General features: G+C 71.0%; 104 protein-coding genes. 28 read left to right on the top strand and 76 right to left on the bottom strand.

The window, feature by feature from the left end:
• Positions 1–499: 499 nt before the first annotated feature.
• On the bottom strand, positions 500–994 hold the full coding sequence (locus ASC64_RS06820; RefSeq protein ID WP_056906789.1) for an AAA family ATPase: 495 nt from the start codon (positions 992–994) through the stop codon (positions 500–502).
• Positions 995–1,028: 34 nt separating this feature from the next.
• Here ASC64_RS06820 and ASC64_RS06815 point away from each other — a divergent pair, with 34 nt between their 5' ends.
• The gene (locus ASC64_RS06815; protein WP_156385065.1) at positions 1,029–1,385 is read left to right on the top strand and encodes a hypothetical protein; all 357 of its coding nucleotides are present in this window, start codon (positions 1,029–1,031) and stop codon (positions 1,383–1,385) included.
• Between the two features lie 9 nt (positions 1,386–1,394).
• Here ASC64_RS06815 and ASC64_RS06810 read toward each other — a convergent pair whose 3' ends face one another.
• Both ASC64_RS06810 and ASC64_RS06805 read right to left on the bottom strand, forming a co-directional pair.
• The gene (locus tag ASC64_RS06810) at positions 1,395–2,180 is read right to left on the bottom strand and encodes an LLM class flavin-dependent oxidoreductase (RefSeq protein WP_056906787.1); all 786 of its coding nucleotides are present in this window, start codon (positions 2,178–2,180) and stop codon (positions 1,395–1,397) included.
• 33 nt (positions 2,181–2,213) lie between these two features.
• Positions 2,214–3,104 carry an aminoglycoside phosphotransferase family protein gene (locus tag ASC64_RS06805; RefSeq protein WP_082550259.1) on the bottom strand — a complete coding sequence of 297 codons (891 nt, stop codon included), beginning with the start codon at positions 3,102–3,104 and terminating at the stop codon, positions 2,214–2,216.
• A gap of 38 nt (positions 3,105–3,142) precedes the next feature.
• Here ASC64_RS06805 and ASC64_RS06800 point away from each other — a divergent pair, with 38 nt between their 5' ends.
• Positions 3,143–4,438, top strand: coding sequence for an alpha/beta hydrolase (locus ASC64_RS06800; RefSeq protein ID WP_056906785.1), 1,296 nt, complete (start codon positions 3,143–3,145; stop codon positions 4,436–4,438).
• A gap of 3 nt (positions 4,439–4,441) precedes the next feature.
• Here ASC64_RS06800 and ASC64_RS06795 read toward each other — a convergent pair whose 3' ends face one another.
• Entirely contained in the window at positions 4,442–4,786 is a 345-nt protein-coding gene (locus ASC64_RS06795; RefSeq protein WP_056906784.1) for a VOC family protein, read from the bottom strand.
• Positions 4,787–4,898: 112 nt separating this feature from the next.
• Here ASC64_RS06795 and ASC64_RS06790 point away from each other — a divergent pair, with 112 nt between their 5' ends.
• Positions 4,899–5,546: a class I SAM-dependent methyltransferase gene (locus ASC64_RS06790; RefSeq protein ID WP_056906783.1), complete on the top strand. Its 648-nt coding sequence runs from the start codon at positions 4,899–4,901 to the stop codon at positions 5,544–5,546.
• On the opposite strand, the gene ASC64_RS06785 is transcribed toward ASC64_RS06790, so the two are convergent.
• The 6 genes from ASC64_RS06785 to ASC64_RS06760 form a co-directional block, all read right to left on the bottom strand.
• Positions 5,505–6,626: a prenyltransferase gene (locus ASC64_RS06785; protein ID WP_056906782.1), complete on the bottom strand. Its 1,122-nt coding sequence runs from the start codon at positions 6,624–6,626 to the stop codon at positions 5,505–5,507. The two genes, ASC64_RS06790 and ASC64_RS06785, sit on opposite strands and share 42 nt — an antisense overlap.
• Positions 6,623–7,360, bottom strand: coding sequence for a class I SAM-dependent methyltransferase (locus ASC64_RS06780; protein ID WP_056906801.1), 738 nt, complete (start codon positions 7,358–7,360; stop codon positions 6,623–6,625). Before ASC64_RS06780 ends, ASC64_RS06785 begins: the two co-directional genes overlap by 4 nt.
• Positions 7,347–8,621 (bottom strand): glycosyltransferase family 4 protein, encoded by a 1,275-nt coding sequence (locus tag ASC64_RS06775; RefSeq protein WP_056906800.1) that lies wholly within the window; start codon positions 8,619–8,621, stop codon positions 7,347–7,349. The genes ASC64_RS06780 and ASC64_RS06775 overlap by 14 nt, the downstream gene beginning before the upstream one ends.
• 81 nt (positions 8,622–8,702) lie before the next feature.
• A complete protein-coding gene (locus tag ASC64_RS06770) occupies positions 8,703–9,674 on the bottom strand; it encodes an NAD(P)/FAD-dependent oxidoreductase (RefSeq protein ID WP_056906781.1) in 972 nt (323 codons plus the stop codon).
• 49 nt (positions 9,675–9,723) lie between these two features.
• The gene (locus ASC64_RS06765) at positions 9,724–10,251 is read right to left on the bottom strand and encodes a hypothetical protein (protein WP_056906780.1); all 528 of its coding nucleotides are present in this window, start codon (positions 10,249–10,251) and stop codon (positions 9,724–9,726) included.
• Positions 10,248–10,739, bottom strand: a complete 492-nt coding sequence (locus ASC64_RS06760) for a hypothetical protein (protein ID WP_056906779.1) — start codon at positions 10,737–10,739, stop codon at positions 10,248–10,250. The genes ASC64_RS06765 and ASC64_RS06760 overlap by 4 nt, the downstream gene beginning before the upstream one ends.
• A gap of 65 nt (positions 10,740–10,804) precedes the next feature.
• Between ASC64_RS06760 and ASC64_RS06755 the strand changes: the two genes are divergently transcribed.
• Positions 10,805–11,461, top strand: coding sequence for a potassium channel family protein (locus tag ASC64_RS06755; protein WP_235563565.1), 657 nt, complete (start codon positions 10,805–10,807; stop codon positions 11,459–11,461).
• A 7-nt stretch (positions 11,462–11,468) separates the two neighbouring features.
• On the opposite strand, the gene ASC64_RS06750 is transcribed toward ASC64_RS06755, so the two are convergent.
• Positions 11,469–11,834, bottom strand: coding sequence for an MmcQ/YjbR family DNA-binding protein (locus tag ASC64_RS06750; protein ID WP_235563563.1), 366 nt, complete (start codon positions 11,832–11,834; stop codon positions 11,469–11,471).
• A 27-nt stretch (positions 11,835–11,861) separates the two neighbouring features.
• Complete coding sequence (locus tag ASC64_RS06745) at positions 11,862–12,425, bottom strand: hemerythrin domain-containing protein (protein WP_056906777.1); 564 nt, start codon at positions 12,423–12,425, stop codon at positions 11,862–11,864.
• 78 nt (positions 12,426–12,503) lie between these two features.
• On the opposite strand from ASC64_RS06745, the gene ASC64_RS06740 reads away from it, so the two are divergent.
• Positions 12,504–13,019, top strand: a complete 516-nt coding sequence (locus ASC64_RS06740) for a DUF1707 SHOCT-like domain-containing protein (RefSeq protein WP_162245774.1) — start codon at positions 12,504–12,506, stop codon at positions 13,017–13,019.
• 17 nt (positions 13,020–13,036) lie between these two features.
• On the opposite strand, the gene uvrB is transcribed toward ASC64_RS06740, so the two are convergent.
• A complete protein-coding gene (uvrB, locus tag ASC64_RS06735) occupies positions 13,037–15,166 on the bottom strand; it encodes an excinuclease ABC subunit UvrB (protein ID WP_056906775.1) in 2,130 nt (709 codons plus the stop codon).
• Positions 15,167–15,376: 210 nt separating this feature from the next.
• On the opposite strand from uvrB, the gene ASC64_RS06730 reads away from it, so the two are divergent.
• From ASC64_RS06730 to ASC64_RS06715, 4 genes are all read left to right on the top strand, one after another.
• Positions 15,377–16,186, top strand: a complete 810-nt coding sequence (locus ASC64_RS06730; protein WP_056906774.1) for a hypothetical protein — start codon at positions 15,377–15,379, stop codon at positions 16,184–16,186.
• 16 nt (positions 16,187–16,202) lie between these two features.
• Complete coding sequence (locus tag ASC64_RS06725) at positions 16,203–16,421, top strand: hypothetical protein (protein WP_056906773.1); 219 nt, start codon at positions 16,203–16,205, stop codon at positions 16,419–16,421.
• A 37-nt stretch (positions 16,422–16,458) separates the two neighbouring features.
• On the top strand, positions 16,459–17,703 hold the full coding sequence (locus tag ASC64_RS06720; protein WP_056906798.1) for a phospholipase D-like domain-containing protein: 1,245 nt from the start codon (positions 16,459–16,461) through the stop codon (positions 17,701–17,703).
• An 84-nt stretch (positions 17,704–17,787) separates the two neighbouring features.
• Complete coding sequence (locus ASC64_RS06715; RefSeq protein WP_056906772.1) at positions 17,788–18,501, top strand: DUF4386 family protein; 714 nt, start codon at positions 17,788–17,790, stop codon at positions 18,499–18,501.
• 24 nt (positions 18,502–18,525) lie between these two features.
• On the opposite strand, the gene ASC64_RS06710 is transcribed toward ASC64_RS06715, so the two are convergent.
• On the bottom strand, positions 18,526–19,464 hold the full coding sequence (locus ASC64_RS06710; RefSeq protein WP_056906771.1) for a DNA-3-methyladenine glycosylase family protein: 939 nt from the start codon (positions 19,462–19,464) through the stop codon (positions 18,526–18,528).
• A gap of 40 nt (positions 19,465–19,504) precedes the next feature.
• Between ASC64_RS06710 and kynA the strand changes: the two genes are divergently transcribed.
• From kynA to ASC64_RS06695, 3 genes are all read left to right on the top strand, one after another.
• Positions 19,505–20,359 carry a tryptophan 2,3-dioxygenase gene (gene kynA, locus ASC64_RS06705; RefSeq protein WP_056906797.1) on the top strand — a complete coding sequence of 285 codons (855 nt, stop codon included), beginning with the start codon at positions 19,505–19,507 and terminating at the stop codon, positions 20,357–20,359.
• A gap of 220 nt (positions 20,360–20,579) precedes the next feature.
• Positions 20,580–21,707: a hypothetical protein gene (locus ASC64_RS22315; protein ID WP_056906770.1), complete on the top strand. Its 1,128-nt coding sequence runs from the start codon at positions 20,580–20,582 to the stop codon at positions 21,705–21,707.
• Positions 21,704–22,198 carry a GNAT family N-acetyltransferase gene (locus ASC64_RS06695; RefSeq protein ID WP_056906769.1) on the top strand — a complete coding sequence of 165 codons (495 nt, stop codon included), beginning with the start codon at positions 21,704–21,706 and terminating at the stop codon, positions 22,196–22,198. The genes ASC64_RS22315 and ASC64_RS06695 overlap by 4 nt, the downstream gene beginning before the upstream one ends.
• On the opposite strand, the gene ASC64_RS06690 is transcribed toward ASC64_RS06695, so the two are convergent.
• Positions 22,128–23,024 carry a hypothetical protein gene (locus ASC64_RS06690; RefSeq protein ID WP_056906768.1) on the bottom strand — a complete coding sequence of 299 codons (897 nt, stop codon included), beginning with the start codon at positions 23,022–23,024 and terminating at the stop codon, positions 22,128–22,130. The two genes, ASC64_RS06695 and ASC64_RS06690, sit on opposite strands and share 71 nt — an antisense overlap.
• 253 nt (positions 23,025–23,277) lie before the next feature.
• Here ASC64_RS06690 and ASC64_RS06685 point away from each other — a divergent pair, with 253 nt between their 5' ends.
• Positions 23,278–23,943 (top strand): hypothetical protein, encoded by a 666-nt coding sequence (locus ASC64_RS06685; RefSeq protein ID WP_056906767.1) that lies wholly within the window; start codon positions 23,278–23,280, stop codon positions 23,941–23,943.
• Here the strand turns inward: ASC64_RS06685 and ASC64_RS06680 are convergent.
• The 4 genes from ASC64_RS06680 to ASC64_RS06665 form a co-directional block, all read right to left on the bottom strand.
• Positions 23,940–26,030 carry an elongation factor G-like protein EF-G2 gene (locus ASC64_RS06680; RefSeq protein WP_056906766.1) on the bottom strand — a complete coding sequence of 697 codons (2,091 nt, stop codon included), beginning with the start codon at positions 26,028–26,030 and terminating at the stop codon, positions 23,940–23,942. The genes ASC64_RS06685 and ASC64_RS06680 overlap by 4 nt on opposite strands.
• Positions 26,031–26,181: 151 nt before the next feature.
• On the bottom strand, positions 26,182–27,939 hold the full coding sequence (locus tag ASC64_RS06675) for a M28 family metallopeptidase (RefSeq protein WP_056906765.1): 1,758 nt from the start codon (positions 27,937–27,939) through the stop codon (positions 26,182–26,184).
• A 138-nt stretch (positions 27,940–28,077) separates the two neighbouring features.
• Positions 28,078–28,695, bottom strand: coding sequence for a hypothetical protein (locus ASC64_RS06670; protein WP_056906764.1), 618 nt, complete (start codon positions 28,693–28,695; stop codon positions 28,078–28,080).
• Positions 28,692–29,318 (bottom strand): FMN-binding negative transcriptional regulator, encoded by a 627-nt coding sequence (locus ASC64_RS06665; RefSeq protein WP_235563561.1) that lies wholly within the window; start codon positions 29,316–29,318, stop codon positions 28,692–28,694. Before ASC64_RS06665 ends, ASC64_RS06670 begins: the two co-directional genes overlap by 4 nt.
• Positions 29,319–29,391: 73 nt before the next feature.
• Between ASC64_RS06665 and ASC64_RS06660 the strand changes: the two genes are divergently transcribed.
• Positions 29,392–30,939: an ATP-dependent DNA ligase gene (locus ASC64_RS06660; RefSeq protein ID WP_056906763.1), complete on the top strand. Its 1,548-nt coding sequence runs from the start codon at positions 29,392–29,394 to the stop codon at positions 30,937–30,939.
• Between the two features lies 1 nt (position 30,940).
• Here ASC64_RS06660 and ASC64_RS06655 read toward each other — a convergent pair whose 3' ends face one another.
• Both ASC64_RS06655 and ASC64_RS06650 read right to left on the bottom strand, forming a co-directional pair.
• Positions 30,941–32,665, bottom strand: coding sequence for a hypothetical protein (locus ASC64_RS06655; RefSeq protein ID WP_156385064.1), 1,725 nt, complete (start codon positions 32,663–32,665; stop codon positions 30,941–30,943).
• Between the two features lie 150 nt (positions 32,666–32,815).
• Positions 32,816–33,649: a S1 family peptidase gene (locus tag ASC64_RS06650; RefSeq protein ID WP_156385063.1), complete on the bottom strand. Its 834-nt coding sequence runs from the start codon at positions 33,647–33,649 to the stop codon at positions 32,816–32,818.
• Positions 33,650–33,702: 53 nt separating this feature from the next.
• Between ASC64_RS06650 and ASC64_RS06645 the strand changes: the two genes are divergently transcribed.
• Positions 33,703–34,401 carry a TetR/AcrR family transcriptional regulator gene (locus ASC64_RS06645; protein ID WP_056906760.1) on the top strand — a complete coding sequence of 233 codons (699 nt, stop codon included), beginning with the start codon at positions 33,703–33,705 and terminating at the stop codon, positions 34,399–34,401.
• A gap of 27 nt (positions 34,402–34,428) precedes the next feature.
• Here the strand turns inward: ASC64_RS06645 and ASC64_RS06640 are convergent, their stop codons facing one another.
• From ASC64_RS06640 to ASC64_RS06625, 4 genes are all read right to left on the bottom strand, one after another.
• Complete coding sequence (locus ASC64_RS06640; RefSeq protein ID WP_056906759.1) at positions 34,429–35,241, bottom strand: DUF1206 domain-containing protein; 813 nt, start codon at positions 35,239–35,241, stop codon at positions 34,429–34,431.
• A 75-nt stretch (positions 35,242–35,316) separates the two neighbouring features.
• A complete protein-coding gene (gene nusB / locus ASC64_RS06635; protein ID WP_056906758.1) occupies positions 35,317–35,727 on the bottom strand; it encodes a transcription antitermination factor NusB in 411 nt (136 codons plus the stop codon).
• Positions 35,728–35,733: 6 nt separating this feature from the next.
• On the bottom strand, positions 35,734–36,297 hold the full coding sequence (gene efp / locus ASC64_RS06630) for an elongation factor P (protein ID WP_056906757.1): 564 nt from the start codon (positions 36,295–36,297) through the stop codon (positions 35,734–35,736).
• A 78-nt stretch (positions 36,298–36,375) separates the two neighbouring features.
• On the bottom strand, positions 36,376–37,191 hold the full coding sequence (locus ASC64_RS06625; protein WP_056906756.1) for a phosphotransferase family protein: 816 nt from the start codon (positions 37,189–37,191) through the stop codon (positions 36,376–36,378).
• Between the two features lie 33 nt (positions 37,192–37,224).
• On the opposite strand from ASC64_RS06625, the gene ASC64_RS06620 reads away from it, so the two are divergent.
• The 3 genes from ASC64_RS06620 to ASC64_RS06610 all read left to right on the top strand — a co-directional run bounded on the left by ASC64_RS06620 (position 37,225) and on the right by ASC64_RS06610 (position 39,895).
• Complete coding sequence (locus ASC64_RS06620) at positions 37,225–37,875, top strand: SDR family oxidoreductase (RefSeq protein ID WP_056906755.1); 651 nt, start codon at positions 37,225–37,227, stop codon at positions 37,873–37,875.
• A 291-nt stretch (positions 37,876–38,166) separates the two neighbouring features.
• Positions 38,167–38,628 carry a hypothetical protein gene (locus tag ASC64_RS06615; protein ID WP_156385062.1) on the top strand — a complete coding sequence of 154 codons (462 nt, stop codon included), beginning with the start codon at positions 38,167–38,169 and terminating at the stop codon, positions 38,626–38,628.
• A gap of 247 nt (positions 38,629–38,875) precedes the next feature.
• Positions 38,876–39,895, top strand: coding sequence for a DUF4185 domain-containing protein (locus ASC64_RS06610; protein WP_162245773.1), 1,020 nt, complete (start codon positions 38,876–38,878; stop codon positions 39,893–39,895).
• Between the two features lie 179 nt (positions 39,896–40,074).
• Here the strand turns inward: ASC64_RS06610 and ASC64_RS06605 are convergent, their stop codons facing one another.
• From ASC64_RS06605 to ASC64_RS06450, 33 genes are all read right to left on the bottom strand, one after another.
• Positions 40,075–40,641: a histidine phosphatase family protein gene (locus tag ASC64_RS06605; protein WP_235563560.1), complete on the bottom strand. Its 567-nt coding sequence runs from the start codon at positions 40,639–40,641 to the stop codon at positions 40,075–40,077.
• 354 nt (positions 40,642–40,995) lie between these two features.
• Entirely contained in the window at positions 40,996–41,187 is a 192-nt protein-coding gene (locus ASC64_RS21955; RefSeq protein ID WP_156385061.1) for a hypothetical protein, read from the bottom strand.
• 84 nt (positions 41,188–41,271) lie between these two features.
• Positions 41,272–41,955 (bottom strand): GAF and ANTAR domain-containing protein, encoded by a 684-nt coding sequence (locus ASC64_RS06600; RefSeq protein WP_056906752.1) that lies wholly within the window; start codon positions 41,953–41,955, stop codon positions 41,272–41,274.
• Entirely contained in the window at positions 41,952–42,827 is an 876-nt protein-coding gene (locus ASC64_RS06595) for an ERCC4 domain-containing protein (protein WP_056906751.1), read from the bottom strand. Before ASC64_RS06595 ends, ASC64_RS06600 begins: the two co-directional genes overlap by 4 nt.
• 44 nt (positions 42,828–42,871) lie before the next feature.
• Positions 42,872–42,994, bottom strand: a complete 123-nt coding sequence (locus tag ASC64_RS22975; RefSeq protein WP_268788228.1) for a hypothetical protein — start codon at positions 42,992–42,994, stop codon at positions 42,872–42,874.
• A 297-nt stretch (positions 42,995–43,291) separates the two neighbouring features.
• On the bottom strand, positions 43,292–44,167 hold the full coding sequence (locus ASC64_RS06585; protein WP_056906749.1) for an NAD(P)H-hydrate dehydratase: 876 nt from the start codon (positions 44,165–44,167) through the stop codon (positions 43,292–43,294).
• A complete protein-coding gene (locus ASC64_RS06580; protein ID WP_156385060.1) occupies positions 44,160–44,921 on the bottom strand; it encodes a histidine phosphatase family protein in 762 nt (253 codons plus the stop codon). Before ASC64_RS06580 ends, ASC64_RS06585 begins: the two co-directional genes overlap by 8 nt.
• A gap of 109 nt (positions 44,922–45,030) precedes the next feature.
• Entirely contained in the window at positions 45,031–45,216 is a 186-nt protein-coding gene (locus tag ASC64_RS06575; protein WP_056906748.1) for a hypothetical protein, read from the bottom strand.
• A gap of 109 nt (positions 45,217–45,325) precedes the next feature.
• Positions 45,326–46,165, bottom strand: a complete 840-nt coding sequence (locus ASC64_RS06570; RefSeq protein ID WP_082550257.1) for a PhzF family phenazine biosynthesis protein — start codon at positions 46,163–46,165, stop codon at positions 45,326–45,328.
• A gap of 60 nt (positions 46,166–46,225) precedes the next feature.
• Positions 46,226–46,924 (bottom strand): hypothetical protein, encoded by a 699-nt coding sequence (locus ASC64_RS06565; protein WP_056906746.1) that lies wholly within the window; start codon positions 46,922–46,924, stop codon positions 46,226–46,228.
• An 87-nt stretch (positions 46,925–47,011) separates the two neighbouring features.
• Positions 47,012–47,449, bottom strand: a complete 438-nt coding sequence (locus ASC64_RS06560; RefSeq protein ID WP_056906745.1) for a type II 3-dehydroquinate dehydratase — start codon at positions 47,447–47,449, stop codon at positions 47,012–47,014.
• Positions 47,446–48,231: a DUF402 domain-containing protein gene (locus tag ASC64_RS06555; protein ID WP_056906744.1), complete on the bottom strand. Its 786-nt coding sequence runs from the start codon at positions 48,229–48,231 to the stop codon at positions 47,446–47,448. Before ASC64_RS06555 ends, ASC64_RS06560 begins: the two co-directional genes overlap by 4 nt.
• Positions 48,228–49,379 (bottom strand): 3-dehydroquinate synthase, encoded by a 1,152-nt coding sequence (gene aroB, locus ASC64_RS06550; protein ID WP_082550256.1) that lies wholly within the window; start codon positions 49,377–49,379, stop codon positions 48,228–48,230. Before aroB ends, ASC64_RS06555 begins: the two co-directional genes overlap by 4 nt.
• The gene (locus tag ASC64_RS06545) at positions 49,376–49,876 is read right to left on the bottom strand and encodes a shikimate kinase (protein ID WP_056906743.1); all 501 of its coding nucleotides are present in this window, start codon (positions 49,874–49,876) and stop codon (positions 49,376–49,378) included. Before ASC64_RS06545 ends, aroB begins: the two co-directional genes overlap by 4 nt.
• Complete coding sequence (gene aroC, locus ASC64_RS06540) at positions 49,876–51,054, bottom strand: chorismate synthase (protein WP_056906742.1); 1,179 nt, start codon at positions 51,052–51,054, stop codon at positions 49,876–49,878. Before aroC ends, ASC64_RS06545 begins: the two co-directional genes overlap by 1 nt.
• Positions 51,055–51,066: 12 nt before the next feature.
• Positions 51,067–51,837: a prepilin peptidase gene (locus ASC64_RS06535; RefSeq protein WP_056906741.1), complete on the bottom strand. Its 771-nt coding sequence runs from the start codon at positions 51,835–51,837 to the stop codon at positions 51,067–51,069.
• A gap of 9 nt (positions 51,838–51,846) precedes the next feature.
• Positions 51,847–52,734, bottom strand: coding sequence for a shikimate dehydrogenase (locus tag ASC64_RS06530; RefSeq protein ID WP_056906740.1), 888 nt, complete (start codon positions 52,732–52,734; stop codon positions 51,847–51,849).
• Position 52,735: 1 nt separating this feature from the next.
• A complete protein-coding gene (mltG, locus tag ASC64_RS06525; protein WP_056906739.1) occupies positions 52,736–53,911 on the bottom strand; it encodes an endolytic transglycosylase MltG in 1,176 nt (391 codons plus the stop codon).
• Entirely contained in the window at positions 53,904–54,365 is a 462-nt protein-coding gene (ruvX, locus tag ASC64_RS06520; RefSeq protein WP_056906738.1) for a Holliday junction resolvase RuvX, read from the bottom strand. Before ruvX ends, mltG begins: the two co-directional genes overlap by 8 nt.
• 14 nt (positions 54,366–54,379) lie before the next feature.
• Positions 54,380–57,097, bottom strand: a complete 2,718-nt coding sequence (gene alaS / locus ASC64_RS06515; protein WP_056906737.1) for an alanine--tRNA ligase — start codon at positions 57,095–57,097, stop codon at positions 54,380–54,382.
• Positions 57,098–57,110: 13 nt separating this feature from the next.
• The gene (locus ASC64_RS06510) at positions 57,111–57,389 is read right to left on the bottom strand and encodes a DUF6167 family protein (RefSeq protein WP_056906736.1); all 279 of its coding nucleotides are present in this window, start codon (positions 57,387–57,389) and stop codon (positions 57,111–57,113) included.
• Positions 57,389–57,895 carry a hypothetical protein gene (locus tag ASC64_RS06505; RefSeq protein WP_056906735.1) on the bottom strand — a complete coding sequence of 169 codons (507 nt, stop codon included), beginning with the start codon at positions 57,893–57,895 and terminating at the stop codon, positions 57,389–57,391. The genes ASC64_RS06510 and ASC64_RS06505 overlap by 1 nt, the downstream gene beginning before the upstream one ends.
• A 19-nt stretch (positions 57,896–57,914) precedes the next feature.
• Positions 57,915–59,585 carry an alpha-amylase family protein gene (locus tag ASC64_RS06500; protein WP_056906734.1) on the bottom strand — a complete coding sequence of 557 codons (1,671 nt, stop codon included), beginning with the start codon at positions 59,583–59,585 and terminating at the stop codon, positions 57,915–57,917.
• 62 nt (positions 59,586–59,647) lie between these two features.
• Positions 59,648–60,604 carry a TIGR03885 family FMN-dependent LLM class oxidoreductase gene (locus ASC64_RS06495; protein ID WP_056906733.1) on the bottom strand — a complete coding sequence of 319 codons (957 nt, stop codon included), beginning with the start codon at positions 60,602–60,604 and terminating at the stop codon, positions 59,648–59,650.
• Between the two features lie 25 nt (positions 60,605–60,629).
• Entirely contained in the window at positions 60,630–61,958 is a 1,329-nt protein-coding gene (locus tag ASC64_RS06490) for a replication-associated recombination protein A (RefSeq protein ID WP_056906732.1), read from the bottom strand.
• A 93-nt stretch (positions 61,959–62,051) separates the two neighbouring features.
• Positions 62,052–63,224 carry an ABC transporter ATP-binding protein gene (locus tag ASC64_RS06485; RefSeq protein ID WP_056906792.1) on the bottom strand — a complete coding sequence of 391 codons (1,173 nt, stop codon included), beginning with the start codon at positions 63,222–63,224 and terminating at the stop codon, positions 62,052–62,054.
• A gap of 152 nt (positions 63,225–63,376) precedes the next feature.
• Positions 63,377–64,465: an ABC transporter ATP-binding protein gene (locus ASC64_RS06480; RefSeq protein WP_056906731.1), complete on the bottom strand. Its 1,089-nt coding sequence runs from the start codon at positions 64,463–64,465 to the stop codon at positions 63,377–63,379.
• 11 nt (positions 64,466–64,476) lie between these two features.
• Complete coding sequence (locus tag ASC64_RS06475; protein WP_056906730.1) at positions 64,477–65,487, bottom strand: ABC transporter permease; 1,011 nt, start codon at positions 65,485–65,487, stop codon at positions 64,477–64,479.
• Between the two features lie 149 nt (positions 65,488–65,636).
• Entirely contained in the window at positions 65,637–67,409 is a 1,773-nt protein-coding gene (locus tag ASC64_RS06470; protein ID WP_056906729.1) for an ABC transporter substrate-binding protein, read from the bottom strand.
• A gap of 80 nt (positions 67,410–67,489) precedes the next feature.
• Positions 67,490–68,524, bottom strand: a complete 1,035-nt coding sequence (locus tag ASC64_RS06465; protein ID WP_056906728.1) for an ABC transporter permease — start codon at positions 68,522–68,524, stop codon at positions 67,490–67,492.
• Between the two features lie 164 nt (positions 68,525–68,688).
• The gene (aspS, locus tag ASC64_RS06460; protein WP_056906727.1) at positions 68,689–70,467 is read right to left on the bottom strand and encodes an aspartate--tRNA ligase; all 1,779 of its coding nucleotides are present in this window, start codon (positions 70,465–70,467) and stop codon (positions 68,689–68,691) included.
• Positions 70,464–71,861 (bottom strand): histidine--tRNA ligase, encoded by a 1,398-nt coding sequence (hisS, locus tag ASC64_RS06455; protein WP_056906726.1) that lies wholly within the window; start codon positions 71,859–71,861, stop codon positions 70,464–70,466. Before hisS ends, aspS begins: the two co-directional genes overlap by 4 nt.
• 12 nt (positions 71,862–71,873) lie before the next feature.
• Positions 71,874–72,587, bottom strand: coding sequence for an MBL fold metallo-hydrolase (locus ASC64_RS06450; protein ID WP_056906725.1), 714 nt, complete (start codon positions 72,585–72,587; stop codon positions 71,874–71,876).
• 113 nt (positions 72,588–72,700) lie between these two features.
• Here ASC64_RS06450 and ASC64_RS06445 point away from each other — a divergent pair, with 113 nt between their 5' ends.
• Positions 72,701–73,963 (top strand): DUF349 domain-containing protein, encoded by a 1,263-nt coding sequence (locus ASC64_RS06445; RefSeq protein ID WP_082550255.1) that lies wholly within the window; start codon positions 72,701–72,703, stop codon positions 73,961–73,963.
• 225 nt (positions 73,964–74,188) lie between these two features.
• On the opposite strand, the gene ASC64_RS06440 is transcribed toward ASC64_RS06445, so the two are convergent.
• The 10 genes from ASC64_RS06440 to pgsA all read right to left on the bottom strand — a co-directional run bounded on the left by ASC64_RS06440 (position 74,189) and on the right by pgsA (position 82,789).
• Complete coding sequence (locus ASC64_RS06440) at positions 74,189–76,480, bottom strand: RelA/SpoT family protein (protein ID WP_235563557.1); 2,292 nt, start codon at positions 76,478–76,480, stop codon at positions 74,189–74,191.
• Positions 76,481–76,509: 29 nt separating this feature from the next.
• Positions 76,510–77,058 (bottom strand): adenine phosphoribosyltransferase, encoded by a 549-nt coding sequence (locus tag ASC64_RS06435; protein WP_056906724.1) that lies wholly within the window; start codon positions 77,056–77,058, stop codon positions 76,510–76,512.
• Positions 77,051–77,344, bottom strand: a complete 294-nt coding sequence (gene yajC, locus ASC64_RS06430) for a preprotein translocase subunit YajC (RefSeq protein WP_056906723.1) — start codon at positions 77,342–77,344, stop codon at positions 77,051–77,053. The genes ASC64_RS06435 and yajC overlap by 8 nt, the downstream gene beginning before the upstream one ends.
• Positions 77,345–77,423: 79 nt before the next feature.
• Entirely contained in the window at positions 77,424–78,518 is a 1,095-nt protein-coding gene (gene ruvB, locus ASC64_RS06425; RefSeq protein ID WP_056906722.1) for a Holliday junction branch migration DNA helicase RuvB, read from the bottom strand.
• 16 nt (positions 78,519–78,534) lie between these two features.
• Positions 78,535–79,134, bottom strand: coding sequence for a Holliday junction branch migration protein RuvA (gene ruvA, locus ASC64_RS06420; RefSeq protein WP_056906721.1), 600 nt, complete (start codon positions 79,132–79,134; stop codon positions 78,535–78,537).
• Positions 79,131–79,676: a crossover junction endodeoxyribonuclease RuvC gene (gene ruvC / locus ASC64_RS06415; protein ID WP_056906720.1), complete on the bottom strand. Its 546-nt coding sequence runs from the start codon at positions 79,674–79,676 to the stop codon at positions 79,131–79,133. Before ruvC ends, ruvA begins: the two co-directional genes overlap by 4 nt.
• Positions 79,677–79,774: 98 nt before the next feature.
• On the bottom strand, positions 79,775–80,548 hold the full coding sequence (locus ASC64_RS06410) for a YebC/PmpR family DNA-binding transcriptional regulator (RefSeq protein WP_056906719.1): 774 nt from the start codon (positions 80,546–80,548) through the stop codon (positions 79,775–79,777).
• A 37-nt stretch (positions 80,549–80,585) separates the two neighbouring features.
• Positions 80,586–81,188 (bottom strand): pyridoxal 5'-phosphate synthase glutaminase subunit PdxT, encoded by a 603-nt coding sequence (gene pdxT / locus ASC64_RS06405; protein WP_200937488.1) that lies wholly within the window; start codon positions 81,186–81,188, stop codon positions 80,586–80,588.
• Positions 81,182–82,090 carry a pyridoxal 5'-phosphate synthase lyase subunit PdxS gene (pdxS, locus tag ASC64_RS06400; protein WP_056906717.1) on the bottom strand — a complete coding sequence of 303 codons (909 nt, stop codon included), beginning with the start codon at positions 82,088–82,090 and terminating at the stop codon, positions 81,182–81,184. Before pdxS ends, pdxT begins: the two co-directional genes overlap by 7 nt.
• A gap of 75 nt (positions 82,091–82,165) precedes the next feature.
• The gene (gene pgsA / locus ASC64_RS06395) at positions 82,166–82,789 is read right to left on the bottom strand and encodes a phosphatidylinositol phosphate synthase (protein ID WP_056906716.1); all 624 of its coding nucleotides are present in this window, start codon (positions 82,787–82,789) and stop codon (positions 82,166–82,168) included.
• A gap of 101 nt (positions 82,790–82,890) precedes the next feature.
• Here pgsA and ASC64_RS06390 point away from each other — a divergent pair, with 101 nt between their 5' ends.
• Positions 82,891–83,838 carry a class I SAM-dependent methyltransferase gene (locus ASC64_RS06390; protein ID WP_056906715.1) on the top strand — a complete coding sequence of 316 codons (948 nt, stop codon included), beginning with the start codon at positions 82,891–82,893 and terminating at the stop codon, positions 83,836–83,838.
• Here ASC64_RS06390 and ASC64_RS06385 read toward each other — a convergent pair.
• Complete coding sequence (locus ASC64_RS06385) at positions 83,825–84,601, bottom strand: inositol monophosphatase family protein (RefSeq protein WP_056906714.1); 777 nt, start codon at positions 84,599–84,601, stop codon at positions 83,825–83,827. The two genes, ASC64_RS06390 and ASC64_RS06385, sit on opposite strands and share 14 nt — an antisense overlap.
• Positions 84,602–84,672: 71 nt before the next feature.
• On the opposite strand from ASC64_RS06385, the gene ASC64_RS22490 reads away from it, so the two are divergent.
• Entirely contained in the window at positions 84,673–84,810 is a 138-nt protein-coding gene (locus ASC64_RS22490) for a hypothetical protein (RefSeq protein ID WP_200937486.1), read from the top strand.
• Positions 84,807–85,949, top strand: coding sequence for a N(5)-(carboxyethyl)ornithine synthase (locus ASC64_RS06375; RefSeq protein WP_056906712.1), 1,143 nt, complete (start codon positions 84,807–84,809; stop codon positions 85,947–85,949). Before ASC64_RS22490 ends, ASC64_RS06375 begins: the two co-directional genes overlap by 4 nt.
• Here the strand turns inward: ASC64_RS06375 and ASC64_RS06370 are convergent.
• Positions 85,934–86,443 carry an HIT family protein gene (locus ASC64_RS06370; RefSeq protein WP_056906711.1) on the bottom strand — a complete coding sequence of 170 codons (510 nt, stop codon included), beginning with the start codon at positions 86,441–86,443 and terminating at the stop codon, positions 85,934–85,936. The two genes, ASC64_RS06375 and ASC64_RS06370, sit on opposite strands and share 16 nt — an antisense overlap.
• Before the next feature lie 22 nt (positions 86,444–86,465).
• Here ASC64_RS06370 and ASC64_RS06365 point away from each other — a divergent pair, with 22 nt between their 5' ends.
• Entirely contained in the window at positions 86,466–86,942 is a 477-nt protein-coding gene (locus tag ASC64_RS06365; protein ID WP_056906710.1) for a GNAT family N-acetyltransferase, read from the top strand.
• A 220-nt stretch (positions 86,943–87,162) separates the two neighbouring features.
• Entirely contained in the window at positions 87,163–87,981 is an 819-nt protein-coding gene (locus ASC64_RS22685) for a resuscitation-promoting factor (protein ID WP_056906709.1), read from the top strand.
• Between the two features lie 52 nt (positions 87,982–88,033).
• Here the strand turns inward: ASC64_RS22685 and ASC64_RS21950 are convergent, their stop codons facing one another.
• From ASC64_RS21950 to ASC64_RS06345, 3 genes are all read right to left on the bottom strand, one after another.
• The gene (locus ASC64_RS21950) at positions 88,034–88,216 is read right to left on the bottom strand and encodes a hypothetical protein (protein ID WP_056906708.1); all 183 of its coding nucleotides are present in this window, start codon (positions 88,214–88,216) and stop codon (positions 88,034–88,036) included.
• Positions 88,217–88,607: 391 nt separating this feature from the next.
• Positions 88,608–88,973 (bottom strand): hypothetical protein, encoded by a 366-nt coding sequence (locus ASC64_RS06350; RefSeq protein ID WP_156385058.1) that lies wholly within the window; start codon positions 88,971–88,973, stop codon positions 88,608–88,610.
• 223 nt (positions 88,974–89,196) lie between these two features.
• Complete coding sequence (locus ASC64_RS06345) at positions 89,197–89,970, bottom strand: helix-turn-helix transcriptional regulator (protein ID WP_056906706.1); 774 nt, start codon at positions 89,968–89,970, stop codon at positions 89,197–89,199.
• A 138-nt stretch (positions 89,971–90,108) separates the two neighbouring features.
• Between ASC64_RS06345 and ASC64_RS06340 the strand changes: the two genes are divergently transcribed.
• Positions 90,109–90,384, top strand: a complete 276-nt coding sequence (locus ASC64_RS06340; protein ID WP_056906705.1) for a hypothetical protein — start codon at positions 90,109–90,111, stop codon at positions 90,382–90,384.
• 83 nt (positions 90,385–90,467) lie between these two features.
• Here ASC64_RS06340 and ASC64_RS06335 read toward each other — a convergent pair whose 3' ends face one another.
• Positions 90,468–91,490, bottom strand: a complete 1,023-nt coding sequence (locus ASC64_RS06335) for a hypothetical protein (RefSeq protein ID WP_156385057.1) — start codon at positions 91,488–91,490, stop codon at positions 90,468–90,470.
• 251 nt (positions 91,491–91,741) lie between these two features.
• Here ASC64_RS06335 and ASC64_RS06330 point away from each other — a divergent pair, with 251 nt between their 5' ends.
• Positions 91,742–92,293: a hypothetical protein gene (locus ASC64_RS06330; protein WP_156385056.1), complete on the top strand. Its 552-nt coding sequence runs from the start codon at positions 91,742–91,744 to the stop codon at positions 92,291–92,293.
• Between the two features lie 74 nt (positions 92,294–92,367).
• On the opposite strand, the gene ASC64_RS06325 is transcribed toward ASC64_RS06330, so the two are convergent.
• Positions 92,368–92,895 carry a GNAT family N-acetyltransferase gene (locus ASC64_RS06325; RefSeq protein ID WP_056906702.1) on the bottom strand — a complete coding sequence of 176 codons (528 nt, stop codon included), beginning with the start codon at positions 92,893–92,895 and terminating at the stop codon, positions 92,368–92,370.
• 232 nt (positions 92,896–93,127) lie between these two features.
• Here ASC64_RS06325 and ASC64_RS06320 point away from each other — a divergent pair, with 232 nt between their 5' ends.
• Positions 93,128–93,601, top strand: a complete 474-nt coding sequence (locus ASC64_RS06320) for a heme-degrading domain-containing protein (protein ID WP_056906701.1) — start codon at positions 93,128–93,130, stop codon at positions 93,599–93,601.
• A gap of 125 nt (positions 93,602–93,726) precedes the next feature.
• Positions 93,727–94,743 (top strand): PASTA domain-containing protein, encoded by a 1,017-nt coding sequence (locus tag ASC64_RS06315; protein ID WP_056906700.1) that lies wholly within the window; start codon positions 93,727–93,729, stop codon positions 94,741–94,743.
• 722 nt (positions 94,744–95,465) lie between these two features.
• Here the strand turns inward: ASC64_RS06315 and ASC64_RS06305 are convergent.
• On the bottom strand, positions 95,466–95,789 hold the full coding sequence (locus ASC64_RS06305; RefSeq protein ID WP_056906698.1) for a hypothetical protein: 324 nt from the start codon (positions 95,787–95,789) through the stop codon (positions 95,466–95,468).
• Positions 95,790–96,516 lie beyond the last annotated feature (727 nt).

Genomic DNA, 96,516 nt, shown 5'->3' with positions numbered 1-96,516 from the left:
CGGCTTTCGCACCCCTGCCGAGATGCTCGAGAAGATACTGACCAAGACCGCTGACAACCACGGTGTTGCGTGACTACCTAGATTCCGCCGCACGTGCGCGTACCCCTGGTGCACCCGACCGGCCAGGCGCGCGGACGTCGACCACATCGTCGAGTACGACCACGACGCCGAAACCGAGGGCCGCGAGCAACCCGGCCCGACCACCACCTCCAACCTTGCCTGCCTGTGCCGGTCCCACCATCGGTTGAAGACCCACTCCGCCTGGACCTACACGATGGTCGCGCCCGGCGTGTTCGAGTGGACCAGCCCGCACGGCCACCGCTACCTCCGCCACCGACACGGAAGCATCCCGCTCGAGGGGCCGGGTCTCGTGACGGGCGCCAGGGCGCCCTCCTCGACCAACGGCGAACCAAGTCGACCATGACCCCGCCCCTCACCCCGCCAATCCCCACACTGGCGGGCCACAGGCACGTCCAGCCGCGCCAGCCGTGGCCGCGGCTCAGACAGGTACGTCGGCCAGGCGCAGGATCTCGTTGACGACCTCCGTCAGCGGGCGGGTGGCGTCGATGGGGACCCCGACCGGAACGTCCTCGCCCGTGCGGTGAAGCCGTACGACGAGGTCGCGCTCCTCCGGCTTGCCACCCCACTCGTCATCCCCCCGCTGGGCGAGCCGACGGAGCAGCGTCTCCAGGTCCACCTCGAGCACGAAGACCTCGTCGAACACGTCGAGGAACGACGCGTGGTTGCGGGAGCCCCCGCAGAAGAAGGTGACGGGGGCGCGGTGGTCGGCGACCAGCTGACGCACGCGTCCGACGTCCCAGATGTGGTGCTCGTGCACAGCACTGTCGATCGGCCGACCGGTGACGGGGTCGCCCTGGTAGGCGAGGTCCGTGTCGCCGTTGACCGCGTGGTGACCACGTCGCTGCAGCTCGCGGCAGACCGAGGTCTTCCCGGTGCCCGACACGCCCTCGAGCAGGTAGTTGCGTACACCCACGGAACGAGTATCCCCGGTCGGGCAGGATGAGCCGGTGAGTCCGATGATCGAGCCGCCGAGCTCCCTCCTCCTCGTCGTCGGACGCGAGGACTTCACGCCACCGACGACCTTCGGAGGACGCGCGTGCGCTGCCACCGTGGACTGCATCGCCGTCGGGGTGCGGAGCGTCGCTGACGGTCCGACCCTCGCCTCGTTCGCGGAGTCGGCGAGACCGGGCCTCCTGGTCCTCGGCCGGTTCACCGTCGAGTCGGAAGGACTGCTGTCGTTGCGCGACGTCCACCACCGCGAGCACGACGCGTGCGGCGTCGAGCCGGGGTTGGTCGACGTCACGGTCCTCGGCGACGTCGACGCCGAGCCGAGCGAGGTCGTCTTCGTCGTCGGGCCGGGCTGAGGCGGACCGTCAGGGACCGGCGTCCACGATGGCGCGCACGCGGTCGAGGTCGATGTCGTAGGGACCGATCCGCGTCAGCACCCACGAGGCGCCGCGGTCGGACCACGCGGCCGGGTCCTGGTCGGGCTGCAGGTCGACGACCACGTCGAACCCAGGACGTGGCGCGTGCTCGGCGAGCGAGGTGGTCACCCGGTCCAGGTCGTCCGGCCCGTCGAGGCCGATGACGAAGAACCCGTCGTGGCCCGCAGCGCGCCGCATCGGCGCCCGGTTCCCGTAGCGTCCGGCGAGCCAGATCGGAACCTGTGGCGCGGGACGGAACCTCACCCCTCGCGCGGCGTAGTGCTCACCGTCGTGGTCCACCGGTTCGCCCGACAGCAGCGCGGTGAGCAGCTCGAGCCCGTCGTCGAGCATCCGCCCGCGAGTGCGCGGGTCGGCCTCGTCCCCGAAGGCGCTGAACTCCCCCACCCAGTCGTCGCCGAGCCCCAGGCCCAGCACGAACCGCCCGCCCGAGAGGGTGGCCAGGCTGGCCGCCTGTCGAGCCAGCACCTGCGGCCGTCGCCGCGCCAGCGGCGTGACCATCGGGCCGAGCACCAGGCGCTCGGTGCGCATCGCGACCGCCGCGCAGCACGTCCAGACGTCGGCGATGTCGGTGACCCGGTCGCCGTAGAGCAAGTGGTCCCACACGAAGAAGCCGTCCCACCCCGCTGCCTCGGCCGATGCCGCGAGCTCACCGACGACGCCGGGGTCGGCGAGCTGGTCGAAGGGGGCGACGAACAGTCCGCGGCGCGTGGTCATGCACCGATCATGCCGCCAGGCCCCGCGCAGGGGTCAGCCGAGCGAGGCGATGAGCCGCCGGACCGTCTCGAGCGCGCCGCGCGCGATCTCTGGCGCGGTCTCGCGATAGTAGGTCGAGGCGCTGATCGACGGCGCCAACGCGAAGCCCCGTGCCCGGCGGTACGCCGCCTCGTCGAGGCCGACGGTGGCGCGGTAGAGGTCGGCCGCCGACCCCGGCAGGTAGCCCCACATGGCGTTGAGCTCGATCGCCGGGTCGCCGCGGCCGGCGGCACCCCAGTCGATGACCGCTGCCAGGCGCCCGTCGCGGACCAGGAGGTTGCCCTCGTGCAGGTCGCCGTGGAACCACCTGGCCTCGCCGTCGTACGCCGGTGCGGCCAGCGCGTCGGCCCACACCGCGAGCACGGCGTCGCGCGACACCTCGGCGGGGTCGGCCCTGGCCGTCCACTCCTGCACCCACGCGTCCAGGGACGGGAGCGGCGCGCCGCGACCCTCGGTCTTCACCGGTCCGCCCATCCCCGGCACGTCCCGGCACGCCCGGACGAAGGTGCCCAGCGACACGGCCCACTCGGCGGGGTCGAAGGTCGAGGGCGTCGGGTTGTCGCCCTCGATCCACGGCACCACGGTCCAGTGCCAGGGGTAGCCCTCACCGGGCCGCCCGAGCGCCACGGGCGCCGGGATCGGGACCGGGAGGTGCGGCGCGAGCCGCGGCAGCCACTCGTGCTCCTGCACGGCCGAGTCGGCGGCCCAGTCGATCCGCGGCAGCCGCAGGAGCAGGTCGTCCCCGAGCCGGAACAGCTGGTTGTCGGTGCCGGTCGGCGGGAGCCGGCGCAGCGGCAGTCCGGCCCACTCGGGGAGCTGTGCGTCCACCAGTCGGCGTACGGTCTCGTCGTCGATGACGACCTCTCCGGCATGCATCCCACTCATCGACGCGCACCGTAGTACCGACGAGTAGGTTTGGTCGCGTGAGTTTCCTGCGCCGCCAAGCGATCGTCGCCGCCCTGACCGCCAACACCCTCCGGCCCCCGCGCGGACAGCGCTCCGGGCTCGCCGCCTTCCCGGCCGGGTGGATCTTCGGCGAGACGGCCCCGCAGATGCTCGCGCTCACGGCCGTGGACGCGGTCGCCCACCTGACCAAGGGACGCCGCGCAGGCTGGAGGGCCAAGGCGGGCCTCGTCCTCGCGGGCGCCAGTGCGCTGGGCCTGACCCGCGTCGTGCGGGAGAGCCACCGCGCGAAGGACGACTTCGAGGAGGCGCTCGTCGAGGGCCTCGGCGTGGACTACGTCGAGCAGCTCGACGACGTGCCCTCGCCGGCCGACCTGGCCACGCCGTGGCGCCGCCTGGTCCGGCCGTTCAACTTCGCCCACGAGGGCGTGCGGGTGATCAGGAACCTGCCCTACTCCGAGGCCGGCCGCCGCGGGCACCTCGACATCTACCTCCCGGCCGGCCAGGACGCGATCAAGGACGCGCCGGTGCTGCTGCAGGTCCACGGCGGCGCCTGGACCCTCGGCCAGAAGGAGCACCAGGGCCGTCCGCTGATGAACCAGATGGCCGCCAAGGGCTGGGTCTGCGTGGCCATCAACTACCGCCTCGCGCCCCGCGACCCGTGGCCGGCGCACGTCGTCGACGTCAAGCGCGCCATTGCCTGGATCAAGGACAACATCGCCGACTACGGCGGTGACCCGGACTACCTCGTCATCACGGGCGGTTCGGCCGGCGGTCATCTCACCGCGCTCGCGGCGCTCACGCCCGGCGACCCGGCCTTCCAGCCGGGCTTCGAGGACGCCGACACCAGCGTGCAGGCGGCCGTGCCCTTCTACGGCGTTTACGACTTCGCCGGCTCGACCGGCCTGGGCAACGCGATCAGCATGCGTGACGGCTTCCTGAGCCCGCGCGTCATGCAGACCACGTGGAAGGACGCGCCCGAGGTCTACGAGGCCGCGTCGCCGATCCTGCGGGTCACCCCCGACGCGCCCGACTTCTTCGTCATCCACGGCGAGCGCGACAGCCTGGTGTCGGTCGACCAGGCCCGGCTGTTCGTCGCCGAGCTGCGGCGCACGTCCCGCAAGTCGGTGGTCTACGCCGAGGTGCCGGGCGCCCAGCACGCCTTCGACGTCTTCCACTCCATCCGCAGCACCCACGCAGTGCGCGCGGTGGACCGCTACCTCACCTGGCACTGGAACACCTGGCGGCACGGCCTCGAGGCCGACAGCGGCATCGAGCCGGAGGAGATCTCCCGGCTCGACGACGCTGCCGGCTAGGAACTACGGCTGGGCCTGCGTGATGAAGCCGACCTGGTTGCCCGCCGGATCGGTCATCAGCGCCAGCGACGTGCCGCCGCCGACCGCCGTGACGGGTCGTACGACAGTCCCGCCGGCCGCCTCGACCGCGGCGACCTTCGCGCCGAGGTCGTCGGTCTTCCAGTAGACGACCGGCCCGGCCATCTGGTCGCGCTTCCCCTGGGGATTGAGGCCGATCTCCTGGCCGTCGAGGTTGAAGCCCACGTAGTAGGGCGTCTCGGTGTGCGGCTCGGCTTCCCAGGCGACCTTGTAGAACTCGGTGACAGCGGCGAGGTCCGCGGCGGGGATGACGATGGTGTGGTTGCTCATGACGTGCTCCTGTGTCCGTGTCGGTGGTGGGGCGGTGGTTGCTTCCACCCACCTGACGGGCGTCGGGTCGCGAGTGTGACCGCACTAGGGTCGTCCCCGTGATGCAGCCGTGATGCCAGCAGACCTGCTCGACCACGCCCGCGCTGCCAAGGGCTTCATGCCCGAGGACGAGGGGGCCCTGCTGCACCGCTGGGCGCGCGAGCGGCTGTCGTCGGGGCCGGTGCTCGAGGTCGGGACCTACTGCGGCAAGTCGGCGATCTGGCTCGGCGCCGCTGCGCGCGAGGTGGGCGGCACCGTCTTCACCGTCGACCACCACCGCGGGTCCGAGGAGAACCAGGCCGGCTGGGAGCACCACGACGACTCGCTCGTCGACCAGGACCTCGGGCTGATGGACACCTTGCCGACCTTCCGGCGCGCCATCGCCGACGCCGGGCTCGAGGACCAGGTGGTCGCCGTCGTCGGACGCTCCGCGACGGTCAGCCTCTGGTGGCGTACGCCGCTGTCGTTGCTGTTCATCGACGGCGGTCACGGTGTCGAGCCCGCACGGGCCGACTTCCGCGGGTGGGCGCACTGGGTGATGGCGGACGGCCTGCTGGTCATCCACGACGTCTTCCCCGACCCCGCCGACGGCGGCCGGCCGCCCTACGAGGACATCTACGTCCCGGCGCTCGCCAGCGGGGCCTTCACCGAGGTGGAGGCGCTGGGCTCGATGCGGGTGCTACGCCGTACGTCGGGTGACGCCGGCGACCCGCTCGCCTGAGCCGTCGCCCGGCCGGCAGCCGCACTCGAGGCCGATCTCGGCGAAGTCCGGCGCCAGTGTCGTGCCGCGCATGATGTCGGCGCCGGGCGTGCCGTCGGAGAGCGCGTCGACGGCCAGGATGACCGCCGCCGCCGTGTAGGTGGTCTGCTCGTGGGGCCAGTTGACCTCGTCGGGCCACACGTAGCCGGTCCAGTAGGAGCCCTCGTCGGTGCGCAGGTGCTGCATGTCGGCCAGCAGCCGGAGCGCACGGGCGCGGTCGCCGATGGCTTCGAGGGCCATCACCAGCTCACAGGTCTCCGCGCCGGTCACCCACTGGTTGGCGGAGACGCAGCGGATGCCGAGGCCGGGCTCGACGAAGGTCTCCCACCGCTCCGCCAGCAGGTCGCGGGCCGCCTCGCCGCGCACCGCGCCCCCGAGGACGGGGTAGTACCAGTCCATCGAGAAGGTGGACTTGTCGAGGAAGCGGTCGCGGTGCTCGCGCAGCGCGTGACCGAGCCGGCCCCCTGCGAGCTCCCACTCGACCTGGGGCTCCCCCACCAGCTCGGCGAGCGCGACACCGGCGCGCAGCGAGTGGTGGATGCTCGAGGATCCCGCGAGCAGGGCCTCCTCGTTGACCTTCGCGGGCTCTCCGTCGTGCCACTCCTGCGACCAGGCCACGCCACCGAACGGCAGCTGCATCGCGACGACGAAGTCCAGGGCGCGTCGCACGGTGGGCCACATCCGGCGGACGAACTCCTCGTCGCGGAGGACCAGCCAGTGGTGCCAGACGCCCACGGCGACGTAGGCCGACATGTTGGTCTCGCCGGAGGGGTCCTCGACGACCCCGTCGACGATCTTCATCGGCCACGAGCCGTCGGCGCGCTGGGTGTCCCGCACCCAGGCGTACGCGCGCTCCGCGGCCTCGCGCTGGCCGCCCACCACGAGCGCCATCGCCGACTCGACGTGGTTCCAGACGTCGGTGTGCTCCCCGACCGACCACGGGATCGCTCCCGACGGCTCCTGCACGGCCGCGATCGTGACCGCCGTCTGCTCCACCTGGCTGCGCGTCAGGATGTCCTCGATCGCCGGGCTGGTGCTCATGCGTCCGAGGCGGCCGGCCCGGTCGAGGGCTTGGTGAAGTAGAGCACCATGCTCTTGCCGATGATCGGGTCGAGGACCTTGCCGGCGAGCTGCAGCGCCTTGGGGTTCTCCATGATCTCCCAGACCAGGAGCTTGTGGTAGGCCTTCGCCAGCGGGTGGTCGTCGTTGGTCACCCCGACGGCGCACTTGATCCACCAGTAGGGCGCGTGCAGGCCGTGGGCATAGTCCTTGCCCACGAAGGTCATCCCGGCCTTGGTGACCTTGTCGACGAGCTCTTCCTGCGTGTAGATCCGGATGTGGCCGCCCTCGACGTTGTGGTAGTCGTCGGACAGCTTCCAGTTGACGATCTCGGGGAACCACCGCGGCACGCTCACGGCCAGGGTGCCGCCCGGACGGAGCACCCGGACCAGCTCGTGGATGGCCTGGATGTCGGCGGGGATGTGCTCGAGGACCTCGGCCGCCACGATCCGGTCGAACTCGCCGTCGGCGAACGGCAGCGCGAGCGCGTCGCCCTCCTTGACGTCGGCCTCGGCGCCAGCGGGCACCTCGCCGGCCTCGCGCATCGCGGCGAACCACTCGCGCACCGTCGCCAGCTCGTCGGCGTCCTGGTCGAAGGCGATGACGTCGGCGCCCCGCTTGTACATCTCGAAGGCGTGGCGGCCGGCGCCGCAGCCCATGTCGAGCACCCGCTCACCCGGCCGGAGGCCGAGGCGGTCGAAGTCAACGGTCAGCACGGTGGCTCTCCTTCTCCTGCCGGCCCTGCTCCTCGCGGAAGGCGGCGATGGTCTCCTCGTAGGCGGCGGCGGTGGCCTCGGCCACGGCACGCCAGCTGAACAGCGCCTCGACGCGGGCGCGGCCACGCGCACCCATCGCCGTACGCCGCTCGGGGTCGTCGAGCAGGGCCGCGAGGGCCTGCTCCAGCTCGCCGACGTCGCCCGGCGTCACCAGGTCGGCGCACTCGCCGTCGGGGCCGACGACCTCGGGGATCGCGCCCGCCCGCGAGACGACCAGCGGGGTCGCGCACGCCATCAGCTCGGCGGTGGGCAGCGAGAAGCCCTCGTAGAGCGACGGCACGCAGGCCACCTCGGCCGAGCCCATCACCCGCACGAGCTCCTCGTCGCTGACGCCGTTGACGAACTCGACGCGGTCGGCGATGCCGAGCTGGTCGATGAGCTGCTCGGTGCGCCCGCCCGGCTCGGGGCGGGTGACCAGCACCAGCGAGACATCGCGCTCCACGCTGAGCTTGGCGAAGGCCTCGAGCAACGTCGCGATGCCCTTCATCGGCGCGTCGGCGCTCGCCATGGCGAGGATCCGACCGGGCACGCGCGGCGCGGTCGGCGGCGCGAACACGTCGTCGACGCCGAGCAGGATCGTCTGCAGCCGAGCGGGGTCCACGCCGAAGTCGCGGGCCACGTCGCGCGAGGAGGACTCCGAGGGCGTCAACACCTTGCGATAGCGCTTGGCGACCTTGGTCTGCATCCGCAGGAAGCCGTACCACCGGCGCAGGGTGAGCCGCTTGCGCCAGCCCGGGGCGGTCTGGAGGTCGATCCGACGGTCCATCGTGATCGGGTGGTGGATCGTCGCCACGACCGGCAGGCCGTAGGACTCCAGCTCCATGATCCCGGTGCCGAGCACCTGGTTGTCGTGGGCGATGTCGAAGTCGGCCGCCCGCTCCTTCATCAGCCGCGCGATGCGCGAGCTGAAGGTCTTCGGCTCGGGGAACCCGGCCGTGCACATCGTGAGGAACTCCTCGACGTCGATGCGGTCGCGGAACTCCCGGAGCCGCGGGACCCGGAAGGGGTCGGGCTCGCGGTAGAGGTCCAGGCTCGGCACCTTGGTGAGCCGCACGCCCTCGTCGAGGTCGGGGTAGGGCTGGCCGGAGAACACCTCGACGTCGTGGCCGAGACGCACCAGCTCGCGGCTCAGGTGGCGGATGTAGACGCCTTGGCCGCCGCAGTGCGGCTTGCTCCGGTAGGACAGCATGGCGATGCGCACGTGCTCTGCCTTTCGCGTGCTGTGGATGAGTGCGCCCATTATGCCTACTGGTCGGTAGGCGGCCGCGCGGCCGGTCGGGTCTCAGCCCTCGCTGGAGTGGCCGGGGAACACGTGGGCCGTGGGGTCGATGACCACGGCAGCGTTGTTGACGGCGGTCGCGGCCTCCCCGAACCCGACCGCGATCAGCCGGACCTTGCCGGGGTAGTCGGTGATGTCGCCGGCCGCGAAGACGCGCGCCAGGTTCGTGCGCATCGCGGAGTCGACGACGACGTGCCGCTTGGAGGTCACCAGCCCCCACTGCTGGATCGCGCCGAGGTCGGCGACGAACCCGAGTGCGGCGACCAGCGCCTGCGCCTTGCGGAGCTGGGGCTCATGGCCGTCGACGCTGACCTCCACCTCCTCGAGGTGGCCGTCGCCGCGCAACTCGGTGACCTGGGCGTTGGTGACGATCTCGACGGTGGACTCCTTGACCGCGGCCACGGTGCGCTCGTGGGCACGGAAGGCGTCGCGCCGGTGCACGAGGGTCACGGACGCGGCGATCGGCTCGAGGTGCTGGGCCCAGTCGAAGGCACTGTCCCCGCCGCCGACGATCACCACGTCCTTGCCGGCGTACGGCGCGAAGCTGGGCACGAAGAACTCCATGCCGCGCCCGACCCAGCCCTCGCCTGCCGGCAGCGGCCGCGGGCTGAACTTGCCGATGCCCGAGGTGATCAGGACAGCCGCAGCGGTCACCCGGGTGCCGTCGTCGAGGGTCACGACGACGTCGTCCTCCCCGTGCTCCAGCGTCGTCGCCGTGCGGTCGAGGAGGTACGTCGGGTCGGCGGTGGCGGCCTGCGCCACCAGTCCCTCGACGAGGTCACGCCCCTTGATGCTGGGGAAGCCGGCGACGTCCAGGATCGCCTTCTCGGGGTACATCGCGGTGATCTGACCGCCGAGCTCGGGCAGCGAGTCGACCACGACCACGCTCATCTGGCGGAAGCCGGCGTAGTAGGCGGAGTAGAGCCCCGTCGGTCCGGCACCGATGATCAGCAGGTCGGTCGTCACGTCGTCCACGCCGCGATCCTTCCCATCCCGGGGCTGCGCCACAAGGGCCGGCCCGTGCTCACAGCGCGTCCAGCTCGCTGACCAGCCAGTCGCCGTCGACGCGGCGGAGGGTGACGAGCACGCGGTCGAGGTCGAGCCGGGGCCTGTCCAGGTCGGTCCCCTCGGTCGACTGGTTCACGAACACCAGCACCCGGGCGTACGACGTCGTGGCGTGCACGAGTGCCGTGCCGACCACCTCGGCCGAGACCACGCGGTGGTCGCGTCGGCTCGACGTGGCGACCCCGGCCATCGTGCGGTCGTACTGGTCGAGCATGGTGCCGGTCATCAGGTCGCGCGCCGCGGCCTTGTCGTCGGCGAGCGTCTTCCAGGAGTAGCTGTAGACGCGGGTGGCGGCCTCGTCGGCGACCTCGAGCACGGTGTCCATGACGTCGGAGGACGCGACAGACGCCTCCTCGGCGGACGCGCTCGTGATGTCGGCACCCGCCGTGTCGTCGCGCTGGGTCCAGGCCCAGGCGAGCACGGCCGCGGCGGCCACGACGAGGACGGCCAGCGCGGCGACGACGCGCCTCTGTGCGGTCCGGGTCACCGCACGAACCTCAGGCTGCTGGTGAGCCACCGGCCGTCCCGGCGCACCAGGCCGAGCTCGAGGCGGTAGTAGCGCACCTGCGGCTCGTCGGTCCTGGTGTTGGTGACGGTGCTGTTGGCGGCGACCAGCACGGTCGCGGAGTCGTCGCCGAGCTGCGACACGCCCAGCGCCACGACCTCACCGGCGGAGGTGGCACGGGTGCGGGTCGCCTCCCTGGTCAGGCGCCGGCTCTGCGACTCGTACTGCTCCTTGAACTCACCGGTCGCCCCGTCGAGCACCCGCTCGACCACGACGTCCATGGTGCGGTGGTCGACGGTCAGGAAGGCGAGTGCCTCGGCCCGCGCGGCGCCCGCCACCTCGTGCTGCGCGGCCGTGAGCCCCTCGTCCGCGGACTCCGCCGCGCCGAGCAGCACGACGATGCCGACCACCAGCCCGGCGAGCACGACGGACAGCGCGCCGATCGACCAGATGGTGCCGCGTCCTCCCACGCGGCCGAACCTAGCCCAGTCCAGGGTCCCGGCGCCGCTGATCCGCGTGCCTAGACTCCGTTGTCGTGAGACGGCAGATCACCTACTTGACGGCGCATCCCTCGGCGATGCTGCTGGGAGCGCAGCTGCTGCAGGTGCTGGCGTGGCCCTTCCTCGAGAGCTCGGTGGTCGGACGCACCTTCCTCGGTGTGATCGGCATGGTCGCCGTCGGGTCCGCGGTCCTCGCGGTGCGTCGTACGCCCAACGTCAGTCGCGCGGTGCTGTTCCTCGGTGCCCCCGCGATGGTGCTCACCCTGCTCGAGGCCGTGTTCCCCGACGAGGACGTCATCGTGCTGATGTCCGGCCTGCTGCACTGCCCCTTCTACTTCTACGTGTCCTACGCGATGCTGCGCTACCTCTTCCACGACGAAGACGTGACGACCGACGAGTACTTCGCCACGGGAGCCGCGTTCACCGTGGTGGCGTGGGCCTTCGCCTACGCCTTCGCGTTCGTCCAGGTCGTGTGGCCCGACTCGTTCAGCAACGCCGGCGGCTTCGACCACACCTGGTTCGAGCTGCTCTACCTGTCGTTCTCGACCCTCACGAGCGTCGGGCTCTCCGACATCGTGGCCGTCGGTGCGCAGGCCCGCTCGATCCTGATGGTCGAGATGATGGTCGGCGTCTTCTACATCGCAATGGTCGTGTCTCGCATGGTGGGGCTCACCATGATGCGCCGCCGCTGAACCGGGCTCAGCGCTCCCAGCCGGCGGGGCGGTCCTTCTTCGGCAGCTTCGCCACCACCAGCCGGTAGGACTCCTCGACCGCCTCGAGGAGCTCCTCGTCGGGGATGGCGCCGCCGAAGGCCAGGTCGTTCCACCCCGACCGGCCGATGTAGGCCATCACGCTCGCGTCGTCTGGGTAGCGGTGCAGCCACTCGTCGGCGACCTCACGCGTCGCGCCGGCCTTCACGCCCACCCCGCTGGCGCCGAGAAACGCGAAGATCTTGCCCTTCTCCGCCGGCCCGACCTTGAAGACCGGGTGGTCGTGGTCCCAGGGGTTGTCCGGCCACGCGCCGGGGAACGCGGCGCAGACCTCCTGCATCCGGTCGACGTCCACGCCACTCCCCTCCCGGGCCTCCCGGGCTCAGTCCTCGTCGTCGTCCTCGTCGTCGTCGAGGAGACCTTCGCGCTCCGCAGCCTCGACGATCCGGCGCACGTTGTCGATGGAGCCGCAGTCGGCGTCGAGCTGCGCGTTGCGCTCGGTGGCGAACGCCTCCCCGAGCTCGAGACGGACCTTCTCGCTGACGTCCTCACGGGCCGGGTTGAGGATGGTGAGCTCCTCCTCGGTGAGGTGGTGGTTGAGGGCCGTCGCCAGCTCCTCGACGGCGTCGTCGAAGGCCTGGGTGTCCGTGCCCTTGAGCTCGAGCACCTTGAGCATCGCGTCGTGGCCCTCGGCGTGCTCCTCCTCGCCGTGCTCGGCCTCGTGCTCGGTGATGGCGTCCTTGCGGCGCAGCTGCGGGTAGACGTGCTTCTCCTCCGCCTCCGCGTGCGCGACGTGCAGGGCGGCGAGCGCCTGGCGCACGGCGTCGCGGTCGGAGGTGCTGTCGCGCAGCTGGCGCATCAGCGACTCGAAGCGGCGGTGGTCCTCCAGGATGAGGTCGATGACGTCGCCGGAGACGGGGCGACCGAGGTCGATGGGAGTGCTCATGCGGCGAACCTAGCGACCCGGCCCTCGGCGCGACCACCAGGTACGCCCCCACGGGTGGTGCTGCCTACGATGGATGTCGTGCCAGGCATCGAGGTGTGGAGCCAGTTCGACCACGACCCGCGCAGTCCCGCGAACGCGGCGATGCGCGCGTCGGACCGCGACCGCGCGGTGATCGAGACCGTGCTTGCCGACGCCTTCGCCGAGGGCCGCCTCACCAGGGCCGAGTACGACGAGCGCGCGGACGCCGCGCTGGCCAGCCGGACCCTCGGCGACCTGGTGCCCCTCGTGGGCGACCTGCCGGTCTCCCGGGCACCCCGGTCGAGCAGCGGGGACCTCCACCAGCAGGCCGTGCGCAAGTGGCAGAGCGACCGACGCGAGGCACTGCTCGGCCTCATCGGACTGTCGGCGCTGCTCTGGACCATCTGGGCGGTGACCATGTGGGGCGACTTCCCTTGGCCGCTCTTCCCGATGGGCTTCGCCCTGATGAACCTCGTGCGTGTCGTCGTGAACAAGCGCGACATCATCGAGGAGCACACCCGGAAGCTGGAGAAGAAGGAGCGCAAGCAGGTCGGGCAGGCCGAGGAGGAGGCCTGAGGCAGCTCAGACTCGCCCTACTTGGTGGCTTCCATCATCTGGCGTAGTTCCTTCTTGAGGTCGGAGATCTCGTCGCGGAGGCGAGCGGCGACCTCGAACTGCAGGTCGGCCGCCGCCTGCTTCATCTGGTCGGTCAGCGCCTGGATGAGCTCGGCGAGGTCGGTGCTGGGGATGCCGGCGGTGTCGGGCGCCTCGGAGTGGATCTTCGACAGCGCGGGGGTCGGTGACTTGCCCGGCTTCACGCCCCCGGCGCGACCCTTCTGACCGACGTCCGCCCAGGTGCGCAGCAGCTCCTCGGTGTTCTCGTCCTCACGGGCGAGCATCTCGGTGATGTCGGCGATCTTCTTGCGCAGCGGCTGCGGGTCGATCCCGCGCTCGGTGTTGTAGGCGACCTGGATCGCCCGGCGGCGGTTGGTCTCCTCGATGGCGTTCTCCATCGACGGCGTGATCTTGTCGGCATACATGTGGACCTGACCGGACACGTTGCGCGCGGCACGGCCGATGGTCTGGATCAGCGACTTGTCGGAGCGCAGGAAGCCCTCCTTGTCGGCGTCGAGGATCGCCACCAGCGACACCTCAGGCAGGTCGAGGCCCTCACGGAGCAGGTTGATGCCGACGAGGACGTCGTACTCGCCCATGCGGAGCTCGCGCAGGAGCTCGATGCGGCGCAGGGTGTCGACCTCGGAGTGGAGGTAGCGGGTGCGGATGCTGGCGTCGAGGAGGTAGTCGGTGAGGTCCTCCGACATCTTCTTGGTCAGCGTGGTGACGAGCACCCGCTCGTTCTTCTCGGCGCGGGTGCGGATCTCGTGGATCAGGTCGTCGATCTGGCCCTTGGTGGGCTTGACCACGACCTCGGGGTCGACCAGGCCGGTCGGTCGGATGATCTGCTGCACGGTGTTGTCGACGCCGCCCACGCGGTCGAGCTCGTAGTTGCCCGGGGTCGCCGAGAGGTAGATCGTCTGGCCGATCCGGTCGACGAACTCGTCCCACCGCAACGGCCGGTTGTCCATCGCGCTCGGCAGCCGGAACCCGTGGTCCACGAGGTTGCGCTTGCGCGACATGTCGCCCTCGTACATGCCCCCGATCTGCGGCACCGCGACGTGGGACTCGTCGACGACGAGCACGAAGTCCTCGGGGAAGTAGTCGAGGAGGGTGTTGGGCGCGCTGCCGCGGGTGCGGCCGTCCATGTGCATCGAGTAGTTCTCGATGCCGGAGCACGAGCCGACCTGCCGCATCATCTCGACGTCGTAGGTGGTGCGCATCCGCAGGCGCTGCGCCTCGAGCAGCTTGCCCTGCTTCTCGAACGCGGCGAGCTGGTCGTCGAGCTCGAGCTCGATGCCCTTGATCGCACGCTCCATCCGCTCGGGACCGGCGACGTAGTGGGTGGCGGGGAACACGTGGAGCTCGGTGTCCTCGGAGATCACCTCACCGGTGATCGGGTGCAGCGTCATGAGCCGCTCGATCTCGTCGCCGAAGAACTCGACGCGCACCGCGAGCTCCTCGTAGACCGGGAAGATCTCGAGGGTGTCACCGCGCACGCGGAACGTGCCGCGCGTGAAGGACATGTCGTTGCGGGTGTACTGGATCTCCACGAGGCGACGCAGCACCGAGTCACGGTCGTGCTCCTCGCCGACCTTGAGCCGCAGCATGCGGTCGACGTATTCCTGAGGGGTGCCGAGGCCGTAGATGCAGGACACCGTCGAGACCACGATCGTGTCGCGGCGGGTGAGCAGGCTGTTGGTCGCGCTGTGCCGCAGCCGCTCGACCTCCTCGTTGATCGAGGAGTCCTTCTCGATGTAGGTGTCGGTCTGGGGGACGTAGGCCTCGGGCTGGTAGTAGTCGTAGTAGGAGACGAAGTACTCGACCGCATTGTCGGGGAAGAGCTGGCGCAGCTCGTTGGCGAACTGGGCGGCGAGGGTCTTGTTGGGCTGGAGCACCAGGACGGGTCGCTGGAGCTGCTCGGCGACCCAGGCGACCGTGGCGGTCTTGCCGGTGCCGGTCGCGCCGAGGAGGACCACGTCCTTCTCACCGCCCTGGATCCGGCCCACGATCTCCTTGATCGCGGCCGGCTGGTCTCCGGACGGCTCGTAGTCGGAGACCACCTTGAAGGGGGCCACCCGGCGCTGGAGATCGGTGACTGGACGCATGCGTCGAGCCTACGACGCGCCACCGACAACGGGGCGTGGCGCGTTCGCCACCCGAACGTGACCCCTGCCGCGGAAGTGCGGGTCGTGCACCGCCGCTGAGCACTGTGCAGGCAGTTCGCGCTGCCGGAGCCGGCGCCCAGCGTGCCGCCGGCGATCACGAGCTCGAACTGCCTGCACGGTGCACGAACGCCGGGCCCTAGGCTCGCTGCCATGTCCCCGGACGCCACCCAGCCGCCGGACCGCGTGCTCGACCTGTTCGCCGCCGAGGGCGTGCTCGAGCGGCTCGAGGGCGGACGGGGCACCGGCTGGCGGGCCGGCGACCTCGTGCTCTCCCCCGGCCACCACGAGTCGGAGGCCTGGCTGGCACCGGTCCAGGCGCGCCTCGCCGTGCGCCTCGACGAGCAGTCGCCGCGCGTGGTCCGCCTCGCGCTACCGGTCCCCGCGCGCGACGGCAACCTGACGGCCGACGGCTGGGTGGCGACGCGCTTCGAGCCCGGTACGACACCGTGCCGCGACCTCGGTGTCCTCCGGGCGACCAGCCACCTCCTCCACGCCCACCTGGCGAGCGCCGTGCCCGCCCGGCCGGAGCAGCTCGACGCCCGGGACGACCGCTGGGCCACGGCGGAGCGGCAGGCGTACGACGCGGACGCCGCGCTGCTCGCGGCACAGGACCGTCCGGAGCCCGGCCTCCCCGAGCTGGTCGGGCGCCTGGTCGCCGGGCTCGAGCCGGTCGACCTCGGGCGCGAGCAGCTCGTCCACGCCGACCTCGCGGGCAACGTGCTGCTCGACGCGACCGGCGTACCGCTCGTCATCGACCTCTCGCCCGCCTGGCGCTCGCCCCTGTGGGCCGAGGCGGTGTGCGTGCTGGACGCCGTGCTGTGGCTGGGCGCGCCCATCGGTGCGCTCGACGGGTGGCGCTCGGGAGCCGAGCGGCAGGCGATGTTGCGGGCGGCCCTGTTCCGCGTGCTGTCCGACCGGCCCTGCGGCGTGGCGCGCTACGCCGGGCTCGGGATCGGCTGACGCCTAGGCTGCGGACATGCACGAGCGGGACGAGGGAGACGCGGTCGGTGCCGGGCGACGCACGTGGCTGTACGTCATGGCGCTGGCGTGGGCCTTCTTCGGGCTCGCCACGATGGTCGACGGACGGATGCTGCTGGGGGCGGCCCAGCTGCTGCTCGCCGCCGCCAACCTGGCCGCGGCGTGGTCACCTCGGTTCGCCGCGTTCGTCGACGCGCCGCTTCTCCGGCGGAAGTGACCGGCGACCGCTGGCGGTGTCTCGCTAGATTGTGCGCGTGACCGCCGCCCGCCTGCTGACCACCGCACGACGGGGCCTGCTCGGTCTCCTCGGCCTCCAGGTCGGGCTGGCGGTCGCGCTGTCCCTCGTGGACTCCTACCGTCGCCGCGGCAAGAAGCCGAAGCCGTTCCCCGTGACCGGCCCGCAGACCGTCCCGGTCGGCGGCGGCGAGATCACGACGTACACCTTCGGGCGCGACCTCTACGACGACATGCTGGCCGCGATCGACGGGGCCAAGAAGCAGATCCTCCTCGAGACCTACATCTGGAAGGGCGACGAGATCGGGTGGAAGTTCAAGACCGCCCTGACCGCCGCCGCCGCGCGCGGGGTCGACGTGCACTGCATCTACGACGGCTTCGCGAACCTCGTCGTCTCCCCCGCCTTCAAGCGCTTCCCGCCGTCGGTGAAGGTGCTGCGCTACCCGATCTGGACCGCCGGCCTGCGCTTCTGGGACCTGCGCCGCTACGGCCGCAACCACCGCAAGATGCTGGTGGTCGACGAGGAGGTCGCCTTCCTCGGCGGCTACAACATCGGCTCGGCCTACGCCACCGAGTGGCGTGACACCCACGTCCGGATCACCGGTCCGGGTGTGTGGGACCTCAAGCGCTCCTTCGCCGACTTCTGGAACCTCAACCGGCGCCACCGCATGCGCCGCAGCGAGCGACCGCTGCTGCTCGAGACGGCCTCGGACTGGGACCCGCAGATCCGCATCCACCGCAACATCCCGCGCCAGTGGAGCTTCCCGATCCGCAGCATGTACCTCGAGGCCATCAACCGCGCCAGCCGCAACATCTGGCTCACCACGGCCTACTTCCTCCCCGACCAGGACTTCGTCGACTGCCTCGTCGACGCGTCCCGGCGCGGGGTGGACGTGCGGGTCCTGCTGCCCCTGAAGTCCAACCACATCGTCGCCGACTGGATCTCGCGCGGCTACTACGGCCAGCTCCTCGGTGCCGGGGTGCGGATCCTGCGCTTCAAGGACGCGATGGTGCACGCCAAGACGGCCACCATCGACGGCAGCTGGGCCACCGTCGGCACCGCCAACATCGACCGGCTCAGCCTGCAGGGCAACTACGAGATCAACCTCGAGGTCATCGACCCGGCCTTCGCCGCGGTGATGGAGGAGGTCTTCACCACCGACGAGTCGAACAGCCTCGAGCTGACGCTGGACGAGTGGCAGGCGCGCGACCTCAACCGCAAGTTCACCGAGACCTTCCTCGGTCCGCTGCGTCCCCTCCTCTGACCAGCAGGATCCGGTCCGCCCGCCTCGACGGAGGGGGACGTTGGACCCTGCCGCCGACCGCCGTCGCGCGTGCACGGTGGACGCATGAGGACGACCCGGAGCACCTCCGAACGCGACCTGGCCGCGCTCTACCGGGCAGGCGCGGTGTCGGCCGCCGTGGCCGTCGTCCTCTACGTCGCGGGTCTCGTCATGGTCGTCGCCACGACCGCGCCGCCCGAGTCGGGCGCCGCCGAGATCCTGCAGTACGTCCACGCCCACCGTGCCGTCTACATCGCGCGGCAGCTGCTGTGGACGGCTCCCAACCTGTTCCTGATGGTGGTCTTCCTCGCGCTCGCCGTCGCCCTCCGTGGACACGGGCGTGGCCTCGCGGCGGTGGCCGGGGTGGTCGCGGTCTCGAGCTGGGCCGTGGCCTTCGCGTGGCCGACCAGCGGTGACGGCTCGCTGGCCATGGTCGTGCTCAGCGACCGGTACGCCGAGGCGAGCGCTGGCCAGCGACCCTCGCTCGTGGCGGGCGCCGAGCTCCTCGACGCGCTCAACGACGTGCCGGCGGTGATCGGGGTGCTGCAGACACTGGGGCTGCTGCTCATCGCGCTGCTGATGCTCCGCGGGACCTTCTCACCGTGGTTGGCCCGGCTCGGGGTCGTGACCGGCGTGGTGGGCATCGGCTCGGAGGTGCTCCGGCCGGTGCTCGGCGGTGCGTACGCGGTCTACGGGTTGCTCCTCTTCGCGTGGCTCGCCTGGGTCGCGGTCGCCCTCTGGCAGCTCTCGCTCACCCCGAAGGCACGACGAATCGGGTGAGGAGCCCACGGATCGGGCCGTGGATCAGCGCGTGGGGAGGTGGGTGGGGACGCTCATCCGCGGCCCGCGCCGGGGTCGCGCCCGGCCGCCCGCCATCGCCATCGCCGCCGCCCGGCCGCGCTGCGGGCGGTAGGGCTCGAGCAGCTCGGCCATCTCGTCGTCGGTGATGTCGTGGCCGACGAGTGCCCAGCCGACCCAGTTGGCGAGGTGGTAGTCGCCGAAGCTGACGGCGTCGGGGTCGCCCAGCGCGCGCTGGCGCACCTCCGCGCTCGTCCACACCCCGATGCCCCGCACGGACCGGAGCCGCCGGTCGGCCTCCTCCGCGGAGACCTCCGTGACCCGTTCGAGCGAGGCAGCCAGCCGGCACGCGGTCACCACGGTGCGCGACTGCGCAGGCTGCACGCCGAGGCGCAGCCACTCCCAGCTCGGGATGGCCGCGATCGTGGCGGGCGTGGGCTGGAGCATCAGCCGCAGCGGGGCGACGGGACCGGGCGCGGGCTCGCCGTGGCGCCGCACCAGCTCGCGGAACGATCCGAAGGCCTGCTTGCCGGTGACCTTCTGCTCGAGGATCGACGGCACGAGGGACTCCATCACCAGACCGGTGGCCCCGATGCGCCAGTGGCCGTGGGTGCGCCAGCCGTGGGCGACCTCGGGGTGGTGGTGCGGCTCGAAGTCGGCCGGGTCGTCGTCGGCCCCGAGGAGCCGCGGCAGGTGCTCGAGCGCCCACTCGGCCCCCGCCCCCCACGCGCGGGCGTGCACCTCGCCGCTGGAGGGTCGCTGGTGGACGCACAGGCTCGCCGGGCCGATCGGCGTACGCATGGCGCGCCAGATCCGGCCGGACTCCTCGTGGCGCTGGGTGGGGTCGCCGGCGCCGCGTCGCTGGGGGCGCAGCACCTGGGCCACCGAGCACGGCCAGTCGGGCACCCACGTGCGGGTGCGCTCGCCGACGGTGGAGGGGGCCATGGGTGCGACGGTAGACGAGGCCACCGACTACCTTGCAGCCATGGGCGAGACTCCGAACAAGCGTGACCTCGAGGCGGGCATCCAGCAGGACTTCTCGCGCTCGATGTCCTACGGCGACTACCTCCGTCTCGACGTGCTGCTCGCCGCCCAGCAACCGCTGTCCGACCCGCCGCAGCACGACGAGCTGCTCTTCATCGTCCAGCACCAGACCAGCGAGCTCTGGCTGAAGCTGATGATCCACGAGCTGCGCTCGGCTCGGGCGCTGCTGCGCAGCGACGACCTCTCCCCCGCGCTGAAGCGGATGGCGCGGATCAAGCACATCCAGCACACCCTCACCGACCAGTGGTCGGTGCTCGCGACGCTGACGCCCTCGGAGTACGCCGAGATCCGCCCCTTCCTCGCGACGTCGTCCGGCTTCCAGTCCGCGCAGTACCGCGAGGTCGAGTTCCTCCTCGGCAACAAGAACGCCGACATGGTCAACGTCTTCTCCCACGACGAGGCCGCCCGCACCGCCCTCGAGGAGCTGCTGCACGAGCCGTCGCTCTACGACGAGTTCCTCGCGTACCTCTCCCGCCAGGGGTACGCCATCCCCGCGCGGCTGCTCGACCGCGACTGGTCGCAGCCGCACACGACCGACGACGAGCTCGTCGGGGTCTTCGCCTCGGTCTACGCCGCGCCGGCCGAGCACTGGGGCGTCTACGAGACCTGCGAGGAGCTCGTCGACGTCGAGGACGCCTTCCAGCAGTGGCGCTTCCGCCACCTGCAGGTCGTCCAGCGGGTCATCGGCCACAAGGTCGGCACCGGCGGCTCGTCGGGGGTCGACTTCCTGCGCCGCGCCCTCTCGCTGACGTTCTTCCCCGAGCTCTACGAGGTGCGCACCCGCATCGGGGAGTGACTCACCGCCTCCTGGGGCCGGCGGGGGGTCGCGCAGCACACGTGTCCGACTTCTCGCCCTTCGAGTGCCCGGTCGAGGGCGACAACGCGGACACGTGTACGAGGCCCGCCACGATGACGCCGGGAGCGCGCGTGGGTTTCGCACCGTGCTGCTGCGCGGACATGCGCCTACGATCGAGAGCGCGAGAGACCGTGTCGGACAGCGCACGGAAGGAACGACCATGGCTGCACCGGATGGGAGACCCCGCGCGGCTGCCGAGAAGCACGCCGAGCTGCTCGCGGACCGCGCCGTTGCGCACCCGAAGTCCCTCGGGGGCATCGTGGTGTCTGCATCACGCTCGGCCGACCACCTCGACACGGCGCTCAGTCTCGCGGCTGACCTCAGGGCTCCTGTCGTGGTCCTCGCGAGCGGACGCGCCGTACCGGAGGACACCGCGCCGAGGCCGGCCGGCTCGACCGATCTCGCGCTGACCTTGGTTCCAGTGCCTGAGGACTACAGGCCGCCGGTCGTCGATCTGGTCACGGACGGGATACCCGCGGGCACCGCAGGGCTCGACGACCTGTGCGTCAAGCGGAACCTCGGCCTCCTCCTCGCCAGACTCCTCGGTTGGGAGACCGTGCTGTTCCTGGACGACGACATTCGTGGGCTCACCGGCGTGGACGTGGAGCGTGCGCTGGAGGTGCTCCCCGACGCGGGGATGGCCGGGATGCCAGCGAGGGAGTTCCCCGACAACTCCGTGGTGTGTCATGCGAACCGTTTGACCGGATACGAACAGGACGTCTTCGTCAGCGGGTCGATGCTGTTGGTCGACAGGGACGCGATGACCTCGTTCTTCCCTCGCATCTACAACGAGGACTGGATCTTCATGGCGCCCGCCATCTTGGAGGGAAGGGTCGTCGAGGCCGGCGAGTGCCGCCAGCTTCCGTACGACCCGTTCGCCGATCCCGAGAAGGCGTACCTCCAGGAGTTCGGAAATGTGGTTGCCGACGGCCTGATGAGCTCGCTGCACCACGGCTCCCTCGATCTCGCCACCGACGAGGACTTCTGGGCGCGATTCCTCACCGAGCGCGGCAGGTTCCTCCGTGGCATTCGGCAGAGGAGCGACCAGACTGACACGCGTGTCATCGCTGCCTTGTCGGCGGCGGAGCGGCGGTTGGCTGAGATCACTGTCCCCGAGCTCATCGCATACGTCCGCGCCTGGAACGCTGATCGGGCAGCCTGGCGATCAATCCTGTCGGCGCTGCCCTCGGTCCCGGATGTCGGCGCGGCCGTTGCCCACCTCGGGCTCCGGGCATACCCAGCGGCCGGCGCCCTCCCGGTCGCTCGCGAGAAGGAGGAGACGCCGTGACGGGCGAGGCCACCACGATTGCTGTGCTGGGAGTGGACGACGTCGCCACCTTGCGAGACGTGCGCCTCGCGGCGCTGCGACAGGAGCCGTTGGCGTTCCTCTCCACCTTCGACGAGCAGGTGCTGTGGTCGCAGGACGACTGGGCCAGAGAGCTGCGTCGCGGGACCTGGCTGGTTGCGACTGATCACGGCGATGACGTAGGGCTGCTCGGCGCGACGTCCGAGGATGACATTCCGCGTGAAGATCGCTACGCGAGCTACATGTGGGTGCATCCGCACAGACGCCGTGAGAGAATCGGCACCTTGCTCCTCACGACGCTCATCGCCCGTCTGCGCGCTGACGGGGTGTCGAGCCTCTGGTTGTGGGTCATGGACGACAACCCGAACGCGCTGCGACTCTACGAAGGCGCCGGATTCCGACTCACGGGTGACCGGCAGCCTCTGGCGGCCGATCCGTCCCGACACGAGGTGAGGATGGTCCGCCGCCTGTGACGGGCAACATGCGGCGCAGGGCCAGTATCTCCGTCGTGGTCGGATGCCCATCGACCACGTCGACCTTGTACAGGCACTCGACGGGCACCCACGCCCGGGACCCCGACGTGAACCCCATCCGTCGACGAGCACGCGCAGCCGCGACTGCGATTCGCCCACGCGGCTCGCTGTGCTCGTGGTCGAGCGACTCGCACCTCGCGAGGAAGTCCTTGCTCTGGGTGAGACCGACGCCCGCCCAGGTTCCGTAGCCGTAGGCCCCCTGGATCACGACGACGGTCCGTCCGGCGGCGAACGGGCTGGGTGCGCGGATGATCACGCCGTACTCGGTCATCTCCTGGCCGGGCTCCGCGACGTGCACGAGCGGTGCTGCCCAGTCACCGCCGGCCTGGGCGGTCATCTCGACCTGCATCGCCACGCCGGGGCCGGGATCCACCACCCTCATGCCCGGTCGGAGGCGGTCGCATATCTGACGGGCGACCTTGTTCTCCGCCGGACCGCCGAGCACGACCAGGTTGTTCTTGCGGTCCAGCTCGTGCTCGTCCACGTAGACCGACTTCGGCCGCTCGAGACCGATGTCCTGGAACAGCTCGCTCAGCAGCCTGTTCGCGATGGCGTCCCCACCCCCGACGACGCCAGTGGGTTCGCGGAACTCGGGGATGTCGAACTTGCTGATGACGACCTGGAAGGTCCCGTCCAGCACGGGGTGCCAGAACTCCCGGGCCATCCAGCACCGTCTCCTGACCAGGAACGTCTCCCAGAGGCGCCCGATGAGGTAGCCGATCAGGGCCGCGGCAAGGCTCAGCACGATGTTGAGGACAGCAGACATGTGAGACCACCCCCGTGATCCGGTCCGCGACGTCGCTGCGACGCCTGAGGGGGACGACACTCGAGTGTAGGACTGCAGCGACCACCCAGGTCCCGGCTCTTCGTTCGACCGGGGCGAGCACGCTCACCGCGTGGGCGGACAGGAGCCGGGGCGCTGGCGCAACTGCACTGGCCCACTTCAGGTCATCGCCCTTGACGGTTCCCCACACCTCCGTTGCACTCGGACGTACGCGTCCCACCAGATCCGAGCCAGCATGCCCGCACGCAACGTCGCCGTCAGAGCGGTCGAGGGCGCCGTGCTCAGCGTGTGGCGCTACGTCCCCGACGCCATCGACGTGTTCCGGGAGATGTCGGCCAGGAACGCCGAGATCACCCGCGCGCTGCGGAGGCCCGGACCGTCCGTGTCGGACAAGCGCCGGTTCGCGGCCGCGCGCGTCTGGTGCGCCACCGTCTTCCCCGTCTACCAGGTGGCCGACGACATCCCGGGCTACTGGCTCTACCTCGAGACCTACGCGCTCACCGGGCTGCTGGGTGCGTACGCCGTCACCGCACTCGTCGCGTTCGTCCTGGCGGTCGGTCTCGGGCTGGTGCAGCGCGGCATCGAGCGGCACCGGGCCGAGCTCGTCGGCCACCGTCCCGTCGAGGACGACAGCGACCACCCGCGCTACTTCCTCGACGCGATCGTGATGAGCGCACCGTGGCAGGTCTACCGCCGCGCGAACCTCCCGGCAGCGGACGGCCACGTCGGCCTCACCACCACGCGACGGATCGTGCAGTACGGCGGGGTCTACTGCGTCGTCAACACGGCGCTCTACGCCTTCGGCCGCTACCTGCCGGTCGGCGACTGGACCGGCTTCGCCCTCGCCCTCGTCGCGGTGACCGCGCTCGGCGGCGCGTGGGAGGGCGTGCGGTCTGCCTAGTCCGGCGGCCCCAGCCTCGCCGCGACCTGGTCCGGCACCCGGTCGTAGTGGGAGAACGCGCGCGTGAACGACGCGGTCCCGTGGGACAGCGAGCGGAGCTCCGCGGCGTAGCGCCGCAGCTCGAGCTGCGGCACGTGCGCCCTGATCGTCACCAGGCCGGCTTCGCCGGTCGGTTCGCTGCCCAGGACCTTCCCGCGTCGCGCAGACAGGTCCCCCATGACCGTGCCGACCAGAGCGTCCGCGACGAGCACCTGGATCTCGTCCACCGGTTCAAGGAGGCACGTCCCACCGCCCGTCGCGGCGTCCCGCAGGGCGAGTCCGCCCGCGGTCTGGAACGCCATGTCGGAGGAGTCGACGCTGTGCGCCTTGCCGTCCGTGAGGGTGACCCTCAGGTCGACCATCGGGTGGCCGGTGCCTGCGCCGCGCGCCATCTGGGCGAGCACGCCCTTCTCGACGGAGGGGATGAACTGACGGGGCACCGCGCCGCCGACGACCCGGTCGACGAACTCGAACCCGCTCCCCTGCGGGAGCGGCTCGACCTCGATGCTGCACACGGCGTACTGGCCGTGACCGCCGCTCTGCTTCACGTGCCGGCCGAGCCCGGAGGCGGGGCCCACGAACGTCTCGCGCAGCGGCACGCGGAGCTCGACCTCCTCGACGGCGACGCCGTAACGGGTCGCGAGCCGGTCGAGCAGCACGTCGGCGTGCGCCTCCCCCATCGTCCAGAGCACGATCTGGTGCGTCTCCTCGTTGTGCTCCACGCGGAGGGTGGGGTCCTCGGCGGCGAGCCGCTGCAGCCCGGAGCCGAGCCTGTCCTCGTCGCTCGTGGAGAGGACCTCGATCGCCACCGGCAGCTGCGGGTCGGGCATCCGCCAGGGCTCGAGCACCAGCGGCGTCTCCACCGACGACAGGGTGTCGCTGGTCTCCGCCCGGCTGAGCCTCCCGATCGCGCACAGGTCGCCCGCCGTGACGGAGTGGACCGGGCGCTGCGACTTGCCCACCGGCACCGACAACGATCCGATGCGTTCGTCCTCGTCGTGGTCGGGGTGGCTCGACGTCGGGTCGCCGCCCGTGGTCCACACCGACCGGTGCCCGGACACGTGCACCGTGTCGTCCGGCAGCACGGTCCCCGAGAACACCCGGACCAGGCTGACCCGCCCGAGGTAGGGATCCGTGGTCGTCTTGACGACCTCCGCCAGGAGTGGGCCGGACGGGTCGCAGGTGAGCTCCGGCCCGGGAGCTCCCGCAGGTGTGAAGATCCGCGGCATCCGGTGCTCGAGCGGCGAGGGGAACGCGGCCACGACGAGGTCGAGCAGCTCTCCGGCACCCGCGCCGCTGATGGCATCGACCGGGATGACGGGGTGCAGGGACGCCCTGGCGACCGCGAGCTCGAGGTCGCGCAGGAGCAGCTCCGGGGCGATGGCCTCGCCGCCGACGTAGCGATCCATCAACGTCTCGTCCTCGGACTCCTCGATGATGCCCTCGATGAGTGCCGCCCGCTGCGCGTCGTGCTCGTGGTCGCCGGTGATCAGGCCGACGAGTCGCCCTCCCTCGTGGAGGTAGACCGGCAGCACGCGCTCCCCGAAGGCGTCCCGTGCCTGGGTCACCACCCCGTCGACGTCGGCGCGGGCGTGGTCGAGCTTGGCGACGACGACCGCACGCGGCATCCCCACCTCGGCACACTCGCGCCAGAGCGCCTGGGTCGGCTCGTCGACCCCCTCGTTGGCCGCGAGCACGAACAGGGCGCAGTCGGCGGCGCGCAGCCCGGCCCGCAACTCGCCGACGAAGTCGACGTAGCCGGGGGCGTCGAGGAGGTTGACCTTCACACCCCTGTGCACGAGCGGGGCGAGCGCGAGGCCGACGGACCGTCGCTGCCGGTGCTCGACCTCCTCGGCGTCGCACACCGTCGTACCGTCCTCGACGGTGCCTGCCCTGTTGATCACCCCGGCGTGCACCAGCAGCCGCTCGACGAGCGTGGTCTTGCCAGCACCGGCCGCCCCGACGACGAGGACGTTGCGGATCGACGCGGGGCCCGCCGCGACCGGAGCACCTGCCTGGCCACCGGTGCCGCCAGGGTCTCTGCTCACGGTGGCCGCTCCTGCTCGCTGGTCCGACGGTCCGGGACGTGTCGGTCCCACTGTTCACCCGATCGATTCCACGGGGCAAGGGCGGGATCGTGGGAGCGCAGACGTCCCGCACGCCGCCCGGGGGTGTGGCGGCGTACGGGACGAGCTCCTGCTAGCGGCGGACCCGGTTGCCGTGGCCGTGCCACGCGTAGTCGGGGCCGCGCGCGCCCACCTTGCGCGCCGCCTTGCGTGCCTTGTGCACCTTGGCGCTGAAGGGGTCCTTGGAGGCGCCGAAGTAGTAGACCGCGTAGCTGGCCGCGCCCGACAGCTCGGTCAACCCCTTGATCGCCCCTCCGGCCATGGCCCGCTGCGCGGCACGCTTGGCCGCATCGTCCCCGGTGGGCGCGAGGCCCTCGGCGTCGAGGGGCGGCACGCCCGTCAGCACGGTGATCAGGTTGTCGCAGATCTGGTGGTAGCAGGGGTCGTACCAGGAGCCCGCGGCACCGCCGTAGATCGCGGCCTCCGCCGCCGACTTCACGCCCTCGGCACCGGCGAAGACTCCTCCCGACGGGATCCCGCGGTCGGTGAAGCCGACGTAGTCGGAGCGGCCGTCGAACGCCCTGCGGACGCTCTCCAGCCCCTGCGCGTCGAACCAGTCGTCGAAGACCTGCTCGACCTTGCCCGAGCCCTCCGGCCCGGCCGGGTTGTCCGGGGCGGCGTTGCCGTCGCCGTCGTAGACACCGCGGACGTAGTTGGGCGAGGCGAGCATGTCGTAGTCGAGCATCACGTCGATCTTGTCGACCTCGCGCTGGCTGAGGTCGTGCGCGTAGTAGGTCGACCCGACCAGGCCGTTCTCCTCGGCGCCCCACCACCCGAAGCGGACCTTGTTGCGCAGGTGGTAGCGCCCACTGGCGAGCTCCTCGGCCTGGGCGAGCAGCGTCGCCGTGCCGGAGCCGTCGTCGTTGATGCCCGGCCCGGCCTCGACGGAGTCGAGGTGCGCGCCGACCACGACGACGTGGTCGGGATCGCCGCCCCGGGTCTCCGCGATGACCTGCGGCAGGAAGCGGTCGGTGAAGCTTCCGTAGACCTTGAGGTCCACGGTCGGGTCCTGTCCCTGCTTGTAGGCCTGCAGCAGCTCGTTGCCGAGGGTGTAGCTGGTGATCACCGCAGCGATCGTCGCGGGCGGGTCCGGCTGGTTGTCGACGAAGATCGGGTTCTGCCGCGTGGGGGTGTTGCCCTCGTTGTAGATGATCACGCCAGTGGCGCCGGCGGCCTGGGCCAGCGACCACTTCGTGACGAAGGCGCACGTGCCGCGCTGGACGAGCGCGACCTTGCCGGAGACGCCGGCGTAGTCGGTCTCCTCGCACCCGCTCTCGGAGCCACCGGTGGGCGGGTCGACGATGCCGCCGACGGGGAACACGGGAGCGTCGGTCAGCTCCACGGTCGGCGAGTTGGCCATGGTGATGAAGTCGGCGGTCGGCTGGTCGTCGTCCTCGGCGTCGCCCGGGACGTACGTCTTGGGGGTCGGGTCGACGCGGTTGAGCACCGGCGGCTGCGACTCGGCCCAGACGGGGTAGTTGAACTGGGTCACCTGCGGGCTGTAGCCCGCCTCGCGCAGCGTGGACACGACGTAGTCGAGCGACTCCTGGTAGCCGCTGGAGAAGACCTCGCGGGTGTCGTCGTTGAGCGAGGCGATCCGCTGCAGCGCGGTCTGGTGCGCGGTGATCTCGGCGACCGTGACCCCCTTGACGAACCTCTTCGCCTGGGGACTGTCGGGGGTGACGCCGTGGGATCCGTGGGACCCGTGGGAATGGTGACCCGGGTGGGCCTTGGCGGCGGTCTGGACGGCGCCTGATCCGGCCGAGGCGGCCGCTGTGGCGATCAGGACCGACGCTGCGGTGACGCTCAGCAGCTTGGACGCGGTGTACATCGCACTCCCTCTCAGGCTGCCGACGCACACGTTCGGCCCGATGTCGAAGGTGCTCAGCCGCCGAGCCTCGAACCTACGAGTTCCGGCTCGGGCCGGGAATCCCCTCACTGGGTCAATTGCCCGCTGTCGCGCCCCTGATCAGCTCGGGCGTTCGATCGTCGTCACCACGCTGGTCACCGAGGGCCGCGCGGGCGTGCTCGAGAACCCGAAGCGGCAGGGCGGGTCGACCCGGGCGAGCGCGCCGAGCTCGGTCCCGCGCCACTCCCCGGAGATCGCCGTCACCGAGACGACCGAGGTCGCGCCGTACCACTCCCTGCGGTCGTTGCCGGCCGTCCCCCGGGTGCGTACGCCGCGCAGCACGACGCGGGCGACCGGGTCGGCGACGGCGCACCACGCCGGGGCGGTCGCGATGCGGGCGGGCACGAGCCCGAGTGCCGCACCCAGCGGCGTACGCCCGCCGACGACGAGCCGGAGGGACAGCGACGGGGTGGACACCTGCCAGCCGTCCGTGGTGTCGTCGACCGCCACCCGCTCGATCACGTGCTCGTCGAAGGAGTAGGTGGAGGCGACGAACTCGCGGACCCGCTCGTCCGGGGCGAGCAGCACCCGGTGGCCCGAGGCGTCCTCGAGCATGACGTCGGCGAAGGTGCCCCAGGGCGAGTCGTCCCAGCGACCGACGACGACCCGGACGCCGCTGGTGCTGCCGACGCCGGCGATGCGACCGGTGAAGCGCTCGGCGACGCGGCCCGGCCTCACTGCTGCACGAGCCCGTCGGGATCCCGGCCGTCCGCGGTCAGGCCGCGCGCGACGCCCTGACGGTCGTGGTCGGAGCGGTTCTGGCTGAGCTTGGCCTTCGCCTCGACGGACTCCACGAGCAGCTCCACCCCGACGATCGGACGGAGGTTCTTGGTGACGTAGTCCGCGGGCGCGTCGCTCACCGCCCACGGCTCGGCGCGGCCGGTCTCGTGCCGGTCGGTGAGCCGCGTGACGAGGCCGCGCACCCAGTCGGGGTCGTCGTGGACGGCGACGCGGCCCCGCAGGTGCACGACGGAGTAGTTCCACGTCGGCACGACCTTGCCGTGCTCGGCCTTCGCTGCGTACCAGGACGGCGACACGTAGGTGTCCGGCCCCGTGACGATCGCCAGCGCGGGCGAGCCGTCGACGATCCGGCGCCAGTGCGCGTTCGCCCGCGCGACGTGGCCCACCAGGCGGTCGTCCTCCCACAGCACCGGCAGGAACGTCGCGTCGGGCGCACCGTCCGCGCCGACCGTCACCAGCTGGGCGGTCGCGACCGCCGCGACGAAGGGGCGTACGTCGTCGGCGTCCATCACGTTGTGGCGCGGGACGTAGAGCTGCGGGTCGGGCTGCTGGTCGGGCACGGGCCCATCCTGCCCGACCCGTCCCGCACCGTGGGGTGGCGTCGGCGTCGGTGGTGGACGGCAGGATGGACGCATGCTGCTCGCCGAGCTCGTCGACACCTCCGCCGCGGTGGCGGCGACCCGATCCCGCAAGGCCAAGGTCGCGACGCTCGCGGAGACGCTCGGCCGGGTTGGGCCGGAGGAGCTCGAGGTCGTCGTGTCCTACCTCGGTGGCGCGCTGCGGCAGCGGCGCACCGGACTGGGGTGGCGGGGCGTCAGCGACCTGCCCTCCCCTGCCGGCGAGCCGTCGTTGACGGTGCTGGAGGTCCACGAGGCCTTCGAGGCGATGTCCGGGCTCTCGGGCGCCGGGTCGCAGCTCGCGCGCAAGGAGGCGGTCGCCGACCTCTTCGGCCGTGCGACCGCCGAGGAGCAGCAGTGGCTCCGGGCGATCGTCACCGGCAACGTGCGCCAGGGCGCGCTGGACGCGGTCACCCAGGAGGCCGTGGCGCTGGTGGCCGACGTCCCGCTCGCCGCCGTCCGCCGGGCCGCGATGCTCGCCGGTTCGACCGTCGCCGCTGCCGGAGCGGCGTTCGAGGGCGTGGAGGCGCTGGCCGCGATCGGTCTGGAGGTCGGCCGGCCGATCATGCCGATGCTCGCCTCCAGCGCGCCCGACGTCGCCGCCGCGATGGCGGGCCTGTCGGCGGACGGTGCCAGCAAGGTCGCGGTCGACGCCAAGCTCGACGGGATCCGGATCCAGGTCCACCGCGACGGCGACGACGTGGTCGTGGTGACCCGCAGCCTCGACGACATCACCGCCCGGCTGCCCGAGGTCGTCGAGGTCGCGCGCTCGCTGCCGGCCGAGCGGTTCGTGCTGGACGGCGAGGCGCTGGCGCTGACCGACGACGGACGGCCGATGGCCTTCCAGGACACTGCCAGTCGCACCGCCCAGGACTCCGGGGTCGCCGTCACGCCGCACTTCTTCGACCTGCTCCACGTCGACGGACGCGACCTGCTCGACGCCCCGGGCCACGAGCGGCTCGACGCCCTCGACGCGCTGGTGCCCGAGCAGCACCGCGTGCGCCGCCTGGTCACCTCGTCCGCGCAGGCCGCCGACGAGTTCGCCCGCGAGACCGTGGCTGCTGGCCACGAGGGCGTCGTGCTCAAGGACCTGTCCGCCCCCTACGCCGCCGGCCGCCGCGGCTCCGCGTGGGTCAAGGTCAAGCCGGTGCACACCCTCGACCTCGTCGTCCTCGGCGTCGAGTGGGGCTCGGGCCGCCGTGAGGGCTGGCTCTCCAACATCCACCTCGGCGCCCGCGACGCCTCCTCGGAGACCGGTTTCGTCATGCTGGGCAAGACGTTCAAGGGCATGACGGACGAGATGCTCGCCTGGCAGACCGAGCGGTTCACCGAGCTCGCCGTGTCCCCTGCCACGATGCGCGAGCACTACGCCGTCGAGGTGCGTCCCGAGCAGGTCGTCGAGATCGCGTTCGACGGGCTCCAGCGCTCCACCCGCTATCCCGGCGGTGTCGCGCTGCGGTTCGCCCGCGTCGTCCGCTACCGCGACGACAAGACCGCAGACGAGGCCGACACGATCGAGACGGTGCGCGCGCTGGCCGCTCACGCGGTGTCCGACAGCGACTGAGTCAGCCTGACGGTGCGGCGGTCTCCTCTGCGCGCGCCTCGTTCACGAAGGTCGAGAGGGTTCGCCATTCGGTGGTGCAGGGCATCCCAGGGACGCATGTCGTATGGCGCAGGAGCAAGCGGTCGCCCTTGCCGCCAGCCGGCACTGTCGTCTCCCACGAGACGTTGCCCTGCGCGTCAGGGGCGAGGCTGACATCCAGGACGTGCGACACGTGTTTGTCGGTTCGCTGACGACACAGCTCTAGTCTTGTCAGCACTCCTGGTGCCACCTCAGACGCCGAGAAGTGCGCCTTGACCTTGCCATCGGCTGCTTCTTCGAGCGTGGCAGTGACCTGGGCGATCTCCTTCGCTGCCGCCGGAGTCGCGAAGGTCGCCACCTTGACCGGCTTCTCCGACGCGCAGTCGAGGCCTGCGTCCTTGGTGGTGAGGCAGTAGTACACGGTCAACAGGTCCCAGCGGTCTGGGTGGACGTCCACCCGGACCTTGCGGTTGATCTCGTCCAGAGCGCTTGGGAGCACGAGACCAGACCAGATGGGCGTCCCCTCTTCGTCCGCCGGCACGGTCGGGTCATCCATCGTGCGCGGCATCGAGCCACGACGCAGCCCGTTGATCCCCACGACCACCTGAAGACCACGCACGCGGCTCCCCGTAACGGCGATGGTGACGGTGCTCGTGCCCTCGTTGTTCTCGACGTCGGCCTCGACCTGCGGCAATGATCGGATCGACTTCGCCTCCACAGCCACCTTGGTCGCGCCGTAGAGTCCCAACGCCGTGGACGCCACGGCGAGGATGGTGAGGCCGGCCATCAAGGAGAACGTGGTCCGCTGCGCGAATGCCGCAACCGTCAGCAGCAGCAGGCCGGCGAGTAGTACGAAGGTCAGCACATAGGCAGCGAGACGAGCAGTGTCGAAGTCTCCGGCAACTCCGGTGAGCGGGTTGATTTCGCGAGGAGCCAACAACCATGCGGCTCCGACAGCCGATGCGAGGCCCAGGGCGGCGACCAGCATCGCTCGTCTTGAATGCGACTCCCACAGTGCGGCACTGACAACGGCCGCGATGAGGAACAGGACGACCAGCGCCAGGCCCAACGGCTTGTAGAGCTGTCCCAACGCGAACCCGGACGGCTTGTCGATCAGTGGGGCACCCCTGCTGAGGTCGCCGATGTCGGGTAGGAACAGCGACGCACTGAAGAGCATGAGGAGCAGCAACGCGAGGAGGGACCAGACCAGGAACCTCGCCCGAGGGTCTACCGCTCGTGCAAAGAGCGCACCAACGACACCGATGCCGAGGAGCACGAGAACGGCGATGCTCGCTGCGGGATAGATTCGCAGCGCCTGGTCGAGCACGCCTTCCTTGTAGCCCAGGAAGGCCAGGACGGCGGCGAGCGCTGTGAAGCCAGCGGCCGCCCACTTGATCGCATCGTCCAGCTTGTCGGGCTGGAGGAGGCCGTCAGCGCCGTCCAGCTCGTCGGCCCTTGAGGGCCTGGACGGTTTGTCCGCGGACTCGTCGCCGTTGACCGCCTCGGACGGCTCTTCCGATGTGGCGTCGCCGACTATTCGTTCCGTCTCGCCAGACGCGTCATCGGGGGCGTGATCGTCGGCTGCGGCTGGTGCCGTCGGCGACTCGTCCGTCGACGAGGCGTCAGGCTCGCGCGCAGGTGCCGGGGTCGGCGCCACGGCGCTCGCTCGCTCCCCCGACCTGCGACGTTGCTCCGCGTCGTCGATCAACCGAAAACGTTGCTTGAACCACCCGAGTCGATCCATGTTTCACGATCGCGCCGTCTGGCGCCTCGTGCATCGCCGAAGTTGGCGAAACCGGTTCGGCCTGCCGCTTCGTCCGCTCGGAACTAGGCTCAGTCAGAGCATTCGATCGGCACCTCAGCCCCGCGGCCGCGCCAGCCTGCAGCCCGGCGTCTCCAGCGAGAAGCGCCGGTCGGCACCGACGCAGGTGGTGAGCCACCAGGTCTGCTGCCCGTAGTTCATGTCCTTGCGCATCACGACCGTCCCGCGCCGGTCCTCCTCGCAGGCCGAGTCGATGCAGCGGCGGCCGCCGACGTAGCCGGTGTTGGCGATGCCCACCACCTCACCCGTCGCCCGGGACACGATCGGCGAGCCCGAGTAGCCGCCGCGGATGGCGCAGCCGTCGCGCGCGGGCAGCCGGATCGAGTCCCACCAGTCCCACGCCCGCTCGTGCAGGCGGTGGACGGTTCCGGTGGTGGTGCAGGCGCGCTGCTCGCCCCAGTAGCCGGACGGGATCCGGATCCGGTCCCCTCGCGACGGGCCCTCGACCGCGAGCTCGAGCGGGGTGACGCCGCCCGCGGCGAGCTCGGCGTACGTCTCGCGGAGCTCGTAGACGGCCAGGTCGGTGCGATACATCGACGCGTAGCGCAGGTGCACGCCGCGGACGGTCAAGGCGACGCCGCCGTCGGCCTCGAGCAGCTCGATCCGTCTCCACTGGCGCTGGTCGACGAGGACCTCGCGGGCGCCGAGGAACGGCGAGCGGACGCAGTGGCCGTTGGTGATCACGACCGCCGGGTCCGTGGGCCGCGCAGGCGCCCAGCGCACCACCGACCCGGAGCAGCCGGGCAGCCTCGCCGTCCCGGTGAAGCGGTCGTCGGCCGCGGATGCCGGTGCCGCGAGCGCCACGGACGACACGCCCGCGAGCAGCAGGGCGACGGCAGCGACGACGCGACGCAGTCCGGGGAGGGGCATGCCGGCATGGAACCACACCGGGCACCGAAGCCGGGTCTCCCTAGACTGGTGCCATGAGCTCCGAGTCGTCGGCCCCGTCGGTCACCGGGCGCGGCGGCACCGCGGCTGCGCGGCGACGCCTGCGCGAGGCCGAGATCATCTCCGCCACGCGCCGCCTCTTCGACGAGCGCGGCGTGCGCGACGCGCAGATCGAGGACATCGCCAAGGCCGTGGGCATCAACCGGGCGATCATCTACCGGCACTTCACCGGCAAGGAGGAGCTCTTCAGCCTGACCCTCGTCCAGTACCTCGACGAGCTGCGCGTGGCGCTCGAGGCCGCCGCCGGGACGACCGACGACCCGCGCCTGCAGCTCGAGCGCCTGGTCGAGGCCTTCGTCGAGTACGGCCTCGCCCACCCGGCGTTCGTGGACTGCGCGCAGGCCATCATGCGCCGGCCAGGTGGCGACCTCCTCGAGGAGGTCAGCGAGGGCGCGATGTACCGGCTCGGCCAGGCCATCGGCGGCTGCCTCTCGACGCTCACGCACACGATCGAGGCGGGCGTCGCGGGCGGCCACTTCCACGTCGACGACCCGGAGCTGCTGGCCAACATGCTCTACGCGAGCGGCCTGGGCACACTCCAGCTCGGCCGGGTGGCCATGCTGGTGGCGGAGGAGGCGCCGGGCGTGCCCCGGATCAGTCGCATCACCGCCGACCAGGTGCGCGACCACATGGTCGCCTCGGCGCTCGCCGTCGCGTACGGCGCGCCCCGCTGACCGTACGGCGCCGAGCGGGGCGACGGCTCAGCGCGACAGGTGCTTGGCGCGCGCGAAGCAGAACACGCCGTAGCACGCGATGCCGATCGCGATCGCGGTCAGGAGGACCGGCCCGAAGGGCTGTTCGAGCACGGTCTGCAGGGCCTGGTCGAGACCGCCGGACTTCTTCGCCTCGTGGGTGATCGCGGCGTAGCCGAAGAGGCCGCCGACGATGGCGATGGAGACGCCCTTCGCGATGTAGCCGACCTTGCCGAGCATGACGTAGGCCGAGCCGTCCTGCCCGGACTGGCCTTGCGCGTCGAGGTTCTCGCGGAACTTCTCGGTCCAGCCGCGCACGATGAGCGAGATGCCGTAGCCGATGATCGCGAGTGCGATCGCGCCGACGATCAGCTGGCCGCCCGACAGGTTCATGATCTTCGCCGTCGTCGAGTCGGTGCCGCCCTTGCCGCCCCCGTCACCGGTGGCGGTCTTGAACGCGCTGTAGGAGATCGCGCCGTAGATGACCGCCTTGCCGAGCGACGTCGCGCGCTTGCGCCACCGCTTCGTGTCGTCGGACTCCTCGGGGTAGCCGAAGGCGAACTCCAGCAACCGCCAGATGACCAGGAAGAGCATCCCGATCGCGATCACCCAGACCAGGAAGCCGCCGAGGGGCTGCTGCGCGAGGTAGTGCATGGCGCCGGAGTTGGAGGCCTGGTCCTCCTTGTCACCGAAGGCGAGCTGGAGGGCGAGCCACCCGACCAGCAGGTGCACCACGCCGTACGTCACGAGCCCGATCCGGATGGCGTAGTCCATCCACTGGCTCTGGTGGACGGACTCGGCGTTGCGTGCAGGGGCGTTCATGACGCCAACCTAGGACCTCACGACCACTTGGCGCGACCGGCCGTCACCCCTGGGAGGGGACGCGGTCCGGCCACCTCAGACGAGGCTCGCGCGGTCCTTCATGACGGCGCCGAGGATGCCGTTGACGAAGGCAGGCGAGTCGTCCGTCGAGAGGTCCTGCACGAGGTGCAGCGCCTCGCTGACGGCGACGGTGTCCGGGACGTCGTCGTCACCCCACAGCAGCTCGAAGACGCCGATGCGGAGCACGTTGCGGTCGACCGCCGGCATCCGACCCAGCGTCCAGCTCTTGCTGTAGGTCGTCAGCACCTCGTCGATGCGGTCGCGGTGCTCGACCACGCCCCGCACCAAGGCGGTGGTGTAGTCGTTCGTCGGGCCCACGCCGGCCTCGATGGCGCGATCGAGGGCGACGGCGGGGTCCTCCGAGCGGAGCTCGGAGGCGAACAGGATGTCCAGCGCGCGCTTGCGGGCCTTGGAGCGGGCAGCCACGCGGTGTCAGGCCTTGACGCGGCCGAGGTAGGACGAGTCGCGGGTGTCGACCTTGACCTTCTCGCCCGAGGTGATGAAGAGCGGCACGGCGATCGTGTGGCCGGTCTCGAGGGTGGCGGGCTTGGTGCCGCCGGTGGAGCGGTCGCCCTGCAGGCCCGGCTCCGTCTCGGCGATCAGCAGCTCGACGGAGGCCGGCAGCTCGATGAACAGCACGCGGCCCTCGTTGGTGGCGACGATCGCCTCCTGGTTCTCGAGCATGAAGTTCTTCGCGTCGCCGACGACCTCGGGCGAGACCTCGAGCTGCTCGTAGGTGCTGGTGTCCATGAAGACGTAGGACGAGCCGTCGTTGTAGAGGTACTGCATGGTCCGCTTGTCGACGTTGGCCGTCTCGACCTTCGTGCCGGCGTTGAAGGTCTTGTCGACGTTCTTGCCCGACTCCACGTTGCGGAGCTTGGTGCGCACGAAGGCCGGGCCCTTGCCGGGCTTGACGTGCTGGAACTCGACGACGGACCAGAGCTGACCCTCGATCTTGAGGACCATGCCGTTCTTCAGGTCATTGGTGCTTGCCATGGTGTGTCTGTCCGCCTTCGTCGAGTTGTCAAAGATCGTGGCTGTCGAGCTGGGTGCGCCCGGCGCCGACGGACAAGTCTAGTGGGCACCCGCGAGTGCCAGGAAATGCGCGGCCTGGCCCTCGGTGGTGCCCGGCGGGTTGCGCCGCCACGCCGTGTTGCCCGGCAGCAGCATCGCGAGCCAGAAGGTCGCCCACAGCGGGCGGTAGGCGGCCATCCGGTCCCGCGCCTCGGCGTCGAGGCCGGCAGCGTCGGCGAGCGCGCCGGCGTCGTACACCGCCGGGAGGCGGCTGCCGAGGTGCTCGACGTGGTCGGCCAGCTCGTACGCCGGGTCGCTGAGACCGCCGTCCTCGAAGTCGAGCAGCCGGACGACCCTCCCGTCCCACATCACGTTGGCCGGGTTGAGGTCGGCGATGCCGAGCGCGGTCTCGCACGGCTCGGGAAGCGGCGGGTCAGCGAGGAAGGTGCGGGCCGCCTCGAGCGCCTCGCGGACGAGCAAGGGGTCGCGGCACTCCCCCAGGTCGACGTCGTCGGCGAGCCAGTCCTGCATGACCTGCACGTGCTCGCGCGCGCCGTACCTCCGCGGCCCGATGCCGGCGTCCCGCACCGCCGCCACGGGTACGTCGTACAACCGGCGCAGTGCCGTCCCCAGCGCGGCGGTGCGACGGGCGTCGAGCGGCTGCGGGGCCAGCGACCGTCCGGGCAGGCGCTCCATCACGATCACCGGTGTCGCACCGTCCTCGCGCCGAAGAGGCCGAGGAGCGAGGCCGGGCGCGTGCTCGGCGAGGAGGGCCAGGCACGCCCACTCCCGCTCCGCCTGCGCCTCGTGGTCGGCGACGAACTCCTTGCGGACCTCCGTGTCGCCCAGCGTCACGGCGTGGGTGGACGTCTGCACCGCGCCAACCTAGCCGTGTGTAGCGTCGGGACCATGCGAGTCACCATCATCGGCGGACACGGCAAGATCGCGCTGCTCCTGGCGCCCATGCTCGTGGAGGCGGGGCACGAGGTCACCTCGGTCATCCGCAATCCCGACCACGCAGCGGACGTCGAGGCCACCGGTGCCCGCGCGCTCGTGGCCTCGGTCGAGGACGCCGACGAGGCGGCACTGGCCGAGCAGCTCGCCGGCCAGGACGCGGTCATCTGGTCGGCAGGCGCGGGCGGCGGCAGCCGCGAGCGGACGTACGCCGTCGACCGCGACGCCGCGATCCGCTCGATGGACGCGGCCGCGACCGCAGGCGCGAGCCGCTACGTGATGGTGTCGTTCTCCGGCTCCACGACCGACGCGCTCGTGCCCGAGGACAACCCGTTCCGGCCCTACCAGGACGCGAAGATCGCCGCCGATGAGCACCTCCGTGGGACCGGCCTCGACTGGACGATCCTGGCGCCCGGCACGCTCACCCTCGAGCCCGGCGGCAAGGCGGTCAACCCGGACGCCACCTTCGGCGATGGCGACACCACGTCGCGAGAGCTCGTGGCCCAGGTCGCGACCGCCGTGCTCGGCGACCCGCGCGCCCACGGCAAGACGCTCGTCTTCGGCGACGGCGAGGTCCCGATCGACACCTGGCTCGCCTCGCTCTGACCTCGCGGCTCGAGCGAGCTCGTGCGGACCGCACACGTCGCGGAGGACGAGTGCCTGGTCCATCGTGTGGACCTCAGTCGATCGCTTCAGCCAGCACCCGCCCGTCTGACCGCAGCGACGGAAATTGCATCAGGTCCGGATGGTCAGCCTGTCGTTTCGCCAGGGCCGACCGCCTGAGGCCATTCGTTGGAGTCACTCGGCGCCACGAACATCCACCATCCCGGCAGCGGATCCGGATACTCAGCGCGACGGGCAACTACGCTGCAGCTCGTTCGAGCGAAGGGAGCGACCATGAAGATGCCCTCGGCGCGTCGCGCCCTGTCGTGCGGCGGCTTGGTCGTCGTTCTTGGCGCGTCCTCTGGTTGCTCGGACGCATCCGACAGCTCCGGCGCAGCAGGCGGTCTGGCTGACAAACCACGTGAGACCGTCGAGTGCCTCGTGGTGGGGTCCGCCGCCGAGGATCTGGACTCCGCGTCCTCCCGCGAGCGAGACGACCCTTGCGCCGAGCTCTCCCAGGCGGCGATCGTCGAAGAGCGACCTTGCGATGAAGTTTGGCAACTCGGCGCTCAGTTCCCAGTGCCCTACTACGGATGCGCTGCCGACGACGGTCATCAGGTGTTTGATCTCGGCGTTGAGTGCGATGACCCGTACCTGGACGGCTTCTGGCTCTATGACGACATGATGGCGAGGCAGGGAGGCCCTGTCGTCCGAACGAAGGTCGGGCTTCACGACGACGGCAGTCCTGCCTGCTGAAAAGGTCCCGGGAGCCGGGGGTCGGAGGACCCCAGCCCGCCGGGTGCGGGTGGGCCTACATTGCTGGGAGAACCTGCAGGAAGTGAGTCCTCTCGTGACCTCGCCGACTCGGCGGCACCGGGCACCCGCGTGGGGTCGGCGCCTAATGGCGCTGGGTGTGCTGGTGGGCTTGTCCGGAGTCCTGCTGCGGTCCACGGCGGTCGAGCAACCCTCCGCGGCGGATCCGAGCTCCCGTGAGCCTGCCTGCGTGGCCATCGGCCCGCTGGACTCGGTGCAGGCGCTCAACCGCTTCGTGCGCTCGTCGCCCGGTACGGCTGACTTCCTTGGCGGTGACGTCGGTGTGGATGTCACCTTGCCCGATCGCGGCCGGCTGTGGTTCTTCGCCGACACGCTTCGGGTGGGCGCAGACGAACGACCGGACCTGGTGCGCAACTCGGCACTGCTGTTCCGGCCGGGCTGCGTACGAGTCCTCCACGGACCCGACAACTCGTCACTGATCCCCGAGCGGTCAGACGGCGTCGGCTACTGGCCCATGTCGGCCTTCTGGGCGGACAGGGACGGAGTGGGCCACTTGTACGTCCTCACACAGCGCGTGCATACGGTGTCGGACGGCCCTTTCGGCTTCGCGGTCCTGGGTCCGGCGATCGCACGCTTCTCGGTGTCTCCCTCGGGAGTGTCGCTCGAGGCAGTGCGCGAGCTCGGTGCGGACCGGCGCGATCCGCATCGTCCGGCCTGGGGCGCCGCAGCAGCGCTGACCCGGCGCTGGGCCTACCTCTATGGCACCTCCACACGGCCGCTGACCGGGATCCACGGGTTCGCCCTGCGCGTGGCACGCATGCGGGTGGAGGACGTGGAGGTCCAGTCCCGGTGGCGCTACTGGGATGGCACTACCTGGAACACAGATCCCGAGAGCGCGGCACCTCTCATCCCCGAGGTGGGCGGCGTCTCGCAGACCCTGAGCGTGTTCCGCTCTGGTGGGCGGTGGTGGGCCTTCAGCAAACGGGACGAGTTCCTGGGCACCGACCTGGTCCTCTGGTCGGGATCAAGCCCACGGGGCCCCTTCGCGAGTCCCGAGGTCGTGGGACGTCTCGCCTGCAACGAGCGTCGCGGCGAGCTGCGCTACATGCCGCTCGCGCATCCCGAGCTGCTTCCTCGCCGAGGCACCGTCGTGATCTCCTGGAGCCGCAACAACCAGGACCTGGCTGCCGTGTGTGGTGACCCAAGGCTCTATCCACCGCACTTCGCTCGCCTGGTGCTCCCCGATTGACCCCGGGTGGGCTCGAGACGGCGCGGATGATCTCGTTGGTGAACCACTGGCCGCGGGATCCCCCACGCTGCCGGATTCTGACGACGATGGTGTCCCCCGGTGTGCCGATGACGCCGCGCGGGACCGTTGCACTGCCGCGCTCCTCGGGCTGAACCGCGGCTCGGCTCGCGTCCCGGACGTCACGCCGGCGCTGGAGCTCGCCCCCGCCGGATCATCTGACGGGACCGGAAGCGATGGCCGTCCCACGAGAGACGGGCTCCTTCGAGGTGGTGGAAGGCGCTCCCCCACGATGCGTGGTCGTCATCCGGCATCGCAGCGACGAGCACCGGTTCGATCGAACCACCGGACGACACGACGAGGACAGCCGCGTCGTCGCCCACGCCACTGAGCATGCGGTGCCAGTGCGCCAGGTGCGCCTCGGCCATCTCGGCGAGGGCGGAGCTGCTGGCCAGCAGCTCGGCGTACGTGCGGAACGGCTCCGCCCACGCCCACTGGTCGTGGTGCGCGACCACCCGGTCGACGTACCCGGACGGCCATGCGATCCGCTCGTCGACGGCACACCCCAGAGCCACGGCGGTCTCGAGGTGACGAGGCTGGTCACCGACGGCCACGTGGGCGAAGGCCGGGAGCTCGTCACCGAGCGCGCGTGCCGACCGCACGCCCTCCGACGACAAGTGCGAACCGGAGTCCGTGGCCGGGCGGCCCTTGCGGGTCATCGAGTGCCTGACCACAACGAGGGACCTCACACCAGCGGAATCTACTCGACCGGGACGTGGCTGATCCGTCCATCACGGCCGCTCCCCCCAGTCAGACAACTCGGGTGATCTCGTTGGTGAACCAGTGGCCGCGGGACCCGCCGCGCTGCCGGCTGCTGACGACGATGCCGACGGCGAGGTCGAGCGCCATGTCGACACCGTCCGGCAGCTCGCCGGGTCGCGGACGCCAGTCGTCGCCGTGCTCCGAGACGCTGGGACACCTCCGACTGCACGAGCGGGCAGCACGAGCAGACGGGGTCGTATCCCGGGACGGCGTGGGCGACGAAGGCCACGGTGGGACGACCGAAGAGATGCTCCCTGCGGACGTCTGTGATCGTGACCCCGTCACCGAGCTCGTAGGGATCGAGCATCGCCGACCTCGTGGATGCGGTGTCCGTCGCCCAGGCGCGTGGCGTGCAGCTCACCGTGCCGGAGCGTCGCACGTACGTCGACGTGGTCCGACCGGTGGACGAGCTCGAGCTCGGACCAGCGCTCGGGCGCCGACCGAGCCAGCACGCGCACGTCCTCAGGAGTCACGATGCGAGGCTACGAGGTCGGCACCTCGGTTGCGAGGACGTTTCGGAGTCCCGGCCCACACCGGACGAGTGGCGCGCCGGACGACTACTGCACGGACTCGCCCGTGGCCTGGATGAGGCGTTCTGCCACGAGCCGGAGCTTGAGGTTCTGGTGGCTCGACAGACGCGTGAGGAACCCGAACGCCCGCGCCTCGTCGACGCCGTAGCGCTCCATCACGATGCCGACCGCCTGGCCGATGATCTGGCGGCTCGTCACCGCCTCCTGCAGCTGGTCGATCTGCCGTGCGTAGTCGAGGGCCACGGTTGCCTGGTGGACGAACAACTGGGAGAGGACGGAGAGGTCCTGGAAGGCCCCGACGGTGTCCGAGTAGAGGTTGAGGGCGCCGTTGGAGGTCTTGGCGTCGAAGAGCCGGATGCCCGCCTGGGCCCGGAAGCCCGCGCTGAGCGCCACCGGTGCGTAGCGGGGGAACCGCTCATCCGTGCGGAGGTCGGGAGAGGTGACGTGCACGCTGTCGACGGCGGCCTCGTAGCAGGGTCCCTCCTGGAACTCGTACTGCGCGGCATCGACCTCGCGCAGGACGCCGGCCGTCGGGGCAAAGGTCTCGAGCCGCCCGTCCGCGTGCTTGACCGTGATGCTGCTGGCCGTCACCTCGGGAAGGACCTCGACGGCTGCGGCGGTGATGTTGGTCAGCGTCGCGTCGAGGTCACCTGGCCGCAGCGCGGCCGCGAGTCGTTGGGAAGCCTCGAGCATCCGGGCGTCGTCGGTCATCCTGAGACCCTAGTCGACCCCGTCGGGGCGAGCTCGGCTGCCGCATCCGCCTCGGCGACCACCTCGCCCGTGAGCGTGTCGATGAGCTGGGTCCCCTCCGCCGCGCTCCGCAGGGCACGCAGCGCGATGGCCTTGCGGTCGTAGGACTCGGCCTCCCCCTCCGGGTCTACAGCGGACGTGAGCGCCCAGCGTCGCAGTGAGCGCGAACCACGAGGAGCTCGTCCGGGCTCGGGCTCGCGGTCGGCGTGCCCGACGTGGTCGGCGCCGAGCGCCTCGGTGAGCCGCGCGGCCAGCACCGGTCCGATGCCGGGGTGGCGCCGGAGGTCGTCCGCGGCGGCGATGGCGGCCAGGCTGCCGTACGCCGACAGGAGGCTGCGGGCCATCGTCGGGCTGATCCCGGGCACGACCGACAGCATCACCTCGGCCTGGGCGGACGGATGGCGAGGTGCGCGACGGGGGCCCTCGTTGCGGACCGTGGACGCGGTTCGTCGCGCACGCTTGGCGAGTCGTACGACCCAGGCGGCGCTGTCGTCGGCGTCGAGGCTGTGCAGCACGGTGAACCCGTCCTCGATGAGCCGGCAGACCGCGCCGCGCCACGCGTCTTCCGCGATGCGCGGCTCACCCTCGACCAGGAGCACGGCCAGCGGGAACGCCGCCTGCAGGCGTACGGCCTGGTCGAAGAGCCGACCGTCGCGGATCGAGGCGCCGAGGTCGGCGGCCCCCTTGCGCTCGACCGCCAGGTGGTGGCCGAGCACGTAGTCGCCGACGGGCAGGTCGGCGAGCTGCACCTCGAGGCCGGCGGCAGCGAGCGCCGCGGGGACCACGCTGTTGCGTTCGCGGTGGTCGACCAGCACCGGGCCCGTCTCGTGCACCCCTCGACGCTACCCATCCACCGGCTGCGGCATGCGCGCAGCCCTCAGCGAGGTGGCTGCTCGTCCTCGGCGGCGGCGTCGTCCTGCCGCGGGTCGTCGGGGCGGAGGACCGAGGTAGGCACGCGGCCGGCGCTGCCGGCTCCGACGGCCCCGTCGCGCACCATCATCGGTGGTGCCTCCTCGGCCTGACCGTGCTGATCGTGTGCAGCAGCGCGTCCCGCCGGGCGGCGCGCACCTCCCCCAGCTTGACCTCGCACGACCAGCAACGGTCGGTCGCGACGCAGCACGTGGCGTCCCTGACCTCGGCCTCGAGCTGGTCGGCGTGTGCGCTCCTGCCCACGACGCTTCTCATGACTTCCTCCCCCGCCGCAGCGCCTCGCTGCGTCGTTGGCCGAGTCTCCCCGCAGCGGGCGACGCGCCACATCGGCAGTACTACGCATGTCTGGACCACTGCGTGGACGACGTCAGCCGGTCAGCTGGGCGAGCAGCGCCGGCAGCTCCGCCGGGAGCTCGCGGGCGAGGAAGCCGACGGGACCGACCCGCTCGGCCAGCCGGTCACCACCGGCACCGTGGAGGAAGGCACCCCACACTGCTGCCTGGACCGGCGATGCGCCGCGCCCGAGCAGGCCGGTGACGATGCCTGCCTGCACGTCGCCCGACCCGGCCGTGCCGAGTCCCGCGTTGCCGGCCTCCACCCGCCACAGGTCGTCGCCGTGGGCCACGAACTTCGTCGGCCCTCCACACACCACCACGGCACGGGTACGCCGGGCCAGCAGCGTCGCGTGCCCCGCCAGGTCCTCCTCCACCTCGTCCTCGTCCAGCTCCAGGCAGCTGGCGAGCTCGGTGGGGTTCACGGTCAGCACGACGGTCGTGGCGAGGCGCGCCACCCGCTCCGGGTCGCCGGTGACGTACGCCGATGCCAACGCGTCGAGCACGACGGTGCCCTCCACGTCGGGCACCACCGCTGCCACGAGCTGACCGGCGGCCGCGACATCCATGAACCCGGGGCCGAGCAGCACGGCGGTGCTGCCCTGCGCGCACTCCGTGACGAGCGGCGCCTCAGTCGCGTCGAGGTTGCCGGACGCGTCCTCGGCGAGGCCGGTGACCATCAGCTCGGGTGCCGCCACGGCGAGCGGCGGGACGCAGGAGCGGGCGGTGAGCAGGCGCACCTTGCCGGCACCGACCCGCATGGCCGCCTCGGCGGCGAGCAGTCCGGCCCCGGGGGTGTCCCGGCTCCCGCCGACGACGACCAGTCGCCCGCGCTCCTCCTTGTCCGTGCCCGGCTCGGGCAGCGGCCAGTCCCGGAGCAGCTCGGCGTCGACGAGCGTTCCCTCAGGCATCGGGCTCCTCGCCGGCGTGGTCCGGCTCGTCGGTCGGCTCGGCCGGCCCCGTGGCCAGGTGGCCGTCGTCGGCGAACGCCCGCAGCACGAGCCCGTCGTCACGCCTCTCGTAGCGCGTGATCGAGGCGTTGGAGATCGCGACGGAGCGGTCGATGTCGAGCAGCTCCGCCTCGTCGAGCCCCTCGAGGGCGTAGCGGAAGGACATGATCACGGCCTGGTGGGTGAACAGCCACACCCGGCAGCCGTCGTAGCCCTCGCGCAGGTCGGCGAGCAGGCTGCGCACCCGCAGCACCACGTCGGCCCAGCTCTCGCCCGACGGCGGCTGGTAGTAGAACTTCCCGACGTGGGAGCGCCGCTGCGCCTCCTCGGGGTAGCGCGCCCGGATGCCCTTGCCGGTGAGGCCGTCGAAGAGGCCGAGGTCGCGCTCGCGCAGCCGCTCGTCGAGGAGCACGTCGGCGCCGAGCACCTCGAGCGCGGTGCGGGCCGTGTCGGCGGCACGGCGGTAGGGCGAGCTCACCACGAGGTCGGGGCGCTCCGCCTCGTCCAGCCCGCTGACCCACTTGCCCAGCGTGCGCGCCTGCTCCTCGCCGTTGGGCGACAGCTCCACGTCGGCGTCGCGCGCGGACAGCTCGAGACGTTCGGCGTCCGCGTCCCTGGCCTCCGAGTCAGCGAGGTTGCCGACGCTCTCGCCGTGTCGCACCAGCACCAGCTCGACCGGACCTCGCCTGCCCTGCAGCACACCCGTCAGCCCCACGTGGTCCTCCTCGCTCGTCCGTCGCGGATCGTCACGCCAGTCGTTACCCCGACGTGGGCGCGCCGATGCATCGGCCGCCTGACGGATCAGCGGAGGGTCACCAGGCCCGTCACCAGGCAGGTCGTCGCGGCCGCACCTTGCTGATCGTGTGCATCACGGCCTCGCGGCGCACCGCCCGGACCTCCTCGAGCTTGACCCGGCAGCCGTGGCAGCGGTTGCACGACGTGCAGCACGTCGCGTCGCGCACCTCGGACTCCAGCTGGTCTGCGTGGGCGCTCCTGCTGAGCACGCTCATGGCTCCCCCTCACCTGGCCGACGCAGGTGCCGGCCTCGGGTCGAGTCTCGCGTGGCCCGGTCGCGGGCACATCCGCAGTTCTGCGGATGTTCGTGCACAGCCGAGCTGACTAGAGGTCGACCTCGCCGAGGATGCGGGTGACGGCGTCGCCGTGGATCCAGACCTCGTCGCCCTCGGCGGCCACCCGCACCCGGCCCTCGCGCCCGATCACGCTGCCCTGGCGCGAGGTGTACGTCGGCGGCAGGGCACCGGCGCCGATGAGCCACTGGGCCAGGCCCGCGTTGGCCGAGCCCGTCACCGGGTCCTCGCCGAAGTCGCGCCCGTCGGCGTAGAAGGCACGGACCTCGACCTCCGCGCCGAGCTCGGCGGCATGCACCGGGCCCCACCGCCCCAGCACGGTGACCTTCAGGTCGGCGAAGGCGGCGATGTCCGGCACGACGTCGACGACGGCCTCCGCGCTGCCGAGATCGACCCCCACCCAGCCGGGTCCGTTGTCGATCCAGGCCATGTCCTGCACAGCGCCCTCGTCCACGCCCAGCGCGGCCAGCACGCGGGCCCGCAGCTCGGGCTCGACGGGCCCGGACCGTCGCAGCGGCGGGGCGGCGAAGCCCAGGCCGGGCGAGCGGCGTACGTCGACCAGGCCGGCACCGCACTCCTGCACGACGACGTCGCCACGCGGCACGCCGCCCGCCTCGAGCCAGGCGTGCGCACTGCCGATGGTGGGATGCCCGGCGAAGGGCAGCTCACCACCCGTCGTCCAGATCCGCACGCGGTAGTCGGCGCGCTCGTCGGTGGGCGCGCAGAGGAACGTGGTCTCCGAGAGGTTCGTCCAGCGGGCGAACCGCGCCATGACGTCGTCACTGAGGCCGTCGGCGTCGTGCACGACCGCCAGCGGGTTGCCGAGCCACGGGGTGGCGCTGAAGACGTCGACCTGGCGGAAGGGCAGCACCCGGTGATCCAAGCACAGCCACGGGTCCTGCCACTCCACCCGCGAGGGAGTGGCAGGAGGTCAGTTGACCACCGTGGCAGTGCCGTCGCGGCGCACGAACAGCACGCACTCCCCGCTCAGGCCGGCACCGTTGGTGTGGCTGACCAGCGCCACCCCCGGCCCGCGGCCGGGGCGCGACCACTGCAGCGTCGTCGACGGCGTCGGGGGGGACCACATGCCCGACGACGGCTTCATCGCGATGTTGAAGGTGTGGACCACGGTGTAGGACTCCACGCCCGACTGGGCGTCGCCGATGCGCAGGCTGGTCAGACGCTTGACCCACGGGCGGAACGAGCACGTGGCCGGAGTCGTGTCCGGATCGGTGAAGGTCACCAGTGCGCCGGTGTCGTCGTCGGACGACGTGCCGTCGCCGACCATGAGCTGGAGGAGGTACTCACCCGGCTGCGTGCAGCTGAGGGTGGGCGAGAGGCCCTGCGCGGTCAGCGGCGCCCACGACCACGGGCCGCTGAAGGTGCAGCTCGACACGTCACCGCCGCTCACGACGGTCATCAGCCAACGGATCTCGAGCGCGTCCCCGTCGGGGTCGCTCACGCTGCCGGACAGCTGGGCGTCGCTGCCGGCGACCGCGGTGACGTCGGGGCCCGACTCGGCGACCGGCGGTGCCGCCGACGCCTCTCCGGCCACCAGCAGCGACGCGGCCAGGAACGTGACCAGGGTTGGTACGGCTCGCCGGTGCGAGCGGATCCTCGTGGTGGACATGGGACGACCTCCGAGCCGGGCACCGCCGTGGTGCCCCTTCGGTAAGGGAGCGCGCCAAGCAGCCGGTGATACACCCCTGGGGGGTGATCAGGCGGTCGCGCCCGCCACGACGTCGAGTGCCTGGCGGTAGCCGTCGATCCCCTCGCCGGCGATCGTCGCCTTCGCGTGCGGCTCGACGACCGAGGTGTGCCGGAACTCCTCCGGCCGCTGCTTGGGGTCGGAGATGTGCACCTCGACGAGCGGTGCGGTGAGCTGGGCACAGGCGTCGTAGAGCGCGAGCGAGTAGTGGGTCCACGCCCCCGCGTTGAGGACCACCGCCGCGCCGTCGTCCGCCGCGGTGTTGAGCCAGTCGAGCAGCTCGCCCTCGTGGTTGGTCTGACGGACCTCGACGTCGAGGCCGAGCTCTCGGCCCCACTCCACGCACTGGTGCGCGAGCTCGGCATGCGTCGTGGTCCCGTAGATCTCCGGCTGCCGGCGGCCGAGCCGACCGAGGTTGGGTCCGTTCAGCACGAGCACGCGGGTCATGACGGCAGCGTAGTCAGCCGCGCGGAGCGGACCAGCGGAGTGTCCGGCAGTGGTGGCCTGCCCCAGCTCGCCGGTGGTTGCCACGTGGTCCAGTCCTCGTCCAGCGGCCAGTCGCGGCCTTCGACGAGCTCCGCGCGAGCCCAGTCGGCCAGCGCCCTGATCTCGATGGCCTGCTCGGGCGTGATGCGCCCGACCGCCACGGCCGCCCCGAGCTCGTCGGCGTCCTTGAGCCACAGCACACCCGACGGCTCCAGCCACAGGTCGAGGATGAGGTCGCGCGTGTTGGTCTCGTCGCCGTGCCTGCGGTGCGGCAGCTCGAGATTGACGTAGTGCCCGGCGAGCGAGCCGTCCTCCTCCCGGAACACCCACACCGACCACGGCCGATCCGTCGGCGCGATGCGCAGGATCCCGCCGCCACGCCATCGACCCACGGTCGGCACCCTCGCGCCCAGGAAGCGCTCTGCCAGCGGCCGGTCGCGCAGCGCGACGCCGTCGTTCGGCGCCGAGGACAGCAGCTCGGTGTCGGGCGCCAGCCAGGCGACGAGCCCCCGGTGGTCGTCGCGCACCACCCGCATCGGGTCGCACCTCGTGCCGTAGCGCCACTGGACGACTGCTCCTCCGGGAAGGAACGGACCGACGCCGGCCTGCACCCACGGCCTCTCGGTCTCGGCGAGGCGCAGTGTCGACAACACGCCGAGGTCGACGCCACGCGGTGAGGGCGCACCTGCGAGGCGCTGCATCGTGCCGCCGGAGTCGGAGATGCGCGTCTCGGGTTCGCTCACCCGGCGGAGGCTATCGCGGCGTAGGCCGCGCGCAGGTCGTCCTCGCTCGGACCGGCCAGGATGCGAGGCGTCGCGAGGTCGTCGAGGACGACGAAGCGCAGCTGGGAGCCGCGGGCCTTCTTGTCGACCTTCATCGCGGCGTGCAGGTCCTCGAAGGAGGCGGCGGCGTACGTCGTCGGCAGTCCTACGCGCGACAGCGCGGTGCGGTGGCGCTCGACGAGTGCCGGAGCCAGGGAGCCGGCGCGCGCGGCCAGCTCGGCGACGTAGACGCAGCCGATCGCCACGGCCTCGCCGTGGCGGACGGAGTAGTCGCTGATGCGCTCGATCGCGTGGGCCAGGGTGTGGCCGTAGTTGAGCGCCTCGCGGCCCGGGTGCCCGTCGGCGCCGCCGGTCTCCTTGAGGTCGTCCACCACGACGTCGATCTTGACCTGCACGGCCCGCTCGACGAGCTCGCGCAGCTCGGCGGAGTCGGGCGTGAGGTCGGCGGGGTCGGTGGACTCGACGATCTCGAGGATCCGAGGGTCGGCGATGAAGCCGCACTTGACGACCTCACCCAGGCCCGAGACCAGCTCCTCGCGGGGCAGCGAGTCCAGGAGCGCGAGGTCGCACAGCACCCCGGCGGGCTCGTGGAAGGCACCGACGAGGTTCTTGCCGGCGCCGGTGTTGATGCCGGTCTTGCCACCGACCGCCGCGTCGACCATCGCCAGGAGGGTGGTCGGCACGTGGACGACGCGTACGCCGCGCAGCCAGGCCGCGGCGACGAAGCCGCCGAGGTCGGTGGTCGCTCCCCCGCCGATGGTGACGACGGCGTCGGAGCGGGTGAAGCCGGCCTCGCCGAGGGCCTCCCAGCAGTCGGCGGCCACCGGGGCGGTCTTCGCGCGCTCGCCGTCGGGGAGCCCGAGGGCGAGCACGTCGTAGTGCTCGACGAGGGCGTCGACGACGGGGTCGGCCAGCGCGCCGAGCGTGCCGGCGTAGAGCACCGCGACGCGCTCGACTCCCTCGCCGAGCAGTCCGGGGAGGCGTCCGGACAGGTCGCGGCCGACCACCACGTCGTAGGGAGCCGCGCCGCCGACGTGCAGGACCGTGTCCGCCACCGTCGCCGTCTGGTGCGCCGCCTGCTGGTCTTCGCGGGTCTGCCGCTCCCTCATCGGAGCAGCTCCTGGATCTCCGCGGCGACCTCGTCGGGAGCGCGGCCGTCGGTGTCCACGACGTGGGTGGCGACCGACTCGTAGACCGGCGTCCGCTCGTCGAGCAGCGCCTTGATCCGCGACCGCACGTTGCCGAGCAGGAGCGGCCGGCCGACTCCGAGGCCGACGCGCTTGACCGCGTCGGAGAGCCCGACGCGGAGGAAGACCACGGTGGCGTCCCTCAGCAGGTCGCGGGTCTCGGGTCGCAGCACCGCGCCACCCCCGAGAGCGAGCACGCCGTCGTGCTCCGACAGCGCGGTCGCCACGGCGTGGGCCTCGAGCTCACGGAAGTGGTCCTCGCCCGACTCCACGAAGATGTCGGAGATCTCGCGACCGCTGGAGGCCTCGATGTCGGCGTCGGTGTCGCGCACCGGCAGGCCCCAGGCACTGCCGAGGAGGCCCGCGACCGTCGTCTTGCCCGCCCCCATCGGGCCGACCAGCACCACGCGAGGCGGCATCAGCGGTACCGCAGGGTGTCGAGGTAGGACTCGGCGTTGCGCCGGGTCTCGGTCACGGAGTCACCGCCGAACTTCTCCACGACTGCGTCGGCGAGGACGAGCGCGACCATCGCCTCGGCGACGATGCCGGCGGCCGGCACGGCGCACACGTCGGAGCGCTGGTGGTGGGCCACGGCGGCCTCGCCGGTCGCGACATCGACGGTGCGCAGGGCCTTGGGGACCGTGGCGATCGGCTTCATGGCGGCGCGCACGCGGAGCACCTCACCGGTGGACATGCCGCCCTCGGTGCCGCCGGAACGGCCGGACGTGCGGCGCAGTCCCTCGTCGGTGGGCACGATCTCGTCGTGCGCCTGCGAGCCCGGGGTGTCGGCGAGCTCGAAGCCGTCGCCGACCTCGACGCCCTTGATGGCCTGGATCCCCATCAGGGCGCCGGCGAGCCGGGCGTCGAGGCGCCGGTCCCAGTGCACGTGGGAACCGAGGCCCGGCGGCAGGCCGTGCACGACCACCTCGACGATGCCGCCGAGGGTGTCTCCGTCCTTGTGGGCCTGGTCGATGCGGGCGACCATCGCCGCGCTGGTGTCGGGGTCGAGGCAGCGCACCTCGTCGGCGTCGAGCCGTGCGACGTCATCGGGCTCCGGCACGAGACCGGCCGGGGCCTTCACGCCGCCGAGCGAGACCACGTGCGACACGATGCGCGCGCCGACGGCCTGCTCGAGGAAGTTGGAGGCCACCCGCCCGAGCGCCACCCGGGCCGCGGTCTCGCGGGCGGACGCGCGCTCGAGGATGGGGCGCGCCTCGTCGAAGGCGTACTTCTGCATGCCCACCAGGTCGGCGTGGCCGGGGCGGGGTCGCGTCAGGGCGGCGTTGCGGGCCAGCGCGTCGAGCTCGACCGGGTCGACCGGGTCGGCCGACATGACCTTCTCCCACTTGGGCCACTCGGTGTTGGCGACCTCGATGGCCACCGGGCCGCCCTGGGTCTCGCCGTGGCGCACGCCCCCGAGGACGCGCACCTGGTCCTGCTCGAACTTCATCCGTGCGCCGCGGCCGTAGCCGAGGCGGCGCCTTGCCAGCGAGTCGGTGATGTCGTCGGTCGTGACGCGGACATGGGCGGGCAGCCCCTCGAGGATCGCCACCAGCGAGGGACCGTGGGACTCGCCTGCAGTGAGCCATCGGAGCATGGGGGAAGTCTCTCAGCCCCACACACGCCCAGCGAGCGCAGTCCCCCAGACGAGACCCGCCAGCGCGCCACCGACCATGAACGGCCCGTACGGGAAGGGCTTGCGCAGCAGGCTCCGGTCTCGCCGTACGACGGCCAGCGCGACGCCGGGCAGGGCGAAGGACACGAAGCCGATCCACGCCCCGACCAGCAGCGCGTCCAGGCCCTCCCAGCCCAGCACCAGCCCCACGAGGGCGGCGAGCCGGACGTCGCCGAATCCCATCCCCGCCGAACGGATGAACCACAGCAGCCAGAAGAACGTCCGCAGGCCGACCATGCCGCCGACGGCGCCGAGCAACGCCGTGCGCTCCCCCGTCGCCAGCCCGACGGCCGTCACGACGGCGAGCGCAGCCAACGTGGCGGGTACGACGACGACGCGCGGCAGCAACCGCGTGTGCCAGTCGACGACCGACAGCGCGACCGCGACGGGGGTCAGCGGGACCAACCACAGCAGCGGCCAGTCCAGACCGGTCGCGACCCCGAGCACGGCTCCGGCGACGGCCGACACGACCGCGCTCCGGAGGCCGAGTCCCGGCCGAGCGGCGATGTCGGCGTAGGGCACCTTCCCTGGCCCATCGGTCGTCGGACCGTCATCCTGCTCGTCCTCGGCGGGTCCGGCCTGGGGCGCCTCCGACGGTGGGGTGGGCGCAGGCTCCGGCACCCGGCGGATGAGCGAGGGCACCAGCAGGCCACCCAGTCCGGCGAGGATCGCCGTCATCAACGCAGCCACCACGGTGTCGTCCACGGGGGTCATTCAAGCGGGATTGCGCGCGGCGAGGGCGCGTTCGCCGGCATCGCGCATCGCGCCCACCGGCGCCGGCCGGCCGGTGAACAGCTCGAACTGCAGCGCCGCCTGGTGCACCAGCAGGTCCATCCCGCTCACCACCACCCGTCCGGACGCGAGCGCGTCGGCGGCGAGCGGCGTCGGCCACGGGTCGTAGAGCGCCTCGAAGACCACCGGGATCCCGGCGCAGCGCGCCACCAGGTCTGGCGACTGCGCGGCTGCGGGGATGGTGGACACCACGACGTCGACAGCGGAGCCACCAGCCCCCAGGTCGGCCCCGGAGGTCCACTGCTCGTCGCCCAGGGAGGTCACCCGCACCTCGGGCGCGGACGGGTGGCCGCGCAGGGCGGCGAGGGTCTCCGCCGCCCGGGACTCGTCGCGCACGGCGACGGCGATCGTGCGCACCCCGAGGTCGGCGACGGCCAGGCCGACCGAGGTCGCGGTCGCTCCGCCGCCCAGGACGACCGCGGACGTCAACGGGGCCGACGTACGCTCCCGGATCGCCGCCGCGGCACCGGGCAGGTCGGTGTTGTCACCGGTGCGGGTGCCGTCGTCCTCGAGCACGACGGTGTTGACGCCCCCGGCGCGGCGGGCGCGCTCGGTGAGCCGGTCGGCCAGGTCGAACGCCTCGCGCTTGAGCGGCATGGTCAGCGAGAGCCCACGCCACGCGTCGTCCAGACCGTCGAGGAACCCGGCGAGGCCACCCGCCGGGACCCGGTGTGCGTCGTAGGACCAGTCGAGCCCGACCGCGGCGTATCCGGCTCGGTGCAGCACCGGCGACAGCGAGTGGGCGACGGGATCGCCCAGCACGCCGCACCGGCGCGCCGGGCTCCCCGCGGCCGCAGACCCGGTCGTCACCTCAGCAACGGTCCGAGGTCTCGCAGTAGGCCTTGTACTCGTCACGGCCCTCGAGGAAGCCGTCGTAGTCCTCGTAGAACTTCGTCTCGCCGGTGGAGAGGTCGACCGTGACGTAGTAGTACCAGTTGCCCTCGGCCGGGTTGGCCGCCGCCGCGATGGCGTCGTCGCCGGGCGCCTCGATCGGCGTCGGGGGCAGTCCGGCGTTGATGCGGGTGTTGTAGGGGGTGTCCTCGGCCAGCTGGTCGGGCGTGAGCTCCGTCGAGCCAGGCGAGAGACCGAGACCGTAGGCGATCGCAGCGTCGATGCCGAGCGTGCCGTTGGTGCCGCCCTTGTCGCCGGGGCCGTCGAGGCGGTTGTAGATGACCCGCGCGATCTTCGGCATGTCGTCGCCGCGACCCTCCGCCTCGACGAGCGAGGCGATGATCATCAGCTCGCCCGGGGTGTGCCCGAGCTCGGCGGCCTTCTCCTCGAGGCCGGCCTCGTCGGCTGCCTGCTGCCAGCGGGCGACCATCATCTTGAGGACCGCGACCGGCTTCATGCCCGGCTTGATCTCGTAGGTCGCCGGGAAGAGGTAGCCCTCCGCGTTGCCCCCGGCGTAGTCGGGCAGCCCGAGCCTGGCGGGCTGGTCGAGGGCCTTGTTCCAGGCCTCCTCGGGGAACTTGGTGTTCTGCGCGAGCGTGGACACGATCTCGGTCAGGCGCAGGCCCTCCGGGATCGTCACGGTCGGGAAGCTGATGAGGTTGCCGGGGTCGACGAGGACCTCCTTGGCGTCGGCCGCCTTCATCTCCTTCTGGAGCTCGTAGTCGCCGACCTGGATGCCGCTGCACTCGTCGCCGCAGGCGTCGATGAAGGCCTGCACCGAGGCGGTGACCCCCGCGGCCTTCAGGTTGCGACCGATCTCCGCCACGACGTCGCCCTCGTTGACGGTGAACTCGACCGAGCCCGTGCCGGGGCCGGGGAAGTCGTCGGGGCCCTGGAACTGGTCGGACACCCAGCCCACGCCCTTGGTCAGCGCGACGTAGAAACCGCCGACGAGGACGACGAGCGCGACGAGCACGGCCAGGCAGCCCTTGAAGCCGCGGCCCTTGCGTCGCTTGCCGCCGGGGACGTACTCGTAGGCCGGGTCCCGGACGTCGTCGTCCGGTCCGACCTCGGGTGCGGCCTCGTGCTCACTCATCTGCTACCTCGACGATCTCTCCGGGTGCCTGTCCGCTCGACCGCTCCGTGTCCAGGGCAGTCTGCAGGATCAGCACGGCGGCTGCCTGGTCCACCACGGCACGTCGCTTGGCGCCGTGCCGACCCTGGTCGCGCAGGATCGACTCGGCCGAGACCGTGGTCAGTCGTTCATCACACAGCCTGACGGGTACGGGCGCAACTCGGCGCGCCAACCGCGCGGCGAACTCCCGCACCTTGACCGCGGCCGGCCCCTCGGCGCCGCTGAGCGAGCGGGGCAGGCCGACGACGACCTCGACCGCCTCGAGCTCCTCGACCAGCTGGCCGAGGCGACGGAGGTCTCCCCTGCCGCGTCGTACGGTCTCGACGGGCGTCGCCAGGAAGCCGGTCGGGTCGCTGCTGGCGACGCCGATCCGGGCATCCCCGGGGTCGACGCCGAGGCGTACTCCGAAGCGCACCCGCCCGGCCCTGCTCAGCCCTGCACCGCGTGCTTGGCGACCTCGTGGCCGACCAGCGCGAGCGCCTCGTCGATCTGCGAGGCGTCGGTGCCGCCACCCTGGGCGACGTCGTCCTTGCCGCCGCCCTTGCCGCCGAGCAGCGGTCCGACGGCGCGCACGAGCTCACCGGCAGACAGCCCGCGCGCGCGGGCCTCGTCGTTGGTCGCTGCCACGACCGACACCTTGCCGGCGCCCCCCTCGACCGACTGGGTGCCGATGATGACCACGACGCCGGGCTCCCCCTGAGGGAGACGGCCGCGCACGTCCATCGCCAGGTTGCGTACGTCGCCTCCGCCGGCGCCGTCGACGCGGTGCGCCACCACCTTGACCGGCCCGACCTGCGTGGCGCCGGCAGCCAGCTCGGCGCTGGCACCGAGGAGCTGGGCCAGGCGCGCCTTCTCGAGCTCCTTCTCCGCCGCGCGGAGCCGCTCGGTGAGGCCCTGGACCCGGCTGACCAGGTCGTCGGGCTGGGTCTTGAGCAGGCCGGTCAGCTGCGCGACGACGTCGCGCTCGCGCGCGAGGTAGCCGAAGCCCTCGACGCCCGTGAGCGCCTCGATGCGCCGGTTGCCCGAGCCGACGCTGGTCTCGCCCGTCACCACCACGGTGCCGATCTGCGAGGAGTGGGCGACGTGGGTGCCACCGCAGAGCTCGCGCGACCAGGGGCCGCCGATCTCCACGACACGCACCTTGGTGTTGTCGTAGGTCTCGCCGAAGAGGGCGATCGCGCCCCACTCCTTGGCCTGCTCGAGCGTCATGTAGTCCCAGGAGACGGGCAGGTCGGCACGGAGTGCCTGCTGCGAGACCTGCTCGATGTCGCGGACCTGCTCCGGGCTCAGCGCCTGCGTCCAGCCGAAGTCCAGGCGGAGGTAGCCCGGCCGGTTGTAGGAGCCGGACTGCAGCGCGGTGGGGCCGAGCACCTCGCGGAGCGCGGCGTGCACCACGTGGGTGCCGGAGTGGGCCTGGCGCGCGCCCGTGCGCCACTCGGGATCGACGCGGGCGTGCACGAGGTGCGACGGGTCGAGCTCGCCCTCGGTGACCCGCACCTGGTGCACGACGAGGCCCTTGATCGGGCGCTGGACGTCCAGCACCTCGAGCCGGCCACCGTCGAAGACGATCGTGCCCGCGTCGGCCACCTGGCCGCCGGACTCGGCGTAGAACGGCGTGCGGTCGAGGACCAGCTCACCGATCTCGCCCTCGGCGAGGCGCGACACGGACGCACCTGCGCTGAGCAGCGCCAACGGCTTCGACTCGGTCTCGAGGGTCTCGTAGGCCAGCCACTCGGTGGGCCCGAACTGGTCGAAGATGCCCCGGTAGGCCGCGGTGTCGCCGTGCGCACCCTTCTTCGCGCGCGCGTCGGCCTTGGCGCGCTCGCGCTGCTCGGCCATGAGGGACCGGAATCCCTGCTCGTCGACCTGCAAGCCCTGCTCGGCTGCCATCTCCAGGGTCAGGTCGATCGGGAAGCCGTAGGTGTCGTGCAGCGCGAACGCACGCTCGCCGGACAGGGTCGACCCGCCGGTCCGCTTCACGTCGGCGGCGGCGGTGTCGAAGATCTGCGTGCCGGACTGGAGGGTCTTGCGGAACGCGTCCTCCTCGGCGAAGGCGACCTGGCAGATCCGCTCCCAGTCGGTCACGAGGTTGCCGTAGGTCGGGCTCATCGCGTCGCGTGAGACCGGCATCAGCTCCGGCAGCACGCGGTCCTCGCAGCCCAGCAGGCGCATCGAGCGAACCGCGCGGCGCAGCAGGCGGCGCAGGACGTAGCCGCGCCCGTCGTTGCCGGGCGTGACGCCGTCGCCGATGAGCATCATCGAGGAGCGCACGTGGTCGGCGACCACGCAGAACCGGATGTCGTCCTCGCGGTTCGCGCCGTAGGTCTTGCCGGTCAGCTGCTCGGCCCTGGCGATCACCGGGTAGACCAGGTCGATCTCGTACATGTTCTTCTTGCCCTGGAGCAGCAGCGCGACGCGGTCCAGGCCCATGCCGGTGTCGATGTTCTTCTTGGGCAGCGAGCCCGCGATGTCGAAGTCGGACTTCGACCGCACCGCGCTGAGGTCGTCCTGCATGAAGACGAGGTTCCAGATCTCCAGCAGCCGGTCCTCGAGCTCGAACGGCATGTCCGGGCCGAGCGTCGCGGCGTCGAAGTCGGGGCCGAACTCCGGTCCGCGGTCGAAGAGGATCTCCGAGCAGGGCCCGCCGGGACCGGGCACGCCCATCGACCAGTAGTTCTCCTTGGGGCCGAGCTGCACGATCCGCTCGCGCGGCAGCCCGGTGACCTTCATCCAGATGCCGATGGCCTCCTCGTCGCCCACCAGCACCGAGGGGTAGAGGCGATCCTTGTCGAGGCCGTAGCCGCCCTCCTCCACCGGGTTGGTGATCAGCGCCCAGGCCAGCTCGATGGCGCCTTCCTTGAAGTAGTCACCGAAGGAGAAGTTGCCGCACATCTCGAAGAAGGTCGCGTGGCGCGTGGTCTTGCCGACGTCCTCGATGTCGGGCGTGCGGATGCACTTCTGCACGCTCGTGGCACGGTCGAAGGGCGGCGTCTCCTGGCCGAGGAAGTAGGGCTTGAACGGCACCATGCCGGCGTTGACGAACAGCAGGTTCGGGTCGTCGGCGAGGGTGGACGCGGAGGGCACCACGGCGTGTCCGGCGGCCTCGAAGTGCGCGAGGAAGCGGCGGCGGATCTCGGCGGTGTCCATCAGTGGGGGTCCTTCATCTCTTCGGTGGTTGAGGTGCGAGCGGAGCGAGCCTCGAAACCGCTCCCGAGCTCGGGGTGCCAGTGGGCCTGAGCCCGAGCTGCTCGCGCAACTCGGTTTCGCGCTCGGCACGGCCCTGGTGGAGCTCCTCGGCGAACAGGCGGGCGCCGACCTGCAGTCCGCGCAGTCGGTCCCGCAGGCCGTCGGCGGTCAGGGCCTCGGCGGCGCGGCGGGCGCGGGCAGCGGCGTAGACACCGACCCCCGCCCCGGCGACGAACCAGAGTGGGCGACCCATCAGGCGACGTCCTCCCCCACGGCGGGCCCGAGGTCGGCGCGCTCCCGGGCGCGGAACTCGCGCAGCGCCTGCTTCATCTCGGAGCGGCGCTCACGACCGGCCCGCCGGGTCTCCTGCCGCACGGCGAAGCGGATCCGGTTGCGGGTCTCCGGCGCGAGCGCGCGGCGCAGCCCTGCGGTCCAGGACGCCGCCTTGACGACGGTCTCCCTGGCCACGATGTCGGCGAAGAGACGACCGTCGATGTCCTGCGCGACAGGGACGGCCTCGTGCGTGCGGGGCGCGCCGACCTCGGTGATGACGAAGGCTTCGGCCTCGTCGTCGGGCGTGGGGCGCGGTGCCGGGGCAGCGGGTGACTCCAGCGCAGCGAGGCGCTGCGCGAGCTGCTCGACGAGCTGCTCGGCGCGGGCGGCGCGACGCTGGGCAGCCACCGAGAGGAGGAGCGCGCCGAGCGCCACCACGAGGGCGGCGGCGCCCGCGGCGCTCAGCCACACCTGGTCCGTCGTCACGGCGCCGAGCCTACAAGCCTCACGGGATCGCGAGGTCACCCGCGGGTCGCAGGCGCAGCCAGCGGAATCCGTATCCGTCCAGCGGGAGGTCCACCGTGCCGTCGCCGGTGATGACGTCCTCGGACATCAGGTCCGTCGCCTCGAGGCCCCGACCGTCGGGGTCGACGGGCACCCGGACGGTCACCGGCTCGGGGCCGAGGTTGTGCGCGGTGAGCACGGCCGACCCGTCGCGGTCGACCCGGTGCACCAGCACCTGCCGCTCGGGCTGCTCGACCACGCTCCAGGTGCCCCACCCGAGCTCGGGGCAGGTCCGCCGGATGGAGACGAGCTTGCGGATGAAGCTCCAGAGCGAGTCGGGGTCGTGGACCTGGGCCGCCACGTTGACGTGCTCGGGGCCGTAGGCGCCGGTGACGACGGGCTGGACGAGCCGTCCCGGCGTGGCGGTCGAGAAGCCACCGTTGGCGGCCGAGCTCCACTGCATCGGCGTACGGACCGCCATCCGGCCCGGCACCTCGAGGTCCTCCCCCATCCCGATCTCCTCGCCGTAGTACAGCGTGGGCGTGCCCGGGAGGGAGAACATCAGGCTGTAGGCCATCCGCACGCGGCGCGGGTCACCGTCCACCATCGGCGGGAGGCGGCGCTTGAGCCCGCGCCCGAACACCTGCATCTCCGGCTCGGGGCCGAACGCGTCGAACACTTCCTGCCGCTGCGCCTCGGTGAGCTTGTCGAGGGTGAGCTCGTCGTGGTTCCTCAGGAACGTCGCCCACTGGCAGGTCTCGTCGATCTCCGGCCGCCGCCGCAGGGCGCTGACCAGCGGACGCGCGTCGGCCCGTGCGAGGGAGAGGTACGTCGCCTGCATGCCGATGAAGTCGAACTGCATCTGCAGCTCGTTGGCCGCGGCGCCACCGAAGAACTTGCGCTGCTGGGCGTGCGGCAGGTTGACCTCGCCGAGCATCGTGGCGCGTCCCGTGCGCCGGTTCACGAAGCCTCGGATGGTGCGCATCAGCTCGTGCGGGTCGACCGCGAGGGCGGGATCGCCGGCGTTCTCGGCGTTCTGCTCGAGAAAGGGGATGCCGTCCACGCGGAAGCCGTCGAACCCGAGCTGGAGCCAGAAGCCGACGATCTTCAAGATCTCGTCCACGACGTCGGGGTTGGCGAGGTTGAGGTCGGGCTGGTGCTTGTAGAAGTTGTGGAGGTACCACTCCCCCGTGCGGTCGTCGCGCTCCCAGATGGAGTCCTCCTGGTCCGGGAAGACGACCAGCTTCGACGTGTCCGGCGGCTCGGTGTCACGCCACACGTAGAAGTCCCGGAAGCGGTTGGTCGTGCTCCGCCGAGAGGCCTGGAACCACGGGTGCTTGTCGGAGGTGTGGTTGACCACGAGGTCGGCGATGACGTTCATGCCCCGGTCGTGGGCGGTGCGGATGACCTCCACGAGCTCGCCGAGGCTGCCGAGGCGGCGGTCCACGCCGTAGAAGTCGGTGATGTCGTAGCCGTCGTCGTGGTCGGGGCTCGGGTAGAACGGCATCAGCCACAGGCAGGTCACGCCGAGCTCGGCGAGGTAGTCGATGCGTTGGGCCAGGCCCGCCAGGTCGCCGACGCCGTCGCCGTCGGAGTCGTAGAAGGTCTCGACGTCGAGGCAGTAGACCACCGCGCTCTTCCACCACAGGTCACTCGTGTCGGTCACTCGCATGCGGTCCACCCAAACCCAGGCGGGTGCGCGTGGCAACGGTCCCCGGGGTGGGACGCCTCGACTCAGCCGCGCAGCTGCGGCAGGACGTGCTCGCCGAAGGCGTCGATGAACGGCTGCTGATCCTGCCCGACGAAGTGCAGGTAGACGTCGTCGAACCCGACCGAGGCGAGCTCGGCGATCCGGTCGCGGTGCCAGGCGAGGTCGGACGACACCTCCACCGCGCCGCGTACGGCGTCGAGGTCGACGTGCTGGGCCATCACGTCGAACCCCTCGACGGTCTCGGTGTCCCAGCACACCGGCTCGGGGAACACGTTGGTGCGCCACTGGTCGAGCGCCACGGCCTCCGCCTGCTGCGGCGTCGGCGCCCACGACAGGTGCACCTGGAGGGAGCAGGCACCACGACCGCCGGCGTCGCGGTAGGCCGCCACCACGTCACGCAGCGTGTCGAGCGGCTGGTTGATGGTCACCAGGCCGTCGGCCCAGGCAGCGACGCGGGCGGCCGAGGCCACCGAGACCGCGGGCCCGACGAGCCGGGGTCGCGTGCCTGGCAGGTCCCACAGCCGGGCGCGGTCGACGGTCACCAGCCCCTCGTGGCTCACCGTCTCGCCGTCGAGCAGCCGCGAGATGACGTCCACGCACTCCTCGAGCCGTCGGGTGCGCACCTCCTTCGCTGGCCACCGGTCGCCGGTGATGTGCTCGTTGCTCGCCTCGCCGCTGCCCAGCGCCGTCCAGAAGCGACCCGGGAACATCTCGGCCAGCGTGGCGATCTTCTGCGCCACCACGGCGGGGTGGTAGCGCTGGCCGGGTGCGCAGACGACGCCGAGCTCGAGGCCGGTCGACGCGAGGGCCGCGCCGAGCCAGGCCCAGGCGTACCCGGAGTGACCCTGGCGGCTTCCCCACGGCGAGATGTGGTCGGAGCACATCGCCATCTCGAAGCCCGCCTGCTCCGCGAGCCGGACGTCGTCGAGGAGGCGCGAGGGAGCGATCTGCTCGTGGGAGGCGTGGAATCCGAGACGCATGGCCCCACGGTAGCCACGGAGCCGGTCAGGACCCCCGCACGATGCGACGGATCCGCTCCCACCGCTCCTTGACCGACGCCTCGGCGCCGAGCGCCGTGGGCCGGTAGTACTGCGTGTCCGCGAGCTGGTCCGGGGCGTACTGCTGCTCGGCGACTCCATAGGGCTCGTCGTGGGGGTAGGCGTAGCCCTTGCCGTGGCCGAGGTCCTTCGCACCGCCGTAGTGGGCGTCGCGGAGGTGGGGCGGCACCTGACCGATCTTGCCGGCGCGCACGTCGGCGATGGCTGCGTCGATGGCAGTGATCACCGCGTTGGACTTGGGCGCGACGGCCAGGTGGATCGTGGCCTGGGCGAGGTTGATCCGCGCCTCGGGCATGCCGATCAGCTGCACCGCCTGTGCCGCGGCGACCGCCGCCTGCAGCGCCGTCGGGTCGGCGAGGCCGATGTCCTCGCTGGCGTGGACGACGAGTCGGCGGGCGATTAAGCGCGGGTCCTCGCCGGCCTCGATCATGCGGGCCAGGTAGTGCAGGGCCGCGTCGGCGTCGGACCCGCGGATCGACTTGATGAACGCGCTGATCACGTCGTAGTGCTGGTCGCCCTGCCGGTCGTAGCGCACGGCCGCCTGGTCGACGGCGGTCTCGGCCGTCGCCAGGTCGATGGTGTCCAGCCCGTTGCTCGTCGCTGCGCCGGCCGCCGCCTCGAGGTAGGTCAGCGCACGTCGTGCGTCACCGCCGGCGAGGCGTACGAGGTGGGCCCTGGCGTCGTCGTCGAGCCCGGTCCCGCCCGCCAGCCCGCGCTCGTCGGCGAGCGCGAGGTCGATCACCTCGGCGACGTCGTCGTCGGTGAGCGACTGCAGGCGCAGCAGGAGGCTGCGGGAGAGCAACGGGCTGATCACCGAGAAGAACGGGTTCTCGGTGGTCGCCGCGATGAGCGTGACCCAGCGGTTCTCCACGCCGGGGAGGAGGGCGTCCTGCTGGGCCTTGGTGAAGCGGTGCACCTCGTCGACGAACAGCACCGTCTCCTGGCCACCGCGGGCCAGCTCGGCGCGTGCGCCGTCGATCGCCGCCCGGACCTCCTTGACCCCGGCCGCCACCGCGGAGACCTCGACGAACCGCCGCCGCGTCTGCTGGCTGACGATCGCGGCGATCGTGGTCTTGCCCGTGCCGGGCGGCCCCCACAGCAGGAGCGACATCGACTGGTCGCCCTCGATGAGGCGGCGCAGCGGCGATCCGGCGGCGCGCAGCTGCTGCTGGCCGACGAGCTCGTCGATCGTGCGCGGCCGCATGCGTACGGCGAGGGGTGCCGACGCGTGCGTGTTGGCGGCCAGCGAGCCCCCGCCCGGCACGGATCCGGACATGGGTCCGGGCACGGGTTGCCCCGCGCCCGGAATCTCGAACAAGCCGTCCACGTCGTGAGTATCCCCGACCGGCGCGAGCGCCGGCCCGGCAGGTCAGGCTCCGGCGGTCTGCTTGGTCGTGAGGTCGTACCAGGTCTTCTCGTAGCCCGGGATGGTGAGCTGCGTGTTGGTCGGGGTCGCGCCGGGGACCGGCGTGCCCTGGTCGTCGACGCCGAGGAGGTCGGTCGTGACCGGCGTCGCCGGGTGGGCACCGAGCTCGCCGGCGAAGTGGCACGCGACCTTGTGGCGCGACCCGATCTGCAGGAGCGGCGGCTCCACCTTGGCGCAGATCTCCTGGGCGAACTGGCACCGCGTGCGGAACCTGCAGCCTGAGGGCGGGTTGATCGGGCTCGGCACGTCGCCCTCGAGGCGGATGCGCTCGCGACGACCACCGATCGCGGCCTGCTTCACGTCGGGCACCGCCGAGAGCAGCGCCTGCGTGTAGGGGTGGTGCGGCCTGCCGTAGATCGTCTCGCGGTCACCGATCTCCACGATCTTGCCGAGGTACATCACGGCGATCTCGGGGCAGAAGTGACGCACGATGGCCAGGTCGTGGGCGATGAAGAGGAACGCCACGTCGAACTCGTTCTGGATGTCCTGGAGCAGGTTGACGACCTGGGCCTGGATCGAGACGTCGAGGGCCGAGACCGGCTCGTCGGCGACGAGGACCTTCGGGTTGAGCGTCAGTGCGCGCGCGATGCCGATGCGCTGGCGCTGGCCGCCGGAGAACTCGTTGGGGTAGCGGTTGTAGTGCTCGGGGTTGAGGCCGACGACCTCGAGCAGCTCCTGCACCCGCTTGAGCACCTGGTTCTTCGGCACGATGTTGTGCACCTCGAGGGGCGCGCCGACGATCGTGCCGACGGTGTGGCGGGGGTTCAGCGAGGTGTAGGGGTCCTGGAAGATCATCTGCACGTCGCGGCGCAACGGCTTCATCTCGCGGCTGGACAGCTTGGCCAGGTCGTGGCCGTCGAACATCATCGAGCCGCCGGTCGGCTTGTAGAGCCGGGTGATCAGCCGACCGGTGGTCGACTTGCCACAGCCGGACTCGCCGACCAGGCCGAGAGAGCCACCCTTGGGGACCTCGAACGAGATGCCGTCGACGGCCTGGACGTGACCGATCGTGCGGCGCACGACACCAGCCGACTTCACCGGGAAGTACATCTTCAGGTTGTCGATGGTCAGCACCGGTGGGGCGTCGGGGTCGAGCTCGGACGCCACGTGCCCCATCCCGGCGACGGTGGCGAAGTCGAGGCCCTCGTGGAGCACCTCGTGGTCCGCGGTGACGTCGTGGTCGTCGTGGAGCTCGCGCTCGCCGGTCTCGGCCGCGTTGGCCCCGACCTCGGTCGGCTCGATCTCGGAGCGGGCGTTGGGGTCCTGGGTCATCGGGTCTCCTCGACGAGGTCGGGGGCGATCTCAGGCAGCACCTCGGTCTCGTAGACCCGCACGGGGTCGGCGAGGTGGCAGCGCTTGAGGTGCGCCGTGCCCGAGCTTGCCGGCAGCAGCTCGGGGAGCTCGGTGCGGCACAGGTCGCCGGGGACCTTGTCGGAGTGCACGCACCGGGGGTGGAAGGAACAGCCCGTCGGCGGCCGCAGCAGGCTGGGCGGGTTGCCGGGGATCGGGATCAGGCGCGCGTCGGTGGACGCGTGCACGTCGGGGATGCTCGACAGCAGTCCCCACGTGTAGGGCATCTCGGGCGTGGTGAGGATCTGCTTGACCGTGCCGTACTCCACGCAGCGACCGGCGTACATCACCAGGACGTCGTCGGCCATCTCGGCGATCACGCCGAGGTCGTGGGTGATGATGATGACGGCCGAGTTGAACTCGCGCTGGAGGTCCTGGAGCAGGTCGAGGATCTGGGCCTGCACCGTCACGTCGAGGGCCGTCGTCGGCTCGTCGGCGATCAGCAGCGACGGGTCGTTGATCAGGCCCATCGCGATCATCGCGCGCTGGCGCATGCCGCCGGAGAACTGGTGGGGGAAGTCGTCCACACGACGGTCGGGCTGCGGGATGCCGACGCGGTCGAGCATCTCGATGGCCTTGCGGCGCGCGTCGCGCTTCGACGCGCTCGAGTGGTGGACCAGGTAGGCCTCCGAGAGCTGCGCCCCGATCTTGTAGAAGGGGTGCAGCGCCGCGAGGGCGTCCTGGAAGATCATCGCCATCGAGTTGCCGCGCAGGGCCCGCATCTGCGACTCGCCCAGGCCGACGACCTCCGTGCCGTCGACGCGGATCGAGCCCGAGATCTTCGCGGACTTGGTGTCGTGCAGGCCCATCACGGCCATGCTCGACACGGACTTGCCGGATCCGGACTCACCCACGATGCCGAGGGTCTTGCCCTTCTCCACCGAGTACGACAGTCCCTGCACCGCGGTGACCGGGCCGTCCTGGGTCGGGAAGGTCACCTTGAGGTCCTCCACCCGGAGGAAGGGACCCTCGCTCGCGTCGCGCTCGGCGGCGGACGACTGGGTCATGGGAACACTGGTCACGAAAGCCTCACCCTCGGGTCGAGGACGCTGTAGACCACGTCCACGATCAGGTTGGAGATGATCAGCGCGACGGCACCGAAGAGGGCCGTCGCCTGGACGACGGGAAGGTCCTTGCCGGTGACGGCCTCGAGGGCCCACCAGCCGATGCCCTTGATCTCGAAGATCCGCTCGGTGAAGATCGTGCCGGCCAGCAGCGTGCCGAAGTCGATGCCGAAGATGGTCACGACGGGCACGAGCGCCGCTCGGAGGCCGTGCTTGTAGATGATCGTCCGCGCCGGCAGGCCCTTGGCCTTGGCCGTGCGGATGTAGTCCTCGCTCAGCGACTCGACCATCGCACCGCGTGTGTAACGCGTGTACTGGGTGCATCCGAAGATGCCGAGGGCGACCCAGGCCAGGAACATGCCGGAGAACCACTTCCACGGGCCCTCGGTGATGGGCGAGAAGTAGCCGGTGTTGGAGAAGAGCGGAACCTCGAAGGTCACCGTGAGGTAGAGCCAGGTGAGCAGGGCGAAGAGGTAGTACGGGATCGAGCTGATGAACAGGAAGCTCGACACGAGGGACTTGTCGGCCAGGCTGCCGCGCCTTCGCGCGGCCGCGACGCCGATGGGGACGCCGAAGAGCAGGTAGAGCAACGCGCCGCCGACGGCGATCGAGAAGGTCGCCGGCATGCGGGAGACCAGCTCCTCCTTGACCGGAGCCTTGGTGCGGAAGCTGATGCCGAGGCACGGCGCCGCGCACTCGTAGTCGTTCGAGGCGATGGTGAGGGTCCGTCCGACGAAGACGCCCTTGACGAACTTGCCGTACTCCTCGTAGACGGGGTTGTCGTAACCCAGCGTCTTCTCGTACGTCGCGAGCCTCGCCGGGGTGCATCGGTTGCCGCTCTCACGGTCACAGATCGGCTGGGCCGGGCTCGACGGGCCGTACCAGAACAGCAGGAAGATCGCCATGGAGATCAACGTCACGACGAGGACTCCCGAGATCAGCCTCTTGACGACATACGCGAACATCGCAGGTCACTCTCCGGGGATGGTGGATGAGTCGGACCGAGGCACGACAGCCTACGTGGTCCGGGCTGGCGAGTGGGGGCTCCCGGTCCGGGAGCCCCCACCCGTCAGTACTACTGGGGAACTACATGATGCTCAGAGGAGCACCAGGATCACTGCATCACGTACAGGTCCTTGTAGTTCGGCGCACCGATCGAGCCATCGCCCGTCGGGTTGCCGACCTTCTCGCCGAAGACGAAGAGGTCGTTGCGGAACGCGGTCGGGATGATCGGGAAGTACTCCGTCATGATCTTCTCGTCCAGCGCGCCCCACGCGTCGGCCTGCTCGTCGAGCGGCATGGTCGCGATGGCGTCCATCTCGTCGTCGATCGCCGGCTCGGAGAACTGCGCCGTGTTGTAGACCGCACCGGTCTTCAGCAGGGCCGGGATCATCGTGGAGCCCGACGGCCAGTCGGAGCACCAGTTGACGCCGCGCAGGTTCAGGGTCTTGTTGACCTTGTTGTCGGGGTCGAGCCACACGTTGTACGGCGACTCCTGGACCGGGATGGCCTTGACCTTGAAGCCACCGGCCTCGTAGCCCTTGGTGATCTGGTCCTGGGTGGCCTTGGCCAGCGGGTCGACCTCGTAGTAGACCATCGTGATCGGGTACGGCTTGTCGCCGTAGCCGGCCTCGGCGAGGAGCTCCTTGGACTTCTCGGGGTCGTAGGTGATCTGCGCACCGTCGACCTGGAACTCCTTCTTGCCGGCCATGCCGGGGGGCATCACCGAGTTGGCGGGGATGCGGGTCACGCCCGGGACCTCGCCGCCGGCGATCCAGACATCCTCGTAGGGGTACGCGTAGGCCAGGGCCTTGCGGATGTTGATGTCGGTGATCTTGGTGTAGTCCGGGGTCAGCGTGGACACGCACTGCGACGTCTGCTGCACGAGGCGCTCACCGAGCTGGCCGTTGGCGTCGTTGTACTTGTCCGAGCCCAGACCGGTGGAGACGGCGGTCTGGCTGTCGGAGTTGCCCGACAGCATGATCTCGTCGACCTTGGCCTGGTCCTGGTTGAACTTGAAGATGAACTCGTCGGCGTACTGGTGACGAGCCGGGTCCGAGTCAGCCGACCACTGGTCGTTCTTCACGAGGACGAGCTCCTCGTTGGGCTTGTAGCTCTCGACCTTGTAGGGGCCGTTCGCGAGCGGCTTCTGGCCGTAGTTCGGCGGCTTGGAGGCGTTGCCGAGCGGAGCCGGGCCCATCGCCATGAAGGCGCCCCAGTAGTCCATGTCCGGGAACGGCTTGGCCATCTTGATGGTGATGTCCTGGCCGTCGACCGAGATGCCGTCCCACTTGTCGCACTTCGGGTCCTTGGCGGTGTAGGGACCCTCGTAGTCGGCTGCACCGTCGAAGTAGTTCTTCGAGTACTCGGTGCCGGGACCGGACGGGAACGCCTCGGAGTCGAGCGAGCGGCAGATGCCGAACGCGACCTCTTCGGCGGTGACGGGCTTGCCGTCCTCCCACGTGGCGTCGTCACGGATGGTGAAGGTCCACTCCGTGTAGTCGTCGTTGGGCGTGCCCAGGTCGGTCGCGAGGTCCGGAACCAGCACGGGCTGGCCCTCCTCGTCGCGGGCGTACTGGGTCAGCGAGCGGCTCGTGAGCGCCTGCTGGATGGAGTTGCCCGTGACGGACCAGCCGCCGGTCGGGTCGAGCGTGTCGGGGCCCGGGTCGCCGGGGAGGTAGACCGTGATGGTCCCTCCGGCGGTTGCGCCCTCGACGTCGGCAGCGGGACCCTGACGCTCTGCGTCCTTGGTGCCCCCCTCCTGCCCGCCGAACTTCCTGTCTGCGCCACTGTCACTGCCACCGTCGTCCGACGAGCCGCCACCACAGGCAGCGAGCGTCAGAAGAGCGGCACCAGCAACGAGTGCAAGCGGCTTGTTCCGCTTCATGCTGTCCAGCCTTTCTTTGTGTTTCTCACCGAGGACGGCGTCTCCGGCGACAATCGATCGACCGCGTGCTGGGCGAGTGCTCAGCGTCGGGTCTTGGGGTCCAGGGCGTCGCGCAGCGCGTCACCGAGGAGGTTCAGCGCGAGCACCAGGGCGACGACGCCGAGCAGCGGCTGCCACAGGTACTGCGGGTACTCACGGAAGAAGGTGAGGTTGGTGCCCTTGAGGATCGTCTGGCCCCAGCTGATGCCGTCGGTGACACCGATGCCGAGGTAGGCCAGGCCCGCCTCTGCGGCCACGAACGCCGGGAGCATCAGCGACACGCTGATGATGATCGGCGCGGCCAGGTTGGGCAGCAGCTCCTTGAAGAGGATGCGCGACGTCGGCATGCCCATGACGCGGGCCGCCTGGACGAACTCGCGCTCGCGCAGCGCCAGCACCTCACCGCGGATCAGGCGCGCGGTGCCCATCCAGCCAAGCGTGGCCAGCACGATGATCAGGCTGGTCTTCTGGATCGTTGAGTAGTTGTCCGAGAGGGAGAACCGCTCGTTGATGATCGGAGCCAGGGTCAGGGCCGCCAGCAGGTAGGGGATCGTGAGGAACGTGTCGATGAAGAAGGTGAGGACCTTGTCGACCGTGCCGCCGAGGAAGCCGGAGAGCAGGCCGACGACGACGCCGACGAGGCTCGCGAAGATGGTGGCCGTCGTGGCGATGGTCAGCGACACCCGGCAGCCGTAGAGCCAGTAGGCGAGGTTGTCCTCACCAGTGCGCGGGGCGACACCCATCGGGTGGTCCCACGTGAAGGGACCGTTGGGCGGACCCATCTCGGGCTTCGGCAGGCCGTTGTTGAGGCCGTCGACACGCTGGCTGGCCAGCGGCGTCTCGAGGCTCACCCCGAACAGGTGGCTGATGGGTCCGGCAAACACCGCGCAGATGATGAAGAAGAGGACCACCAGCGCGCAGACGACGGCGATCTTGTCGCGGGCCAGGCGGCCGAGCGCGATCCGGATGGGCGACTTCCCGGCGATCTCCTTGGCCTGCTGGCTGTTGGGATCCTGGTTCTCCGGTTCGGTGCTCAACGAGCCCAGCGTCTCCGGCCCTGCGGTCTCTGCCGACATGCTCTCCCCATCTGGTTCGGGAACTGTTCGGCGTGGTCCGGGGGTCCCCCGGGGCCTGCGCCGAAACGGGACTCTATGTGACCCGCGACGCACGCACGATCACTGACGCGTAACGATCCAGTTACGACCGGTTAACCCACGCGTGCCGCCAAATCTGCGGAGGCTCACTCCTCGGGCGGGAGGTCCTTCGCGGGGGTGGCGTCCACACCGGCTTCCTTGCGCTGCTCCGCCGTGATGGGGGCGGGCGCCGCCGTGAGGGGGTCGTAGCCGCCTCCGGACTTCGGGAAGGCGATCACGTCGCGGATCGAGTCGGTGCCCGCGAGGAGCGCCACGATGCGGTCCATGCCGACGGCGATGCCGCCGTGCGGCGGCGCGCCGTACTTGAACGCGTCGAGGAGGAAGCCGAACTTCTCCTGGGCCTCGTCCTCGTCGAGGCCCATCACCTTGAACACGCGCGTCTGGACGTCGCCGCGGTGGATACGGATGGACCCGCCGCCGAGCTCGTTGCCGTTGCAGACGATGTCGTAGGCGTAGGCCAGCGCACTGCCCGGGTCGGTGTCGAAGGTGTCGAGGAACTCCGGCTTGGGGCTGGTGAAGGCGTGGTGCACGGCGGTCCAGGCACCGGCGCCGACGGCGACGTCACCGCTGGCGACCGCCTCGGAGCTCGGCTCGAAGAGGGGCGCGTCGACCACCCAGGTGAAGGCGAACTCGGAGTCGTCGAGCAGGCCGCCGCGGCGGCCGATCTCCAGCCGGGCGGCACCGAGCAGCGCGCGGCTGCTCTTGACCGGCCCGGCGGCGAAGAAGATGCAGTCGCCCGGGTCGGCGCCCACGTGCGCGGCGAGGCCCTCGCGCTCGGCGTCGGTGAGGTTCTTGGCGACCGGTCCTCCGAGCTCGCCGTCCTCGGCGATCGTGACGTAGGCCAGGCCCTTGGCGCCGCGCTGCTTGGCCCAGTCCTGCCAGGCGTCGAACTGCCGGCGCGGCTGGCTGCCGCCGCCCGGCATGACCACCGCGCCGACGTAGTCCGCCTGGAAGACGCGGAACGTGGTGTCCTTGAAGTAGTCGGTGCACTCGACGAGCTCGAGGCCCATGCGGAGGTCGGGCTTGTCGGAGCCGTACCTCGCCATCGCGTCGGCGTACGTCATCCGCGGCAGGGGCCGCTGGATGGTGTGACCGGCCTGCGCCCACATCGCCTCCAGGACGTCCTCCATCAGCGTGATGACGTCCTCCTGGTCCACGAAGCTCATCTCGATGTCGAGCTGGGTGAACTCGGGCTGCCGGTCGGCACGGAAGTCCTCGTCGCGGTAGCAGCGAGCGATCTGGAAGTAGCGCTCCATGCCGCCGACCATCAGCAGCTGCTTGAACAGCTGCGGGCTCTGCGGGAGGGCGTACCAGCTGCCCGGCGCCAGGCGGGCCGGCACGAGGAAGTCGCGGGCGCCCTCGGGGGTCGACCGGGTGAGGGTCGGCGTCTCCACCTCGACGAAGCCGCGCTCGTCGAGCACGTCGCGGGCGGCCTTGTTGATCTTGCTGCGCAGGCGCAGCGCGGCGTTGGGTCCGCTGCGGCGCAGGTCGAGGTAGCGGTGCTTGAGGCGCGCCTCCTCCCCCACCTCGATGTGGTCGTCGATCGGGAAGGGCAGCGGCGCGGAGGCCGAGAGGACCTCCACCTCCGAGGCCACGACCTCGATCTCGCCGGTCGCGAGGTTGGGGTTCTCGTTGCCGGCCTTGCGGGCGACGACCTCGCCGGTCACCTTGAGGCAGTACTCACTGCGGAGGCTGTGCGCGACCTCCTCGTCGCGGACGACGACCTGCACCACACCGCTGGCCTCGCGGAGGTCGAGGAACGCGACACCGCCGTGGTCGCGCCGCCGCGCCACCCACCCGGCGAGCGTGACGGTCTGGCCGACGTGCTCGGCGCGCAGGGCGCCGGCGTCATGGGTGCGGATCACTGGATCTCCTCTGAAGTGCTGGGGGTGTCGCTGGTGGGGGTGACGGTGCTGATGATGCGGGGCCGGAGGTCTGCCTCCGGCGGGGTCCACGTGGCCGGGTCGGCGTCGACCTGGTCACCGGTGCGGATGTCCTTGACTTGATGACTGACCTGGCTGGTCCCGCCGGCATCCCCACCCGCTCGGACGAACCAGACGAAGGGGATGCCCCGTCGCTCGGCGAAGCGGATCTGCTTGCCGAACTTCGCCGCGGTCGGGGCGACCTCGCAGGCGATGTCGCGGGCCCGCAGGGCCGCGGCGATCGCGGTGCTGGTGGCGCGGTCCTCCTCGGCGTTGAGCGCGACCAGCACGACGCTGGGCACGGGCCGGTCGCCGGCGAGCACGCCATCGGCGATGAGCGGGATGAGCGACCGGGAGACGCCGAAGGAGACGCCGACGCCGGGGTACGTCGTACGCCCGTCGCTGGCGAGGGCGTCGTAGCGCCCTCCCCCGCCGACGGACTTGAGCCGCTCGTAGCCCTCCATGAAGACCTCGACGACGGTGCCGGTGTAGTAGTCGAGGCCGCGGGCGATGCGGAGGTTGGCCTCCACGCCGACGCGGTCGCCGGCGACGGCCTTGCAGCCCTCGACCACCGCGGCGAGCTCCTCGAGGCCCTGGTCGAGCAGGTCGTCGGAGACGCCGAGAGCACGCACCCGCTCGACGAACGAGGTGTCGTCGACCCGGATGGTGGCCAGCTCCAGGCATTGCTGTGCCTGCTCGGGCGTGGTGCCGACGCGCTCGACGAGCATCGCGGCGACCTCGTCGGCAGGGAGCTTGTCGAGCTTGTCGATGACACGGATCGCGTCGGTGACGTCGTCGATGCCGAGCCCGCGGTAGAAGCCCTGGATCAGCTTGCGGTTGTTGAACTGGAACGACAGGCGCGGGATCGGCAGGCCGGCGAGGGCGTCGACCATCACCGACATCACCTCGACGTCGTGGTGGAACGGCAGCTCGTCGCGCCCCACGATGTCGACGTCGGCCTGGGTGAACTGGCGGTAGCGGCCCTCCTGAGGGCGCTCGCCGCGCCAGGCCGGCTGGATCTGGAAGCGGCGGAACGGGAACTCGAGGTGCCCGGCGTGCTCGAGGACGTAGCGCGCGAAGGGCACGGTGAGGTCGAAGTGCAGGCCGAGCTCGGCCTTCGCGTCGGGCTCGGCCGCGATGCGCTGCAGGACGTAGATCTCCTTGTCGACCTCACCGCCCTTGGCGAGCCGCTCGATCGGCTCGACGACGCGGGTCTCGATGTTGGCGAAGCCGTGCAGCTCGAAGGTGTGCGACAGCGACGCGATGACCTCGCGCTCGACGGCACGCTGCGCAGGCAGCAGCTCGGGGAACCCGCTCAGCGGGTTGATCTTGCTCATCTCGTCATCTCTTCAGTGTCCTCGCGTGACCCGGCCGACGGGTCCCTGCCCGTCCTGCAGGTCGAGCAGGTAGGGGTTGGTGGTGCGCTCACGGCCGATGGACGTCTGCTCGCCGTGGCCCGGCAGGACCACGATGTCGTCGGCCAGCGGGAGCACCTTGTCGGTCAGGCTGCGCAGCATCGTGGCGTGGTCACCGCCGGGGAGGTCGGTCCGGCCGATCGACCCCGCGAAGAGCAGGTCGCCGGAGAACATCACCTCGGAGACGTCCTGCTGGGCGTAGGGCGTACGGAACGTCACGGACCCCTCGGTGTGCCCCGGTGTGTGGTCGACGACGAACCGGAGTCCGGCGAGCTCGAGCTCGGCGAGGTCGGACAGCTCGCGCACGTCGTCGGGCTCGGCCCACTCGTAGGCGCCGCCGAGGAGCATCTGGGTGGTCTCGCGGCTCATCCCGGCCATCGGGTCGGTGAGCAGGTGCCGGCCGCTGGGGTGGATCCACGCCGTCGCGTCGTAGGTGCCGGCCACGGGGGCGACGCACCACATGTGGTCGACGTGGCCGTGCGTGACCAGCACGCTGACCGGCTTGAGCCGGTGCTCGCGCACCACTTGGTCGACGCCCGCGGCGGCGTCCTTGCCCGGGTCGATGACCACGCACTCGGCCCCGGGACCGGTCGCGACGACGTAGCAGTTGGTCCCCCAGGGTCCGGCGGGGAAGCCGGCGATGAACACGGGCGTCAGTCCTTGCTTGTCGTGGCGTGTCGTGACCTGTCGTCACGGGTCAGGCGTTTCCTCGGTGGGAAGCCTACCGAGGGCCCTCCGCGCCATGACTACGATGGGCGACCATGAGCGCCGACAAGCAGTCCCGAGACGACGCGGCCCCGGCTGAGATGCCCTGGGGTCGGGTGGCCGAGGACGGCACCGTCTACGTCCGCACCGCCGATGGCGAACGATCCGTGGGGTCCTACGAAGCCGGCACGCCGGCCGAGGCCCTCGAGTTCTTCACCAAGCGCTTCGAGGAGCTGGAGGGAAAGGTCCACCTGCTCGAGCAGCGCGTGGCCTCGGGCCGGTTGGCGCCCGAGGAGGCCACCGCCTCGATCAAGTCGCTGCGCGAGCAGGTCGTGGACGCGCACGCGGTCGGCGACCTCGTCTCCCTCGCCGGCCGCCTGGACGCCCTGGCACCGGTGATCGCGACCCAGCGCGCGGCCCGCCGCGAGGAGCGCGCCCAGAAGAGCGCGGAGTCCAAGGCGGAGAAGGAGAAGCTCGTCGCCGAGGCCGAGCGCCTCGCCGAGGGCACCGACTGGCGCAACGGCGCCAACCGGCTCCGCGAGCTGCTGGCGACGTGGAAGGAGCTCCCCCGGCTCGACCGCGCCACCGACGACGCGCTGTGGCGGCGCTTCTCCACCGCCCGTACGACGTACACCCGGCACCGCAAGGCGCACTTCGCCGAGGAGCACGAGCGCCGCGACAGCGCCCGCGTCATCAAGGAACGGCTCGCCACCGAGGCCGAGTCGCTGTCCTCCTCGACCGAGTGGGGGCCCACCGCCGGCCGCTACCGCGACCTGATGCGCGAGTGGAAGGCCGCCGGCCCCGCGCCGCGCGAGGTCGACGACAAGCTCTGGCAGCGGTTCCGCGGGGCCCAGGACACGTTCTTCGGTGCTCGCGACGCGGCCAACGCCGCCCTCGACCAGGAGTTCGCCGCCAACGCCGAGGTCAAGGAGCAGATCCTGGTCGAGGCCGAGGCCCTCGTCCCGGTGGCCGACCTCGAGGCGGCGAAGAAGACCTTCCGCGACCTCGCCGACCGCTGGGACGCCGCCGGCAAGGTCCCCCGCGACCGCATGAAGGAGCTCGAGGGCCGCATCCGCAAGGTGGAGCAGGCCATCCGTGCCGTCGAGGACGAGCAGTGGAGCCGCAGCGACCCGGAGAAGTCGGCCCGCGCGGACGACATGATCGGCAAGCTCGAGGCGGGCATCGCCGAGACGCAGGCCAAGCTCGACAAGGCCTCCGCCGCCGGCGACGACCGCAAGGTCAAGGACCTCGAGGGTGAGCTCGCGAACAAGCAGGCCTTCCTCGACATGGCCAAGAAGGCCGCCGCCGACTTCGGATAGTCGGCGCTCGCTCCGCGTGGTGGCCGGGTCTCGTGACGGTCGCTGCGCGACCTCCTCGACCAACGGTGGCAGTGCCCGCCCTGCCCAACACGCGCGCTCGGCGCCCGACGTCGTCTGGACTGAGGAGCGAGTGAGCGCGACGAGCGCAGCGAGGCAGCTCGGGAGCGACGAGGGAAGACGACGTCTTCAGGGGCGCCGAGCACGCGCGAGCGGAGCGAGCGCCAATCAAGCCGTGACGCGGTAGGCGTCGAAGACGCCGGGGACGGCGCGTACGGCGCGCAGGACGCCGTCGAGGTGGGCGGCGTCGGCCATCTCGAAGGAGAAGCGGCTCTTGGCGACCCGGTCGCGGGTGGTGGAGAGGGTGGCGCTGAGGATGTTCACGTGGGCGTCGGAGAGCGCCATCGTGATGTCGGAGAGCAGGCGGGCGCGGTCGAGGGCCTCGACCTGGATGTTGACCAGGAACGTCGACTGGGAGGTCGGCGCCCACTCGACCTCGAGCACGCGCTCGGGCTGGCCGAGCAGGCTGGAGGCGTTGGTGCAGTCCTTGCGGTGCACCGAGACTCCCCCGCCCTTGGTCACGAAGCCGAGGATCGGGTCGGGCGGCACGGGCGTGCAGCACTTGGCGAGCTTGACCCACAGGTCGTCGACGCCCGGCACGATGACGCCGGAGTCGGTCGGGCCACGCTTGGCGGCCGCCCGCGAGCGGCCGGTGATGGTCACGCCCTCGGACATGTCCTCCTGGGCGCCGTCGTCGCCACCGTGGAGGTCGATGACGCGTCGTACGACGGCCTGCGCGCTGAGGTTGCCCTCGCCGACGGCGGCGTAGAGGGCAGAGACGTCGGCGTGGTGGAAGTGCTCGGCGACCAGCGCCAGCACGTCGTGGGTCATCAGGCGCGTGAGGGGCAGGCCCTCCTTGCGCATCAGCTTGGCGATCTGGTCCTTGCCGCGCTCGATCGCCTCCTCGCGCCGCTCCTTGGTGAACCACTGGCGGATCTTGGACCGGGCGCGCGGCGACTGGACGAAGTTGAGCCAGTCGCGCGACGGACCCGAGGTCGGCGACTTGGAGGTGAAGACCTCGACCACGTCGCCGTTGTCGAGCGTGGACTCCAGCGGCACCAGGCGGCCGTTGACCCGCGAGCCGATGGTGTGGTGGCCCACCTCGGTGTGCACGGCGTAGGCGAAGTCGACAGGCGTCGCCCCCATCGGCAGCGGGATGACGTCGCCGCGCGGGGTGAAGACGTAGACCTGCTGCTGGTTCATCTCGAAGCGCAGGGACTCCAGGAACTCGCCCGGGTCCTCGACCTCGCTCTGCCAGTCGAGGAGCTGCCGCAGCCAGGTCAGGTCGTCCTTGTCGCCGAGCTTGTCGGTGTCGACGCCGGCCTTGGTGTTCTCCTTGTACTTCCAGTGGGCCGCGACGCCGTACTCGGCGCGGCGGTGCTGGGCGAACGTGCGGATCTGCACCTCGACCGGCTTGCCCTGCGGGCCGATGACCGTCGTGTGCAGCGACTGGTACATGTTGAACTTCGGCATCGCGACGTAGTCCTTGAACCGGCCCAGGACCGGGTTCCAGCGCGAGTGGATGACGCCGAGCGCGCTGTAGCAGTCGCGGTCCTCGTCGACGAGGATGCGGATGCCGACGAGGTCGTAGATGTCGGAGAAGTCGCGGCCGCCGACGATCATCTTCTGGTAGATCGAGTAGTAGTGCTTGGGCCGTCCGGTGACCTTCGCGTGGATGCGCGACGCCTTGAGGTCGTGCTCGATCTCGGCGACCACCTCGGCGAGGAACTGGTCGCGCGAGGGCGCCCGCTCGGCGACCATCCGCACGATCTCGTCGTAGATCTTCGGGTGCAGCGTCGCGAAGGCGAGGTCCTCGAGCTCCCACTTCAGGGTGTTCATGCCGAGCCGATGGGCCAGCGGCGCGTAGATGTCGAGGGTCTCGCGCGACGACCGCTCCTGCGAGGCGGCCGGGACGTAGCGCAGGGTGCGCATGTTGTGCAGCCGGTCGGCGAGCTTGATGACCAGCACCCGGATGTCGCGCGACATCGCCACGATCATCTTGCGGATCGTCTCGGCCTGCGCCGAGTCGCCGTACTGCACCTTGTCGAGCTTGGTCACGCCATCGACGAGGACCGCGACCTCGTCGCCGAAGTCGGAGCGCAGCTCGTCGAGGGTGTAGGCCGTGTCCTCGACCGTGTCGTGCAGGAGTGCCGCGACGAGCGTCGGCTCCGTCATGCCGATGTCGGCCAGGATGGTGGTGACCGCGAGCGGATGGGTGATGTAGGGGTCGCCGCTCTTGCGCATCTGGCCGGTGTGCCACTTGTCGGCGACGGCGTAGGCGCGCTCGAGGAGGGCGAGGTCGGCCTTGGGGTGGTTGGCCCGGACGGCGCGGAAGAGCGGCTCCAGCACCGGGTTGGACGACGGGGGCCTGGTGCCGACACGGGCCAGGCGGGCGCGCATGCCACGAGCGGTCAGGGCCGCCCCCTTGGGCTCCTGCGCAGGCACCTGGTCCTCGGCCATGAGGTCAGTCTAGTGAGCGGTCGCGCAGGTCAGATGGTCAGCAGGGTGCTGATCGGCAGGTCGCCGGTCACCGAGCGCGGCTCGAGGAAGCCCAGCTCCATGAGCACGGACGCTCCGGTGGCCGTGCCGCCGCACAGCTCGATGAGCTGGCGGGTCGCGTCGGCGGTGCCGCCGGTGGCGAGCACGTCGTCGACCATCAGGACCCGCTCGCCCGGCGCGATGCCGTCACGGTGCACCTCGAGGGTCGCCTCGCCGTACTCCAGCGAGTAGGAGACGGCGTGCGTGGCGCGGGGCAGCTTGCCGGCCTTGCGGATGGGCACGAAGCCGATGCCGAGGGCCAGCGCGACCGGAGCCGCGAGGATGAACCCGCGGGCCTCCATCCCGACGACCTTGTCGACCACGACCGTGCCGTGGTCGTCGCGACCGGCGGCCGCGAGCGCGGTGATGATCGCGGAGAACGCGTGGTGGTCGGCGAGGACGGGCGTGATGTCCTTGAAGGTGACGCCCTCCTCGGGCCAGTCCTGGACGTCGACGGTGAGGCGTCGCAGCGCCTCCTGGGCCGTACGCCGGTCAGGCATCGCCGGGGTCCTGGCCGAGGTCCTGGATCGAGGACTCGACCTTGGCGATCGCCGCGCGGGCGATCTCGATCTCGGTGCCGGGCGCGATCTGGAGGCGTGCGGTGTCGTCGGTGACCGAGGTGACGGTGCCGAAGATGCCCGAGGACATCATCACCCGCTGGCCGACCTCGATGCTGTTCTGGAGGGCGGTGACCTCCCGCTGGCGGCGCTGCTGGGGGCGGATCACCATGAACCAGAACAGGGCCAGGATGGCCACCAGGGGCAGGAGGGCGGCGAGGTCGTTCACGGTCGGGGATCTCCTCGGATCGTCGCGGGGGTGAGGTCGCGGGGTGAGCGCGTGAGTCTACGCGGCGGACATCCGCGACTCACACCTCGTCGAAGAGCGTCGAGTCGACGGTCGGCATCGCCGGCGGCGTGAGGCCGAGGTGGTGCCACGCGGCCGGGGTGGCGACGCGACCTCGCGGGGTGCGCGCCAGCATCCCGGTGCGCACCAGGAAGGGCTCGGCGACCTCCTCGACGGTCTCGCGCTCCTCCCCCACGGCGACCGCCAGCGTCGAGATGCCGACCGGCCCTCCGCCGAAGCGCCGGCAGAGCACGTCGAGCACGGCCCGGTCGAGACGGTCGAGACCGGACTCGTCGACCTCGAACAGCTCGAGCGCCGACTGGGCGACGGGCAGGGTCAGGATGCCGTCGGCGCGGACCTGGGCGTAGTCGCGGACCCGGCGCAGCAGCCGGTTGGCGATGCGCGGCGTGCCGCGTGAGCGGGAGGCGATCTCGCTGGAGCCGTCGGCGGTGAGGTGCACGCCCAGCAGCCCGGCGGAGCGGTGCACGATCTGGTCGAGCTCGTCGGGCTCGTAGAACTCCAGGTGCGCGGTGAAGCCGAAGCGGTCGCGCAGCGGCCCGGGGAGCAGGCCCGCGCGCGTGGTGGCCCCGACCATGGTGAACGGCGGGATCTCGAGCGGGATCGCCGTCGCGCCGGGACCCTTGCCGATGACCACGTCGACGCGGAAGTCCTCCATGGCCATGTAGAGCATCTCCTCGGCCGGCCGCGACATCCGGTGGATCTCGTCGACGAAGAGGACGTCGCCCTCGTTGAGGCCGGACAGGATCGCGGCGAGGTCGCCGGCGTGCGTGATGGCGGGGCCGCTCGTCAGCCGCAGCGGCGTGCTCATCTCGGCGGCGATGATCATCGCGAGGGTCGTCTTGCCGAGCCCGGGAGGTCCGGAGAGCAGCACGTGGTCGGGAGCCCGGCCGCGGCGGCGGGCGGCCTCGAGGACCAGCCCGAGCTGGTCGCGCACGCGGACCTGGCCGACCACCTCATCGAGGGTCTTGGGGCGCAGCGCGGCCTCGACCGCCCGCTCGTCGCCATCGGCGTCGGCGTCGGTGAGCCGCTGGAGGTGGCCGAGCTCGGCCCCGGTGAGCTCGACCTCGTCGAGGTCGGTGTCGTCGTCCCAGTTCATCGCTGCACCTGCCTGCTCAGGCCTTGCTCAGCGTGCGCAGGGCCGAGCGCAGCAGCGCACCGACGTCGGGCTGGTCGCCTGCCTCGGGCGCGACCGCCTCGATCGCCTTGTCCGCCTCCTTGGCCGACCAGCCGAGGCCGACCAGGCCCTGCTGGACCTGGTCCTTCCACGGCGCGCCGACAGCCACGACGGCGGCCGGGTGGTGGGCACCGACCGGCGGGCCGATGCGGTCCTTGAGCTCGAGGATGATGCGCTGGGCGCCCTTCTGGCCGATGCCCGGGACCCGGGTGAGCGCCTTGACGTCCTCCGCGGCGATGGCACGTCGTACGTCGTCGGGGCGCATGACGGCGACGATGGCCTGGGCGACCTTGGGGCCGACCCCCGAGGCGGTCTGCACGATCTCGAAGACCTGCTTCTCGTCCTCGTCGAGGAAGCCGAAGATCGTCAGGCTGTCCTCGCGCACGACCATGCTGGTGGGCAGGGTCGCAGGGCGGCCGACGCGCAGGGTGGCGAGCGTGCCCGGGGTGCACATCAGCTCCAGCCCGACACCGCCCACCTCCAGCACGGCACTGTTGAGCGTGACGGCGGCGACCTCGCCGCGGACGAAGGCGATCATCGGGTCCTCACCGTGGTCTTCCTCTGGGCGGCGCGGGCCTGCGCGGCCGCGGCCTCGATCCGGTTGTGGGCGGAGCCCCGCCACACGTGGGTGATGGCCAGCGCCAGCGCATCGGCGGCGTCGGCGGGCTTGGGCAGCTCGGTCAGGCGCAGGATGCGCACCACCATGGCGCCGACCTGCGCCTTGTCGGCGCGGCCGTTGCCGGAGACGGCGGCCTTGACCTCGCTGGGGGTGTGCATCGCGATCGGCAGTCCGCGGCGGGCCGCGACCACCAGGGCGATGCCGCTGGCCTGGGCGGTGCCCATGATCGTGCTGGAGTCGGAGCGGGCGAACACCCGCTCCACGGCGACCGCGTCGGGCCGGTGCTCCTCGATCCAGGCGTCCAGGCCCTTCTCGATGGTGACGAGACGTTGGGCGATCGGGAGCGTCGAGCTGGTGCGGATCACCCCGACGTCGACCATCGACAGGGGCCGGCCGACGCTGCCGTCGACGACCCCCACGCCGCACCGGGTCAGCCCGGGGTCGATGCCTAGCACGCGCACCGCGTCACCCCTCTCCTGACCGTCCGTCCGAACACATGTTCGTGCGGACCACGCTAACCCGGCGGCGGCGCACGAGGGCGTACGACACGCGGCGGGCGTCAGGCGTCGGCGGACTCGAGCTCGGCCATCACGTCGGCCGGGATGTCGACGTTGGTGAAGACGTCCTGGACGTCGTCGAGGTCCTCGAGGGCGTCGACGAGGCGCAGCACCTTGCCCGCGCCCTCGGCGTCGACCGGGATCTCCATGCTGGCGATCCACTCCACGTCGGCGGAGTCGTAGTCGATGCCGGCGTCCTGGAGCGCGGTGCGCACGTCGACGACGTCCGTGGCCTCGCTCTGCACCTGGAAGGCGTCGTCGAGGTCGTTGACCTCCTCGGCGCCGGCGTCGAGCGTGGCCTCGAGCACGTCGTCCTCGGTGACCTCACGGGTCTCCTGCGCCTTGGGCACCACGACGATGCCCTTGCGCGTGAACAGGCGCGAGACCGAGCCGGGGTCGGCCATGGTGCCGCCGTTGCGGGTGACCGCGGTGCGGACCTCCATCGCGGCACGGTTCTTGTTGTCGGTGAGGCACTCGACGAGGAAGGCGACGCCCTGCGGTCCGTAGACCTCGTAGGAGATGCCCTGGTAGTCGACGCCACCGGACTCGGCGCCGGAGCCGCGCTTGACCGCGGAGTCGATGTTCTTGTTGGGGACCGAGCTCTTCTTGGCCTTCTGGATGGCGTCGTAGAGGGTCGGGTTGCCGGCGGGGTCGCCGCCGCCCTGCTTCGCCGCGACCTCGATGTTCTTGATCAGCTTCGCGAAGAGCTTGCCGCGCTTGGCGTCGATCGCGGCCTTCTTGTGCTTGGTCGTTGCCCACTTGGAGTGGCCTGACATGGGTCCCTCTATCTTCTCGACGATCCGAACGGGATGCTCAGGCCGAGCGCACCAGGTCCACGAACATGCCGTGGACGCGGTGGTCGCTGCCGACCTCGGGATGGAACGAGGTCGCCATCAGGGGGCCTTGACGCACCGCGACGATCCTACCCGCGGCGGGTCCGTCCTCGACCCGTGCCAGCACCTCCACGTCGGCCTCGACCGACTCGACCCACGGGGCGCGGATGAACACGGCGCGGACCGGGTCGGTGAGCCCGTCGAGGTGGAGGTCCTCCTCGAAGGAGTCGACCTGGCGCCCGAAGGCGTTGCGGCGCACGGTCAGGTGGAGCCCGCCGATCGTCTCCTGGCCAGCCGCGCCGTCCTCGATGCGGTCGGCCAGCATGATCATCCCGGCACACGTCCCGAACGCCGGCAGCCCGCCGCGCACGGCCTCGCGCAGCGGCTCGAGCAGGTCGAAGATCCGGGCCAGCTTGGCCATCGTCGTGGACTCCCCGCCCGGGATGACCAGTCCGTCGCACGCGGCGAGCTCGGCAGGTCGTCGTACGGTGATCGGGTCGGCACCCAGCGTGTCGAGTGCGGCGAGGTGCTCGCGGACGTCGCCCTGGAGGGCGAGCACGCCGATGGTGGGTCGGCTCACCAACCGCGCTCGGCCAGGCGGTGCGGCTGGGGGATCTCGTCGACGTTGATGCCCACCATGGCCTCACCCAGGCCACGGGAGACCTTGGCGACGACGTCGGGGTCGTCGAAGAAGGTCGTCGCCTTGACGATGGCCTCGGCGCGCTGGGCCGGGTTGCCGGACTTGAAGATGCCCGATCCGACGAAGACGCCCTCGGCGCCGAGCTCCATCATCATCGCGGCGTCGGCCGGGGTGGCGATGCCGCCGGCGGTGAAGAGGACGACCGGGAGCTTGCCCGCGGCCGCGACCTCCTTGACCAGCTCGTAGGGGGCCTGGAGCTCCTTGGCCGCGACGTAGAGCTCGTCCTCGGCCATGCCGTGCAGGCGGTTGAGCTCCCCGCGGATGGTGCGCATGTGGGTCACGGCGTTGGAGACGTCGCCGGTGCCGGCCTCACCCTTGGAGCGGATCATCGCCGCGCCCTCGGTGATGCGGCGCAGGGCCTCGCCGAGGTTGGTCGCACCGCACACGAACGGGACGGTGAAGGCCCACTTGTCGATGTGGTTGGTGTAGTCGGCCGGGGTGAGCACCTCGGACTCGTCGATGTAGTCGACGCCGAGCGACTGCAGGACCTGCGCCTCGGCGAAGTGGCCGATGCGGGCCTTGGCCATGACCGGGATCGAGACGGCCTCGATGATGCCGTCGATCATGTCGGGGTCGCTCATGCGCGAGACGCCGCCCTGGGCGCGGATGTCGGCCGGCACGCGCTCGAGCGCCATCACGGCGACCGCGCCGGCGTCCTCGGCGATCTTGGCCTGCTCGGCGTTGACGACGTCCATGATGACGCCGCCCTTGAGCATCTCGGCCATGCCGCGCTTGACGCGGCTCGTGCCGTGCTCGATGGGGGTCTCGGTGGTGTGCTCAGCCATGCCTCGATCGTAGTGCTGCCTCATCCCAAAGGATGCATCGGGACCGGCCGTGATCCACGGTGGTCGAGCGCTTGGTCAGGCGCCGGTGGCGGCCCGGGCGAGCGCCTGGCGGCGGACGACCCAGATGCGCTGGGCGACCGTGACGGTGGCGGCGATCGCGAGCGCCCACAGGGCGACGTAGAGCAGGACCCAGACGTCGAAGAGGTCGGCGAAGAACGCCGGGACGAGCATGCCCACGAGGCGGTCGGGGCGCTCGGCGATGCCGACCTTGGCGTCGTAGCCGAGGTGGTCGGCCTTCGCGCGGGCGTAGGACGTCACGGCACCCATCACGAGGATCACCAGGCACAGCGCGAGGTAGAGGCGGCTCTCGTGGTGCCAGGCGAAGAAGAGCGCCAGGCCGCCGAACAGCGCGCCGTCGGCGACGCGGTCGAGCGTGGAGTCCAGGAACGCGCCGAAGTCGTCCGTGCGACCCGTCTTGCGCGCCATCGCGCCATCGATGAGGTCGCTGAAGACGAACGCGGTGATGAACAGGACGCCCTGCCACACCCAGCCCTGGGCGAAGAAGAACAGCGCGCCGAAGCTCACGCCGAGCGTGCCGACCAGCGTCACCACGTCGGGGCTGACGCCGAGACGGATGAACAGGTTGATGAAGGGCGCGAGCGCCTTGCCCTGCCAGAAGGCCTTGAACCGATCGAGCACGGCCGCAGGCTACCCGGCGCGCGCCGCGAGTGGAGGGGCGGCACATCCGGTTGGATAGCCTCACCGGCGCTGGCTGGTGGTGACCAACGGGAGGACGACCTGTGAACGAGCTGACCGACGACTGCGTGGCGTGCGGCGCCGACGGGCGCGCCGCGCCGCGCCTCGAGGCGCGCGAGGTCCAGGACATGAACGGCGAGACGTTCACCTACCGGCTCTGCCAGGGATGCGGGTCGCTCCAGATCACCGAGGTCCCCGACGACCTCGGCAAGTACTACGACGCCTCGAGCTACAGCAGCTTCAACGTCAAGACCTCGCTCGTCGACCGCCCCGTCGTGCAGAACCCGCTCTCGCGCGCGGCGCTGCGTGCGGTGGGCGCCGTGCACCGGCGCACCGGACGCGGGATCGGGCTGCGCTTCGTCCGCGACGCCGGCATCTCCCCCGACGAGTCCGTGATCGACATCGGGTCCGGGATCGGCGAGAACCTCGTGCACATGCGCCTGCTGGGGCACCGCGAGCTGGTCGGCTCCGACCCGTTCCTGCCCGAGGACATCGACCGCAACGGCGTCAAGGTGCTGCGGCGCCACCACACCGAGCTGAGCGGTTCCTACGACTGGGTGGTGATGAACCACTCGTTCGAGCACGTGCCCGATCCCCACGCGATGCTCGCCTCGGCGACGCGCATCCTGGCTCCGGGTGGGCGGGTGCTGGTCCGGATGCCGATCATGGGGTCGGTGGCGTGGGAGCGCTACGGGATGGACTGGTCGCAGATCGACGCGCCGCGCCACCTCGTCCTGTACACGCCGCAGGCGATGGACGCGATGGCCGCCGCTGCCGGGCTCGAGGTCGAGCGGTTGTTCCACGACTCGTGGTCGTTCCAGTTCTGGGGCAGCGAGCTCATCCGGAGGGGCCTCCCCCACAAGGGCGCCTCGCTGGCCCAGGCGCGCGCGCACTTCAGCAAGCAGCAGATCGCCGCGTGGGAGAAGGAGAGCCGTGCTCTCAACGCGCGAGGCGAGGGCGACGCGGGCGGCTACGTCCTCAGGCGCGCCTGACGAGCGCCGCGCGCACGTCCGCCACGGCCGCGGGGGCCCCGGTGACGGTCCACTCGACCCCGGCAGCCGGTACGACGACGGAGTCGCCGCCGGCGCCCCGGATGATCGCCGCGCCGGGCAACCGGTCCCAGTCGGCGACGGAGTGCTGGAAGAGGACGTCCCACTGGCCCACGGCGATGGCCATGCAGTCCATGGTCCCCGAGCCGAGCATCCGCAGGGTGCCGACCTCACCCAGGGCACGGGCGAAGGCCTCCCCCACCTCACCGGTGTAGAACGGCGGGTGGAGGTAGGTGGCTGCGCACCGGGCCTCCCGGGGCGTGTCGGGCGGGGGCGGCAACGGCGTACCGTCGCAGGTGCTGGGCAGGTCGGGGCCGCCCACCCAGGTGCGCAGCGACGCGGCGTGGTGCACCGCGCCGAGCAGCACGTCGTCCTCGTCGCGGAGCGCGATCGCGCTGCACCACCAGTCGCTGCCGCGCGAGAAGTTGTAGGTGCCGTCGACGGGGTCGATCACCCAGGTGCGGCCCGACGTGCCGGGGCGTGAGGTGCCCTCCTCCCCCACGATCGCGTCATCGGGCCGCTCGGCGGTGAGCTGCTGGACGATCAGCCGCTCGGCCGCCGTGTCGGCCTGGGTGACGATGTCGGACCCGCTGGTCTTGCGCTCGATGTCGAGCCCCTCCGCGCGGATGCGGGCGGCGAGCAGCGCCGCCTCGCGGACCAGGTCGGCGGCCAGTGCGGCGTCGGCGGCGAGGTGCGGGTGAACCATGGACGCCACGTTAGTGCGACGGCGTAGTGTGGGTGCACGGAGCCATCCAGGCTTCCGACCAGGGAGCCCCGATGAGCGACAAGTCGCCACGGCAAGGCATGTCCAAGAAGTCCGGCAAGTCTCTCAAGGAGAAGCGTGCCGAGAAGCACGCGAAGGCCGACGCCGCCAAGCACGTGATGCCCGAGGCCCAGCAGCCCAGGAAGAAGTGACCGGGCTCAGCCTCGGAGTCGTCGGCACCTCCGCGAAGGAGAACGAGCACCGGCTGCCGCTGCATCCCGAGCACCTGTCGCGGCTGCCACCGGACGTCGCCGCCCGGACCAGGCTGGAGCACGGGTATGCCAGCCGCTTCGGCCTCGGTGACGACGACCTCGCCCCGCACGTGGCCGGATTCGCCTCCCGCGAGGAGCTCGTGCGCGAGTCGGACGTGGTCCTCCTTCCCAAGCCGCAGCACGAGGACGTCGCGGCGATGCGCCCAGGCCAGGTCCTGTGGGGCTGGCCGCACTGCGTCCAGGACACCCACCTGACCCAGATGGCCATCGACCGTGAGCTGACGCTGATCGCGTTCGAGGCGATGAACCACTGGACCTCCGACGGCCACGTCGGGCTCCACGTCTTCCACAAGAACAACGAGCTCGCCGGCTACTGCTCCGTCCTCCACGCGATGCAGCTCGTCGGAATCACGGGTGACTACGGGCGCCGCCTCAGCGCCGTGGTCATCGGGTTCGGCGCCACCGCACGCGGTGCGGTCACGGCGCTCAAGGCTCACGGCGTCGGCGACGTGGCCGTCCTCACCACACGTGGGGTCGCTGCCGTGGGGTCCCCGATCCACTCCGTGCGGATCCGGCAGTTCGACCACGATCCCGGCGCCCCGGGCGCAAGCATGGTGATCACCGACCAGGGCCGGGTGCCGCTGGCGCCGTACCTCGCGGAGAACGACATCGTCGTCAACTGCACCCTCCAGGACCCGGCCGCGCCACTCACCTACCTGCAGGTCGAGGACGTCGCACTCTTCCGGAGGGGCAGCCTGGTCGTCGACGTGTCGTGCGACGAGGGCATGGGCTTCTCGTGGGCCGTGCCGACCGGGTTCGACGCCCCCATGTTCACCGTCGGCGACCGCGTGCACTACTACGCCGTGGACCACAGTCCGTCCTACCTGTGGAGCTCGGCCACGTGGGAGAACAGCGAGGCGCTGCTGCCGTTCGTCGAGACGGTGCTCGCCGGACCGGAGTCGTGGGACGGCAACGAGACCATCACGCGCGCCATCGAGATCCGCGAGGGCCACGTGCGCAACCCGGCGATCCTGAGCTTCCAGGGCCGCTCGGGCGAGCATCCCTACTCCGTCGTCTGACCTCGGGGCCACGCCTGGGCGATCAGGTCGCGGGTGTCCTCGAGGAGCTGCGGCAAGGTCTTGGTGCCACCGACGACGGTGATGAAGTTCGCGTCACCGGTCCAGCGCGGCACGACGTGCTGGTGCAGGTGCTCGGACAGCGAGCCGCCGGCGGAGCGGCCGAGGTTGAGGCCGATGTTGAACGAGTGCGGGCGGCTGACCTGACGGATGGCGCGCAGGGCCTGCTGGGTCATCGCCATCAGCTCCCCCGACTCGGCGTCGGTGAGGTCGGCGAGGTCGGCGACGTGGCGGTAGGGCAGCACCATCAGGTGGCCGGGGTTGTAGGGGTGCAGGTTGAGCACGGCGTAGGTCGACTCACCCCGCGCGACGACCAGCGTCTCGTCGTCGGGGTGGTGCGGGATGGCGCAGAACGGGCACCCCTCGTCGTCGACGACGGTGCGGACGTAGGCCATCCGGTGGGGTGTCCAGATCCGCTCCAGGCCGTCGTCGCTCATGGCGCGATCCTAGGGTGGGCCGATGACGTCGATCCGACCGGCCACCGAGGCCGACATGGCCGCGGTGGCCGACCTGTGGCACGAGGGCTGGCACGACGGGCACGCGGGCCACGTGCCGGAGGGCCTGACCGCCGCGCGGACGCTCGCGGCCTTCCACGAGCGCACACCCCCACGCGTCGCCGACACCACGGTCGCGGTCGACGGCATCGGCCGGCTGCTGGGCTTCGTGATGGTCGCCGACGACGAGGTGGAGCAGGTCTTCGTCGGGCGCGACGCCCGCGGCACCGGGCTCGCTCCGCTCCTGCTGGCGGAGGCAGAACGCCAGGTCGCCGCCGCCGGCCACGTCTCCGCCTGGCTGGCCGTCGTCACCGGCAACGCCCGGGCCCGGGCGTTCTACGAGAAGCACGGCTGGAGCGACGCGGGCGACCTGCCCTACGAGGTCACGGCCGGGGGCGAGCACTACGTCTCGCCGTGCCGGAGGTACGTCAAGAGCGTCTGAGGGCCCGACGTGAGTCCCCTCACGTCGGCCCCGATGCAGGGCTCCGTCGATTCGACATGCCCTGTCGATCGTGTTGTCGTGGTGGAGCCGCAGGCAGTGGCCCTCGTCGACGACGGGGCGCCCTCCCATCGCGAGGTGATCACCGCCGCGGCCTCGACGCCCGTCCCGACGGTGTCGCGTCCGAGCGCCCCCGCGCCCAACACTGTGAGGTCAGAAGCACGTGCGTGCCACCACCACACCCGCCCACCCGATCCGCCCCCTCGGCCCGATGCGCCTCGGCAGCATGGTCGCGAGCACCGCTGTCGCCGCCCTGGCGCTGAGCATGGTGCCCGGCAGCGCCATGGCCCAGCCCAGCGCCGTCGACGTACGCCTCAAGGTGGCTGACCAGCCCGCCGTCGAGGTCGTCACCGCCCCCCGCTCCTGGCCGGGCGAGCTGCTCGAGGCCCACGGCGTGCCCGTCGACGGCAACGACCTCGTCGACGTCGTCCGCGACGGCCGCGAGGTCTCGGGCAAGAACAAGCGCGTCCGTGCGGGCGACACCGTCAAGCTGACCGAGGTCGACAAGGTCCGCAAGACGAAGCGGCTGCGCGTGCGCCGCGGCACCGTCGAGGTGTTCACCACCAAGCTGAAGCCCGGGCACCGCAAGGTCGTGCGCGAGGGCCGGCCCGGTGTGCGCAAGGTCGTCAAGCTGAAGACGCTGCACAACGGCGAGCAGGTCCGCTCGCGCGTGGTCAAGCGCACCCTCGTCCGCGACCCCTCGCCGCGCCGGGTGCTCGTCGGGCGCAAGCCGTACGCCGTCCAGGGTGCCGACGGCCTCAACTGGGGCGCGCTGGCCAACTGCGAGTCCGGTGGCAACCCGAACGCGGTGAACCCGGCGGGCTACTACGGGCTCTACCAGTTCGACCTCGGCACGTGGCGCAGCGTCGGCGGCTCCGGCCTGCCGACCTCCGCGTCCGCGGGCGAGCAGACCTACCGCGCGAAGCTGCTCTACAAGCAGCGCGGCCGCTCCCCCTGGCCGAACTGCGGTCGCCTGCTCTGAGCCGAGCCCCTGAGCAGAACCCCTGGGGCGCGCGTGGCCTGGGCCGGCGGGCTCAGCGCAGCGCGGCCCAGGGGTCTTCGCGCCGCCACGCCGTGGGGAGGTGCAGCGCGACCCCCTGCTCCGCGCTGAGCCCTGCGAAGACCCGCATCGTCACGTCGAGGTCGTCGCCGATGTAGGGCAGCGCCCGCAAGGGGGCCTCCAGCGGACGGAAGAAGTCGTCCCAGTGGATCAGCACGACGCTCGTGGCCCCGACGGCTTCGACCGTCTCGGGCCCAGTAGGTCCGGATGTAGCTCGGGTCCTGGAGGCCGAGCTGCCCCACGCCGAGGTAGGCCACGTCCGCGCGGTGGCCGCGCAGTGCTCCGGCGACGTTGCCGGCGCTGCCCTGGACCAGAGCGGTCCGCCCGCTCGCATGGCTGAGGACCATCGACCAGGCCTCGCCGCACCGGTACGCCTTCGGCGAGGCGGGCGGCACGACGGGCGTCGTGATCGGGCCGGGGAAGCGGTCCGGAGGGCAGTGGTCGGACTCCCGGCGCCCCGTCCGATGGTGGCAGGTCGAACCGGTCGGCGTACCTGGACAGGTCCGGGCGGCCCCACTTCACGCGCATGGCCAGAACCTGGTGGCAGGTCAACGACTGCCGAACCCCCACCACCGGGCGTTGACCGGCTGCCCTGAGACCGGGTCGAGCATGGTGACCTCGAGGAACCATCCCGGTGCGACGTAGAACTCGTCGCCAGGACTCTCGCTGCCGTCGAGGATCCGGGAGCGGACCAGGTAGGTCCCAGCCACGTCGGTCACGTGGCCGTGGCACGTGCCCTTGTGGTCGAACACTGCCAACGCATCGGTGGGGGCGAGCGTCCAGGAGTCGTCCCACGTCGGCCCCGGCCCAGGGTGCGGGGTCTCGGCATGGCCCACGGCGAGCCAGGTGTGGAACCGGCGCAGGCCGGGGTCCTTGCTCACGTAGAACAGACCCGCATCTCCGATGCGGGTCACGCTGCGTGGAACACGCTCACTCGGCACGGAAGCCAGGTAGCGGCCGGACTCGCTCTCCGGGCAGACGAGGATGCCGCGGGAGAACACGGCCGAGGAGAAGCGGCTGGGAAGGGGCCTCACCTCGGTGAAGTCCGACGCAGGAGGCGTCGGTGGGAGCCACGCGTCTTCCATCGCTGGAGCGTTGCTGCTCACGATCAGGGTGGCTGGCCTCGACGGGATCGGTTCAGGCCGCGTCGAGGAACACGCGGACGCGAGCGAGGGCCTCGGTCCGGCTCTGCACCCCGAGGCGGAGGAAGACGTTCTCGAGGTGCTTGCGCACGGTCGCGTCAGAGAGGCCGAGGGTGCGGGCGATCTGGGTGTTGCTGGCTCCGGTGGCCACCTGACGCAGGACCTCCCACTGGCGAGGCGTCAGGTTCGGTTCGCCGCGAAGCTCGCGGTCGCGGCGCGTGTGCAGCTCGGCCAGGTGCGGACGGGCCAGCGCCAGCATCGCCTTCTCGCGCTCGGAGAAGTCGGGCTCGTCCTTGGTGCGCCAGAGCAGCAGACGTCGGTCCGTGCCCCCGAGCGGTGCCATCGGCACCAGGATCTCGTCGTCCAGGCCGAGCTCGCCCGCGAGGGTCCCCAGGGGCGAGTCGGCGTACGCCCGGGTGCGCGTCGTCTCGGCGTGGTGGAGCACCGTGGTGTAGTCGCCCGACAGCAACGGACCCGCACATCCGTGCTCGTCCCAGAACTGCTGCCAGAACAGGGTCGTCCACTCGTCGACCATGCCGACGGACTCGTCGCGCTCGACGCCGGCGTCGTTGACCGACAGCGTCCGCACCCGTTGCTCCGCGACGTCCATCAGCTGGAACGTCATCTCGCCGCACGGGATCAGCTCCCGCAGGCCGGTCAGGACGTCGACATAGAAGATGTCCGTGCCGACGGCGTCGGTCTGACAACCGTCGAGCACCTCCAGCAGGGCCTGGATGTCGCTGTCGGTGATGACCCAGTTGTCCGGCACGGCGCTACCTCCGTTGTGTGCGTGCCGCTCACGCTACGACCCGGCTGCCGGGAGCGACATACGCAATAGCGCGTACGCCGAACCCCCAGCGGCCAACGTCGCATTCCGGTGTGCCGGCCTCCGGCGCACCGTCGGGTCATGACCACTTTCAAGAACACCCACCGTCCCCCGACCTTCGCCGTCGCCGCCTCGGCCACCGGGCTGGTCGCAGCCCTGGTGTCCCTGCACCCCAGCAGCGCCGGCGCCATCCCGGATCCCGTCGACATCCCCGCCGTCGTGCACCGGGCCGCGGTCACCGACACAGCCACCGCGGGCCCCCGCGCCGAGCGGAGCTGCTTCATCACGCCCGCGCCCCTCAACTGGAACGTCGCGCTCGACGGCCCTCTCCCCCGCTGCGACACCTACCTCCCCTGACTGCGGGGTGCCGGCGTACCCGGACAGGTCCGGGCGGCCCCGCCTCACGCGCATGGCCAGGACCTGGTGGGCCGCACGCTCCGTCACCCGAACATCCCCCGCAGCCCCTTGGCCCGGATGTCGAGCAGCGCCTCGAGGTCGACGTACTCGTCGTGGACGTCACAGAGCCAGGCCAGTGCGGCGAGCTCCTCGGCCAGTGGCAGGTGGATCCCGTCGTCAGCGAGCCCGACCACGACGTTCAGGTGGGCACCCAGCGGGTCGGTGTCATCGCCACGCCCGAGCATCTCCGTGACGCTCTTGGCGTAGTCGTCGATCCGCCCCAGGCGTTGCGGACCCAGCGGCACCCCGCGGTCGACCAGCCAACGCAGGGCGCGCCCCGACATCACGTACGGCATGGCGCCCGCGTCCTGGCCTCCGGTCACGCACCCGAGCTGGAAGCCCTGGCGACGCCAGGTCCAGAACGTCGAGCCCTGCGCCAGCTCGTCCACGACACGGACCAGGTCGTCGGGAGGCAGCGGGCCGTCCACCAGGGTGTCCGCAGGCCCCTCGAAGGGCAGCAGGTGCCCAACCGGGACCTCGCACAGCTGGGCAGCGGCCACCGCGACGGGTCGGTCCCGGAGCTGTAGCCGCAGGTGACGGCGGCTCGTCACCTCCGCCACGTGCTCGGACGCATGCGGGACGCCGACGACAGTGCACAGCCACGCATACAGGGCGAGCTCGACGTCCCCGTCGAACGTCACGGGACTCAAGGCACTGACCGAGGCGCGCTCCGCCGTCAGGGCCGACAGGACGTGGAGGTCGACCGGTCGACTCGCGGCGACGTCACGGCGTACGTCCGGACGCGCCAGCATCGCGACGTAGATGTCCCGGAGCTCCGCCTGGTTGCCCTGCGCCTCGACCGTTGCAGCGCAGGAGGTGAGCAGCTTCTCGACCTCCGCGCCGTCATCCGCCCCGAAAGCGGCTGACGAGATGGTGGACGTGGAGGGCAGGACCATGCTCCGCCCCGCGAAGCCGGCGGCAGGACCGCCTGACGGCGGCGGGGAGACGCCGTCGCTCGACAGCCCGGCCAGGGCGATCTTGAGGAGGGAGTCACTCCCGATCCTCACCTCGAGACTGGCTCCGAGAGCCTGGACCTCGGCGAGGAAAGCATCCTCGCCAGCAGGGCGGCTTCGGAGCGACACGAGCCGAGCCTCCAACGCAGCGGCGGTGCTGATGCCCATCGTTCTCGTCCACCTCGATGTCCCGGCGCGGTCGGCACCCGCACGATACGACGATGGCGGAGGCGCCCGCCGCGACCACGACGTCCGATCCTGCCGATGTCAGGGGGTCCGGTCGTGCGTCATCCAGAATGGCTCGCATGAGCGACGACCCCGATCGACTCCCACTTGACAGCCCGCGGTGGAGCCAGCTGTGGACCCGGATTGGGCCTGGGGCGTACCCGGTTCCCCAGGCGCTCCGGGCCCTCGGCGACGACCCGTCAGACCTCGACCTCTTCAAGGAGATGTGGCCGGAGATCTGCGCCGAGGAGACGACGTACGACGCCGCCTTCGCCGCTCTCCCCTACCTGATGGACTTCGCGGGTCGCGTGGAGCCGGCCGATGCGGACGAGTACCTCATCGTCGCCGGACTGATCGCGACCTATGCCCCCGACGTGCCGAGCGACCTGGAACCTGCTTTCAGGACAGCGATGCGCCGGGGACTGACCCTCACGCTCGAGCGCCTCGAGAACTGCACGACCGATGCAGACCTGCGGTACCTGCTGGCATCCGTGGCCGCCATGAGGGGGCGCACGGACCTCGCAGAGGTGCTCCAGGACCTCGACGCGATCCAGGAGACGTGCCCGACATGCGGGACCGTCGTGCACCCCTCAGCGTTGGAGGCCGCGGTCGACCGGGACCGGACGTCCTGAGTCGCAGCCCTTGAACCTCGGCTGTGCGGAGATGTCGCGGGTCGAGCGTCCGGTCGTGCCGAGGTGCGGCGACGCTAAGAGGTCTCCTGACCCACGGTGCCCCGACGACCCATGATCACGGTCCCGTTGCCGATGCCTGGGCCCAGGACGCGCCACCCCTCAGACGCGTACAGCCGCCTCGCCGGGGCGGTGGTGTCTGCCGTCGTCATCAAGAGCTGACGTTCGTGAGGGAGGCCTTCGAGCAGAAGGTGCATCAGTCTTCGACCGACACCACCGCGTCGGGCCGTGTCCAGTACGCCAATGCTCACCAGCTCGAAGTGGCCTCCCAACCACTCGTCCGCAACGTCAGGACGCAGCACCGCGAGCGCGCGGTCGGTCCACCACTGACCGTGTTCACCGGTGTAGCCGTAGGCGAAGCCCACCAAGGCGCCGCCGTCGTAGGCACGGGCGAGACGAAAACCGTTCCGCACCCGGTGCTTGTCCCATACAGCCCCCCGCCATGTTTCGTAGTCAGGATGGTCGCCGAACACCGACTCGTACACGGACCACAGGGCCGCTCCGTCCTGATGGGTGGCTGAATCACTCACGTCGAACCGGGCCATGTCGTTCTTGTACCGCAGCTTGCAGCGCATCGAGAAGCGACGGCACGGACGAACCGGTCTGCCGCGACCCCACCACCCGCTCCTGCCGGATAGGCGCGGATCTGCCGATGAGCCGGCGGCGTCAACAGTCGATCGTGCGGAGCACCCTCGGGGTGTGGAGAACTGGGTAGCGTGCGCCTTGTGAACATGGAGACCTTCGCTGGCGTAGTGCGGTTCCTCCGAGGGCCGAGCTGTGACTGGAACTGAGCTTCTTGATGAGCTGATCGCTCAGGAGTCGCGCCTCGTCTTCGACAGCTTCGACGAGGAAACCGCGTGGGCACTCGGTGTCGCTCTGCGCGAGGCCGCGGTCGCCGCCTTCCTGCCGGTGGCCATCTCGATCCGTCGCAACGGTCAGCGTCTCTTTCACGCGGCGCTTCCGGGCGCGACAGCGGACAACGACGGCTGGCTCGAGCGCAAGAGTGCCGTGGTGGACCGCTATGGGCGCTCCTCGCTGCGTGTGGGCGAGCAGTTCAGGGTCGACGGCGGATCCTTCGAGGCGAACTCCCGCTTGGACCCGTCCGACTATGCCGCTCACGGAGGGGCGTTCCCCATCCTCGTCCGCGGCACCGGCTGTGTCGGCACCGTCGCGGTCTCCGGGATGCCGCAGGTGGAGGACCACCAGCTCGTCGTCGACACGATCGAGGGCTTCCTCGCCGCCCGACGCTGACGTAGCACGCCGACACGTTCTGCGAGACTCAGCGGATGGCGCGCACCGATGTCGAGAAGTGGCTCGTCGTCGACTGCCCGCGCTGGCGGCGGACCGACTCCCGGCGCCGGGCCCAGGAGCGGTAGATGGACCTCCAGGACTACCGAGATGCGCGCCACCGGAGACTCGTCGAGATGGCGACCGAGCTCGGCGTGCCGGCGGACCGCGCCGCGGCGGTGGTCGATCGCGTGATCGAGGACCACCGTCGCCGCATCGTTCGCTCCGCCGATCCCGACCAGGTCGTTGTTCCCGCTCTGCGTGAGGAGGTGCTCGGCGGGCGGTCTCGCGTCCCCTTGATCACCGTCGTCGTGCTCACCGCCGTTGTCGCGGCGGCTTTCGTGGTCACGATCCTGACCGGTCCATCCGGCCCCGAGAAGGTCGAGCGGAGGGCCGCGACGGTGCCTGCCCTCGTAGGCCTCACTTCCGCCGAGGCCGTCAGCGCGCTGGGGCGCGCCGGCATCGCGTCGCGCGTCGATGCAGCGCCCCAGTGTGATCCGGCGGGGCAGGTGCTGGGCTCCGTGCCGCCGTCCGGCGACACGGTCCGGCTCGACGAGGTGGTGGTCGTCATCGCGACGGCGACCCCGTCGTGGAGCTGCCCTGCCGACGCCGCCGGACGCGTCCAGGCGTGGGCGTTCCTGCGTTTCCTCGTCTCCGGCTCGGGCCGCCCGCATCTCGCGCCCGAGGTGCGGCTCTACGTCGACGGCGAGGCGGCTGGGACGGCCGACGGGACCCACTCGGCCACCTCGCCCGACTGGCGATGGCGCGTGCGCGACCCCGTCGTGGCCTACGCGGTGCGCCCGGTCGCCAACGACCTCGGGCAGCCGGTCGTCTCGATCACCAGTGGACCACCACCGCCCACCACATGCGGCCTCCCCACGTCGAGCCCGTCCGGTGTCGCTGAAACTGCCACCCGAGTCGTGCTGACAGTCAGCGGCGCCGGTTCTGGCGACGGACCGGAGCTCGGGTGCCAGCTCACGATCGACCTCTTCGAGGACGACGACGGAGCCATCGCGGCCGTGTCCGTGACCCTTCCCGGCGGCATTGGTCTCGGACCGCCGCCTTGGGTGCGGACCCGCGACGACGGGGACGTACGCGACGACTGACCGCTGTCGTTCTGGGTGGGTGACCGAGCCTGGTCCGCGGTACGGACACGGCCGGCGTGGTCCATGGAGTGGGCGATGGCGTCGACGGCACTCGCTGTAGCCGCCCACATGGCAGTGTGCAGAACCGCCGGAGCCCACGTGATCTCAGTGTCCGCCGAGGACCTCACCGACGGCGAAGGCGAAGACGATCAGGAACGTGAGGGACGCGAGCACGATCACGAGCGCCGAGCGTTCCTTCTCGCGGAAGATGGCCAGCCTGAGGTGACGAGAGAGGCGAGAGCCAGCCCGATCATGCCGATGCCGATGGCAATGCTCAGCGCCCGTGGCAGGTAGGAGACGAGGAGCCATACAGGAAACACCAGGTAGAGCAGCACGGGAAGCAGGAGCCACAGCGCGCGACGACCCATCAGAGTGCGAGGCAAGGCGTACATCTCGATCCTCCCGTCCGGACCACCCGGTCCGTCCTCTGTCTCTCCTGGGACCTGACTCCAGCCAACCGCGAGATCGAGCGGCGAGGCAGAGGCGTAGGTATGCACGGGGCCGGGACCAATGCACTCACATGCCGCGATCAGCTCGACCGCATCTGTCGGTGAGCGGATGACAGCACGTCCGATCCGTGACGAGGTTCGGCCTGTGCGCCACACGCGGAGGCACCATGGGTGCCAGCTCGCGGACACGCCTGTCCAGTCCGGGTGCTTGCTCAAGGCGGGGTCGCCGCTCGGTTAGCAGTCCTGATCTTCATGGCGGATGATGATGTTCCGGTCATCGCCGTCTGCTCTGCCGTAGAGGATGAAGTCGTCCTGGCGAACGTCAGAGCCAGCGCAGAAGATGTAAACCGCTGCATAACCATCGTTGTCGTCGAAGACCTCGTCGAAGACGTCCACTGCGATGGCGCTGTCCTCCACGGAGACCACGACCTCCGTGCCGATACCGGTCTCGATCTCTTCTACGATGCTGTAGCTGGACGGATCCTCCTGTGGATGGCCAGAAGAGCAACCGGTGGTGGCTGCGATCGCCAACACGACTGACAGCACGCGAAGCGTCATCAGTCCCTCTCCCACTAGCGGCCGCAGGCAACTCGCGACCGTCATGGTCGGGATCCCCGTTCGAGAGCCACCATCGCACATCCAGACACCCGGGACACCCGCCGCCGCACAGCACCGTTCGGCACATAGGGCGCCGGAATCGCCAGGAACCCGACGCAAGCGAACCCGCCGAAGGAATGGGTAGACATCCGCATTTGCCGCGAGTAGGTCACGGGCGGCGCCGCGCTGGACGCTGTCGGACGTGCCTGTGGCCCCGCCATCGTGGGGACTGGCGGGGTGCGGGGCGGGGTCATGGTCGCTCGGGTGGATCGACAGTCTCGTTGGTCGAGGAGGGCGCGCTGGCGCCCGTCACGAGACCCGGTCCGTCGAGCGACGTGGTGCCGTGTCGATCACGCAGGTAGCGGTGTCCGCGCGGGCTGATCCACTCGAACACACCGGGGGCGACCATGGCATAGGTCCACGCGGAGTGGGTCTTGAGCCGGTGATGACCGCGGCACAGGCACGCCAGGTTGGACGTGGTGGTCGGTCCGGGTTGCTCGCGGCCTTCGGCTTCGGCGTCGTGGTCGTACTCGATGACGTGGTCGACGTCCGCACGACGGGCGGGTCTGGTGCACCAGGGGTAGACGCAGGTGCGGCGGAATCTAGGTAGTCACGCAACACCGTGGTTGTCAGCGGTCTTGGTCAGTATCTTCTCGAGCATCTCGGCAGGGGTGCGAAAGCCGTGGCG

Origin of the sequence: Nocardioides sp. Root122 (assembly GCF_001425025.1) — a bacterium.
Lineage (GTDB): Bacteria > Actinomycetota > Actinomycetes > Propionibacteriales > Nocardioidaceae > Nocardioides.
Note: the sequence above shows the minus strand (reverse complement) of the source record. Positions and strands in the feature narration are given on the sequence as shown.

Bases quoted from the DNA above. Each gene is read 5' to 3' on its own strand.
- ASC64_RS06810 (WP_056906787.1), bottom strand. From the start codon at position 2,180: ATGACCACGCGCCGCGGACTGTTCGTCGCCCCCTTCGACCAGCTCGCC.
- ASC64_RS06805 (WP_082550259.1), bottom strand. From the start codon at position 3,104: ATGAGTGGGATGCATGCCGGAGAGGTCGTCATCGACGACGAGACCGTA.
- ASC64_RS06795 (WP_056906784.1), bottom strand. From the start codon at position 4,786: ATGAGCAACCACACCATCGTCATCCCCGCCGCGGACCTCGCCGCTGTC.
- ASC64_RS06790 (WP_056906783.1), top strand. From the start codon at position 4,899: ATGCCAGCAGACCTGCTCGACCACGCCCGCGCTGCCAAGGGCTTCATG.
- ASC64_RS06785 (WP_056906782.1), bottom strand. From the start codon at position 6,626: ATGAGCACCAGCCCGGCGATCGAGGACATCCTGACGCGCAGCCAGGTG.
- ASC64_RS06745 (WP_056906777.1), bottom strand. From the start codon at position 12,425: ATGAGCACTCCCATCGACCTCGGTCGCCCCGTCTCCGGCGACGTCATC.
- uvrB (WP_056906775.1), bottom strand. From the start codon at position 15,166: ATGCGTCCAGTCACCGATCTCCAGCGCCGGGTGGCCCCCTTCAAGGTG.
- ASC64_RS06730 (WP_056906774.1), top strand. From the start codon at position 15,377: ATGTCCCCGGACGCCACCCAGCCGCCGGACCGCGTGCTCGACCTGTTC.
- ASC64_RS06725 (WP_056906773.1), top strand. From the start codon at position 16,203: ATGCACGAGCGGGACGAGGGAGACGCGGTCGGTGCCGGGCGACGCACG.
- ASC64_RS06715 (WP_056906772.1), top strand. From the start codon at position 17,788: ATGAGGACGACCCGGAGCACCTCCGAACGCGACCTGGCCGCGCTCTAC.
- ASC64_RS06710 (WP_056906771.1), bottom strand. From the start codon at position 19,464: ATGGCCCCCTCCACCGTCGGCGAGCGCACCCGCACGTGGGTGCCCGAC.
- kynA (WP_056906797.1), top strand. From the start codon at position 19,505: ATGGGCGAGACTCCGAACAAGCGTGACCTCGAGGCGGGCATCCAGCAG.
- ASC64_RS22315 (WP_056906770.1), top strand. From the start codon at position 20,580: ATGGCTGCACCGGATGGGAGACCCCGCGCGGCTGCCGAGAAGCACGCC.
- ASC64_RS06690 (WP_056906768.1), bottom strand. From the start codon at position 23,024: ATGTCTGCTGTCCTCAACATCGTGCTGAGCCTTGCCGCGGCCCTGATC.
- ASC64_RS06685 (WP_056906767.1), top strand. From the start codon at position 23,278: ATGCCCGCACGCAACGTCGCCGTCAGAGCGGTCGAGGGCGCCGTGCTC.
- ASC64_RS06675 (WP_056906765.1), bottom strand. From the start codon at position 27,939: ATGTACACCGCGTCCAAGCTGCTGAGCGTCACCGCAGCGTCGGTCCTG.
- ASC64_RS06660 (WP_056906763.1), top strand. From the start codon at position 29,392: ATGCTGCTCGCCGAGCTCGTCGACACCTCCGCCGCGGTGGCGGCGACC.
- ASC64_RS06650 (WP_156385063.1), bottom strand. From the start codon at position 33,649: ATGCCCCTCCCCGGACTGCGTCGCGTCGTCGCTGCCGTCGCCCTGCTG.
- ASC64_RS06645 (WP_056906760.1), top strand. From the start codon at position 33,703: ATGAGCTCCGAGTCGTCGGCCCCGTCGGTCACCGGGCGCGGCGGCACC.
- ASC64_RS06640 (WP_056906759.1), bottom strand. From the start codon at position 35,241: ATGAACGCCCCTGCACGCAACGCCGAGTCCGTCCACCAGAGCCAGTGG.
- efp (WP_056906757.1), bottom strand. From the start codon at position 36,297: ATGGCAAGCACCAATGACCTGAAGAACGGCATGGTCCTCAAGATCGAG.
- ASC64_RS06620 (WP_056906755.1), top strand. From the start codon at position 37,225: ATGCGAGTCACCATCATCGGCGGACACGGCAAGATCGCGCTGCTCCTG.
- ASC64_RS06615 (WP_156385062.1), top strand. From the start codon at position 38,167: ATGAAGATGCCCTCGGCGCGTCGCGCCCTGTCGTGCGGCGGCTTGGTC.
- ASC64_RS06600 (WP_056906752.1), bottom strand. From the start codon at position 41,955: ATGACCGACGACGCCCGGATGCTCGAGGCTTCCCAACGACTCGCGGCC.
- ASC64_RS22975 (WP_268788228.1), bottom strand. From the start codon at position 42,994: ATGATGGTGCGCGACGGGGCCGTCGGAGCCGGCAGCGCCGGCCGCGTG.
- ASC64_RS06585 (WP_056906749.1), bottom strand. From the start codon at position 44,167: ATGCCTGAGGGAACGCTCGTCGACGCCGAGCTGCTCCGGGACTGGCCG.
- ASC64_RS06575 (WP_056906748.1), bottom strand. From the start codon at position 45,216: ATGAGCGTGCTCAGCAGGAGCGCCCACGCAGACCAGCTGGAGTCCGAG.
- ASC64_RS06565 (WP_056906746.1), bottom strand. From the start codon at position 46,924: ATGTCCACCACGAGGATCCGCTCGCACCGGCGAGCCGTACCAACCCTG.
- ASC64_RS06560 (WP_056906745.1), bottom strand. From the start codon at position 47,449: ATGACCCGCGTGCTCGTGCTGAACGGACCCAACCTCGGTCGGCTCGGC.
- aroB (WP_082550256.1), bottom strand. From the start codon at position 49,379: ATGAGGGAGCGGCAGACCCGCGAAGACCAGCAGGCGGCGCACCAGACG.
- ASC64_RS06545 (WP_056906743.1), bottom strand. From the start codon at position 49,876: ATGCCGCCTCGCGTGGTGCTGGTCGGCCCGATGGGGGCGGGCAAGACG.
- aroC (WP_056906742.1), bottom strand. From the start codon at position 51,054: ATGCTCCGATGGCTCACTGCAGGCGAGTCCCACGGTCCCTCGCTGGTG.
- mltG (WP_056906739.1), bottom strand. From the start codon at position 53,911: ATGAGTGAGCACGAGGCCGCACCCGAGGTCGGACCGGACGACGACGTC.
- alaS (WP_056906737.1), bottom strand. From the start codon at position 57,097: ATGGACACCGCCGAGATCCGCCGCCGCTTCCTCGCGCACTTCGAGGCC.
- ASC64_RS06510 (WP_056906736.1), bottom strand. From the start codon at position 57,389: ATGGGTCGCCCACTCTGGTTCGTCGCCGGGGCGGGGGTCGGTGTCTAC.
- ASC64_RS06500 (WP_056906734.1), bottom strand. From the start codon at position 59,585: ATGCGAGTGACCGACACGAGTGACCTGTGGTGGAAGAGCGCGGTGGTC.
- ASC64_RS06495 (WP_056906733.1), bottom strand. From the start codon at position 60,604: ATGCGTCTCGGATTCCACGCCTCCCACGAGCAGATCGCTCCCTCGCGC.
- ASC64_RS06490 (WP_056906732.1), bottom strand. From the start codon at position 61,958: ATGTCCGGATCCGTGCCGGGCGGGGGCTCGCTGGCCGCCAACACGCAC.
- ASC64_RS06485 (WP_056906792.1), bottom strand. From the start codon at position 63,224: ATGGGGCACGTGGCGTCCGAGCTCGACCCCGACGCCCCACCGGTGCTG.
- ASC64_RS06480 (WP_056906731.1), bottom strand. From the start codon at position 64,465: ATGACCCAGTCGTCCGCCGCCGAGCGCGACGCGAGCGAGGGTCCCTTC.
- ASC64_RS06475 (WP_056906730.1), bottom strand. From the start codon at position 65,487: ATGTTCGCGTATGTCGTCAAGAGGCTGATCTCGGGAGTCCTCGTCGTG.
- ASC64_RS06470 (WP_056906729.1), bottom strand. From the start codon at position 67,409: ATGAAGCGGAACAAGCCGCTTGCACTCGTTGCTGGTGCCGCTCTTCTG.
- ASC64_RS06465 (WP_056906728.1), bottom strand. From the start codon at position 68,524: ATGTCGGCAGAGACCGCAGGGCCGGAGACGCTGGGCTCGTTGAGCACC.
- hisS (WP_056906726.1), bottom strand. From the start codon at position 71,861: ATGAGCAAGATCAACCCGCTGAGCGGGTTCCCCGAGCTGCTGCCTGCG.
- ASC64_RS06445 (WP_082550255.1), top strand. From the start codon at position 72,701: ATGAGCGCCGACAAGCAGTCCCGAGACGACGCGGCCCCGGCTGAGATG.
- ASC64_RS06440 (WP_235563557.1), bottom strand. From the start codon at position 76,480: ATGGCCGAGGACCAGGTGCCTGCGCAGGAGCCCAAGGGGGCGGCCCTG.
- ASC64_RS06435 (WP_056906724.1), bottom strand. From the start codon at position 77,058: ATGCCTGACCGGCGTACGGCCCAGGAGGCGCTGCGACGCCTCACCGTC.
- ruvB (WP_056906722.1), bottom strand. From the start codon at position 78,518: ATGAACTGGGACGACGACACCGACCTCGACGAGGTCGAGCTCACCGGG.
- ruvA (WP_056906721.1), bottom strand. From the start codon at position 79,134: ATGATCGCCTTCGTCCGCGGCGAGGTCGCCGCCGTCACGCTCAACAGT.
- ASC64_RS06410 (WP_056906719.1), bottom strand. From the start codon at position 80,548: ATGTCAGGCCACTCCAAGTGGGCAACGACCAAGCACAAGAAGGCCGCG.
- pdxS (WP_056906717.1), bottom strand. From the start codon at position 82,090: ATGGCTGAGCACACCACCGAGACCCCCATCGAGCACGGCACGAGCCGC.
- ASC64_RS06385 (WP_056906714.1), bottom strand. From the start codon at position 84,601: ATGGTTCACCCGCACCTCGCCGCCGACGCCGCACTGGCCGCCGACCTG.
- ASC64_RS22490 (WP_200937486.1), top strand. From the start codon at position 84,673: ATGAGCGACAAGTCGCCACGGCAAGGCATGTCCAAGAAGTCCGGCAAG.
- ASC64_RS06370 (WP_056906711.1), bottom strand. From the start codon at position 86,443: ATGAGCGACGACGGCCTGGAGCGGATCTGGACACCCCACCGGATGGCC.
- ASC64_RS06365 (WP_056906710.1), top strand. From the start codon at position 86,466: ATGACGTCGATCCGACCGGCCACCGAGGCCGACATGGCCGCGGTGGCC.
- ASC64_RS06340 (WP_056906705.1), top strand. From the start codon at position 90,109: ATGACCACTTTCAAGAACACCCACCGTCCCCCGACCTTCGCCGTCGCC.
- ASC64_RS06330 (WP_156385056.1), top strand. From the start codon at position 91,742: ATGAGCGACGACCCCGATCGACTCCCACTTGACAGCCCGCGGTGGAGC.
- ASC64_RS06325 (WP_056906702.1), bottom strand. From the start codon at position 92,895: ATGGCCCGGTTCGACGTGAGTGATTCAGCCACCCATCAGGACGGAGCG.
- ASC64_RS06315 (WP_056906700.1), top strand. From the start codon at position 93,727: ATGGACCTCCAGGACTACCGAGATGCGCGCCACCGGAGACTCGTCGAG.
- ASC64_RS06305 (WP_056906698.1), bottom strand. From the start codon at position 95,789: ATGACGCTTCGCGTGCTGTCAGTCGTGTTGGCGATCGCAGCCACCACC.